The organism is Herbaspirillum sp. NPDC101397 (assembly GCF_044767325.1).
Taxonomy (GTDB): Bacteria; Pseudomonadota; Gammaproteobacteria; order Burkholderiales; family Burkholderiaceae_D; genus Herbaspirillum.
Genome location: NZ_JBIWNS010000001.1, coordinates 1 through 115,343, shown reverse-complemented (window position 1 = coordinate 115,343; position 115,343 = coordinate 1). Strand labels below are relative to the sequence as shown.

105 protein-coding genes, 1 tRNA gene and 2 pseudogenes (1 of these 108 running past the window's edge) are annotated in these 115,343 nt (G+C 61.7%); 35 read left to right on the top strand and 73 right to left on the bottom strand.

The window, feature by feature from the left end; translation table 11 throughout:
• Positions 1–454, top strand: partial view of an SDR family oxidoreductase gene (locus ACIROW_RS00540; protein WP_402270761.1) — the 3' portion only. It extends 350 nt beyond the left edge of the window; 454 of the gene's 804 nt are visible here — the last part of the coding sequence; the start codon falls outside the window, past its left edge; the stop codon is at positions 452–454.
• Positions 455–508: 54 nt separating this feature from the next.
• A tRNA-Ser gene (locus ACIROW_RS00535) sits at positions 509–598 on the top strand.
• 212 nt (positions 599–810) lie between these two features.
• On the opposite strand, the gene ACIROW_RS00530 is transcribed toward ACIROW_RS00535, so the two are convergent.
• The 4 genes from ACIROW_RS00530 to ACIROW_RS00515 form a co-directional block, all read right to left on the bottom strand.
• Positions 811–1,203 (bottom strand): VOC family protein, encoded by a 393-nt coding sequence (locus tag ACIROW_RS00530; protein WP_402270759.1) that lies wholly within the window; start codon positions 1,201–1,203, stop codon positions 811–813.
• A gap of 72 nt (positions 1,204–1,275) precedes the next feature.
• A complete protein-coding gene (locus ACIROW_RS00525; RefSeq protein ID WP_402270757.1) occupies positions 1,276–2,031 on the bottom strand; it encodes an SDR family oxidoreductase in 756 nt (251 codons plus the stop codon).
• Positions 2,032–2,435: 404 nt separating this feature from the next.
• Entirely contained in the window at positions 2,436–3,281 is an 846-nt protein-coding gene (locus ACIROW_RS00520; RefSeq protein ID WP_402270752.1) for an alpha/beta fold hydrolase, read from the bottom strand.
• A 302-nt stretch (positions 3,282–3,583) separates the two neighbouring features.
• Positions 3,584–4,270, bottom strand: a complete 687-nt coding sequence (locus ACIROW_RS00515; RefSeq protein ID WP_402270750.1) for a glutathione S-transferase — start codon at positions 4,268–4,270, stop codon at positions 3,584–3,586.
• Between the two features lie 148 nt (positions 4,271–4,418).
• Here ACIROW_RS00515 and ACIROW_RS00510 point away from each other — a divergent pair, with 148 nt between their 5' ends.
• The gene (locus tag ACIROW_RS00510; protein ID WP_402270748.1) at positions 4,419–4,988 is read left to right on the top strand and encodes a TetR/AcrR family transcriptional regulator; all 570 of its coding nucleotides are present in this window, start codon (positions 4,419–4,421) and stop codon (positions 4,986–4,988) included.
• An 81-nt stretch (positions 4,989–5,069) separates the two neighbouring features.
• Here ACIROW_RS00510 and ACIROW_RS00505 read toward each other — a convergent pair whose 3' ends face one another.
• The 14 genes and pseudogenes from ACIROW_RS00505 to ACIROW_RS00440 form a co-directional block, all read right to left on the bottom strand.
• On the bottom strand, positions 5,070–5,360 hold the full coding sequence (locus tag ACIROW_RS00505) for a YciI family protein (RefSeq protein ID WP_402270746.1): 291 nt from the start codon (positions 5,358–5,360) through the stop codon (positions 5,070–5,072).
• 28 nt (positions 5,361–5,388) lie between these two features.
• Positions 5,389–5,883 carry a DoxX family protein gene (locus tag ACIROW_RS00500; RefSeq protein WP_402270743.1) on the bottom strand — a complete coding sequence of 165 codons (495 nt, stop codon included), beginning with the start codon at positions 5,881–5,883 and terminating at the stop codon, positions 5,389–5,391.
• A 113-nt stretch (positions 5,884–5,996) separates the two neighbouring features.
• Positions 5,997–6,911: a LysR family transcriptional regulator gene (locus tag ACIROW_RS00495; RefSeq protein WP_402270741.1), complete on the bottom strand. Its 915-nt coding sequence runs from the start codon at positions 6,909–6,911 to the stop codon at positions 5,997–5,999.
• Between the two features lie 82 nt (positions 6,912–6,993).
• On the bottom strand, positions 6,994–8,166 hold the full coding sequence (locus tag ACIROW_RS00490) for a methyl-accepting chemotaxis protein (protein WP_402270738.1): 1,173 nt from the start codon (positions 8,164–8,166) through the stop codon (positions 6,994–6,996).
• Between the two features lie 85 nt (positions 8,167–8,251).
• Entirely contained in the window at positions 8,252–9,607 is a 1,356-nt protein-coding gene (locus ACIROW_RS00485) for an MFS transporter (RefSeq protein WP_402270736.1), read from the bottom strand.
• A 55-nt stretch (positions 9,608–9,662) separates the two neighbouring features.
• Positions 9,663–10,673, bottom strand: a complete 1,011-nt coding sequence (gene dmpG / locus ACIROW_RS00480; protein ID WP_402272421.1) for a 4-hydroxy-2-oxovalerate aldolase — start codon at positions 10,671–10,673, stop codon at positions 9,663–9,665.
• A gap of 16 nt (positions 10,674–10,689) precedes the next feature.
• Positions 10,690–11,643: an acetaldehyde dehydrogenase (acetylating) gene (locus ACIROW_RS00475; RefSeq protein ID WP_402270734.1), complete on the bottom strand. Its 954-nt coding sequence runs from the start codon at positions 11,641–11,643 to the stop codon at positions 10,690–10,692.
• 20 nt (positions 11,644–11,663) lie between these two features.
• A pseudogene (locus ACIROW_RS00470) lies at positions 11,664–11,858 on the bottom strand (2-hydroxymuconate tautomerase); the annotation flags it as partial.
• A 27-nt stretch (positions 11,859–11,885) separates the two neighbouring features.
• Positions 11,886–12,674 (bottom strand): 2-oxo-3-hexenedioate decarboxylase, encoded by a 789-nt coding sequence (gene dmpH, locus ACIROW_RS00465; protein WP_402270732.1) that lies wholly within the window; start codon positions 12,672–12,674, stop codon positions 11,886–11,888.
• Between the two features lie 12 nt (positions 12,675–12,686).
• Complete coding sequence (gene dmpE, locus ACIROW_RS00460) at positions 12,687–13,469, bottom strand: 2-oxopent-4-enoate hydratase (protein WP_402272419.1); 783 nt, start codon at positions 13,467–13,469, stop codon at positions 12,687–12,689.
• Between the two features lie 22 nt (positions 13,470–13,491).
• Complete coding sequence (locus tag ACIROW_RS00455) at positions 13,492–14,961, bottom strand: 2-hydroxymuconic semialdehyde dehydrogenase (protein WP_402270729.1); 1,470 nt, start codon at positions 14,959–14,961, stop codon at positions 13,492–13,494.
• A gap of 39 nt (positions 14,962–15,000) precedes the next feature.
• Positions 15,001–15,702 carry a class II aldolase/adducin family protein gene (locus tag ACIROW_RS00450; RefSeq protein ID WP_402270727.1) on the bottom strand — a complete coding sequence of 234 codons (702 nt, stop codon included), beginning with the start codon at positions 15,700–15,702 and terminating at the stop codon, positions 15,001–15,003.
• Positions 15,699–16,562, bottom strand: coding sequence for a VOC family protein (locus ACIROW_RS00445; protein ID WP_402270725.1), 864 nt, complete (start codon positions 16,560–16,562; stop codon positions 15,699–15,701). Before ACIROW_RS00445 ends, ACIROW_RS00450 begins: the two co-directional genes overlap by 4 nt.
• Before the next feature lie 481 nt (positions 16,563–17,043).
• Positions 17,044–18,135, bottom strand: coding sequence for a porin (locus ACIROW_RS00440; protein ID WP_402272416.1), 1,092 nt, complete (start codon positions 18,133–18,135; stop codon positions 17,044–17,046).
• 334 nt (positions 18,136–18,469) lie between these two features.
• Between ACIROW_RS00440 and ACIROW_RS00435 the strand changes: the two genes are divergently transcribed.
• Entirely contained in the window at positions 18,470–19,654 is a 1,185-nt protein-coding gene (locus ACIROW_RS00435) for a winged helix-turn-helix domain-containing protein (RefSeq protein WP_402270723.1), read from the top strand.
• A 3-nt stretch (positions 19,655–19,657) separates the two neighbouring features.
• Here the strand turns inward: ACIROW_RS00435 and ACIROW_RS00430 are convergent, their stop codons facing one another.
• Together ACIROW_RS00430 and ACIROW_RS00425 are read right to left on the bottom strand one after the other, a co-directional pair.
• Positions 19,658–20,602, bottom strand: a complete 945-nt coding sequence (locus ACIROW_RS00430) for an AraC family transcriptional regulator N-terminal domain-containing protein (protein ID WP_402270721.1) — start codon at positions 20,600–20,602, stop codon at positions 19,658–19,660.
• Positions 20,583–22,031, bottom strand: a complete 1,449-nt coding sequence (locus ACIROW_RS00425; protein ID WP_402270719.1) for an aldehyde dehydrogenase family protein — start codon at positions 22,029–22,031, stop codon at positions 20,583–20,585. Before ACIROW_RS00425 ends, ACIROW_RS00430 begins: the two co-directional genes overlap by 20 nt.
• A 489-nt stretch (positions 22,032–22,520) precedes the next feature.
• Here ACIROW_RS00425 and ACIROW_RS00420 point away from each other — a divergent pair, with 489 nt between their 5' ends.
• The 5 genes from ACIROW_RS00420 to ACIROW_RS00400 are packed head-to-tail and all read left to right on the top strand — an operon-like array spanning position 22,521 to position 30,876.
• Positions 22,521–23,864 carry an MFS transporter gene (locus ACIROW_RS00420; protein ID WP_402270716.1) on the top strand — a complete coding sequence of 448 codons (1,344 nt, stop codon included), beginning with the start codon at positions 22,521–22,523 and terminating at the stop codon, positions 23,862–23,864.
• Between the two features lie 13 nt (positions 23,865–23,877).
• Positions 23,878–26,451 carry a nitrite reductase large subunit NirB gene (gene nirB, locus ACIROW_RS00415; protein ID WP_402270714.1) on the top strand — a complete coding sequence of 858 codons (2,574 nt, stop codon included), beginning with the start codon at positions 23,878–23,880 and terminating at the stop codon, positions 26,449–26,451.
• A gap of 21 nt (positions 26,452–26,472) precedes the next feature.
• Positions 26,473–26,850 (top strand): nitrite reductase small subunit NirD, encoded by a 378-nt coding sequence (nirD, locus tag ACIROW_RS00410; protein WP_402270711.1) that lies wholly within the window; start codon positions 26,473–26,475, stop codon positions 26,848–26,850.
• Positions 26,847–28,121: an NAD(P)/FAD-dependent oxidoreductase gene (locus tag ACIROW_RS00405; protein ID WP_402270708.1), complete on the top strand. Its 1,275-nt coding sequence runs from the start codon at positions 26,847–26,849 to the stop codon at positions 28,119–28,121. Before nirD ends, ACIROW_RS00405 begins: the two co-directional genes overlap by 4 nt.
• A gap of 13 nt (positions 28,122–28,134) precedes the next feature.
• Positions 28,135–30,876: a molybdopterin-dependent oxidoreductase gene (locus ACIROW_RS00400; protein ID WP_402270705.1), complete on the top strand. Its 2,742-nt coding sequence runs from the start codon at positions 28,135–28,137 to the stop codon at positions 30,874–30,876.
• A 55-nt stretch (positions 30,877–30,931) separates the two neighbouring features.
• On the opposite strand, the gene ACIROW_RS00395 is transcribed toward ACIROW_RS00400, so the two are convergent.
• Entirely contained in the window at positions 30,932–31,135 is a 204-nt protein-coding gene (locus ACIROW_RS00395; RefSeq protein WP_402270702.1) for a hypothetical protein, read from the bottom strand.
• 206 nt (positions 31,136–31,341) lie between these two features.
• Between ACIROW_RS00395 and ACIROW_RS00390 the strand changes: the two genes are divergently transcribed.
• Positions 31,342–32,367, top strand: coding sequence for a 5'-methylthioadenosine/S-adenosylhomocysteine nucleosidase (locus tag ACIROW_RS00390; protein WP_402270700.1), 1,026 nt, complete (start codon positions 31,342–31,344; stop codon positions 32,365–32,367).
• Between the two features lie 135 nt (positions 32,368–32,502).
• Positions 32,503–32,898: a hypothetical protein gene (locus ACIROW_RS00385; RefSeq protein WP_402270697.1), complete on the top strand. Its 396-nt coding sequence runs from the start codon at positions 32,503–32,505 to the stop codon at positions 32,896–32,898.
• A 19-nt stretch (positions 32,899–32,917) separates the two neighbouring features.
• Here ACIROW_RS00385 and ACIROW_RS00380 read toward each other — a convergent pair whose 3' ends face one another.
• Both ACIROW_RS00380 and ACIROW_RS00375 read right to left on the bottom strand, forming a co-directional pair.
• Positions 32,918–34,192, bottom strand: coding sequence for a glucarate dehydratase family protein (locus ACIROW_RS00380; protein ID WP_402270695.1), 1,275 nt, complete (start codon positions 34,190–34,192; stop codon positions 32,918–32,920).
• 26 nt (positions 34,193–34,218) lie between these two features.
• Positions 34,219–35,538: an MFS transporter gene (locus ACIROW_RS00375; protein ID WP_402270692.1), complete on the bottom strand. Its 1,320-nt coding sequence runs from the start codon at positions 35,536–35,538 to the stop codon at positions 34,219–34,221.
• A 255-nt stretch (positions 35,539–35,793) separates the two neighbouring features.
• Here ACIROW_RS00375 and ACIROW_RS00370 point away from each other — a divergent pair, with 255 nt between their 5' ends.
• Positions 35,794–36,492: a GntR family transcriptional regulator gene (locus ACIROW_RS00370; protein WP_402270689.1), complete on the top strand. Its 699-nt coding sequence runs from the start codon at positions 35,794–35,796 to the stop codon at positions 36,490–36,492.
• Between the two features lie 34 nt (positions 36,493–36,526).
• Here the strand turns inward: ACIROW_RS00370 and ACIROW_RS00365 are convergent, their stop codons facing one another.
• From ACIROW_RS00365 to rph, 5 genes are all read right to left on the bottom strand, one after another.
• Positions 36,527–38,569: a putative bifunctional diguanylate cyclase/phosphodiesterase gene (locus tag ACIROW_RS00365; protein ID WP_402270687.1), complete on the bottom strand. Its 2,043-nt coding sequence runs from the start codon at positions 38,567–38,569 to the stop codon at positions 36,527–36,529.
• Between the two features lie 4 nt (positions 38,570–38,573).
• On the bottom strand, positions 38,574–39,773 hold the full coding sequence (locus ACIROW_RS00360; RefSeq protein WP_402270685.1) for an HDOD domain-containing protein: 1,200 nt from the start codon (positions 39,771–39,773) through the stop codon (positions 38,574–38,576).
• A 139-nt stretch (positions 39,774–39,912) separates the two neighbouring features.
• On the bottom strand, positions 39,913–41,169 hold the full coding sequence (gene hemW / locus ACIROW_RS00355; protein ID WP_402272414.1) for a radical SAM family heme chaperone HemW: 1,257 nt from the start codon (positions 41,167–41,169) through the stop codon (positions 39,913–39,915).
• Positions 41,169–41,753, bottom strand: coding sequence for an RdgB/HAM1 family non-canonical purine NTP pyrophosphatase (rdgB, locus tag ACIROW_RS00350; RefSeq protein WP_402270682.1), 585 nt, complete (start codon positions 41,751–41,753; stop codon positions 41,169–41,171). Before rdgB ends, hemW begins: the two co-directional genes overlap by 1 nt.
• Positions 41,754–41,893: 140 nt before the next feature.
• Positions 41,894–42,628: a ribonuclease PH gene (gene rph, locus ACIROW_RS00345; protein ID WP_402270679.1), complete on the bottom strand. Its 735-nt coding sequence runs from the start codon at positions 42,626–42,628 to the stop codon at positions 41,894–41,896.
• 279 nt (positions 42,629–42,907) lie between these two features.
• Here rph and ACIROW_RS00340 point away from each other — a divergent pair, with 279 nt between their 5' ends.
• The 4 genes from ACIROW_RS00340 (at position 42,908) to ACIROW_RS00325 (ending at position 47,160) form a co-directional block, all read left to right on the top strand.
• Positions 42,908–43,816 carry a YicC/YloC family endoribonuclease gene (locus ACIROW_RS00340; protein ID WP_402270677.1) on the top strand — a complete coding sequence of 303 codons (909 nt, stop codon included), beginning with the start codon at positions 42,908–42,910 and terminating at the stop codon, positions 43,814–43,816.
• 34 nt (positions 43,817–43,850) lie between these two features.
• The gene (gene gmk / locus ACIROW_RS00335; RefSeq protein WP_265213242.1) at positions 43,851–44,492 is read left to right on the top strand and encodes a guanylate kinase; all 642 of its coding nucleotides are present in this window, start codon (positions 43,851–43,853) and stop codon (positions 44,490–44,492) included.
• 120 nt (positions 44,493–44,612) lie between these two features.
• Complete coding sequence (gene rpoZ, locus ACIROW_RS00330) at positions 44,613–44,816, top strand: DNA-directed RNA polymerase subunit omega (protein WP_007881846.1); 204 nt, start codon at positions 44,613–44,615, stop codon at positions 44,814–44,816.
• A 37-nt stretch (positions 44,817–44,853) separates the two neighbouring features.
• Positions 44,854–47,160, top strand: coding sequence for a RelA/SpoT family protein (locus tag ACIROW_RS00325; RefSeq protein ID WP_402270675.1), 2,307 nt, complete (start codon positions 44,854–44,856; stop codon positions 47,158–47,160).
• 33 nt (positions 47,161–47,193) lie between these two features.
• Here the strand turns inward: ACIROW_RS00325 and ACIROW_RS00320 are convergent, their stop codons facing one another.
• Positions 47,194–48,141, bottom strand: coding sequence for a LysR family transcriptional regulator (locus tag ACIROW_RS00320; protein WP_402270672.1), 948 nt, complete (start codon positions 48,139–48,141; stop codon positions 47,194–47,196).
• 132 nt (positions 48,142–48,273) lie between these two features.
• Here ACIROW_RS00320 and ACIROW_RS00315 point away from each other — a divergent pair, with 132 nt between their 5' ends.
• The gene (locus tag ACIROW_RS00315; RefSeq protein ID WP_402270670.1) at positions 48,274–48,882 is read left to right on the top strand and encodes an FMN-dependent NADH-azoreductase; all 609 of its coding nucleotides are present in this window, start codon (positions 48,274–48,276) and stop codon (positions 48,880–48,882) included.
• A gap of 75 nt (positions 48,883–48,957) precedes the next feature.
• On the opposite strand, the gene ACIROW_RS00310 is transcribed toward ACIROW_RS00315, so the two are convergent.
• A complete protein-coding gene (locus tag ACIROW_RS00310) occupies positions 48,958–50,298 on the bottom strand; it encodes a DUF3422 family protein (RefSeq protein WP_402270668.1) in 1,341 nt (446 codons plus the stop codon).
• A 140-nt stretch (positions 50,299–50,438) separates the two neighbouring features.
• The gene (gene greB / locus ACIROW_RS00305; RefSeq protein WP_402270665.1) at positions 50,439–50,996 is read right to left on the bottom strand and encodes a transcription elongation factor GreB; all 558 of its coding nucleotides are present in this window, start codon (positions 50,994–50,996) and stop codon (positions 50,439–50,441) included.
• 143 nt (positions 50,997–51,139) lie between these two features.
• On the opposite strand from greB, the gene ACIROW_RS00300 reads away from it, so the two are divergent.
• Both ACIROW_RS00300 and ACIROW_RS00295 read left to right on the top strand, forming a co-directional pair.
• On the top strand, positions 51,140–52,030 hold the full coding sequence (locus tag ACIROW_RS00300) for a methylglyoxal synthase (RefSeq protein ID WP_402270663.1): 891 nt from the start codon (positions 51,140–51,142) through the stop codon (positions 52,028–52,030).
• Positions 52,031–52,136: 106 nt separating this feature from the next.
• Positions 52,137–52,733 (top strand): hypothetical protein, encoded by a 597-nt coding sequence (locus ACIROW_RS00295; RefSeq protein WP_402270661.1) that lies wholly within the window; start codon positions 52,137–52,139, stop codon positions 52,731–52,733.
• 100 nt (positions 52,734–52,833) lie between these two features.
• Here the strand turns inward: ACIROW_RS00295 and ACIROW_RS00290 are convergent, their stop codons facing one another.
• The 5 genes from ACIROW_RS00290 to ACIROW_RS00270 form a co-directional block, all read right to left on the bottom strand.
• Positions 52,834–54,192 carry an EAL and HDOD domain-containing protein gene (locus tag ACIROW_RS00290; protein WP_402270658.1) on the bottom strand — a complete coding sequence of 453 codons (1,359 nt, stop codon included), beginning with the start codon at positions 54,190–54,192 and terminating at the stop codon, positions 52,834–52,836.
• A gap of 11 nt (positions 54,193–54,203) precedes the next feature.
• The gene (locus ACIROW_RS00285) at positions 54,204–54,350 is read right to left on the bottom strand and encodes a hypothetical protein (RefSeq protein ID WP_402270656.1); all 147 of its coding nucleotides are present in this window, start codon (positions 54,348–54,350) and stop codon (positions 54,204–54,206) included.
• On the bottom strand, positions 54,351–55,238 hold the full coding sequence (locus ACIROW_RS00280; RefSeq protein WP_402270653.1) for a 23S rRNA (adenine(2030)-N(6))-methyltransferase RlmJ: 888 nt from the start codon (positions 55,236–55,238) through the stop codon (positions 54,351–54,353).
• A 188-nt stretch (positions 55,239–55,426) separates the two neighbouring features.
• Positions 55,427–57,163: a ClcB-like voltage-gated chloride channel protein gene (locus tag ACIROW_RS00275; protein WP_402270651.1), complete on the bottom strand. Its 1,737-nt coding sequence runs from the start codon at positions 57,161–57,163 to the stop codon at positions 55,427–55,429.
• Positions 57,164–57,173: 10 nt separating this feature from the next.
• On the bottom strand, positions 57,174–57,527 hold the full coding sequence (locus tag ACIROW_RS00270; RefSeq protein WP_402270648.1) for a winged helix-turn-helix domain-containing protein: 354 nt from the start codon (positions 57,525–57,527) through the stop codon (positions 57,174–57,176).
• Between the two features lie 149 nt (positions 57,528–57,676).
• Between ACIROW_RS00270 and modA the strand changes: the two genes are divergently transcribed.
• From modA to ACIROW_RS00255, 3 genes are read left to right on the top strand one after another with little or no spacing between them, the layout of a single operon-like run.
• Positions 57,677–58,435: a molybdate ABC transporter substrate-binding protein gene (gene modA, locus ACIROW_RS00265; RefSeq protein ID WP_402272411.1), complete on the top strand. Its 759-nt coding sequence runs from the start codon at positions 57,677–57,679 to the stop codon at positions 58,433–58,435.
• Between the two features lie 49 nt (positions 58,436–58,484).
• Complete coding sequence (gene modB, locus ACIROW_RS00260) at positions 58,485–59,162, top strand: molybdate ABC transporter permease subunit (RefSeq protein ID WP_402270645.1); 678 nt, start codon at positions 58,485–58,487, stop codon at positions 59,160–59,162.
• Entirely contained in the window at positions 59,159–59,830 is a 672-nt protein-coding gene (locus ACIROW_RS00255; protein ID WP_402270642.1) for a sulfate/molybdate ABC transporter ATP-binding protein, read from the top strand. The genes modB and ACIROW_RS00255 overlap by 4 nt, the downstream gene beginning before the upstream one ends.
• Positions 59,831–59,933: 103 nt before the next feature.
• Here ACIROW_RS00255 and aceA read toward each other — a convergent pair whose 3' ends face one another.
• Entirely contained in the window at positions 59,934–61,238 is a 1,305-nt protein-coding gene (gene aceA / locus ACIROW_RS00250; protein WP_402270640.1) for an isocitrate lyase, read from the bottom strand.
• Between the two features lie 390 nt (positions 61,239–61,628).
• On the opposite strand from aceA, the gene ACIROW_RS00245 reads away from it, so the two are divergent.
• Together ACIROW_RS00245 and ACIROW_RS00240 are read left to right on the top strand one after the other, a co-directional pair.
• A complete protein-coding gene (locus tag ACIROW_RS00245; protein WP_402270638.1) occupies positions 61,629–62,168 on the top strand; it encodes a PaaI family thioesterase in 540 nt (179 codons plus the stop codon).
• Positions 62,169–62,319: 151 nt separating this feature from the next.
• A complete protein-coding gene (locus ACIROW_RS00240; RefSeq protein ID WP_402270635.1) occupies positions 62,320–64,548 on the top strand; it encodes an FUSC family membrane protein in 2,229 nt (742 codons plus the stop codon).
• Between the two features lie 137 nt (positions 64,549–64,685).
• Here ACIROW_RS00240 and ACIROW_RS00235 read toward each other — a convergent pair whose 3' ends face one another.
• From ACIROW_RS00235 to ACIROW_RS00215, 5 genes are all read right to left on the bottom strand, one after another.
• Positions 64,686–66,380, bottom strand: coding sequence for a diguanylate cyclase (locus tag ACIROW_RS00235; protein WP_402272409.1), 1,695 nt, complete (start codon positions 66,378–66,380; stop codon positions 64,686–64,688).
• Between the two features lie 295 nt (positions 66,381–66,675).
• Positions 66,676–69,267 carry an ATP-dependent chaperone ClpB gene (gene clpB, locus ACIROW_RS00230; RefSeq protein ID WP_402270633.1) on the bottom strand — a complete coding sequence of 864 codons (2,592 nt, stop codon included), beginning with the start codon at positions 69,265–69,267 and terminating at the stop codon, positions 66,676–66,678.
• A gap of 115 nt (positions 69,268–69,382) precedes the next feature.
• A complete protein-coding gene (locus ACIROW_RS00225) occupies positions 69,383–69,952 on the bottom strand; it encodes an NADPH-dependent FMN reductase (RefSeq protein WP_402270631.1) in 570 nt (189 codons plus the stop codon).
• Positions 69,953–69,960: 8 nt separating this feature from the next.
• Positions 69,961–70,335, bottom strand: a complete 375-nt coding sequence (gene crcB, locus ACIROW_RS00220) for a fluoride efflux transporter CrcB (RefSeq protein WP_402270629.1) — start codon at positions 70,333–70,335, stop codon at positions 69,961–69,963.
• Positions 70,336–70,375: 40 nt separating this feature from the next.
• Positions 70,376–71,317 carry a LysR family transcriptional regulator gene (locus ACIROW_RS00215; RefSeq protein ID WP_402270627.1) on the bottom strand — a complete coding sequence of 314 codons (942 nt, stop codon included), beginning with the start codon at positions 71,315–71,317 and terminating at the stop codon, positions 70,376–70,378.
• Between the two features lie 206 nt (positions 71,318–71,523).
• Here ACIROW_RS00215 and ACIROW_RS00210 point away from each other — a divergent pair, with 206 nt between their 5' ends.
• The 4 genes from ACIROW_RS00210 to ACIROW_RS00195 are packed head-to-tail and all read left to right on the top strand — an operon-like array spanning position 71,524 to position 76,376.
• On the top strand, positions 71,524–73,035 hold the full coding sequence (locus ACIROW_RS00210) for an efflux transporter outer membrane subunit (RefSeq protein WP_402270625.1): 1,512 nt from the start codon (positions 71,524–71,526) through the stop codon (positions 73,033–73,035).
• Complete coding sequence (locus tag ACIROW_RS00205) at positions 73,032–75,269, top strand: FUSC family protein (protein ID WP_402270623.1); 2,238 nt, start codon at positions 73,032–73,034, stop codon at positions 75,267–75,269. The genes ACIROW_RS00210 and ACIROW_RS00205 overlap by 4 nt, the downstream gene beginning before the upstream one ends.
• Positions 75,259–75,459, top strand: coding sequence for a DUF1656 domain-containing protein (locus ACIROW_RS00200; RefSeq protein ID WP_402270621.1), 201 nt, complete (start codon positions 75,259–75,261; stop codon positions 75,457–75,459). The genes ACIROW_RS00205 and ACIROW_RS00200 overlap by 11 nt, the downstream gene beginning before the upstream one ends.
• A gap of 38 nt (positions 75,460–75,497) precedes the next feature.
• On the top strand, positions 75,498–76,376 hold the full coding sequence (locus ACIROW_RS00195) for an efflux RND transporter periplasmic adaptor subunit (protein WP_402270618.1): 879 nt from the start codon (positions 75,498–75,500) through the stop codon (positions 76,374–76,376).
• Here the strand turns inward: ACIROW_RS00195 and ACIROW_RS00190 are convergent.
• The 9 genes from ACIROW_RS00190 to ACIROW_RS00150 form a co-directional block, all read right to left on the bottom strand.
• Positions 76,369–77,685: an Nramp family divalent metal transporter gene (locus tag ACIROW_RS00190; protein WP_402270616.1), complete on the bottom strand. Its 1,317-nt coding sequence runs from the start codon at positions 77,683–77,685 to the stop codon at positions 76,369–76,371. The genes ACIROW_RS00195 and ACIROW_RS00190 overlap by 8 nt on opposite strands.
• 27 nt (positions 77,686–77,712) lie before the next feature.
• A complete protein-coding gene (gene moaE / locus ACIROW_RS00185; RefSeq protein ID WP_402270614.1) occupies positions 77,713–78,174 on the bottom strand; it encodes a molybdopterin synthase catalytic subunit MoaE in 462 nt (153 codons plus the stop codon).
• 126 nt (positions 78,175–78,300) lie between these two features.
• Complete coding sequence (locus ACIROW_RS00180; protein ID WP_402270612.1) at positions 78,301–79,677, bottom strand: gluconate:H+ symporter; 1,377 nt, start codon at positions 79,675–79,677, stop codon at positions 78,301–78,303.
• A gap of 96 nt (positions 79,678–79,773) precedes the next feature.
• Positions 79,774–80,409, bottom strand: a complete 636-nt coding sequence (locus ACIROW_RS00175; protein WP_402270610.1) for a LysE family translocator — start codon at positions 80,407–80,409, stop codon at positions 79,774–79,776.
• A gap of 24 nt (positions 80,410–80,433) precedes the next feature.
• Complete coding sequence (locus ACIROW_RS00170) at positions 80,434–81,075, bottom strand: class I SAM-dependent methyltransferase (RefSeq protein WP_402270608.1); 642 nt, start codon at positions 81,073–81,075, stop codon at positions 80,434–80,436.
• A gap of 8 nt (positions 81,076–81,083) precedes the next feature.
• Positions 81,084–81,341, bottom strand: coding sequence for a molybdopterin converting factor subunit 1 (gene moaD / locus ACIROW_RS00165; RefSeq protein ID WP_016835075.1), 258 nt, complete (start codon positions 81,339–81,341; stop codon positions 81,084–81,086).
• Between the two features lie 49 nt (positions 81,342–81,390).
• Entirely contained in the window at positions 81,391–82,233 is an 843-nt protein-coding gene (locus tag ACIROW_RS00160) for a DUF817 domain-containing protein (protein ID WP_402270604.1), read from the bottom strand.
• Positions 82,234–82,242: 9 nt separating this feature from the next.
• A complete protein-coding gene (glp, locus tag ACIROW_RS00155) occupies positions 82,243–83,481 on the bottom strand; it encodes a gephyrin-like molybdotransferase Glp (protein ID WP_402270602.1) in 1,239 nt (412 codons plus the stop codon).
• An 82-nt stretch (positions 83,482–83,563) separates the two neighbouring features.
• Positions 83,564–84,967, bottom strand: a complete 1,404-nt coding sequence (locus ACIROW_RS00150; RefSeq protein ID WP_402270599.1) for a PLP-dependent aminotransferase family protein — start codon at positions 84,965–84,967, stop codon at positions 83,564–83,566.
• A 178-nt stretch (positions 84,968–85,145) separates the two neighbouring features.
• Here ACIROW_RS00150 and ACIROW_RS00145 point away from each other — a divergent pair, with 178 nt between their 5' ends.
• Positions 85,146–86,432 carry a hydroxymethylglutaryl-CoA reductase, degradative gene (locus ACIROW_RS00145; RefSeq protein ID WP_402270598.1) on the top strand — a complete coding sequence of 429 codons (1,287 nt, stop codon included), beginning with the start codon at positions 85,146–85,148 and terminating at the stop codon, positions 86,430–86,432.
• A gap of 61 nt (positions 86,433–86,493) precedes the next feature.
• Complete coding sequence (locus tag ACIROW_RS00140; protein WP_402270596.1) at positions 86,494–87,711, top strand: ABC transporter substrate-binding protein; 1,218 nt, start codon at positions 86,494–86,496, stop codon at positions 87,709–87,711.
• Between the two features lie 73 nt (positions 87,712–87,784).
• Here ACIROW_RS00140 and ACIROW_RS00135 read toward each other — a convergent pair whose 3' ends face one another.
• From ACIROW_RS00135 to ACIROW_RS00125, 3 genes are all read right to left on the bottom strand, one after another.
• Complete coding sequence (locus ACIROW_RS00135; protein ID WP_116433102.1) at positions 87,785–88,444, bottom strand: LysE family translocator; 660 nt, start codon at positions 88,442–88,444, stop codon at positions 87,785–87,787.
• Between the two features lie 102 nt (positions 88,445–88,546).
• Entirely contained in the window at positions 88,547–89,164 is a 618-nt protein-coding gene (locus ACIROW_RS00130) for an NUDIX hydrolase (protein WP_402270593.1), read from the bottom strand.
• 16 nt (positions 89,165–89,180) lie between these two features.
• The gene (locus ACIROW_RS00125) at positions 89,181–90,068 is read right to left on the bottom strand and encodes a LysR family transcriptional regulator (RefSeq protein ID WP_402270591.1); all 888 of its coding nucleotides are present in this window, start codon (positions 90,066–90,068) and stop codon (positions 89,181–89,183) included.
• A gap of 98 nt (positions 90,069–90,166) precedes the next feature.
• On the opposite strand from ACIROW_RS00125, the gene ACIROW_RS00120 reads away from it, so the two are divergent.
• Positions 90,167–90,838 carry a nitroreductase gene (locus tag ACIROW_RS00120; protein ID WP_402270589.1) on the top strand — a complete coding sequence of 224 codons (672 nt, stop codon included), beginning with the start codon at positions 90,167–90,169 and terminating at the stop codon, positions 90,836–90,838.
• 24 nt (positions 90,839–90,862) lie between these two features.
• Here the strand turns inward: ACIROW_RS00120 and ACIROW_RS00115 are convergent, their stop codons facing one another.
• Entirely contained in the window at positions 90,863–91,714 is an 852-nt protein-coding gene (locus ACIROW_RS00115) for an alpha/beta hydrolase family protein (RefSeq protein ID WP_402270587.1), read from the bottom strand.
• 57 nt (positions 91,715–91,771) lie between these two features.
• On the bottom strand, positions 91,772–92,734 hold the full coding sequence (locus tag ACIROW_RS00110) for an AraC family transcriptional regulator (protein ID WP_402270585.1): 963 nt from the start codon (positions 92,732–92,734) through the stop codon (positions 91,772–91,774).
• Positions 92,735–92,860: 126 nt separating this feature from the next.
• Between ACIROW_RS00110 and ACIROW_RS00105 the strand changes: the two genes are divergently transcribed.
• Positions 92,861–93,754, top strand: coding sequence for an SDR family oxidoreductase (locus ACIROW_RS00105; protein ID WP_402270583.1), 894 nt, complete (start codon positions 92,861–92,863; stop codon positions 93,752–93,754).
• 65 nt (positions 93,755–93,819) lie between these two features.
• On the opposite strand, the gene ACIROW_RS00100 is transcribed toward ACIROW_RS00105, so the two are convergent.
• The 9 genes from ACIROW_RS00100 to ACIROW_RS00060 form a co-directional block, all read right to left on the bottom strand.
• Positions 93,820–94,164 carry a hypothetical protein gene (locus ACIROW_RS00100; RefSeq protein WP_402270581.1) on the bottom strand — a complete coding sequence of 115 codons (345 nt, stop codon included), beginning with the start codon at positions 94,162–94,164 and terminating at the stop codon, positions 93,820–93,822.
• Positions 94,165–94,179: 15 nt separating this feature from the next.
• Positions 94,180–94,884, bottom strand: a complete 705-nt coding sequence (locus ACIROW_RS00095; RefSeq protein ID WP_402270579.1) for a hypothetical protein — start codon at positions 94,882–94,884, stop codon at positions 94,180–94,182.
• Positions 94,885–94,952: 68 nt separating this feature from the next.
• The gene (locus ACIROW_RS00090; protein ID WP_402270577.1) at positions 94,953–95,861 is read right to left on the bottom strand and encodes a hypothetical protein; all 909 of its coding nucleotides are present in this window, start codon (positions 95,859–95,861) and stop codon (positions 94,953–94,955) included.
• Between the two features lie 133 nt (positions 95,862–95,994).
• Positions 95,995–96,753, bottom strand: coding sequence for a carbon-nitrogen hydrolase family protein (locus ACIROW_RS00085; protein ID WP_402270575.1), 759 nt, complete (start codon positions 96,751–96,753; stop codon positions 95,995–95,997).
• Positions 96,754–96,837: 84 nt separating this feature from the next.
• Entirely contained in the window at positions 96,838–97,203 is a 366-nt protein-coding gene (locus ACIROW_RS00080) for a VOC family protein (protein ID WP_402270574.1), read from the bottom strand.
• Positions 97,204–97,356: 153 nt separating this feature from the next.
• Positions 97,357–100,515 (bottom strand): error-prone DNA polymerase, encoded by a 3,159-nt coding sequence (locus tag ACIROW_RS00075; RefSeq protein ID WP_402270572.1) that lies wholly within the window; start codon positions 100,513–100,515, stop codon positions 97,357–97,359.
• A gap of 12 nt (positions 100,516–100,527) precedes the next feature.
• The gene (locus tag ACIROW_RS00070) at positions 100,528–102,006 is read right to left on the bottom strand and encodes a Y-family DNA polymerase (protein WP_402270570.1); all 1,479 of its coding nucleotides are present in this window, start codon (positions 102,004–102,006) and stop codon (positions 100,528–100,530) included.
• Entirely contained in the window at positions 101,936–102,649 is a 714-nt protein-coding gene (imuA, locus tag ACIROW_RS00065) for a translesion DNA synthesis-associated protein ImuA (protein ID WP_402270568.1), read from the bottom strand. Before imuA ends, ACIROW_RS00070 begins: the two co-directional genes overlap by 71 nt.
• Positions 102,650–102,758: 109 nt before the next feature.
• The gene (locus ACIROW_RS00060) at positions 102,759–103,337 is read right to left on the bottom strand and encodes a pyridoxamine 5'-phosphate oxidase family protein (protein WP_402270566.1); all 579 of its coding nucleotides are present in this window, start codon (positions 103,335–103,337) and stop codon (positions 102,759–102,761) included.
• A 293-nt stretch (positions 103,338–103,630) separates the two neighbouring features.
• On the opposite strand from ACIROW_RS00060, the gene ACIROW_RS00055 reads away from it, so the two are divergent.
• The 3 genes from ACIROW_RS00055 (at position 103,631) to oxlT (ending at position 107,340) form a co-directional block, all read left to right on the top strand.
• Positions 103,631–104,896 carry an MFS transporter gene (locus tag ACIROW_RS00055; protein WP_402270564.1) on the top strand — a complete coding sequence of 422 codons (1,266 nt, stop codon included), beginning with the start codon at positions 103,631–103,633 and terminating at the stop codon, positions 104,894–104,896.
• A 136-nt stretch (positions 104,897–105,032) separates the two neighbouring features.
• A complete protein-coding gene (locus ACIROW_RS00050; RefSeq protein ID WP_402270562.1) occupies positions 105,033–105,800 on the top strand; it encodes a GntR family transcriptional regulator in 768 nt (255 codons plus the stop codon).
• Positions 105,801–106,068: 268 nt separating this feature from the next.
• A complete protein-coding gene (oxlT, locus tag ACIROW_RS00045) occupies positions 106,069–107,340 on the top strand; it encodes an oxalate/formate MFS antiporter (protein ID WP_402270560.1) in 1,272 nt (423 codons plus the stop codon).
• A 118-nt stretch (positions 107,341–107,458) separates the two neighbouring features.
• On the opposite strand, the gene ACIROW_RS00040 is transcribed toward oxlT, so the two are convergent.
• The 8 genes and pseudogenes from ACIROW_RS00040 to ACIROW_RS00005 all read right to left on the bottom strand — a co-directional run.
• Positions 107,459–108,640, bottom strand: a complete 1,182-nt coding sequence (locus tag ACIROW_RS00040) for a CaiB/BaiF CoA transferase family protein (RefSeq protein ID WP_402270559.1) — start codon at positions 108,638–108,640, stop codon at positions 107,459–107,461.
• A 10-nt stretch (positions 108,641–108,650) separates the two neighbouring features.
• Positions 108,651–109,616 carry a hydroxymethylglutaryl-CoA lyase gene (locus ACIROW_RS00035; RefSeq protein ID WP_402270557.1) on the bottom strand — a complete coding sequence of 322 codons (966 nt, stop codon included), beginning with the start codon at positions 109,614–109,616 and terminating at the stop codon, positions 108,651–108,653.
• Positions 109,617–109,675: 59 nt separating this feature from the next.
• Positions 109,676–110,962, bottom strand: a complete 1,287-nt coding sequence (locus tag ACIROW_RS00030; RefSeq protein ID WP_402270555.1) for a TRAP transporter large permease — start codon at positions 110,960–110,962, stop codon at positions 109,676–109,678.
• Positions 110,946–111,578 (bottom strand): TRAP transporter small permease, encoded by a 633-nt coding sequence (locus ACIROW_RS00025; RefSeq protein WP_402270553.1) that lies wholly within the window; start codon positions 111,576–111,578, stop codon positions 110,946–110,948. The genes ACIROW_RS00030 and ACIROW_RS00025 overlap by 17 nt, the downstream gene beginning before the upstream one ends.
• A 2-nt stretch (positions 111,579–111,580) precedes the next feature.
• A complete protein-coding gene (locus tag ACIROW_RS00020) occupies positions 111,581–112,597 on the bottom strand; it encodes a TRAP transporter substrate-binding protein (protein ID WP_402270551.1) in 1,017 nt (338 codons plus the stop codon).
• Positions 112,598–112,692: 95 nt separating this feature from the next.
• Positions 112,693–113,652, bottom strand: coding sequence for an SMP-30/gluconolactonase/LRE family protein (locus tag ACIROW_RS00015; protein ID WP_402270549.1), 960 nt, complete (start codon positions 113,650–113,652; stop codon positions 112,693–112,695).
• A 284-nt stretch (positions 113,653–113,936) separates the two neighbouring features.
• Complete coding sequence (locus ACIROW_RS00010) at positions 113,937–114,845, bottom strand: LysR family transcriptional regulator (RefSeq protein WP_402270547.1); 909 nt, start codon at positions 114,843–114,845, stop codon at positions 113,937–113,939.
• Between the two features lie 387 nt (positions 114,846–115,232).
• Positions 115,233–115,343: pseudogene (locus ACIROW_RS00005) on the bottom strand (ABC transporter ATP-binding protein); the annotation flags it as partial.

The window sequence follows — 115,343 nt, the reverse complement described above, 5'->3', positions numbered from 1 at the left end:
CGACGCCAACATGCTGACACCGGTCGAGCTGATCAAGGCCACCGTCGACCAGATGATCAAGCGCGGCTGGGGCCGCGTCATCAACATCACCAGCAGCTCGGTCAAGGCGCCCCGCTACGACCTCGGCCTGTCCAACGGCGCCCGCTCGGGCTTGACCGGTTTTGTCGCCGGCGTCTCGCGCCACATCGCCAAGAGCGGCGTGACCATCAACAACTTGCTGCCCGGCAGCTTCGAAACCGACCGCCTGCGCAGCAGCTTCGTCGGCTCCGCCAAACTGACCGGCGAAACGCCTGAAGAAGTCCGCATACAGCGTATGGCAGAAACCCCGGCCGGCCGCTTCGGCGACCCGGACGAATTCGGCGCCACCTGCGCGTTCCTGTGCAGCAAGCATGCGGGCTACATCAACGGCCAGAACGTGCTGATGGACGGCGGCGCTTACCCGGGCATTTTCTAAAAAACTGAAAAGGACGACAGCCGGGAGAGTCATGTATAATGCCCGGCTTGCGCAGGAAGGTTGGCAGAGCGGTTGAATGCACCAGTCTTGAAAACTGGCGAGGGTGTGAGCCCTTCGTGAGTTCGAATCTCACACCTTCCGCCATTTATTTAAAAACGCCCATTCATGGGCGTTTTTGTTTTTGGAAGGTAGTAAGCCGCCTGCGCGGCTTACGCGTGAGATTCGAAGGGAATCGCTTGCAAGCGATTCAGCGGCCTGCAGCATGTAGGCGAATCTCACACCTTCCGCCACTTGATATAAAAAACGCCCTTTACGGGCGTTTTTTGTTTTGCTAACGAGAAACGTCTGCAAACGAATCAGAACAACTTCTTCCAGCTCTCCTCCCTGTCCTCCCGCGTATTCACTTCAATCATGATCCCCTCGGGCATCCGGCAAAAGAACCGCGACCCGCGTGAATTGTTGAACACCTCGGTTTCCATCGTCACGCCCTGCTCCTTGAAGGTGCGATAAAGTTGCTCGACCTCCAGCAAGGTCGCCATCTCGAAACCAAAATGGAAATTCGCCGGCCAGCTTATCTCGTCGTCGGTGTGATCGAGCACGATATCGAAGCCGTCCCGCTTGAGCAGGATATGTTCGCCGGCGGCGACAATCTGGCAGCCGAAATGCTGCTCAAAAAAAGCGGCGGTGGCGATGGGATTTCTTGTGGGCAGGCTGAGATGATTCAGCGGCCCGGTGCATTGAGTCTTCATGTAAAAATTCTTTCGTATGTTGTTCAGAAATGAGGAGCGACGACAGCCGCCCCTTTCAAAGATGCGCATTGATCAAGCCGGATTCATGACCGCAAACATCGCGTCGTAGCCGCCGTCACGCTCCGCCCAGCGTCGTGGAAGATCGCGTTCGAGCAGCACTTCGCCGCGCGGCGTGTCGCCGTTTTCCAGCATGCGCAGCACCTCTGCCACGTAGTCCGGTAGCGGCATTGCACGCGGGTCGCTGATCTGGTGCGCGCCGGTCAGTCCGGTCTGGACATAGGGAGGCGACAGCTCCAGCACTTCGATCGGGAAACCGCGCATCTGATGTCGCAACGACTGCAACCAGGAATGCAGGAACGCCTTGCTGGCGCAGTACGTCGGAAACTCCGCACGCGGCACGAAGGCCAGCGCCGAACTGGTCGCCAGGAACGTGGCATTGGGCTTGCCTTTGAGCAGCGGCAAGATGGCCGCCGCAATGCGCAGCACGCCCAGGATGTTGGTCTGGACGATTGCTTGCGCATCATCCGCGGTCCAGTCATCCGACGCCATGTCCTCCGTGCGGGAGATGCCGGCGTTGGCAATCAAGACGTTGAGATCGGGAAAGCGTTCGCGCAGTTGAACGGATAACTGCGTCAATGACGCCGTGTCGTTCACGTCGAGCTTCACGCCGACGAGTCCGGCGCGCGCGTCGGCGATCTCGTCAAGGAGTGTCTGGCGACGGCCCGTGACGATGACACGATTGCCGCGATCATGCAGCGCCTCGGCCAGCGCGCGGCCGATGCCACTGGTGCCGCCGGTCAGGAGAATGGTATTGCCGGTGAGTTTCATTGAATTACCTTTTAGTTCGGTTGCGGTAAAGCCGCCAACCAGACCCGCAAGGTTCTGCCTCTCCCTCCGGATCGCCTTGTAAAGAATCAACAAGGCGAACACGGTCCAGCCGATGTCCTTCGCGCAAGCGGCGGATATCGGAAACTGGCAAATCTGTCATCTGAAAATTCCAGATAGGCGTATGCCCAGGAGGGCAGAATATGCGGTCATCGTAACGGCGTCCTGAATCATCGGGAACTGCCCTGCTGGGCTCCTCTCGAAGGGGACGCGTTGGATGACGGTAACGCCTACGGCAATCGGTGGATCGACTGCGGAACTGAGTTTAGCCGAAAATTTGGACGGTGGTCAACACCGTAAAAATGCTGTCGTGCGGCGGACGTTCGGACACGCCCGCCGCGGCTTACTCAATTGCTTTGCAGGAATCGTTTGATGATATCGGCGATCTGATCGGGCGCATCTTCAAAACAATAATGCCCCGCTCCCGGTATGCGATGCACATCCGCGTTCGGGAAGAGCGCCGTGAACAGCGGCAGGAAAAGATGCGGATGCAACGTCTTGTCTGCATCGCCCCAGACTGCCAGCGCCGGCTTGCTGCGGAACGTTGCAATCGCCGCCGCGTCGGGCTCTTCGAACTGATGCGCACCGGTTGCAAAACCCTTGGCCCAGCCGATGGCGCCCAGGCAATCGCGCGGCGTGGCGAAGTGCGTGCCGTAGGCGGCAATCCATGCGTCGTTGATCACGCTGTTGTCTTCGAAGCCGTTGATCTTCATGGTGCTGAGAATATTGAAATCCAGTTGCCCCAATACCTGTTCCAGGCTGCCGTCTTCATTGGCTTTCACGATCCACTGGAACCACGGTGCGATGGCCGCGTTTTTAAGCAAGCGTTCCAACCCGTCGGGCTGTCCGAACGGCGTCGGGCCGTTGGTGGAAATAATGCGCTTGATCCGATCCGGATGGCGTGCGGCCAGGCCCATGCCGACCGGACCGCCAAAGTCGTGCATCACCAGCGTAATGTCGTTCAGGTCCCGCTGCAGAACGAATTTTTCCAGGTTGTCGATGTGATCCTGCAACCAGTAGCTGCGATCTTGCGGCGTCTCGCTCTTGCCGAAGCCCATGTGGTCGGGCACCACCACGCGGTAGTCTCCGCGCAGCGCCGTGATCAACGACCGATATAGATAGCCCCAGGTCGGCTCGCCATGCAGGCACAACACGATTTCGCCCGAGCGATCTCCCTCGTCGACGTAGTGCATCTGAAATCCATTGACTGTCTCGAAATGCGGTGCGAATGGAAAGGTCTTGTCAAAATCTGCGTGTGCCGGGATCAAGTTTTTCTCCTGATGGTTGATGATAAAAGTCGACAATAAATGGTTTTAAATTGAAACCAGATTGCTTTATACGCGACTTGATTTCATTATGCAAGTAACGACTTTTCACATCGACGTCACCGAGCGATTTCCATTTTCAAAGCAGGCATGAAAAAGCGCCGCCCCTCTCACGAAGGACGGCGCTTCTTGCGACTGCTCTCAATTTCCGTTTGCTACCGGTCGCCGACTCAGAATCCCAGGCGACGCAAATCTTCTTCGACAAACGCCTGTCCGCTGCGATTCTTCACCGCCGGCAGCTCCGCCACTTTCGCACGCCAGGCCTGCAACGCGCTCAGTTCGGCAGCGATCGGAATCCCCGCCGCATCAGCAAACGCCAGGCCGGCGAACACTGTGATATCGGCCATCGAGAATTGCTCCCCCGCGACGTAGCTGTTGTCGCGCAGGATGCCGTCAAAATACGCCATGCCCTGCAGCGCCTTGGCGCGTTCGCGTTCGCCCCATTCCTTGCGATGCGCCCATTCCGGACTCTTGTATTTTTCCAGGTCGCCGCCCAATCCTGGTGTCGCGTGATGGAAATAAATGCCGACGGCGTCAATCAGGCCGCTCTCGGCGCGGCGCTGCATCATATGAATGATCGCCTTTTCCTTCGGCGTGCGGCCGGTCAGCACCGGATTGCCGTCGAGGTTGTCGAGGTACTCGGTGATCGCGGTGCTTTCCGAGATCAGCGTACCGTCGTCCAGTTCCAGCAGCGGCAGCACGCCTGAGGGATTCTTCGAGAGAAACGCGGCTTGCTTGTGCTCGGCGCCGATCAGGTCGACCGATTCGAATGTCACTTGCGAATCGAGGTTCTTTTGCGCCAGCACGATGCGAATGCGGGCAGGATTGGGGAAACCGGGGCGGTCATAGATCTTCATTGTTGATTCCTCTTCTGAATGTTTGTCGTTGTATCGATATTCGTAATGTTGCCTATCAGCCATTTATCTATCTATCGATAGATAGACAATAAGGTAGTACAATGCCGCTGTCAACAACTATCTACCGATAGAGAGGTTTTTGAATATCATGAATGCAATCGACACCCGCGAGAAAATCATGGCCGCCGCCCGCAAGACGGTGCAGGCGCATGGCTATAACGCGCTGAGTTTTCGGGATCTGGCCGCGGAAGTCGGGATCAAGAGCGCGAGCGTGCACTATCATTTCCCGACCAAGGGCGACCTCGGCGCGGCCCTCGCCCGCCGCTACACGGAAGACGGCATCGCCTATCTGGGAAACCTGATGGAGACGCACAAGGATGCGCGCACCCGCGTCAAGAAATATGCGGAAATCTTCCGGGCTGCGCTGGCGGACGACAACCGCATGTGCCTGTGCGGCATCATGTCGGCCGAGCACAACGACTTGCCGCCGGAGGTGCGCGCCGAAGTCAATCGTTTCAACGACGTCAATATCGACTGGCTGACGGAAGTACTCACGCAAGCCGCGCCCGAAGCGAAATCGAAGAAAGCCGTACGCCGCCAGGCCATGAGCATCTTCGCGGCGATCGGCGGCGCACAGTTGATGGCGCGCGGACATGAAGACATCGCCGTCTACGACGAGATCGTCGACAGCTATCGTAACGCCGGCTTCATTCCCTGATCATCCTCTTTCGGAAATCAGCGCGGTTGCAAAAAAAGGCCCGGTGAGGGCCTGATTTGATGGATGCGTCTTCACTGCTCCTTACTGCTGCGCCGACAACTCCGGATTGATCGCCAGCAGCAACCACGGTTTTATTTCCGACCGCACGAACACGCCGGCCAGTGCAAACGGGTCCTGGTTGCGCAGGGACTCCGCCTCTTCTTTTGATGCGACTTCATACACCAGCAGACCGCCGCTGCCGTCCGGAAACGGCCCGCCGAAGGCCAGCTTGCCGGCGTCGAGCAGGCTCTTGACGTAGTCTTTGTGAGCCGGCGCATGGTCAGCCAGCAATTGCTGGTTATCGGTGTAGGCAAGGTAGTTGACGAATTTCATGGCATTTCTTTCCTGACAAGTAAAGGGTTCAGATTTCGCGCTGCATCCGGCTGTCCAGCGAATACGCGCCGCCGCCGCGCAACATCATGTACAACGCGACCAGTCCCAGCAGCACCGGATATTCGATGCCACGGTCGATCCACGGCCAGGTCGGTCCCATGGCGTAACTGATGGCAATCATTTCAATCAGCATCAGCAAGGCCAGCGGCCGCGTCAGCAGGCCCAGCGCCAGCATGGCGGCGCCGACGGTCTCCAGCAGCATCACAAGGAAAGCCAGTTGCGGCGCAAACGGCAGGCCCATGACCTCGCCGATCATGCGTATCGAACCCGCCATCGGATCGGCCATTGAGCCATGCGACACGCCCAGCGCCTTGGGCAGGCCATGGGTAAAAATGATGGCGCCGTAGCCGAAGCGCAGCAATGCATAAGCCACGCCCTCGCCGTGCGCATACCAGCGCACCAGCGCCGGAAAGACAAAGCGGCCGGCAGCCGGAGCCGTTGTGGTCGGGGAAGTTTTTTGCACGAAGCACCTGTATCCGTTTGAGAGCCAGACGCCATCATCGCGGCTATGGCGCGGGAGATAAATGGCCTGCCAGCGAATTGACTATTCGGCGCAGGCCAATAGTGTCGGCGATGCTAGCCCGCCGAACCCGGATGCTCCGTGAACAAGCTGGTGACCGCCGAGCGCAACCACACGATCTTGGGATCCTTGTGGAAGCGCCGGTGCCAGTGCATCTTGAGATCGTACTTGGGGATTTCCATCGGCGCCGAAATCACGCGCACGTTCTTCGCGCCGGCGAAGGCATTGGCTACCGGACGCGGCAATACCACTACCAGGTCGGAGCGTGCGATGATCGTTGGAATGCTCATGTAGTGCGAGGTACGCAAGACGATCTTGCGCTCGATCTTGCGCGCCACCAGCTCGGCTTCAAACATCTCCTGGCTGCGCCCGCCATCCTTGACGAAGGCATGCTCGGCCTCGGTGAATTGCTTGAGCGTCATGCGCGGCCCCTTGATCTTGTGGCCGGTGCGCACCATGCAGGTCAGGTCGTGCGAAAACAGGCGCTGCTGGAACACGTCGCTTTCCTTGATGTCCGGATAGTAGCCAAGCACCAGATCCACCTCGCCCGAGATCAGCGCCTCTTCCAACTTGTGCGGCGGCAGGCTGACCGAACGGATGCGCGTGTTGGGCGCCGCCTTTTTGAGGAAATCGAACAACGTCGGCAAAAACACGATCTCGCCGATGGCGCTGAGGCAGAACACGAATTCGTCGGTGGCGACCTCAGGATCGAAATCGGGACTGCGCAGGATCTCAGAGTCGATCAGGCCAATCACTTCGCGCGTCTTGTCGATCAGGTTCTGTGCACGCGGCGTCGGCGACATCACGCCGGCATGGCGGATGAACAAGGGGTCGCCGAATGAATGGCGCAGGCGCGCCAATGCCGCGCTGGCGGTGGGTTGGCTCAGCTTGAGCTGGGCCGCGGCGGCGGTGACGCTGCCGGTGTCGTAGACCGCCAGCAGCAGCCGCAACAGATTCAGATCGACTCTCATGATTGCCTGGTCAGATTCTCAAATTAAATGTCTCCCGCGCAGTGTGTCACAAAATGCCGCCGCGGCGATACCTGTCCAGCTGTCATGCCCGTGCCAGTTGCAAAGGCCCGCGCGCAAGTGCAACCGCCTCAAGCGGAGCGGCCTCGACCGCTCCAGTATGAAACGCGGCAATCGCCTGCGTCAACTTGCCGGCCTGCTCTTGCAGCGATTGCGCTGCGTCGGCGGCGTGTTCGACCAGCGCGGCGTTTTGCTGGGTCATGCCGTCCATCTGCGTGACCGCGGCGTTCACGCTCTCGATCCCGGCCAGTTGGCCGCCGGAGGCATCGGCAATTTCGCCGACGATGCCCGATACTTCGCGGATTGCCTGGCGCACCTTGCCGACCGTGCCGCCCAGCGCGACCGCCTGACGCAAGCCGTCGTCGACCAGCAGGACGGATGAATCGATCAGGTGCTTGATCTCGCGCGCGGCCGCTGAAGAACGCTGTGCCAATGCGCGCACCTCCACCGCCACCACCGCGAACCCGCGCCCCTGCTCGCCGGCGCGCGCCGCTTCCACCGCCGCATTGAGCGCAAGGATATTGGTCTGGAATGCAATGCCGTCGATCAGGCCGGTGATGTCGGAAATCTTACCCGAGCTCTCGCTGATCTGGCCGATGGTGCCCGTCATGGCGTCGACCGCGTTGCTGCCGGCATCGGCCAATGACGAGGCGCTGCCGGCCAGCGTGCTGGCGCGCTGCGAACTCGCCGCCGTCTCGCGCACGCGGCCGGTGAGCTGGGTCATGGTCGAGGCGGTTTCTTCCAGCGACGCCGCCTGGCGCTCGGTGCGTGCCGACAGCGCCATGTTGCCTTCCGCCAGTTGCGCGGTGGTGATGGCGACCGACCGGCTGGCGTCGCGTACGCCGACCACGGTCTTTTCGATGTGCGCCAGCAGGCGATTGAAGGCCACCGCCGACTTGCCGAATTCGTCCCTGCGCGGCATCACCGCGCGCTTGGAAAAATCCATGAACACGGTCAGCTCTTCATACTTCCCGCATTGCCTCCGCAAGCCGCCGCAGATGATGCCGATCAGATGGCGTGCACTGCATGCGCAGAGCGCGACGCCAGCCGCCATCAGCGCAGCAACCGGCGCCACATCGATGCGGGGCGCGCCGTTCATTGCCGTCAGCGCAATCGCGCCCAGCGCCAGGTTCAGCGCCGCGCAGGCGCCGAACATCAGGACCAGCTTGGTGCGAATCAGATATAAAAATGAAAACATGCGTCCCCCTGCGTTATCCATCCGCAACCGACAAGAATTTTTTGGGATGCGAGCACCGCGAGCAAATCTGCCCACGGCGCCGCGCTCAATGCGCGTCGGCGGCGACCGGCGCCGGCGTGATGCGTTCGCGGTGCAGCGAGTTGACGACAAAGAGTGCGACAGCGGCCAGCGCGGTCGGTGCGGCAATCACCTGGAACAGCGATTGCGGATTGCCCAGCGTCATCATCAGCGCGCCGCCGATGACCGAGCCGATGATCGAACCGATACGTCCCACCGCCAGCGCCCAGGCAATACCGGTTGCCCGTGCCGCCGTCGGATAGATGCCGGCGACGAAGGCGTTCATCCCGGTCTGCGCACCCACCACGCCAAATCCGATCCAGAAGGCGACGAAGGCCAGCCAGCCCGAGCTGTGGATGACGTAACCCAGCGAGATCAGCGCGATGCCCGACAGGAAATAGGAACCCGACAACACCGCACACGGATTGAATTTATCCATCATGCGCGCCAGCACGATCGCCCCGATGGTGCCACCCAGCGGCACCATGGCGCCGATACGTGCGGCAGTCGGAATCGAGTAGCCGGCATCTTTCATGATGGTCGGCAACCAGCTCGACAGCAGGTAGAACACGAACAGCGAGCAGAAGTACGTCACCCAGATCAGCAAGGTGCGCTTGGCGAAACCGCCGACGAACAATTGCGACACGGGAGATTTCTGCTTGCCGACGGCGTCACCCGCCAGGATTGTGTGCTCGCTCCAGCGCTTGTCGCCGACGATGCGCTCGATCACCTTGTGCAAGCTCGCTGCTTTCTCGGGATGCACCGCCAGATAGCGCACCGACTCCGGCAGCAGGCGCCACAGGAAGGGAATCAGCACCAGCGGCGCGATGCCGCCCAGGATCAGCACGCCGCGCCAACCGTAGCTCGCGATGATCTGCGCCGACAATTCGCCGCCCAACGCAAAGCCCGCCGTGAAGCCGCAGAAGCTCAGCGTCACCAGCAACACGCGCTGTTTCTGCGGAGAAAATTCCGAGGTCAAGGCGATGCAGATCGGCATTGCGCCGCCCAGACCGATGCCGATCAGGAAACGCATCACCGTCAGCATCTGCAGTGAAGTCGAGAACGCCGAAATCAGCGTCCCAACACCGAACACGAACATGGAAATCAGGATGGTTTTCTTGCGACCGATGCGGTCAGCCAGCGGCCCCATCAGGAACGCCCCGATCATCAGGCCGAACAGGCCGGCGCCGAAGGCCGGTCCCAGCTGGGCCGGCGACAGGCCCCATTCCTGGCGCAAGGCCGGGGCGATGTAGCCGATCGAGGCGGTGTCGAAACCGTCGATGGCGACGATGATGAAACACAGCACCAGCACCGAAATCTGGTACAGCGACAGCTTGCTGGAACTGATGATCTCATCGATCGTCACGGTTTTTTTGATAGTCATGGATATCTCCTGCTGAGTCATTATTTTTTAGTTTTTTCGTTCTTGTTCTGCTTGATCAACGATTCGCCAGATCCAGCGCGACGTCGACGATCATGTCTTCCTGCCCGCCGACCATGCGGCGCTTGCCGAGCTCGACCAGGATGTCCACGGTCTTGATGCCGTATTTGGCCGAGGCCGTTTCCGCATGGCGCAGGAAGCTCGAGTACACGCCGGCATAACCCAGCGCCAACGTCTCGCGGTCGACCCGCACCGGCCGGTCCTGCATCGGCCGCACGATGTCGTCGGCCGCGTCCATCAGCGCGTACAGGTCGCAGCCGTGGTTCCAGCCCATGCGTTCGGCAGCGGCGATGAACACCTCCAGCGGCGCATTGCCGGCGCCGGCGCCCATGCCGGCCAGGCTGGCGTCGACGCGGTCGCAGCCCTCTTCCACAGCGACCATGCTGTTGGCAACGCCGAGGCTGAGGTTGTGGTGCGCATGCATGCCGGTTTCCGTCTCCGGCTTGAGCACGTCCTTCAATGCACGGAAGCGATCGCGCACCTGGTTCATCGTCAGCGCTCCGCCCGAATCGACCACGTAGATGCAGGTCGCGCCGTAGCCTTCCATCAGCCTGGCCTGCGCCGCCAGTTCGGCCGGCGCGATCATGTGGCTCATCATCAGGAAGCCGACCGTGTCCATTCCGAGCTCACGCGCGTATTCGATGTGCTGGCGCGAAATGTTTGCTTCGGTGCAATGGGTGGCCACGCGCACGATGCGCGCACCGGCCTGGTAAGCATTCTTGAGGTCGTGGATGGTGCCGATGCCGGGCAACAGCAGCGTCGCAATTCTGGCATGTTTGACGGTGTCAGCGACAGCTTCAATCCATTCGAGGTCGCTGTGCGCGCCGAAGCCGTAGTTGAAGCTTGATCCTTGCAGACCGTCGCCGTGGGCAACTTCGATGCTGTCGACGCGAGCGGCGTCGAGGGCGGCGGCGATGCGACGCACCTGTTCGAGCGAATACTGGTGACGCACAGCATGGCTGCCGTCGCGTAACGTGACGTCGGAGATATAGATTTTCTTCATGGTGATAGTGGTGTCGGTCATCTCAATTCTCCAGTGCAGCAGTCGACAGCGCGTGCTGCGCAAAACGTTCCGCGCAGGCCAGCGCCGCGCTGGTCATGATGTCGAGGTTGCCGGCATAAGCCGGCAGGTAGTGCGCGGCGCCTTCGACTTCCAGGAACACCGAGGTCTTGAGCCCGCTGATCTTGCCGACGCCGGGGATGTTCAGCGGCTGCTCCGGGCTGATCACATCGAACTGCACGCGTTGCTTGAGGCGATAGCCGGCGACGTACTTCTGCACCTCGGCAACCATCTGCGCCACCGAGGCTTCGATCGCGGCCTGATCGCAAGGCTCGGACAGGCAGAACACCGAGTCGCGCATCATCATCGGCGGCTCGGCCGGATTGAGCACGATGATGGCCTTGCCCTTGGTGGCGCCGCCGATGGTTTCAATGGCGCGCGAGGTGGTTTCGGTGAACTCGTCGATGTTGGCGCGCGTGCCGGGACCGGCGGACTTGCTGGAGATCGACGCCACGATCTCGGCGTAGTGGACTTTGGCCACACGCGACACGGCCGCCACGACAGGAATCGTGGCCTGGCCGCCGCAAGTCACCATGTTGACGTTGCTGCTGTCGAGGTGCTGCTCCAGATTGACCACCGGCACCAGATAGGGACCGATGGCGGCCGGCGTCAGGTCGATGACCTTGATGCCGTGCGGCTGCAAGAGTGCATTGTGCTTGGGATGATCGCCGGCGCTGGTGGCGTCGAACACCACGCGGATGTCCTTGAATCCAGGCAGGTTCAACAGGCCGTTGATGCCTTCGTGCGTGATCGGCACGCCGAGACGGGCGGCGCGCGCCAGGCCGTCCGAGCCGGCGTCGATGCCGACCATGGCGCCCATTTCCAGATGCTTGCTGTTGCGCATCACCTTGATCATCAGGTCGGTGCCGATGTTGCCGGAACCGATGATGGCGACTTTCATTTTTTCGTTGCTGTTCATATGGTTTTCTCTCCTTCTCTTTAGCGTCCGAGCGCCTTGGCGCTCTTGCCGCCGATGCCGAAATGCGCCTTCGGCAATTCGTTGAGCAGCACGCGCACGCTTTCGCGCGGCGCACCGATGCTTTGTACGGTGGCCTCGGTCAGCGCCGCAATCAGCGCTTCCTTCTGCTCATCGTTGCGGCCTTCCATCAGGTTCACTTGAATGATCGGCATGTTTTTCCCTTGCTTGGTTTCTGTGGCGGATCAGGAGAACTGCATCTCGACCGAACCCAGCCATTGGTAATCGACCATGATGCGGTCGCCCTTTTCCACTGCAATCGCTTCGGTGGCGCCGCCGGTCATGATCAGCACGCCGGCCGGGATTTCCTTGCCGCGCGCGCCCAGCATGTTGGCCAGCATCGCTACGCTGGCCGCCGGATGGCCGAGCACCGCTGCACCTGACGCCACGGTGGCGACGTCGCCGTTCTTGCGCAGCACGATGCCGAGGTTGCGCAGGTCCAGGCCGCCGACCTGGCGGTACTGGTCGCCGACCACATAGCGCGCCGCCGAGGTGTTGTCGGCGATCACGCTCTTCAGGTCGAACTTGAAATTTTCATAGCGCGAATCGATCACTTCGACCGTCGCCACCACATAATCGGTCGCCGCCAGCACCTCGCCGATGTGGCAGCCCGGTCCCTTGAGCGGGCGATTGAGCACGAAGCCGATTTCCGCTTCGACCTTCGGATGGATCAGCGATGACGTGTCGATGGTGGCGCCGGTCCGGTATGCATGCAGGCCGTTGAGGAAACCGTAGATCGGTTCCTTCACGCCCATCTGCCTGATCTTGGCCGGCGAAGTCAGCCCCATCTTGAGACCCGAGACCGGCGTGCCACGCTGTTCCTTGCGCGCGCGGATCGCATCCTGGATGGCGTAGGCGTCTTCCCAGTCCATGTCGGGATGCTTGTCGGTGATCTTGCTGACGGCGGTGGCGTTGAGCTCGGCGTTTTCCAGATGTTCCGCCAGCGCCGCGATAGTTGCTTGGTCCAGTTGCATGATTTCTTGTCCTTAAATGAAACGCACCGAGGCCGAGCCGATGCCGCCCAGGCTCATGCGCAGGCTGTCGCCGGCCTGCACCGGCAGCATCGCCGCCAGCGAACCGGAGAGAATGACTTCGCCGGCTTCCAGCGGCATGCCGAGCGCGCCCAGCGTGTTGGCCAGCCAGGCCACGGCAGTCAGCGGATTGCCCAGCGCTGCGGCGCCGGCGCCGGTGGCGGCGATCTCGCCGTTCTTTTCCAGCGTCATGCCGACCGTGCGCAAGTCCAGCGTGCGCGGATCGACGGCGGTGTCGCCGAGCACGAACACACCCGAGGAGGCGTTGTCGGCGACGGTGTCTTCGATCTTGATTTTCCAGTCGCGGATGCGCGAGTCGACGATCTCGAAACATGGCAACACATAGTCGGTGGCGCGCAGCACGTCGGCTTCGGTGATGCCGGGGCCGGCCAGTTCGTGCTTGAGGATGAAGGCGATCTCGCCCTCGGCCTTGGGCGCGATCAGGCCACTCACGACGATCGCATCGCCGTCGTTGTAGACCATCGCCGACGTCAGGTGGCCGAAGTCGGGCTGGCCGACGTTGAGCATGTCCATGACGACCTTGCTGGTGACGCCGATCTTCTTGCCGATGATGCGTTCGCCGGCCTGCACGCGACGGGCGATCATGTGCAGCTGGATCCGGTAGGCGTCTTCGATGCCGATGCCGGGGACACGTCCGGTCAGCGGATCGACGGGCGTGCAGTCGACCAGTGCCTGGTACAGCTCGTTGCCGTATCTCTCGATGTCGGCGTTGTTCATGGTGCTCATGGTTTCCTCAAGGTCAAAGTTTCACGCAGACGTTTTTCAATTCGGTATAAAACTCAAGCGAATGCACGCCGCCTTCGCGGCCGATGCCGGAATGTTTCGATCCGCCGAAGGCGGTACGCAGGTCGCGCAGGAACCACGAGTTGATCCAGCAGATGCCGACGTTCAGTGCGCGACCCATGCGATGCGCAGTGCCGACGTCGCTGGTCCAGACCGTTGCGGCCAGGCCGTAGGGGGTGTCATTGGCGAGCGCAATGACTTCGTCTTCTGTGTCGAAGGGTGCGATGTGGCAGCACGGTCCGAAGATTTCTTCGCGCACCACTGCCGCGCTTTCCGGCAGGCCGGTCCAGATGGTCGGCTGCACCCAGGCGCCGTCCTTGAGCGCATCGCCGAGGACCGGAATGCCGCCGCCGGTGACCACGCTCGCGCCCTCTTCCACGGCCTTCTGGTAATACGACAGCACTTTGCGGCGATGTTCTTGCGAGACCAGCGGGCCGAAGTTGGTGCCGTCGGCCAGTGGATCGCCGAGCCTGAAGCTCTCCGCCTTGGCCTTCAATGCGGCGACGAAGTTGTCGAAGATCGAACGCTGTACGTACACGCGCTCGGTGCCGAGGCAGACCTGGCCCGAGTTGTCGAAGGCGGCGCGCGCGATGCCGGCGACCGCCTTGTCGAAATCAGCGTCGGCGAACACCACTCCAGGGTTTTTACCGCCCAGTTCCATCGATACCGGACGCACGCCTTTGGCAGCGGCCGCCATGATGGCTTCTCCGGTGCCAGTCTCGCCGGTGAAGGTGATGGCGTTGACATGTTGATTGCGCGTCAGGAATTCGCCCGCCGAGTCTTTGCCGAAACCGTGCACCACGTTGTAGACACCGGGAGGCATGCCGACTTCGTTCATGACTTCGGCCAGCAGGGTTGCGGTGGCCGGCGTTTCTTCCGATGGTTTGACGACGACGGTATTGCCGCATGCCAGCGCCGGGCCGACCTTCCAGGTCATCAGCAGCAGCGGCAGGTTCCACGGACAGATCACGGCGATCACGCCCTTGGGACCGCGCACCCCGTAGTTCAACGCCTGGCCGCCGTCCGGCGTGACCATGTCGAAGCTTTCGGTCGGTACGTTCTTGACAACGTCGGCAAAGATCTTGAAGTTGGCCGCGCCGCGCGGAATGTCGAGATGGCTCGCCAAGGAATAGGGTTTTCCGGTGTCTGCGATTTCCGCCGCAACGAATTCATCGAAGCGCGCCATGATGCCGTCGGCCACCGCGTGCATCATCTCCGAACGCTTGGCGGTCGACATCTTGCCCCACGGGCCGTTGAGTGCATCGCGCGCGGCCTGCACGGCGGCGTCGACTTCGGCCTGGCCGGCTTCGCTGATAGTGCCGATCAGCGCGTTGTTGGCGGGGTTGCGGTTCTCGAAATACCTGTCGCTCTCGACCCACTTGCCGTTGATGAAGTTGGGAAATTTGTCCCGTGCTGTTCTACTCATGTCTGTTCCTGTCCGTTCCAGTTGATTCGAATAATTGATTCAGAAAGTTGCTTCAGGGTCGCCTGCGCTCAGGTAATCCCACATGCGTTCAAAAATGCGGCCGGCGTCGGTGGCGCGCAGTGCTGCTTCTTCATCGTTCAGCACCACGCCCTGCGCTTCCAGTCCGGCGCTGCGCACCTGCAGTTCGACGCGGGCGGCGTCTTCCAGGTACCAAGTCAGGACCAATGCTTTTTCCAGCGTCGGCGCGGCGACCACGGCGCCGTTTCCACGCATGACGACGACGTTGCCCTGCCCGACCGCCTGCGCTACGCCCGCCGCCTGCTGCTCGGTGCGGATCAGTTGCGGGTCATCCCACAGCGGCACCGGCGCGGGAAAGTAAGAGCCCATGCCGTGGCGGCGCTGCGGCGTGCAGCGCGCTGTCGACAGCGACATCACGGTCGGCGGCATGCTGCGAATCACCGCGCCGAGCTCGGGACGATTGCGATAAATCTGTTGATGGATGCGCACTTCGCCGAGCACGCCTTCCGGCAGCGGTCCGTCCACCGGCACCACCACGCCGTCATCAGCGGACGTAATCAACGCCATCGGCTTCGGCGCGCACACCAGGAAATGATCGACGTCCAGACGCAGGCTGCAATGGCCGTAGGCGTGCACAAGCTTGGCGCGGGCCAGTGCGCGCGCGGCGATGCGTAACCGGCGTTGCTGTGCTGCGGATGCAGCGATGATGGATGGCGTGTTCATGCCTTGAACTCCGGAATGTCGGGCTTGGAGCCCCATTGGCAAAACGAATCAGGTTGAAACGGAAACTGCCGCGGCAGATAGGTCCGTTCGTCTTCTTCGGTGATCATGCGCACGCCGGTGGAGTACTCGTAAGTCATGCCGTCCGGCCCTTCGAAGTACAGGAACATCGCGCCCGAAGTCGGATGACGCCCGGGGCCGAAGCGGATCGGGATCTTGTGTTCCAGCAGCAGGTAGTAGGCACGCATGACGTCATCGATGCTTTCCACCTGGTGGTTGATGTGCTGGATGCCGGCGTAGGTCGAGGGGAACAGCGCGATCTTGTGATGCACGTCGTCGATGCGCAGCAGCGGCGCGGCGCCGATCCAGTCGCTCACCTTGGCGCTGGCCAGCTTGGTCCAGAAGGCTTCGTCGCGTTTGGGATCGGTAGTGCGCAGGCCCACGTGGCTGAAACCGGTGATGCCCGCATCGCGTGTCGGGAAGTAGCGGCGGCCGCTGTGATGCGGCGCCAGCACCAGGTCGATGCTGTTGCCGCTCGGATCCTTGAAGTTGAGGAAGCCGCGCACGTGGCGCTCTTCGCATTCCTGCGCGCTGCCGAGATGAATTTTGAACCGGTTGCTTTCCAGCGTCGCGGCGGCGGCGTCGAAGGCGCTGCCGTCTTCCACTTCGAATGCCGTGGTGTGGTCGCGCGTGTCGCCCTCGAAATAGCACAGCGTGTGGTCGCGGCTGTCGGAACGGAAATAGATCGCCTTCGGATCGCGGCGAACCACTTCCAGTCCGAGGATGGTGGTGGCGTATTTTTCCGCACCGGCCAGGTCGCGGGTGCCGAGACGGACGTAACGGATGTCGTGCAGATTGATCATGCCTTTTCCTTTGAAGTCGGCGCGACGTCGCGGCGCGGTTGCGATGCGGCGCGGAGGAAACAGGCACGTGTGGGCGACGACGCGATGGTCGTGGCATGTCGATGGCGAGCCATTGCTGGCTTCTGTCTCCGCCGGCCGCATCTCCGGCCACGTCGTCTGCCGACATGACTGATTGCGAACTCTTGTTGAACGTGAATGTACGCAAGCCCCTGCCATCGGGATAGCAAATGTTCTCGATAGCGACTATGTGATTTTTTTATGTCGCCGCAGCCGTCGACCATTGCCGCCGATTGCACTGCACAAGCGACTCGCAAGCGGAATGGATCGGAATGAATGAACGCAAAAAAGCGCCTCAAGGACGCAAGAAAATCGCAAAAAAAATGGCGCCGAAGCGCCATTGAAAACCGCGCCCGAAGGCGTAGCCAAGTCGTCTTCCGGAATGTGCCGGAAGATTCCTCTCAAGTCCGGATGCAGGAAAAAATCAGAACATGTGCTTGATGCCCATCATCACGCCGGCCTGGTTCTTGCCGGTGCCGACGGTGCCGCCGGCATCGATGGCGATCGCCGCCTGGCCGCCGTTCTTGATGTAGCCCAGCGAGCTGTACAAGGCGGTGCGCTTGGACAGGTTATAGGTCAGGCGGGCCACCGACAGCGTCGACTTGTTGCCGCTGCCCTTGATGTTCAGGCGCGATACCTGGCCATCCAGCACCAGCGCCGCCGAGATCGGCCACGTCGCACCGAGGTAGTACAGATCGGAGTTGGTATTGACGCCAGCTGCCGCGCGCGTCTTGCGGTCCAGCACGCCGAGACCGATCTTGACGCTGCCGACGTTGGCGTAGCCTGACAGGATGATGCGCTGGTCGGTGTTGTCGCTGCTGCTCAGGCCGCCGGCCGCGCCGGTGTTGCCGTACATGATGTCGTAGGAGACCGACGCGCCGTAGGCATTGTTGTCGTATCCCAGCAGGCCGGTCACCTGGCGGCAGGCCTTGGCGTTACCGGCGACTTCGCCGGCGCAACCGGTTGCGGCCGGACCGCCGGCAGTCGACGTGTCGCGACCAAAGCTGTAGGTGGCGCCGATCGTCACACCGGAGAACGTACCCATGTAGCCGATCGCGTTGTCGCTGCGTGCGTTCGGCAGGTAGCTGTCGAGGCTGCTGATCGAGAAGATGTTGGGACCGAGAACGTCGGACTTGAGCGTTGAGAAATAAGTCATGTTGGCCTGGCGTCCCAGCATCAGCTGACCCCATTCGCCTTTCAGGCCGACAAAGGACTGCCGTCCGAACAGGCGATTGCCCTGGCCCATGGTGCCGGTATCGACGCCAAAGCCGCCCTCCAGCACGAACAGCGCCTGCAAGCCGCCACCGAGGTCTTCCGTGCCCTTGAAGCCGATGCGCGACGGAAACTCGCCGGTCAGCGTCGGCATCTTGAAGACCGAATTGCCGGCGGCGTTGGCATTGGTGGTGTAGACCACGCCGGTGTCGACGATGCCGTAGATGGTGACCAGGCTCTGCGCCGACGCACTGCCGGCGGCGAGCATCGCTCCCATACCACTGAGGCCGATGATGCCGACCATGCTTGCTTCGGCCAATTTTTTTCCTGTTGCTTTTTTCATGCTGCTGTCTCCCTGGTGTGAAATCGTCGGGACTTGCGCAGGCGGCGTGGATGCAAGCGATTGCATCGTGCATGGGGCGTCTCGTGAACGCGCCATGGCGTGATTCGTTTCCATCGTCTCCATCGACCGCATTCATCCGGGCGCGGGAAAACCGCGCCTGGCGTGCAAGTTCTTGTTGCTCAGGAATGTACGCAAGCCGGCAAGCGTGCGACAGCAAATATTGTCTATAGCGACTATGTCCGTTTTTTATGGTGGCCTTGCACGGGCGAGCCTCAAATTCTCTACAATCCAGCCCATGAGCGATCTCTCCCTACCCCTTGATTCACAGCAGGCGTGCGCCATCTGGCTGCGTGCCCAGCGCCTCGACACGAGCGCGCCGTTCGGCGGCGGTGCGACTGCGGTACAGCTGGCGGCCGAGCATCTCGGCTATGTCCAGATCGACACCATCAACGTGATCGAGCGCAGCCACCACCACATCCTGTACACGCGCATCCCCGAATACCGGTTGGCGGATCTGGAGCACGCGCAGTCAGTGGAGAAGTCGGTGTTCGAATACTGGACGCATGCGCTGGCCTATGTGCCGACCGCCGAGTTCCGCCACTTCCTGCCGGAAATGACACGGCGCCGTCTCAATCCGCACGCCTCTTTCGCTGGCGTCGATGAAGCCGACTACGCCGCGCTGCTCAAGCGTATCCGCAAGGAAGGCGGCCTCTCGATCCGCGACATCGACGATGACGTACTGGAAGAAAAGACCCATCCTTGGGGCAGCCGCAAGCCATCGAAGCGCGCGCTGCGCTGGGGCTTCTTCATTGGCGACCTGGTGATCAGCAAGCGCACCGGCATGCTCAAGACCTACGACCTGGCCGTCCGTCATTTCGACTGGTTGCGCCGTCCCGCGCCAGTGACGGAAAAGCAGTTCGCGCAATACCTGCTACGCCGTGCGCTCAAGGCGCAGGGCATGGTCAGTCTCGATTCGATTTGTTACGGCAGCGTGCAGGCCAAGCCGCTGGTGAAGGAACTGATCGCCGCCGCCGTCAGGCGCAAGCAGCTGGTGGCGGTGCATATTGAAAGTACACCCGGGCAGCAGCACTGGGTCGAGCCGGCGCTGCTCGACGCCTTGTCCGATGGCGTCATCGCCCCGGCATCGAGCGAACGCGTGCACATCCTCTCGCCCTTCGATCCGCTGGTGATTCAGCGCAAGCGGCTGGAATTGTTCTTCGACTACGAACACCGCTTCGAAGCCTATGTGCCGGCGGACAAGCGCGTGCTCGGCTACTTCGCGCTCCCGGTGCTGGTGGGCGACCGCATTGTCGCCGCGCTCGATCTCAAGATGGATCGCAAGAGCGGCAAGCTGCTGGTGCAGCAATGGACTTGGGTGGAAAAGAAATCGAAGACGCTCAAGAGCGCCATCGAACAGGAACTGCATCGCTTCGAGCAATTCCAGAAGCAGTCGATGCGTATCGTCCTGCCGTCTGAATAGTCGTCAGGTCTCGACGGCGTTCTGTTTCAGGAACTCGACGTCCTGCAACGGCGACGCGCCAAATAGCCGGCGATATTCGCGGCTGAATTGCGAGGGACTTTCATAGCCGACCTGGTACGCCACGGTAGCGGCTTCCATGCTGCCGGTCATGAGCATGCGGCGCGCTTCCAGCAGCCGAGTCTGCTTCTGGTATTGCAGCGGGCTCATGACGGTGGCGGCCTTGAAGCGATGATGCAGCGTCGACACGCTCATGCGCACGCGCCTGGCCAGCTCGTCAATGACCATCGGTTCGGCGTAATTGGCCTTGATCCACTGGATGGCTTCGTTGACGCCCTTTTCCTGATAATGCGACAACACGGTGTGGTACAGCACGTCGCCGTTGCGCGCCGCGATCAGGCGATACATGATTTCCTGCTTGAGGATGCGCGACAAGGCCGGAATGTCTTTGGGCTGCTCCAGCAGCAACACCAGCCGCAGGAAAGCCTCCTGCAACCCGGCATCCGACTCATCGACATAAGCGCCGACGCGCGTGCCTCGCCGTGGCGGCGCCGGCAGGTTGAGTTCAATGATCAGCGCGGCGATTTCCTTGGGATCGAGATCGATGCGCACGCCGTAATACGGCTGCGCCGCCGTCGCCTCGACCACCTGACCGGACACCGGCAGGTCAATCGCCGACAGCACATAGCTGCCGGCGCCGTATTGGTTGACCTCCTTGCCGATCAGCACCTTCTTGCCGCCCTGCACCACCAGGCACATCGACGGCTCCAGCATGCCGCGGCTGAGTGCGGTCGGCTGGCTCAGGCGGATGAAGGACAGCCAGGGAATGGCGGTGTGGACGTCGCGCTGCGCCGCAGGCACGCCGTCGAAATGCGCGGCGACCTGCTCCCGCAGCCGCGCGAGCGGTGCGGTGACGGAAGTGTGACGGGAATCAGCGGCGGAAGTTTTCATGGATCGCACCATCGTAACCAATCACGGCCTTCGGTTCAACATAGGCTTCCAGACCATAAGGACCGAATTCGCGGCCAATGCCGGATTGCTTGAACCCGCCGAACGGTGCGCGCGGTTCGTCGTACAGGCCGTTGATGAAGACGCGCCCGGCGACGATCCGCGAGGCCACACGATTGGCGCGCTCCAGATCGCGACCGCTGACATAGCCGTGCAGGCCGTAGACGGTGTCGTTGGCGATCTCGATTGCTTCTTCTTCAGTGCGGTAAGTCAGGATGGACAGCACCGGCCCGAAGATTTCTTCACGGGCGATGCGCATGTCATTGGTGACGTTGACGAACACCGTCGGCCTGACGAAGTAGCCCTGCGTCAGTCCTTCGGGATGACCTGCACCGCCGGTCAGCAATTCCGCGCCCTCCTCGATGCCGAGACGGATGTAGCTCTGCACGCGCTCGTATTGCTTTTGCGTGACCAGCGGGCCGAGCATCGTATCGTCGTCGCCGGGATGACCGACTTTCATCGCCGCCACCGCTTGCTTGACCAGTACTTTCACGTCTTCCAGCCGTTGTTCCGGCACGATCAGGCGCGTCGCCGCCAGGCAGGCCTGCCCGTTGTTGAAGTAGGCCGCGGTCACCGCCTGCGGAATCGCTGTCGCCAGGTCGGCGTCGTCGAGCAGGATATTGGGCGACTTGCCGCCCAGCTCCAGCGTGACGCGCTTCATGGTGTCGACGGCGCCGCGTGCGATCTGCTTGCCCACTGCAGTGGAACCGGTGAAGGAAATCTTGGCGATGTCGGGATGACGCGTGATCTCGGCGCCGACTGTGTCGCCTCGACCGGTGACAATGTTGAACACACCAGGCGGCAGGCCGGCTTCGTGCAGGCATTGCGTCAGCAGGTGCGTCTGCATGGCGCTCAGTTCGCTGGGCTTGATGACCGCCGTGCTGCCGGCCACCAGCGCCGTCGACAGCTTGCTGCAGATGAAGCCGTAGTTGGCGTTCCACGGCGTGATCAGGCCGACTACGCCGAGCGGCTCCATGGTCACACGGGCGGTACCTGCCTGGCGCACGAAGTCGAAGCTCTCCAGCAATCCGATCGCCTGCAGGAAGCTGTTGGCCGAACGCGCCACCGTGGCGCTGCAGGAGCGGCGCGAGCCGCCGTACTCGCGGATCATGACTTCGACCAGTTCCGGCGCGCGGCGCTGGATGGCGTCATGCATCGCTTGCAGGTAACCGGCGCGCTCTTGTTTGCTGCTGCGCGACCAGCTTTTATAAGCGGCCTTGGCGGCGGCGATGGCCTGGCGCGCATCCTCCTCGTCGGCCAGGCGCACGGCGCCGATGACGGTCCTGTCGGACGGATTGATCAGCTCCATGACTTCGGTTCCATGCGGCTGGACGAAGCGGCCGTTGATGTAGATCTCGCTGATATGTTGCATGTGGACTCCCGTGAATGACGTGAGGCCATGGTAAGAGCCGCGCCGTCGGCAGCGGTAGACCAATGCTGCCGGACGATTGCCTGATCCTGCAAAGCGCTGGATTTTTCGTCGAGGCAGCTTGCACAGAGGCAAGTCCCCGACGAAGTCTCTTCCTGATTTTGGGCATAGGCCGGAAACGCCCGATGCACCGCACCATTTATGAGCAGGCTGCACCGCGACACATCACAACATGACATATATCGTTGCATGCCATGCTGCCGCCGACTACCCCGCCGAAGTCCGGAATCGCCCTCCAAGCCATGTCCCATCAGGGAATCCGACGCTCTGGCACAGGCTTTGCATATGTCCGAGCATGGATCAACGACGATCCAGCAGTTTTTACTATTTTTAATGCCGATCTAAAGACGGATCTGCAGGACAACGGCGTCCGCTTAGCTTGGCATTCATGCCTTGCCGAGCGGGCGCCTTTTTGTTTTTAACGGGATAAAAATGGCCGCAACTCCTGACAGTCACAATCGCTCCAGCAAGGCGAGCAAGATCCAGCTCTTTTCCATCGGTACGCCGCAGATGCGCGCCTTTCACCTGACCTGGATGGCCTTCTTCGTCTGCTTCTTCGCCTGGTTCGCCTGCGCGCCGCTGATGCCGGTAATCAAGGGCCAGCTCGGCCTGACCATCGAGCAAATCGCCAACATCAACATCGCCGCCGTCGCCGTGACTATCCTGGTGCGCCTGGTAATCGGCCCGCTGTGCGATCGCTACGGTCCGCGCAAGGCTTACACTGGCCTGCTGCTGATCGGCGCATTGCCGGTGATCGGGGTCGGCTTCGCACAGACCTATGAAACCTTCCTGTTCTTCCGCCTGTGCATCGGCGCGGTCGGCGCCAGCTTCGTGATCACGCAGTACCACACCTCGGTGATGTTCGCGCCCAACGTGGTCGGCACCGCCAACGCCGCAACCGCCGGCTGGGGCAATGCCGGCGGCGGCGTGGCGCAAGGCCTGATGCCGCTGCTGCTGGCCGCCATGCTGATGCTGGGCGTGGGCGACAACCTCGGCTGGCGCGTCGCGCTGCTGGTGCCGGGCCTGATGATGCTGGCAATGGCGGCGGTCTACTGGCACTTCACACAGGATTGCCCACAAGGCAACTTCGATGAACTGCGCGCCGCCGGCATCGTCATCGAAAGCGGCAAAAAAGGCGGCTGGGCCAGCTTCCGCGCCGCCAGCGCCAACTACCGCGTGTGGATGCTGTTCATCACCTACGGCGCCTGCTTCGGCGTGGAAATCTTCATCCACAACATCGCCGCCATCTATTACGTCGACCACTTCGGCCTGTCGTTGAAGAGCGCCGGCATCGCCGCCGCCAGCTTCGGTCTCCTGGCGCTGTTTGCTCGCGCCCTGGGCGGCATCATCTCGGACAAGGTGGCGCTGCGGGGCGGCCTCAACCGCCGCGCCACGCTGCTGTTCATCATGATGCTGGGCGAAGGCCTCGGCCTGCTGTGGTTTGCCCACGCCGGCAGCGTCACGCTGGCGGTGATCGCGATGCTGTGCTTCGGCCTGTTCACCCACATGGCGTGCGGCGCGACCTACGCGCTGGTGCCGTTCATCGACCGCAAGGCGCTGGGCGGCGTGGCCGGCATCATCGGTGCGGGCGGCAACGTCGGCGCGGTGCTGGCGGGCTTCCTGATGAAGGGCCTGGGCGACACCCAGCAGACACTGAGCATGCTCGGCGTGCTCGTGACGGTCTCGGCGCTGTGCGCGGTCGCCGTGCGCTTCACCAGCAGCGACAAGAGCGACGAGTCGGCACTGGCCGTCGCTGCCAACAACATTCCCGCCTGAGGAGAACCTGATCATGAACATCATCGTCATTGGCCACGGCATGGTCGGTCACAAATTCCTGGAGTCGCTGGTGGACAGCGGCGCCGCCAACATCAAGGTCACCGTGCTGTGCGAAGAACCGCGTCCGGCCTACGACCGCGTGCACCTGTCCGAATTCTTCGCCGGCAAATCGGCCGACGACTTGTCTCTGGTTGCGCCGGGTTTCTTCGATGCAGGTAAGAGCTCGGTCGACTTCGACCTCAAGCTCAACGCCAAGGCGCAGAACATCGACATCGTCGGCAAGACGGTCACCGTCAACATCAACGGCGCCGTCGAAACGCTGGCCTACGACAAGCTGGTCATGGCAACGGGCTCCTACCCTTTTGTCCCGACCGTCGCGGGTAACCAGCGCAAGGATTGTTTCGTCTACCGCACCATCGAAGACCTCGAAGCCATGCTCGAGTGCGGCAAGCGTTCGAAGACCGGCGTGGTGATCGGCGGCGGTCTGCTCGGCCTGGAATGCGCCAAGGCGCTGCGCGACATGAACCTGGAAACCCACGTGGTCGAATTCGCCCCGCGCCTCATGGCGGTGCAGGTCGACGAGAGCGGCGGCCGCATCCTGCGCCAGAAGATCCAGGATCTCGGCGTCACTGCTCACACGCAAAAGAACACGCTGGAAATCGTCGACGGCAAGACCGGCACCCATCGCATGAACTTCGAGGACGGCACCCACCTCGACACCGACATGATCGTGTTCTCGGCCGGCATCCGCCCGCGCGACGAACTGGCGCGCGAGTCGGGTCTCAAGGTCGGCGACCGCGGTGGCATCGTGATCGACAACAGTTGCATCACTTCCGATCCTCACGTCTACGCGATCGGCGAATGCGCATTGTGGAACGGCAAGATCTTCGGCCTGGTGGCGCCCGGCTACGACATGGCGCGCACCGCCGCCAAGCACATGCTGGCGCACCTTAACGACGCCGCCGAGGTGCAGCAATTCAACGGCGCCGACATGAGCACCAAGTTGAAGCTCATGGGCGTGGACGTCGCCAGCATCGGTGACCCGCACGGCAAGGAAATCGGCTCACGTTCGTACCAGTTCACTGACGAACGCAAGCAGATCTACAAGAAGATCGTGGTCTCCGAATCGGGCAAGCACCTGCTCGGCGCGGTCATGGTCGGCGACGCCGCCGAATACGGCACGCTGCTGCAGATGATGCTCAACCGCATCGAACTGCCGGAGTCGCCGGAGTTCCTGATCCTGCCGCAAGCCGACGGCAAAGCCAAGGTCGGCCTCGGCGTCGACGCCCTGCCCGACTCCGCGCAAATCTGCTCCTGCAATAACGTGTCGAAGGGTCAATTGTGTGCAGCGGTGGCTTCGGGCGTAACCAACATCGGCGACCTCAAGAGCTGCACCAAGGCCGGTACTGCGTGCGGCGGCTGCGTGCCGCTGGTGACGCAGGTGATGAAGGCCGAGATGAAGAAGCAAGGCCTGGCCGTCAACAACCACGTCTGCGAACACTTCCCCTACTCGCGCCAGGAACTGCATCACCTGGTGCGCGTGAACAAGATCAAGAGCTTCGGCGACCTGCTGGCGCAACACGGCAAGGGTCTCGGTTGCGACGTCTGCAAGCCGGTCGCGGCCAACATCCTGGCCTCGTGCTGGAATGACTTCGTGCTCAAGAAGGAACACGCCAGCCTGCAGGATTCAAACGACTACTTCCTCGGCAACATCCAGAAGGACGGCACCTATTCGGTCGTGCCGCGCATGGCCGGCGGCGAAGTCACGCCGGACGGCCTGATCGCGGTCGGCCAGGTCGCCAAGAAGTACGGCCTCTACACCAAGATCACCGGCGGCCAGCGCGTCGACCTGTTCGGCGCCCGCGTCGAGCAACTTCCGGACATCTGGGAAGAACTGATCGCCGCCGGCTTTGAAACCGGCCACGCCTACGGCAAGTCGCTGCGCACGGTGAAATCCTGCGTCGGCTCGACCTGGTGCCGCTACGGCGTGGACGACAGTGTCGGCCTCGCCATTGAACTGGAAAACCGCTACAAGGGCCTGCGCTCGCCGCACAAGATCAAGTTCGGCGTGTCCGGCTGCACCCGCGAATGCGCCGAGGCACAAGGCAAGGACGTCGGCATCATCGCCACCGAAAAAGGCTGGAACCTGTACGTCTGCGGCAACGGCGGCATGAAGCCGCGCCACGCCGAATTGATCGCCTCCGATCTCGACAAAGCGACCATGATCCGCTACATCGACCGCTTCCTGATGTTCTACGTGCGCACCGCCGATCGCCTGCAACGCACCAGCACCTGGCGCGATAACCTCGAAGGCGGCCTCGATTACCTGAAGAGCGTGGTGATCGACGACAAGCTGGCCATCGCCGCCGAACTGGAAGCCGACATGCAGCACGTGGTCGACACCTATGAATGCGAATGGAAGAAGGCCGTCTCCGATCCGGAGACACGCAAGCGCTTCCGCCATTTCGTCAACAGCAAGGAAGCCGACAACAACGTCAAGTTCGTCGACGAGCGCGGCCAGATCCGCCCGGCCACGGTTGCCGAGCGCAAGCTGATCGACATTCCTGTGGTCGCAGAAGCGATCTGATTCCTGAGAGAGGAAATGAACATGCACAGCGACCGACAACTCAACAATTGCGAACACTGGACTGAAGTCTGCGATATCGCCGACATCGTGCCCAACACAGGCGTCTGCGCCCTGATCGGCGGCGAACAGGTGGCGGTGTTCCACGTCATTGAAGGCGGCAATAGCGATGCGCAAAAAAAAGCACGCGTCTTCGCCATCGGCAACTACGATCCCAACGCCGACGCTTCGGTGCTGTCGCGCGGCCTGGTCGGCAGTATCGGTGAACGCATCGTGGTGGCTTCGCCGATTTATAAACAACACTTTGACCTGCAGACCGGCGAATGCATCGAAGCGCCCGAACATTCGGTGAGCGCCTACCCTGCGCGCATCGAACACGGCAAGGTGTGGGTGGGCGCATGACTATCGTTCCGGCACCTGTAGCTTCTGCAAAAAGACCGTCGCTGGTCGTGATCGGCAACGGCATGGCCGGCATGCGCACGGTCGAAGAATTGCTGAAGCTGGCGCCGGACCTGTACGACGTCACCGTGTTCGGCGCCGAGCCGCACGGCAATTACAACCGCATTCTGCTGTCGCCGGTGCTGGCGGGCGACAAGAGCATCGACGACATCATGCTCAACACGCGCGACTGGTATGTACAGAACAACATCACGCTGCACGCCGGCGATCCGGTCGAGAAGATCGACCGTCGTCGCCGCACCGTGCGTTCGCAAGCCGGCGTGGAAATTCAATACGACCGCCTGCTGCTGGCGACCGGCTCCAAGCCTTTTATCATTCCGGTGCCGGGCCATGAACTCCCGGGCGTGATCGCCTTCCGCGACATCCAGGACGTCCACACCATGCTCGACGCTGCGCGCAACCATCGCCACGCGGTGGTGATCGGCGGCGGCCTGCTTGGCCTGGAAGCGGCCAACGGCCTGTTGCGTCAAGGCATGGACGTGACCGTGGTGCACGTCACCGACAGCCTGATGAATCAGCAACTCGACAAGCCGGCCGCCGCGCTGCTGAAGAAGGCGCTGGAGATGAAGGGTCTGCGTTTCCTGCTCAACGCACAGACTGACGCAATCGTCGGCCCTGATCGCGTCACGGCGGTGCGCTTCAAGGACGGCACGCAAATCCCGGCCGACCTCGTCGTCATGACCGCAGGCGTACGCCCCAACATTGAACTGGCGAAAAACGCCGGCCTGCATTGCGACCGTGCCATCGTGGTCGACGACACGCTGCAGACTTACGATCCACGCATCTACGCCGTCGGCGAATGCGTGCAACACCGCAAGGCTACCTTCGGCCTGGTCGCGCCGATCTGGGATCAGGCGCGCGTGTGCGGCGCCCATCTGGCAGGCGCCGGCCATCGTCGCTACGTGCAACAAGCCACCGCCACCAAGCTCAAGGTGACCGGCGTCGACCTGTATTCGGCCGGCGACTTCATCGGTGCCGAAGAAACAGAAGACCTTGTCTTGCGCGACCCGCGCCGCGGCATCTACAAGCGGCTGGTGCTGCAAGGCAGCCGGCTGATCGGCGCGGTGCTGTACGGCGACGTCAAGGACGGCCCCTGGTACTTCGACCTGATCCAGAAAGGCGGCGACATCTCCGCCATCCGTCATCAACTGTTGTTCGGTCAAGCCATCTGCAGTCAGACCTCCAGCCAGACCCAAAGCACCCAGGCAGCCTGATCAGGAAACCATCGTGAACCTCTCCCAAGCTCCGCTTTCGACCGTCGGCACCAAGACCACCTGCCCGTATTGCGGCGTCGGCTGCGGCGTGCGCGCCGCCATGCAACCCGACGGCGTGATCGCCGTCACGGGCGACGAACTGCATCCGGCCAACAAAGGACGTCTTTGCGTCAAGGGTTCGGCGCTGGGCGAAACGGTCGACCTCAACGGCCGTCTGCTGTATCCGAAGGTACGCGACGCCGACGGCGCATTGCAGCGCGTGAGCTGGGACGCCGCGCTCGACAAAGTCGCCGGCGGCCTGCGCAGCATCATTGATCGCCACGGTGCGGATTCGGTGGCGCTGTACGTCTCCGGCCAGTTGCTGACCGAAGACTATTACATCGCCAACAAGCTCATGAAGGGCTATGTCGGCAGCGCCAACATCGACACCAATTCGCGCCTGTGCATGTCCTCGGCCGTGGCGGGCCACAAACGCGCCTTCGGCGAAGACCTGGTGCCGATCTGCTACGAGGATCTGGAGTTGGCCGACATGGTTGTGCTGGTCGGCTCCAACACGGCGTGGTGCCATCCCATCCTGTTCCAGCGCATCGCCAAGGCCAAGGAAATCCGGCCGGAGATGAAGCTGATCGTCATCGATCCGCGCCGCACCGCCACCTGCGAACTGGCCGACATGCATTTGCCGGTCAAGGCCGGCACCGACGTCTGGCTGTTCAACGGCCTGATGAGTTTTCTCGCGCATCGCGGCGCGCGCGACAACGCCTTCGTCGACGCCCACACCAGCGGCCTCGGCGAAGCGCTGGCGATCGCCGACGCCGACTGCGCCGATCCGAACGAAGTCGCACGCATTTGCAAGGTCGACGTCAACGACCTGCTGGCCTTCTATCAAATGTTCGCCGATACCGAAAAGGTCATCACCGCTTTCTCGATGGGCGTGAATCAGTCGAGCGCCGGCACTGACAAGGTCAACAGCATCATCAACGCGCACCTGATCAGCGGCCGCATCGGCAAGCCCGGCATGGGACCGTTCTCGATCACCGGCCAGCCTAACGCCATGGGCGGTCGCGAAGTCGGCGGCCTGGCCAACATGCTGGCCGCGCACATGGATCTGGACAATGCGCTGCATCGGGACACGGTGCAGACCTTCTGGGGTTCGCCGCACATGGCCGACAAGCCCGGTCTCAAGGCCGTCGACCTGTTCAACGCGATTGAAGCCGGCCGCATCAAGGCGGTCTGGATCATGGCGACCAATCCCATGGTCAGCATGCCTGACGCCAACGTGGTCCAGCGCGCACTATCGAAGTGCGAACTGGTGGTCGCCTCCGACATCATCGAAGGCACCGACACCAATGCCTTCGCGCACGTGCTGTTGCCCGCGCTGGGTTGGGGCGAGAAGGACGGCACCGTGACCAATTCCGAGCGCCGCATCTCGCGCCAGCGCGCCTTCCTGACACCCCCGGGGGAAGCGCGTCCGGACTGGAAGATCATCTGCGACGTCGCCATCCGCATGGGTTATCGCGGCTTCGACTTCGCCGGCGTGCATGCCATCTTCGACGAACACGCGCGCCTGAGCAGCTACCGCAACGGCCCGCCGCAGATCGCCGGCAACAGCATGCGCGTGTTCAACCTGGACGGCCTGATCGGCATGAGCAAACAACAGTTCGACCAGTTGCAGCCTATCCAGTGGCCCGTGACGCGCGACAAACAGAACGGCGATGCCGTCGGCACTGCGCGCCTGTTCGGCAACCAGCGTTATTCACATGCCGACGGCAAGGCGCGCTTCGTGGCGACGCCGCCGCGCGGCCCGGCACACCTGCCGGATGAAGAATTCCCGCTGACATTGAACACCGGTCGCGTGCGCGATCAATGGCACACCATGACGCGCACCGGCAAATCGGCGCGCCTCGCTGATCACGTGCCGGAATCCTTCGTCGACATGCATCCGCAGGACGCGCTGCGCTACGGCGTACGCGAAGGCGGACTGGCGCGCATCAGCTCACGCTGGGGCGCCATGGTGGCGCGCGTGCAGCACAGCGGCGGCATCGCGCGCGGCAGCGTGTTCGTGCCGATTCACTGGAGCAACCAGACCGCCTCCGATGCGCGCGTGGGCGCATTGGTCAATCCGGTCGTCGATCCCATATCGGGCGAACCGGAGTTCAAGCACACGCCTGTCAACATCGAAGAATTCGGCGTGTCCTGGCACGGCTTCATCCTGAGCCGCAAGGCATTGGCGCTCGATGAAATCACGCACTGGACACGCATCCAGGGTCGCGACTTCGCGCGCTACGAACTGGCCGGCCGCAACACCATCGCTGACCACGGCGCCTGGGCGCGCGCATTGCTCGGCGTGCTCGACATCGACGCCGACTGGCTGGAATATGAAGACCGCACCGCCGGCGTCTACCGCGCGGTGCATGTCGACAACGACCGCATCGACATGTGCATCTTCCTGTCCAAGCGCCCCGACCTGCCTTCGCGCGCCTGGCTGGCGAGCCTGTTCGACAAGGAGCAACTGGAAGAAGCCGACCGCGTCGGCCTGCTGATCGGCCAGCCAATCGAAAAAGGCGCCGACACCGGCCCGACCGTGTGTTCGTGCTTCGGCGTAGGCCGCAACACGATCTGCAACGCAGTGCGCGAACAAGGATTGAAGACAGTGGCGGAAGTCACCGCCTGCCTCAAGGCCGGCGGCAACTGCGGCTCGTGCGTGCCGGAGATCAAGAAGCTGCTGGTGGAGACGCGGGCGGCGGAGACTGCCTGAATTTCTGTGAAATGACGTACTGAGACGTCGATCCGGATGGAGGAAAGCCGGTCGCTCAGTTCGCCGGCCGCGAAGTGATGATGATCGGCCCCTGGCTTTCGCCGTCGGCTTGTTCCAACGATTGGCGGTAGCGCGCTGAGCGTTCCATGTTGATCTGGTACTGCTCCTCGGCATGGAGGTAAGCCAATTGCTCGGCAGGCGAACGGCTGCAGCCGGCGATGGCGAGGGTGCACAGGATCAAAAGCAGGAACTGCCGCATGAATGTCTCCGAGGGGAATTGTCTTATTTCTTTTTGGCAATCATATACGCAATATATCCTTTGAGCAATTTTTCCAATAAGAAATTACCTCTGCAAGCCGCTCTGGCATTGACGTTCCGACAACTATGGCTAATTTCCGGATTCTTCGGCATGCTCTGGGCTGCCTGCAATTCTTGCAGGCTTCGCGCTCCACAAAAGGAAACTTCGTGCCCGCCATCTCTTCTCTGTTCAACAGATTTTCCTGCGCCTTGCTGGCGCTTGCAGCCTTGTCCACAGCAAACGCCGCCCACGCCGAACAGAAACGCTGCCTGAGCGAATGCAAACCGCGCATCGGCATCGTCTCGGCGTTCGGCGCCGAGGCCGACCTCCTGCTTGAGCAGACCCAGAGGAAACACGACTGGCGCATCAACGGCAATCGCTTCACGACCGGTGTATTGCGCGGCAATCCTGTGGTGATCGTGCTCAGCGGCGTGAGCCTGGTGAACGCGACGATGGTCACGCAGCTGATGCTGGATCACTTCCACATTGAACGGCTGCTGATGAGCGGCATCGCCGGCGGCGTCAACCCGGCTAATCATGTCGGCGACGTGGTTGTGCCGGAAAGCTGGGCGATGCCCATGGAAGCCTACTGGAACGGCGACGGCAGTCTGCCAGCAGCTTGCGGCAAAGCGGGCGACGTCAGCTGCCTGGGATTAAAGCTGGCGACGGAGAACGGCAAGGTGCGTCCCGACTTCCAGTTCGATGCGCCCGCTGGCAAGGTCGACAGCGGGCTGTTCATGCGCGACAGTTTTGTGATGAATGCGGCCAACGCACCGCAGGGAGAATTTCGTTTCGAGTTCCAGGCTGATGCGCAGATGCTTGCTGTTGCGCGCAGCCTCCAACCGGTACTGGCGACTTGCGGCCCCAAGAATCCGGCGCTGTGCGTTACCGCACAGCCGGCATTGAAAGTCGGCGGGCGCGGTATTTCCGGCACGGCGTTTTTAGCCAATGCCGGCTATCGCACTTATCTGCACGATACCTTACAGGCGGAATTGGTGGATATGGAAACCGCCGCCTTTGCCCAGGTGGCGTATGCCAACGGCGTGCCGTTCATCGCATTTCGCAGCGTCTCGGATCTGGCTGGCGGCAATGACTTCAAAGACGTCGGCGCCTTCTTTGGGAGCGGATTGGCGGAGACGAACGAGGCGAATGTGACGCTGGCGTTTCTGGAAGCGTGGAAACGGCGTCGCTGAGATCAGATCTGCCGCCTGCGCATACCCGGTCCGCTTCAAAGATTTTCGACATTGCTGCGATATCAACGTGCACGGGCGAACGTTGCGTCCCGTCAGCCATCCCATTCCTGAGCTATTCTTTTCAGGAGCCTGAGCATGAGCAATGTGATGAACCGATCCCTTCTTGCACTGATTATCTGCGGCGCCGGGTGGCTGTCGCCGGCTATTGCCCAATCAGATCAAGCGGCCTCCGGCGACCAACCCTTCTCGCACGCGGTGCCTCTATCCAAGGAGATCATGGGCAGTACCGGAAAATGGATCGGGGGGATCAGCCTGACCGACCCGACTGAGCGCGGTACCGGGCCAGGGCCGGCATCCGCTGCATCACCGGCAATGCGATTCAAAGTCGCGGAACCAGCCTGGATCGGCGTACTCGATACCGTCGGACAAATTGCAGGAAGCGTGCGCATCGAATCGTCCAATATCGGCATCTCGGGCAAGATCAATCAACCCGCACCTCGCGTCAACAGTCCGCTGCCGCCGTCAAACTGAAACTGCCTTCAGATCCGTATCAGAACCTGGGCTTGACCGTCTTCCAGTCCGGCTTGTACTTGCGCATCTGGCGTACGTCGTCGCGCGAGCGGATGCCGCAGCCGAGGTAGAGATCGTGCAGCTTTGCCAGCTGATCACGGTCTAGTTCCACTCCCAGACCCGGGGCGCGCGTGATGCTGACGCAGCCGTTGCGTATCTGCAGCTTGCCGCCCTTGATGACTTCTTCGTCGGCTTCCTGCCACGGATAGTGCGTGTCGCAGGCATAGGACAGATTCGGCACTGCCGCCGCCACATGGGACATCGCCATCAGGCTGATGCCCAGATGCGAATTGGAGTGCATCGAGACGCCCAGGCCGAAGGTATCGCACATCAACGCCAGCATCTGCGTGTCGCGCAGGCCGCCCCAGTAATGATGATCTGCCAGCACGATCTGCACGCTGTTCAAGGCGACGCTGCGACGGAACTCATCGAAATCAGTCACCACCATATTGGTCGCCAACGGCAGGCCGGTGCGGCGATGCAATTCAGCCATGCCTTCCAGTCCCGGCGTGGGGTCTTCATAGTATTGCAGATCATCGCCCAGCAATTCGGCCATGCGCACGGCGGTTTCCAGCGACCAGTTGGCGTTGGGGTCGATGCGCAGAGGGGTATTGGGGAAAGCTTTTTTCAGTGCCTTGATGCAGGCGACTTCATGCTCCGGCTCCAGAGCGCCGGCCTTGAGCTTGATGCTCTGGAAACCGTTTTCATCGATCATCCTGCGCGCCTGCGCGACGATCTGTTCCTCGCTCAGCGCTTCGCCCCAGGCATCGGGCTGGTACGGGCTGTCGATATGTTCTGCGTATTTGAAAAACAGATAGGCGCTGAACGGAATCCCGGTGCGCACTGCACCACCGAGCAAGTCGACCAGCGGCACGTTCAGGTAGCGCGCCTGTACGTCGAGCAAGGCGACTTCGAATGCAGAATACGCATTGCTGACGGCTTTGCTGGCGTGCGAACCGGGTGCGAGTTCCGCACCTGAATTGCCGGCCGGCGCCATGCCGGCCACCGCAGCCTTGACGATCGCGCGCAGGCCGTTAAGGTTGAAAGGATCGAGGCCGATCATCTGCGTCTTGACCTTGTCCATCACAGCCAGGGCCGGCGCGTCGCCATAGCTTTCGCCGAGGCCGAAATGACCATTGTCGGTTTCGACTTCGATGATGGAGCGCAGTGCATACGGCTCATGGATGCCGCTGGCATTGAGCAAAGGCGCATCCTTGAATGCGATCGGTGTGACGGTGACGCGGGTGATCTTCATGTCTATTTTCCGGAATCAGTAATCAATTATTTGTTGCCTGCAATCGCTGCGGAGTGCGCCGTGGTGCGGGCGAAGAACACCACGACCGCCGCCACCACCGACGTCGCCGCCAGGGCGTACAGGCCGCCCTGGATCGAACCGGTTTTTTGCTCGAGGAAGCCGAAGGTGGTAGGCGCGACGAAGCCGCCGAGGTTGCCCAGCGAGTTGATCAGCGCGATCACGGCCGCAGCGATGCGCGCATCGAGATAGGACTGCGGGATCGGCCAGAACAGCGAGGACGCCGCCTTGAATCCCACTGCCGCGAAACAGATCGAGACGAACGCGAACACCGGTCCGCCGAAGGTCGACACGTACATGCCGATGGCGGCGATGATCAGCGCCGCCGCAGCCCATGCCTGCTGGAACTTGAAGCGCGCGGCCAGGCTGGCGAACAGGTACATGGCGATGATGGAGATGATCCAGGGGATCGAATTGAACAGGCCGACCTCGAAATCCGAATACGTGCCCATCTTGCGGATGATGCTGGGCAGCCAGAACGTCGCGCCGTAGATCGTCAGCGAAATCGAAAAATAGATGAAGCAAAAGATGGCGATCTGGCTGTCGCGCAGCAGCGTCCAGGCGGAGATGTGCGCCGGCTTCGTCTTTTCGCGTTCAGCCTGTTCGGCGGCGATGGTGTTGCCGATGAGATCGCGTTCGCTCTGTGTCAGCCACTTCGCATCGGCCGGTCGCGAATCGAGCCAAAACCAGACGAAGCCGCACAGCACCACCGACGCCAGGCCTTCGATGATGAACATCCATTGCCAGCCGTGCAAGCCGCCGCCATCGATCTGCAGCAGCGCGCCGGAGATCGGCCCCGACAGGATCGATGCCAGCGCGGAGCCGCTCAGGAAAATCGCCATCGCCTTGCCGCGCTCGCCGTTGGGCAGCCACTGCGTGAAGTAGTAAATCACGCCGGGAAAAAAGCCCGCTTCGGCCACGCCGAGCAGGAACCGCAACGCGTAAAACGACATCTCGCCCTGCACGAACGCCATCGCCGTGGCGGCGATGCCCCAGGTCAGCATGATGCGCGTGAGCCAGGCCTTGGCACCGTACTTTTGCAGCAACATGTTGGAGGGCACTTCAAAGATGGCGTAGCCGACGAAGAACAAGCCCGCGCCCAATCCGTAAGCCGCCGTGCCGATGCCGATGTCGGCGGCCAGGTGCGTGCGCACGAAGCCGATGTTGACGCGATCGATGTAATTGACAATGAACATGATCACGAACAGCGGCAACACGCGCTGCTTGATCTTCGATACCGCCCTGTCGAGCGGCGACAATGCCCGCCCTGCTGCCTGCGCTGTAGTCACTGCTTGTCTCCTGCGTTTTTTATCGAAAAAGAGCGTTTGCTCTTTTGTTAAAACATTAAAACACTAATATATTAGTGTGTCAATGCAGCTTAATTGCTTTATCATGCTGATAACAAAGTGGATTGCGGGGCTAACGTGCCCTATCTTTTGAGCTCTTGTCGCGAACGGTTCGGATATCCGCTGCTTTGAGCAACATACGCACCGCTCCGCTTTCTTTCGATTTATTGTCCTTTGACGTCGCGGATTCCGATTGCCATGAACAGCCCTTCCCCCCTGCAGCAACATCAGCTCGACCGCTCGCGCCATGCGGCGCCGCAGGTATTCGAGCGGCTGCGCGAAGCCATCATCACGATGCAGCTCACGCCCGGCACCGTGCTCTCCCGCGCCGAGCTGGCCTTGCAGTTCGGCCTTAGCCAGACGCCGATCCGCGATGCGTTGATGAAACTGGGTGAAGAAGGCCTGGTGGATATTTTTCCGCAGCATGCCACGGTCGTGCGCGCGGTGGATATTGCGATGGCGCGTCAGGCGCATTTCCTGCGCCGCTCGATTGAACTGGAGATCGTCCATACGCTGGCGGCCTCCCCCAATCCGGCCCTGATCGTGCGTCTGCAAGCCAGCATCGCCAAACAAAAAATGCTGGCCGACAGCGAGGATTACAGCGAGTTTGTCGAAGCCGACCAGGCCTTCCACCGTCAGATGTACGAAGCCGCCAACATCCCCGACCTATGGGCCATGGTGCGCCGTCACAGCGGCCACCTCGACCGGCTGCGTGCGCTGCACGTGCCGATCCCCGGCAAGGCACGCGCGGTGCTGCGCGATCATATCGCCATCGTCGATGCCATCGCGGCAGGTGATCCGGTCGCGGCGCAGGACGCCTTGCGCACGCACTTGTCCAACACGCTGTCGCATCTGGACGATATCCGCGAGCGCTTTCCGCACTACCTGAAAGATTGAGACTGAAGAGCTTTACTGCGAGGGATGTGCTGCTTTACAAGGCGGCGGAGAACTTGCGGCCTTCGGTCAGCATCAGATGGAAATCCGCGGCCGGGACCGGACGCGAGAACAGGTAGCCTTGCAATTCGTTGCAACCGGCTTCCTTGAGGAAGTTGAACTGCGCCATGTTTTCCACGCCTTCGGCGATGACCTTGTGGCGCAGTTGCTTGGCGATGCCGATGATGGCGCTGGCGATGGCGCAATCGTTGGTGTCGTCGGGAATGCCGGTGGTGAATGAACGGTCGATCTTGAGCGTGTTGATCGGAAATCGCTTGAGGTAGGAAAGGCTCGAATAGCCGGTGCCGAAATCGTCGAGCGAAATCGTCACGCCGAGCAAGCAGATTTTTTCCATGATCGAAATCACGCGATCGGTGCTGTGCATCAGCATGCTTTCGGTGATTTCCAGCTCCAGCCATTCACCGGTCAACTGATGCCGGCTCAACGCCGCCCTGACGCGGTCCGGCAGCGAGCGCGTGAATTCGCGCGCCGTCACGTTGATGGCGATGCGGATCGGCTCCAGCCCGAATTCTTTCCATTGGCGCGCCTGCTTGCAGGCGGCTTCCAGCACCCAGTCGCTGAGTTGGACGATCAGGCCGGTCTCTTCTGCGATCGGGATGAAATCGCCCGGCGCCAGCAAGCCGCGCTCCGGATGCTGCCAGCGCACCAGCGCTTCGGCGCCGGTGATGTGGCCTTGTGCGAAGTCGATCTTGGGCTGGTAGTACAGCAGCAATTCGTTGTATTCGAAGGCATGCAGCAAACCGGTTTCGATACGCAGCAAATCCAGGGTATTGCGGTTCATCTCTTCGCTGTAGTACGCGTAGCCGCCTTCGTTGTTTTCGCCGCCCTGCTTGGCGCGGTACATGGCGATGTCGGCCAGGCGCAGCAGGGTTTCGGTGTCGGTGGCGTCTTGCGGATACATGCTGATGCCGATGCTGGCGCCGACGCGCAGCTCATGGCCGTCAATGAAAAACGGTTCGTCAAACAGTGCAATCAGTTTTTGCGCAACGAAGCCGGCATGGTAATCCTTGTCGATGTCGAACAGTGCAATCGCGAATTCATCCGCGCCCAGGCGCGCTACCACGTCTTCGTCGCGCAATGCCTTGCGCAGGCGGATCGCGACTTCGACCAGCAGCATGTCGCCAGCGACATGGCCGAGCGTATCGTTGATCGGCTTGAAGCGATTCAGGTCGATGAACATGATGCAGCCGTAAATACTGTCCTGCTGCGCGGCCAACAGCGCCTGGTCGACCGTGCGCGTGAGCAGCGTGCGGTTGGGCAGGCCGGTCAGCGAATCGTAATAGGCCAGATGGTGAATCAGTTTTTCGGCGTTCTTGCGTTCGGTGATGTCGTTGATATAACCGATCATGCCGATCGGCTGGCCGTGCTGGTCGCGCATGACCGACAGCGACAGACTGGCCCAGAACGCTTCGCCCGACTTCTTGCGGCGACGCACTTCCATCTCGCGTCCACCCTGCGCCAAGAACACGTCATTGAGCGAAGTATCGTCTTCGTCTTCGTTCTCGTACAGGAACAGCACGTTACGGCCGATCGCTTCGATCGCGGTATAGCCGAACAATTGCTCGGCGCCGCGGTTCCAGCTGGTGATGAAGCCGGCCTGGTCCATCGTGATCACCGACTCGTGCATCTGGTTGAGAATCTGCGCCTGCTGCTCGAGCTTGGATTCGATCTGGTCCAGCGCGCGGCTGCGCTTTTCGGTGTCGGCGCGGTTTTGCAGCAGACGGCCGGTCAATGCGGCGAATGAAGTCAGGCGCCCGGCTTCGGCTTCCGTGTAATTCTCGGCCGGATCGGGGAAGAGGTAATGACCGTAGCCCACGCCCTCATGCACCACCGATTGCAGCAATTGCTGCGTGTCGAGGGCATTGGCGACATCGGAAAAATAACGGCCGCCCGGGCGGCCGAGAAAACTCGATACGATGTTGCTTAACGCCTCGTGCAGCGCGATGCCTTCGAGACCCAGCACTGCGTCAAGCAGTGCCGAGCAGCAGGCCAGATCGTTGCTGCTGAGGGTGGCGATCATCGTGTCAGGCCTCGTGACTGACTTTGGAGGCCCAGCGATAGGCCTGGATCAGCGCGCGGCAATAGCCTTCAGGTGTAACGCCGGCCGCAGCCAGATCGGTGTGGCGCAGCGGAATGCGGCCGTATTCGGCGCGTTCCACCACGTCCAGCAGACGACCGAGGCGGCCACGGCGCTGCATCAGCGCGTCGACGATGTCCTGAGGCAGTTTGAGCGGCTCGATGATGAGTCGCAGCGGCATGGTCAGCAATACGTCCAGCAGCGAGAACATGCCGACGATGAAGGCACGGTCCTGCTCGTCGCGATCGCCGTCGATCTGGTGGCACATCGCTTCCATCATGGCGGCGCGTGCGGCGGCGCGCGGCAGCAGCGGATTGGCCGACTCGTCGCCGGGAAAGCGCGCATACAGCAGCAGTTGCAGCCAGCGTTGCAGCTGGCGCCGGCCCAGCAGGTTGATGGCCTGGGTGAAGTTGGTGATGTGCGCCGAGAAGCCGAACGCCGCCGAACTGACCAGTTTGAACAATTGGTACGACAAGGCAGGATCCTGCTTCAGCAGTCCTTCCAGCGCATGCGCGTCGGCGTCGTGCGAGACCAGTTCCAGCAGCTTGACCAGGCGGCCGCGTGAAATCGCATCCTTCTGCGCGACGTTCGACGATGGCAACAAGGGGTATTCGCCGCTGAACCAGCGGAAGCCTTCGGCGCGGCAAGCGTCGAAGTTGACCGGGTCGGGGACGTTTTCCGCCAGGTGCGGACCGCGCATGCGCGTCAGCCAGGGACTTGCATCGGCCGGAATCCCGGCGCTGCAATCGAGCGACAGCGATTCAATGAAATCCGGGAACAAGGCGGTGCGCGGCGGAATGCCGTCGGCGATCAGACCGTAGCCCATCTTCGTGAGGCGTTCCAGCAACGGTTGCCGCGCCGGATCGGCACAATACTCAACCGGCACCCGCAGAATCAGTTGGGTGTCCTTGGGCGGCGCGCCGAATTCGCCGGCGAACTTGTCGGGATTGGGCACCGTGAGGATGCAGGAAAGCCGTCCGAGCGCATCGCCCAGACCGAATTCGTTGAAAAGCCGGGAAAACAGGTCGCAACCGTTCTCATCGAACGGCGATACATGCAACGAGAGCGCCGTCCACAAGTAATGGACGTCTGCAACAGGCTGTAGAAAAACTAAAGGAAAAGGAATGCTTTTATCCTGGACAGCCATTTTGTGTGGAATTGCGGCGAGCGACCGCAATATTTCTAATTAGTTATGAAAAATAAATAAGTAAGTTTCCAAAAAGAATTCTTATCTAAATCCAAATATTCACTAAATATACCTGAGAAAACCGCACTTGCCTAAATGTTCATTCAATCAGGAACATTTCCTGCAGGTCGTTCAGGAAGCGGCGTCCCAGCTCGGTTGGGCGGATGATGGCGTGGTCCCGATACAGCAGGCCTTTTTTCTCTGCGTCATTGAGCGCGGCGTCGATGGCGTTGATGCTCATGCCAGTGCGCTCGTTGAACAGGTTGACCGGAAAACCGTCTTCCAGGCGCAGGGCGTTGAGCATGAACTCGAAGCCCAATGCGTCGCGGCCGATCTCGCCTTCTTCCTGGATGGCGTTGCCGCTGCGCATCTTTTCCATGTAGGTCTGGGGATGTTTGTGGCGCGCCTGGCGCACGATGCGGTGCGGGAAGGACAGCTTGGAATGCGCCCCGGCACCGATGCCGAGATAATCGCCGAACTGCCAGTAATTGAGGTTGTGGCGCGCCTGGCGCTTCGGCTGGGCGTAGGCCGACACTTCGTAGTGCTGATAGCCGGCGGCGCCGGTCAGTTCGGTAATCATGTCCTGCATATCGGCGCTGGTGTCGTCGTCCGGCACCTGCGGCGGGTATTTGGCGAACAGCGTGTTCGGCTCCAGCGTCAGGTGATACAGCGACAGGTGCGGCGGCGCGCAGGCGATGGCGGTCTGGATGTCGCGACGCGCTTCTTCCACACTCTGCGACGGCAAGGCGTACATCAGGTCGAGGTTGAAATTGTCAAAATTGGCGTGGGCGATCTCGACCGCCTTGCGCGCCTGGTCGCCGTCATGGATCCGGCCAAGCGCGGTCAGGTGCGCCGAGTTGAAGCTCTGGATGCCGATCGACAGGCGATTGATGCCGCTGGCGCGATAGGACTTGAATTTCTCGGCTTCAAAGGTGCCAGGATTGGCTTCCATCGTGATTTCGATGTCGATATCCAGCGGCAACAAGGTCCGGATGTCCGACAGCAGGCGGTCGAGCCCGGCCGCCGACAACAGACTGGGCGTACCGCCACCGATGAAGACGGAATAGATCTTGCGGCCCCAGATCAGCGGCAACGCCGACTCCAGGTCAGCGCGCAAAGCATCCAGATAGATGTCTTCCGGAAAGCTGCCCTTCACTTCGTGCGAATTGAAATCGCAGTAGGGGCATTTCTTCACGCACCAAGGAAAATGCACGTACAGCGACAGCGGCGGCAAGGCCGACAGCTGCAGGCTGCCCGGCTTGAGGAAGGCCAGCGCGGCCTGCGCCGGGCCGTCCTGTGATCCGGACCGGGTGGGCAGCGACGACAGGTTGACGCCAACCGGCTTGATCGGAATGATCATCGCAGCTTCTCGACCAGCGCGCGCAAGGCCTGGCCGCGGTGCGAGTGGGCGTTCTTTTCGGCAGCGCTCAGTTCGGCCGCAGTGCGGTTCAGCGCCGGCAACCAGAAATACGGGTCATAGCCGAAGCCGCCCGCGCCGCGCGCTTCCTCGACAATTTCGCCATGCCAGGAGCCGTCGGCGATGACCGGTTGCGGATCGTCGGCGTGACGCACGTAGACCAGTACGCAATAGTAATAGGCCGACTTGTCATCATGACCGGCCAGGTCGGCGATCAACTTGGCGTTGTTGGCGACGTCCGATTTCGGCTCGCCGGCATAGCGTGCCGACCAGACCCCGGGCGCGCCACCCAGGGCGTTGACGCAGACGCCGGAATCGTCCGCCAGCGCAGGCAGGCCGGTGAGGCGCGAGGCGTGACGCGCTTTGGTCAGCGCGTTTTCAACGAAGGTGGCGAAGGGTTCTTCCGCTTCGGGCACATCGAACTCGCCTTGGGGACGCACGTCCAGGCCGATTTCGCCGAGCAAGGCGCCGAATTCGCGGAGTTTTCCGGGGTTATTGGAGGCGAGGACGATTTTTTGGGTCATGACGGATGGATAACTAAAATAACAAGAGATCAAGTAAAAACGCCACGCCCGCAGTGCGGACATGGCATTTCGGGATTGTAAAAGGATTCGGGCGCGGCTGCTGGCCCGACGTCCTTTTTCGCAAGACGAGTGTGCGTCGATTACTTGGCCAGGCCCAAAGTTTCTTTCTGCAAGGCAAGCAGCTCCTTGATGCCCTTGTCGGCGATGTCGAGCAAGCTGTTGAGCGTGGCGCGGTCGAAGGCGGCGCCTTCAGCGGTGCCCTGCACTTCGACGAAATGGCCGGCATCAGTCATGACGACGTTCATGTCGGTGTCGCAATCGGAGTCTTCGACGTAGTCGAGGTCGAGCACCGGAACGCCGCGATAAACGCCGACCGAAATCGCCGCGACGAAATGCTTGAGCGGGATGGCGGTGATCAAGCCGCGACCTTGCAGGACCGAGAACGCGTCGTACGCAGCGACCATGGCGCCGGTAATGGCGGCAGTACGGGTGCCGCCGTCGGCTTGCAGGACGTCGCAATCGAGGTGCAGCGTGCGCTCACCGAAGGCTTCCAGGTCGAACGCAGCGCGCAAGGCGCGGCCGATCAGGCGCTGGATCTCTTGTGTACGGCCGGACTGCTTGCCCTTGGCGGCTTCGCGATCCATGCGCGTGTGCGTCGAGCGCGGCAGCATGCCGTATTCGGCGGTCATCCAGCCCCGCCCTTTACCCTTGAGGAAACCGGGCACCTTTTCTTCGATGCTGGCGGTGCACAGCACGCGGGTGTCGCCGAACTCGACCAGCACGGAGCCTTCGGCATGTTTGGTGTAATGGCGCGTCAGGCGTACGGTGCGCAAATCTGCGGTGGCGCGTCCGCTGGGACGTTGGAATGCGGTCATGGTTTTCCTATGGAATCGGTGGCGGACGCCCTGGCGTCATGTTGGCCGGGCTGAACCGGAGAACAGGTTTTGATGGCGCGCGGCAAGCAAACTTTTTACAATGCGCTATCCAAACCCAAATACAATCACGCCTCATTGAGGTGAGTGCGCTTGAATTTTTACCGGCATTGTCTTGATAAACTGCCGGTTTGTAAAGGAAGCACGCCGTCACCGGCCCTTCCCTGCACACCTTCCCGGTCGCCGGCCACAAGCTGCGCGGCCCGCCATCCGGAGAATCAATTGACCATTTACAGCATGACCGGCTACGCCGTCACCAAACGCGACACCGCCGCCGGCGCCATCACCGTTGAACTCAAGAGCGTCAATTCGCGCTTCCTCGACCTGCAATTCCGCGTCAACGACGACCTGCGCGCGGTCGAACCCGCCATGCGCGAAGCCATCATCAGCAAGCTGGTGCGCGGCAAGGTCGAATGCCGCCTGAGCTTCGGCCGCAAGACCGCCGAAGGCGCCAGCCAGGCACTCAATCAGGCACTGCTGGCGACGATCGCGGAATTGCAAAGCCAGGTGCGCGCGCAATTCATCGACGCCCCGCCGCTGAGCGTGGCCGAACTGCTGCGCTGGCCCGGCGTGATCGAAGAAGCCGAAATCGGCCAGGACACCCTGCAAGCAGACGTGCTGGCGACGCTGCAGCAAACCCTGACCGCCTTCCTCGACAGCCGCGCGCGCGAAGGCGCAGCGCTGCAGGCCGTGCTCGAAACCCGCATCGACGCCATGGAAGCGATCGTCGCGCGCATCACGCCGCTGGTGCCGCAACTGGTGGCGCAATTCCAGCAAAAGGCCACCGAGCGCATGCAGGAAGCATTGGGACTGGCGGGCAAAGACGGCACGGCAGCGTCACTGCCGCGCGAAGAAGTGCTGGAGCGCATCCGCCAGGAAGTCACACTGTACGGTATCCGTATCGACATCGCCGAAGAACTGGCGCGCCTGTCGGCGCATCTGGCCGAGACCCGCCACATCCTGAAAAAAGGCGGCCAGGTCGGCAAGCGCCTGGATTTCATGATGCAGGAGCTCAATCGCGAAGCCAATACGGTCGGCTCCAAGGCCGCCATGAAAGAACTCGCCGATGCGTCGATGGAGTTGAAGCTGCTGATCGACCAGATGCGCGAACAAGTCCAGAACCTCGAATAACCGATCCAGACATTCAGATACGAGAGAGCATTCCATGCCAAACAAGAATCCAACCTCCGGCAGCCTGTTCATGGTCGTGGCGCCGTCCGGCGCCGGCAAATCGACGCTGGTCAACGCCCTGTTGAAGCAAGAGCCCGAAATCAAGCTGTCGATTTCCTACACCACGCGACCGCCGCGTCCGGGCGAGGAACACGGCCGCGAATATTACTTCACGACCGCGGATGATTTTCTCAAGCGTCAGGCCGAAGGTGAATTCCTGGAATGGGCCGAAGTGCACGGCAATTACTACGGCACGTCGCGCCTGATGATCGCCGATCAGATCTCCAACGGCACCGATGTGCTGCTGGAAATCGACTGGCAAGGCGCGCAGCAGGTCAAGAAGCAGTTCTCGAACGCCATCGGTATTTTCATCCTGCCGCCATCGATCGCGGCGCTGGAAGAGCGCCTGAAAAAGCGCGGACAGGACGAACCGCACGTCATCACGCGCCGCATCCTGGCCGCCGGCGGCGAAATCGCTCACTCGCCGGAGTTCGAATATGTTATTATTAATCAAGAGTTTGCAGTCGCTTTGTCGGAATTGACGGCAATTGTGAAAGCAGCGCGTTGCCGTTTCCCGCAACAGGCTGCGCGCAACACCTTCCTGTTCACCCAGCTTGGCATTCATGCCATTACCTGAGGCAACGAGTAAAACGCCCCCAAGGCGCACGACTCCGACCAGATCCGATATGGAATCCGGTTGAACCGGAATCCGCAGAATCATTCAGAATCACCAAGCAACACGAAATCAGGAGTTTTTATGGCCCGTATCACCATCGAAGATTGCCTCAAGCAAATCCCTAACCGCTTCCAGCTGACCCTGGCCGCGACATATCGCGCACGCCAACTGCTGCAAGGCCACACCCCGAAAGTGGACGCCAAGGACAAGCCAACCGTGACAGCCCTGCGTGAAATCGCAGCCGGCAAGGTCGGCATCGAGATGCTGAAAAAAGTGCCTGCCTGAGTTTCACTCTCGTCCATGCTGCCCATAACGCCAACGTATGAGCCTGATTCCCCCAGATTCAACCCTCGGTTCTCCGTTATCAGCAACTAGTACGACTGGCAGCAGCGGTACTACCCGAGCGTCTTCCGGACGCTCGGCGTCAAAACAGAATTCCCAAAACCCTTCCGCAACACCCCCTGCTCCCGCTTTGCACAGCGGCGTGGCGACGTTTACCCATCTGACGCACAAGCTCGAGGAATACCTCACGCCTTCCGAACTGAAGAAGGTCAAGGAAGCCTATCGCTTCTCGGATGAGGCGCACCTGGGCCAGATGCGCAAGTCGGGCGAACCCTACATCTCGCATCCGCTCGCAGTCGCCGAAATCTGCGCCGAGTGGAAGCTCGACGCGCAAGCCATGATGGCGGCGCTGCTGCACGACGTGATGGAAGACCAGGGCGTGCGCAAGGAAGAACTGATCGAGCGCTTCGGTGCGCCCGTGGCCTCGCTGGTCGACGGTTTGTCCAAGCTCGACAAGATCGAATTCCAGAGCCAGATCGAGGCGCAGGCGGAGAATTTCCGCAAGATGCTGCTGGCGATGGCCCGCGACGTGCGCGTGATCCTGATCAAACTGGCCGATCGCCTGCACAACATGCGCACGCTCGGCGCGATGATTCCCGAGAAAAAACGCCGCATCGCCCGCGAGACGATGGAAGTCTATGTGCCGATTGCGCACCGTCTCGGCCTCAACAACATTTACCGCGAGCTGCAGGAACTGTCGTTCTCGCATCTCTACCCGCTGCGCCACAAGACACTGTCGAAGGCGGTCAAGGCTGCACGCGGCAATCGCCGCGAAGTGGTCACCAAGATCCTCGAGTCCGTCACCAGCACGCTGATCGCCGCCGGCATCCCGGCCCAGGTCGACGGCCGCGAAAAGACCCTGTACGGCATCTACCGCAAGATGCGCAACAAGCACCTGACGTTTTCGCAAGTGCTGGACGTCTATGGCTTCCGCGTGGTGGTGGACAGCTTCGCCAATTGCTACGTCGCGCTGGGCACGCTGCATTCGCTGTTCAAGCCAATGCCGGGCAAGTTCAAGGACTACATTGCGATTCCCAAGCTGAACGGTTACCAGTCGTTGCACACCACGCTGATCGGCCCCTACGGCACGCCTGTGGAGTTTCAGATCCGTACGCAGGACATGCATCGCGTGGCTGAATCCGGCGTTGCCGCACACTGGCTGTACAAGGACGACGAAGGCAGCCTGACCGACCTCCAGCAACGTACCCACGCCTGGCTGCAATCGCTGCTGGACATCCAGAAACAGACCGGCGACTCGGCCGAGTTCCTCGAACACGTCAAGGTCGATCTGTTCCCGGACTCGGTCTATGTCTTCACGCCGAAGTCAAAGATCATCGCCCTGCCGCGCGGCGCCACGGCGCTCGACTTTGCCTACAACATCCATACCGACATCGGCGACCAGACCACGTCGGTCGTGATCAACCACGAACCGGCGCCGCTGCGCACCGAACTGCACAACGGCGACATCGTCGAAATCATCACTTCGCCGTCGTCGCGCCCGAGCCCGAACTGGCTCGGTTACGTGCGCACCGGCAAAGCACGTTCGGCGATCCGCCATCGCCTGCGCACCGTCAACCTGGTCGAATCGCAGGCGCTGGGCAAACGCCTGCTGACCAATGCGCTCAACACGCTGGGACTTGATCCGGATCTGCCGACTGTGATCATCGAGCGTCTGCTCAACGAGTCCAGCGCCAAGACCATGGAAGAGCTGTACGCCGACATCGGCATCGGCACGCGCATGGCGCCGCTGGTGGCGCGCCACATCATGGGCATGACCGAAAACGGCGCCGCCGTGCCGCAGCTCGACGTCGAAGGCCACATGTTGCCGAGCAAGCCGGACCCGGTGATCATCACCGGCAACGAAGGCTCGACGGTGCAGCTGGCGGCCTGCTGCCTGCCGATCCCAGGCGACAAACTGATCGGTCATCTGAAACATGACCAGGCGCTGATCGTCCACGTCGACGACTGCGAGACCGCCAAGCGGCATCGCGAGAAAGAACCGGATCGTTGGATCGAAGTCACTTGGGCCGGCGAGCTCAACCGTCGCTTCGAGTGCCGCATCACCATCCTGGCGCATAACCAGAAAGGCACGCTGGCGCGCATCGCCGCCGAAATCGGCGAAGCCGACGCGCATATCGTCTCGGTCAGCATGGACGATGACGGTGATCCGTCGATGAAGCATCTGCGCTTCACTATCCAGGTCGAAGACCGGGTCCACCTTGCCCGCACCATGCGCGGCATCCGCAGCATCGACAGCGTCGCCCGCATCCTGCGTGAGCGCAGCTAGCCGACCTTGTAGAAAACCTTCTCTGCCTGAGCGTTAAGCGGCTTCCGCTTGCGCTTCCGGCACGGCAAACTCCATCCCCCCGCCGCTGTTGCATGCGCCGTGCTTGACTTTCTCCGCGACAAATTCGATCAGCGCGCTGACTGCCAACGACAACTGGCGTCGGTTCGGATACACCGCATACATGCCGCTGATGTCGCGCTGATATTGCGGCAAGATGCTCACCAGCGTGCCGCGCCGCAAGTCTTCCGCCGCCACCATCACCGGCAACAACGCAATGCCCAGCCCGGCGCGCGCCGCACGCAGCAAGCCCTGTGCCGTGTTGATGCACAGGCGCGGTGCCACGCGGATGCTTTCCGCGCCATTGGGTCCTTCCAGCTTCCATAGCGCCGCTTGCGGCGTATTCGACGCGGCCAGGCAGTCGTGTCCGGCCAACGCTTCCAACGACTCCGGTGCGCCACGCCTGACCAGATACGAAGGGCTGGCCAGCAGGCCGCGATGGCTGGCGCCGAGTTTGCGCGCCACCAGGCTGGAATCGGGCAACTGCCCCGCGCGGAAGGCCAGGTCGACGCCCTCGGCGATCAGGTCGACGCGATCGTCGCTGAGCAGGAACTCCAGTTGCACACGTGGATAGCGCTGCATGAATTCCGCCATCCATTCCATGGCGAAGTTGTCGAAAAAGTCCGCCGGCGCGGCCACGCGCAAGACGCCGCCCGGTTCGCGGTTGCCTTCCGACAGGCTGGCGCCGGCGTGCTGGATGTCTTCGATGCCGGGGGCGCAGCGATCGAAGAATTCACGCCCCGCCGCGGTCATGTTCAGTTGCCGCGTGGAGCGTTGCAGCAGACGCACGCCCAGGCTCTCTTCCAGCAATTGCAGACGCCGGCTGATGGTGTTGGAGGGCATGCCGAGGCGGCGGCCGGCAGCGGCAAAGCTGCCGGCGCGCACGACTTCGACGAAGACGGAGATATCGTTCAGATCCAACATGGCATTCATCCTAAAAATGGACTGGTGAAAGCAGATTCTCCCATCTATTGAAGTTATTGGAAAGCCTCTATATTCCTCTCATCGCCATTCAATGCGACCTGATAACCCAAGGCAACTTTCCAAGGAAACAACATGAGCACCCTTCTGCACATCGACTCCAGCGCCCGCTATACCGGCTCCCTCACCCGCCAGCTGAGCGCTGCCTATGTCGAACAATGGCAAGCCAAGAACGCCGGCGGCACGGTCGTCCAGCGCGACCTGGCAAGCCACATCCTGCCGCACATTACCGAGGCCATGATCGGCGCGTATTTCACCCCTGCCGACCAACGCAGTGCGGAACAGCAAGCCATCATCGCCGAATCCGACAAGCTGGTGGACGAACTGGTCGCCGCCGACACCCTGGTCATCGGCGTGCCGATGTACAACTTCGCGCCGCCATCTGCGTTCAAGGCATGGGTTGACCATATCAGCCGCGTCGGCCGCACCTTCTCGTACGGCGCCAATGGTCCGACCGGCCTGCTGAAAGGCAAGCGCGCCATCGTGATCCTGAGCAGCGGCGGCGTCTACTCCGAAGGTCCGGCGCAACCGCTGGATTTCAACGGCACCTACATCCGCAGCGTGCTGGGTTTCCTGGGCATCAGCGATGTGGAACTGATCATCGCCGAAGGCGTGTCGATGGGCGAAGAAAAAGCCAAGCAAACCGTATCGCAGGCGCAGGAAAAGATCAGCGCCCTCGTCTGATCGGATTTCCAAAGACAAAAAAGCCGGATCATCAGATCCGGCTTTTTTACGTCTCCGCCATCTGCATCACCCGGTTCAGGACACGTGCACACTCTTGTGCAAGCGCCGCAAGCCGAACCACACGCCCGCCGCAAACACCGGCACCATCAGTCCTGTGGTGACGTCCGGGTTGATCGGCACGCCGGCCGCCTTGAGCGCCTTGCCGATATAACCGAACAATCCCACCATATAGTAGGAAATCGCCGCCACCGACAAACCCTCGACCGCCTGCTGCAAGCGCAACTGCTGCGCCGCCCGGGCATTCATCGATTCAAGGATCTGGCGGTTCTGCTGCTCTTGTACGATGCCGATGCGTGTGCGCAGCAGATCGTTGGTGTGCGCGATCCGTTCGGCCAAGGCTTTCTGACGATGCGCCACCGACGTGCAGGTATCCATGGCCGGGGCGAGACGACGCTCCATGAATTCGCCGATGGTGGGCACGCCTTCCACGCGCGTTTCGCGCAGCTCTTCAATGCGCGCCTTGACCAAGCGGAAGTAAGCCTGCGACGCCGAAAAGCGGTAGCTGTTTTCCAGCGACATCTTTTCGATGCGCGCCGCCAGTCCGGTGATCTTGCGCAGGATCCGTTCATCCTCGGCATGCCCTGCGCTGGTGTTGCCGCCGCCATGTTCGGCATCGACCATCGCCCCCGTCAGTGTCGCCAGGTCGCTTTCGATGGCGTTGAGCACCGGGCCGGCCTGCAGCGCATGCGGCAAGCCCAGCAAGGCCATCATGCGGTAAGTTTCGATTTCCAGGATGCGCTGCACCAGGCGTCCGCCCTGCAGGTCGCGCAGATCGATGTCGCGCACCACGAAGCGGCTGAAGCCGTCGGCCTGAATCACGAAATCGGTCCAGATCTCTCCACCCTGCAATACCCTGCTGGAAGACAGCAGCTTGCCTTCGAACAGGCGCGCCATGCCGGCGGCGGCGTCATGTGCGGGTGCGCGTTCCAGCACCACATGGGCGGCGACCATGATCTTGCCCTGCAACGCCAGCAGCCACTGCTGCGGCACGTGCCTGAGCGGCGCGGCGGCGAAGGCTTCGTCAGTCGTCAGCGCGGCGTCATGGCTTTGCGCGAAGGTATAGCTGGCGAATTCGGTATGGCACTCCCACTTGAGGCGGAAACGGCCGAAGTCGTGGAAGAAATGCTTGGCGTCCATCCCCGGCGCTGTCACGCCGAAATGCAGGCACAAGTCCGACAGCAAGGCGTGCTGGAAAGCGACGTGGTGGTTGGCGTCGGCCTCGCCCGGGTTGCGCAGGTACACCGCGAGATGCGTCAGGCTCTCCGGCGCGGTCAGGTGCAGGAACGGCCGCGAATGTACTTCTGCGGCGAGGGCCACGCGCTGCGGATGATTCAGGCTGGCGTAAACGATGGACATGGACAGGCCTTTGGCTTAATCGGAAAATTCATCGGAGAAATCAGCAAATCGGAATGGCGTCGCGCTGTAAGACCGTGAAGCAGAATCCGTTCCACGCGCACACTGATGCCAGGCCTGCTGCACGGCCGGCCCGGGAAAACTCAATCCTGGCGCGCCGGATAGCTGACTTCGAGGATGGTCAGTTGCTCCACGCCGGCCGGCGTCTGCAGCGTGACTTCGTCACCTTCGCGCGCCTTGGTCAAGGTGCGCGCCACCGGCGAGATCCAGCTGATCTTGCCGTTGAGCGGATCGAGTTCGTCGATGCCGACGATGGTTACGGTATGTTCGATGCCGTCCTGGTTCTCATAGGTGACGGTGGCGCCGAAAAAGATCTGGTCGTTGCCATGGTGGATGGTCGGATCGACCACTTCGGCGATGTCGAGGCGCTTGGTCAGGAAGCGGATGCGGCGATCAATCTCGCGCAGGCGGCGCTTGCCGTAGATGTAGTCGCCGTTTTCCGAACGGTCGCCGTTGGAGGCTGCCCAATGCACGATGCGCACCACTTCCGGACGGTCGACGTCGATCAGGTGCAGCAGCTCGTCCTTGATGCGCTTGTGCCCCGCCGGCGTCATGTAATTCTTGGTGCCCGCGGGAATGGCCGGCAACGCCAGTTCGTCGTCATCGTCGCCGTCGGATTCTTTTACGAATGCTTTATTCATGTTCTCGCTTGCATACTCCACGTGGTGATGCGGCCTTTCAGCCTGTCCATCATTGTAGCGGTATGTTAAAGTTCCCGAGCGCGCAATTGCACTGCGAGCGCGCTAAAACAGAGCTTCCCGCATAGACTTCTTCCGCCTTTTTCATGACCTCTTCCACGACTCGCTACCGTATCGGCCTGGCCGCCAACCGCGCCCATCAGGACGCCCCCAACTCCGCACTGGTGCAACTGCTCCAGGGTTCGCGCGCGCGCATCGAAGCGCTGCAGCCGGAACTGGTGGTGGTCGGCCGCACCCTTGATGCGATCGGCCAACTCGGCCTGCTGCCGGGCTATCCGCACATCGAGCGCTTTCCTTACGGGCGCCAGGGCGGCCTGATGAAGCTGGTGTCGCGCGTGGTCGACAGCGATCCGGCGCGTACGCTGGACGCCATCATTTACCTGATCGATCCGGTCGATCCATCCTCGACCTTCCCTGAAGCGGTGGCGCTCAAGCGCCAGTGCGTGATCCATGGCAAGCCCTTCCTGTCGACGCTGGCCGGTGCGCAGGAATGGTTCGAGCTGGAAGCGATCGCCGGCGGCGCGGCGCCCGATCCGGCGCTTGACGGCTCATTCAGGCTGGCCGACGAAGGCATCGCCCTGATCGCCCATGATTCGATGAAAACACGCATGCTGGCGCTGGCCGAACGCCATTTCGAGGTGCTCGACAGTTTCGGCTTCCGCTGCGCCACCGGCACCACCGGCGGCCTGCTCAACGAACTCGCGGTCAAGATTAAGGGAGAGGCCGGCCGCAACTGGGTCAAGCCTTTCCTGAGCGGCCCGCTGGGCGGGGACGCCCAGATCGCCGAGCTGATCCTCGAACATGAATGTCGCCGCGTGCTGTTTCTGGAAGATCCGCACGTGGCGCGCCAGCACGAAGCCGATATCCAGTTGCTGGAACGCGCTGCGCGCACCGTGACCGGCTACGCCTCCTGCATGAGCGATGAAAAATGGGGTGATCGCTGGCTCAGCCTGATCAAGCAGCGTCAGGTACGCTGACCCGCGCGATGCGGTCAGGAGATTCCCTGAAGCAAGTCCGGCTTGTTTTTGGCGCGCCCGCCCAACATATGCCTGCAGCGGCCTTCGCGCATCCTTGAGGACTTCCTTGTCGCACAAGATCAGAAAATACCTGCTGGCGCCCTTCGTCTACACGGCGGCGCTGCTGTTGCTGCTGGAAGAATGGCTCTGGAACGCCAGCAAACGCCTGTTCGCCCGCCTGCCGCTGATCCCTTTCGTGGCGCGCCTGGAAGCCTGGATAGCGGGCGTTCCTCCCTACGTGGCGTTGACCATCTTTGTACTGCCCAGCCTGCTGTTGCTCCCCGTCAAAATCCTGGCCCTGATGTCGATCGCCCACGGCCATCCGACATTGGGCCTGGTCATCATCGTCAGCGCCAAGGTGCTCGGCACTGCATTGGTGGCGCGCCTGTACACGCTGACGCAACAAGCCTTGCTGTCGCTACCCTGGTTCGCCCGCTACCGCGACATCGTGTTGCGCTTCAAGGACCGCATGATTGCGCAACTGCGTGCGACGCAGGCGTGGCAGCAGGTCGAAGCCGGCCTCGCTGTTTTCAAGGCGGCGCGGCGGCGCTGGTGGGCATCGGTCAAGGAGCGTTGGGGCGGTCGTAATGGCCGCCGCGGCCAGGGCAACCGCCTGGCGCGCATGATAAAAAAATACGCCGCTAGGCGGCGTGATCGGGAATAAACGATAACTGCGAGCAATAACTGCGAGCAATAACCGCAGAAAGTGAAAATGAAACCGCCGACATGGCGTCGGCGGCGCTTTGAATCAAATGCTCAACTGATCAGCTGTCCTGCTCGGCAACGTCGCCGGCACCGGCTTCCGCTTCGACTTTCTTCTCGGGCGCGTGTCCCATGTTGGTGGAAATGTTGTTGCCCCATTCGAACGCCTGGGTTTCCAGTTCGTAGAAATCTTCGGCGCTCAGTTGCAGTCCGTCGAGCAACTCCTTCATCTGCTCCGGCGTCTTGTCGGCTTTCTCGGTAGCTTCTGCCAATTGCAGGATCTCACCGTAGAAGCCGGTGCGGAACAGCAGCGCATCGCGGATTTCTGCACTCACCGTGATCTGCGTGAGGATGGCTTCCATCGGCATGCCGAACAAGGCGTCCACCAGCGACATGATGCCGACGGTGAAGGCGATCTCGGACATCTTGCGACGACCGGGACGGATTCTTTCGGTGATCAGCTCCAGCATCTTGCCGCGCGTTGCCGCCAAGATCAGCAACGGCGACAGCGTGTGCGCCTTGTCCTTCTCGGTATTGGCGAACAGCAGGATCTGCATCCAGCGCTTGAGCTGGCGACGACCCAGCACGATCAGCGCCTGGCCGAGCGAATCGATGTGCTTCATGAAACCGTACACGGGCGTATTCACCAGGCGCAGCAGCGTCAGGCTCAGCGCCACGTCGCGCTTGATGTAGCGCACGATCTCGCCGTTGTCGACGTTGCGCACCAGCAGCGTCAGAATGTGCATGATGACGATCTTGGACGCTTCCAGTTTCTTGCCCTGCAGGATCACGGGCTTGGCGAAGTAATAGCCCTGGAAGTAGTCGAAACCGAAAGTCACGCAATCGCGGAATTGTTCGACCGTCTCGACCTTTTCGGCCAGCAGCATCTTCTGTGCGCGCTTGAAATGCACGCTCAGCTTGAGCAGCTTGCTGGCGTCCACTTCCATCACGTCAATCTTGATGATCTTGACCAGCGGCAGGAGCTGGGCGATATCTTCCGACTCGGTGATGACGTCGTCCAGAGCGAACACATAGCCGGCGCGCACCAGTTCGTTGACGCGCTTGACCAGTTCGGGAGTGACCTTGACGGTTTCAAGGATTTCCAGCACGACCTTGTCGGCCGGCAGGAAATTGATGAAGTCGCTCATCAGCACGGTAGCGTCGACGTTGATGAAGCCGTGCAGGCTGCCGATCACATTGTTGAGACCGAGTTCCGACGCGTGCGCAATGACCGAGGCAGTGGCCGAAACATCGTCGTTGACGTTGGCCGGACCGAACGCGGCGTTGCGGAACAGCAGCTCGTAACCGATCAGCTCCTGCTCGCGGTTGAGGATCGGCTGTCGAGCCAGGAAAAAATCATGGGCGTGATGCGCTGGGGGCGCCGGGGCAGCGGCGTCGTGATCAGGAGACGGTTCGGTCATGATTTCTTGTTTTAAATAACCCCGGCACTTTTGGCAGACATGGAATCTTTGGCATGACCTTCTATTGTATGCCCTGATGCATTGCCGATACCAGAAAACATTTCACGGATGAGACGGCGGCAAAAACTGCCGGCGCAAGCCTCGTCAGTACGATACATTCAAGCCTCTCCCGATTCCAGCAGGAAACCGGCGCCGCTGTCGCGACCCAGCACCTTCACCAGGTACGGCATGACTTCTTTCAGCGTCGCCAATAGCGTCCACGGCGGATTCAACACGAACATGCCGCTGGTGTGCAGGCCGAAACCATCCGGCGACGGCGAGCTGATCGACAGCGTGACGTTGATCCAGCTCTTGGCGCCAAGGCGCTTGAGACGGTCGGAAAACTGTTTGGATTCAATCCGCTGCAGCACAGGATACCAGACCGCATAGGTGCCGGTCGGGAAGCGCACCAGCGCATCCTGCAGGGCTTCCTTGACCTTCTGGTAGTCGCGCTTGTCTTCGTAAGGCGGATCGATGAGCACCAGCGCGCGCCGCGACGGCGGCGGCAGCAAGGCCTTGAGGGCGAGGAAACCGTCGCCGCGCTCCATCATCACGCGCTTGCCGCGCGAAGTCGGGCGCTTGCCCTGCTCTGCAGCGTGCGCATCAAGTTTGCGGAAATTGTCGGCCAGGATCTTGCTTTCGGTCGTATGCAGCTCGAACAGGCGCAGACGATCCTGCTCCCGCATGACCTGATTGGCGCAATACGGCGAGCCCGGGTAATAACGCATCTTGCCGCTGGGATTGAGGTCTTTCACCAGTTGCACGTACTCGGCAACGGCTTCGGGCAGATCGGTGCGATCCCACAGCGGGCCGATGCCGGTTTCGTATTCAGCGTTCTTGCTGGCGTAGTTCCCGTCCAGCGCATAGACGCCTCCGCCGGCATGGGTGTCGACCACCATGTAGGGAGTGTCTTTCTGGCCGAGATAACGCATCAACTGGATCGTCACCATGTGCTTGAGCACATCAGCGTGATTGCCAGCGTGGAAGGCATGGCGGTAACTCAGCATAAAATCGTTCGAATCCCTGAAATGGTGGTGGCCGTTGCCGGCTATGGCAGTGCTTGTACCAAAATCACACGTAACTGTTGTGAGTCTGGTAGTTTTTCACATTTAATTTCACATTCTAACAAGGTTGCCTGCCGAATAGTCGCCCGGGCCTCGAATGTTACAAAGCCATCAACAGTTTTCAGAACAACCTACTCGCCAGAACGGTCAAGCCTAAAGTACGCATCCAGCAACGAGGTTTTGAACACCACGCCCAGCAGGCGCGGGTCTTCCGTGCTGGAAATCACCGGCAGACGTTCGCCCTGGTGATCAAGGAAGAGTTGCAGGGCCTCTCCCAGCGACATGTCCGGCGTGACCTCGTGCAAGAAGTGGGTACGCATGAAATCTCCCGCGCATTTTGCCCCGATGTTGTCCTTGTCGAGCAGCAACGAGGTCACGTCCTGCAAGGCCACCACTCCCAGATAGCGATTCTCCTGATCGGTGATGTAGATGTATTTGACCGGATACTGCAGGAAGATGCGGGTCACTTCGGAGAACGGCGCATCCTTGTGCAACACCGTTTCTGCGGGCTTGATCAGTTCGCTCATGTGAGTGCCGCGCAGGCGGATGCGTTCGGCCGCGTCGCGGTGGCGCTTGAGCGTGATTTCATACATCGAATTGCCATCCAGGCTGCGCGCGATGACATACGCCACCACACACGACAGCATCAACGGCAGCACCACCTGGTAGCTCAGCGTCATCTCGAAGATCATCAGGATCGCCATCAGCGGCGCATTGGTCGCGGCAGCCAGGAACGCGCCCATGCCCACCATGGCATACGCGAACGGCTGCGAAATCGCATGCGGCCACAAGGTGTGCGCCATGTCGCCGAACAGGAAACCGATGGCCGCGCCGACGAACAAGGTCGGCGTGAAAATCCCGCCGACTGCGCCCGAGCCGGTGGTCAGCGCCGTCGCGACGATCTTGTAGATCATCACGATCAGCACCGTCGACCACAGCCAGTCGGTGTGCAGCAGCGAATTGACCACGCTGTAGCCGTTTCCCCACACTTCCGGCACCCGCACCGACAGCAAACCCACCAGCAAGCCGCCCAGTCCCAGTCTCAGCGGCAACGGCAGGCGTGTTTTCTGAAACAAGGTCTTGCTCAATTCGAGCAGGCGCAGGAATTGCGGCGCCAGCAGTCCGGCGATCACGCCCAGCACGACGAACAGGATGATTTCGACACCTGCCACTTCGGGAAAATACGGCATCTCGTACGCCGGCTTGTAGCCCGGCAGCTCGCGCATGGTGATGTTGGCCACCACCGACGCCACGACCACCGGGCCGAAGCTTTCCATGACCAGCGCGCCGAGCACGATTTCAGTGACGAAGAAGGCGCCCGCGATCGGCGCGTTGTAGGCGGAGGTAATCCCGGCAGCGGCGCCGCAGGCCACCAGCAGGCGCATGCGCGAGGACGGGAAATGGGCGAAGCGGCCGACCAGCGAAGCGCACAAGGCGGCCAGTTGCACCATCGGCCCTTCCCGCCCGATCGAGCCGCCCGAGCCTACCGTGGCCAGCGACGACAGGCTGCGCAGCAAGGTGTGGCGAATCGGGATCTGGCCGTCGCCGATGGCCACGGCCTCCATGTAATCCGAGGTGGCGCCGGCCGGCATGCGTTTGGCCCAGATCAGGATCAGCCCGGCCACCACGCCGCCGCAGGTCGGCAACAGCACGCGCATCTGCCAGGACAGGCCTTTGGCGATTTCGACGAAACTACCGCTATGACCGGTCAGCAGGTATTGCACGGCATCGATGCATTCGCGGAAACCGATCGTCGCCAGCGAGCCGACGAAGCCGACCACGGCCGCCCACAGCAGCATCGCATGGCTCTCGGACATGCGCAGCCAGGTTTGCAGGCGGAACCGGTATTTGAGGAGAGTGTTGCGCATCGGACCGCGTTCAGTCCTTGCCGACGATCAGGGATTGCAGGTGCTGCATGTCTTTTTCGATGGCGCTGTCGGCCTTCTTTTGCATGCGCTGGTAGCAGGCCACCACCTCGCGCGCCAGCGCGGTGATGCTGGCGCCGCCGCCCTTGGCGCCGCCGGTCGCAGTCTCCACCAGCGGCTGATTGAAGCAGCGATTCATTTCTTCGACCAGCAACCAGGCGCGCCGGTATGACATTTCCATTTCCCGCGCCGCCCCGGAAATCGACCCCGTGCGGTCTATCGCCAGCAGCAAGGCGGCTTTGCCGGGGCCGAAGGCGATCGTGTCGCCCTGCATCACGCGCAATCGTACGGTTTTGGAATTTGTCATGACCGCGATTGTAGCAAGGGCTCCGGGCAAATTACATGTATATGCGACAGCGAATTGACTATCGTTATATCCTTACGTATATTCCGACCAGATTCGTCTTCCCACTCAGAAAAACAGGAACTCAAATGCCCTCTTCGTTTGCCGCACAAATGCGCCGCCTCGCTGCGTCTGCTTCGCTCGTCTTGCTGGCGCTGCCCCTGGCGACGACCGCCGCCCATGCGACAGACCTCGTGGTCTCCGCCGCCGCCAGCCTGACCAATGCGTTCAAGGATCTGGGCACCGCATTTGAACAGCAAAATCCCGGCGTCAAGGTGATCAACAACTTCGGCGCCTCCGACATCCTGATGCAGCAAATCGTGCGCGGCGCGCCGGCTGACGTGTTCGCCTCGGCGGACCAGACGGCGATGGACAAGGCTGTCGCAGAAAAGGCCGTGCAAGCGTCCACTCGCAAGAATTTCGCCGCCAACCAGATCGTCCTGATCGTCCCCAGCGACAGCACCCTGCCGCTCGCCAGCCTGAAGGACCTGACTCAGCCCGCCGTCAAGAAGGTCGCGCTGGGCAACCCGGCGTCGGTGCCGTTCGGTCGCTACACCAAGACCGCGCTGGAAAGCGCCGGCCTGTGGGATGCCGTGCTGGCCAAGGGCGTGATGGCGCAAAACGTGCGCCAGAGCCTGGACTACGTCGCGCGCGGCGAAGTCGAAGCCGGCTTCGTCTTCGCCACCGATGCCGCCGTCATGCCGGACAAGGTCAAGGTCGCGATCCGCATTCCCTCCGATACACCTGCCACGTATCCGATCGCGGTAACGGCAAGCACCGCGCAGGCAGAACTGGCGGCAAAGTACCTCGCCTACGTGCAATCGGCCGCCGGCCAGGCTGTACTGGCGCGTTACGGCTTCCTCAAACCCTGATACGCTGCGGGCTGATCAACTCTCACTCGCTCACGCGCTTTCTTAACCTATGGCTGCAGTCTGGACCCCGTTGCTGCTCTCGCTCAAGGTCGCGGGCTGGGCAACGGTCCTCAATCTCTTCTTCGGCGTCGCGGCGGCCTACGGGCTGTCGCGCTGGCGCTCGCCGCTGCGCGACCTGATCGACTCCATCCTGACGCTGCCGCTGGTGCTGCCGCCGACCGTGCTCGGCTACTACCTGCTGGTGCTGTTCGGCAAGCGCGGCACCTTCGGCGCGTGGTTGTCCGGCATGGGCATTGAGCTGGTCTTCACCTGGCAAGGCGCGGTGGTCGCCTCGACCATCGTGGCCTTCCCGCTGGTGCTGAAGTCGGCGCGCGCCGCCTTTGAAAATGTCGATAAACAGCTGGAAAACGCCGCGCGCGTGCTGGGCGTATCCGAAGCCGGCGTGTTCTTCCGCGTCAGCCTGCCGCTGGCGGCGCGCGGCATTGCCGCCGGCGTACTGCTGGCGTTTGCCCGCGCGCTCGGTGAATTCGGCGCCACGCTGATGATCGCCGGCAATCTGCCCGGCCGCACGCAAACACTCTCCGTCGCGATCTATGAAGCGGTGCAGGCCGGCGATGATTCCACCGCCACCTTGCTGGTGGTGATCACGTCAGTCACTTGCGTCGCCGTGCTGCTGATCGCCGGACGCCTGATGCCGGGCCACACCCGCCGGGCGGATCTGTCATGAGCGTCGCTGTCCACATCCGCAAAGAGCTGCGCGCCAACGACCGTACATTTCAGCTCGACATCGACTTTGCCTCTGACAGCGACCGCATCGTGCTGTACGGTCCCTCGGGCTCAGGCAAGAGCCTGACGCTCAAGGCCGTGGCCGGTCTGATGACGCCGGACGAAGGCAGGATCACGCTGAACCAGCGCACGCTGTTCGATGCCACACAAGGCATCAACGTCAAGCCGCAGCAGCGCAATGTCGCCTATCTGTTCCAGGATTACGCGCTCTTCCCTCACCTTACCGTGGCGCAAAACATTGCCTTCGGATTGCAGCGCGGCTGCTTCAATCTGCGCAAGCCTGCAGCGCATCCGGCAGTCGCGCGCTGGTTGCAGGCGTTCGGACTGGACGCCACGGCCGGCAGTTATCCCTCGCAGATTTCCGGCGGCCAGCGTCAGCGCGTCGCCCTGGCGCGCGCGCTGGTGGCGCAACCTGACATCCTGCTGCTGGACGAGCCGTTTTCCGCGCTCGATCTGTCGCTGCGCGAACGCATGCGTCAAGAGCTCAGCGAATTGCAACAACAACTGCATGTGCCGATGCTGATCATCACGCACGATCCGGCCGACGTCGAGGTGCTCGGCGACGCCGTGTTCGAGGTGCGCGACGGCATGGTCTCCCGCCAGAAATAAGCCGACAATAAAAAAGCCGCACTCTTGTGGAGTGCGGCTACCGCAGGGACGGGGGTGGATACCCCCTGAAACTTCAATCGCCCTTAAGCAAACTTAAGCAAACTTAAGCAACCTTCTTTTCGGCGCCATCGAAGAATTGTTCATCTTCGGTCGAACCGTGCAACGCTGTGGTCGACGACTGGCCTTGCTGAATCGCCTGGGTGACCGCGTCGAAGTAACCGGTGCCGACTTCGCGCTGATGCTTTACCGCAGTGAAGCCCTTGTCGGCTGCGGCGAATTCGGCTTCCTGCAATTCCACGAAGGCCGACATCTGGTTGCGCGCATAGCCGTGCGCCAGGTTGAACATCGAATAGTTCAGCGCATGGAAACCGGCCAGCGTGATGAACTGGAACTTGTAACCCATGGCGCCCAGTTCCTTCTGGAATTTGGCGATGGTGGCGTCGTCCAGGTTCTTCTTCCAGTTGAACGACGGCGAGCAGTTATACGACAGCATCTTGCCGGGGAACTTGGCGTGAATGGCTTCGGCGAATTTCTTGGCGAAGGCCAGGTCCGGCTTGCCGGTTTCACACCACACCAGATCGGCGTACTCCGAATAAGCCAGACCGCGCGAGATAGCCTGATCAATACCCGGACGGGTCTTGAAGAAACCTTCGACGGTGCGCTCGCCGGTCAGGAACGGCTTGTCATTGTCGTCCACATCGGACGTCAGCAAGTCGGCCGCCTCGGCATCGGTACGGGCGATCACCAGTGTGCTGGTACCGGAAACGTCAGCCGCCAGGCGCGCGGCGTTGAGCTTCTCGACCGCTTCACGTGTCGGCACCAGCACCTTGCCGCCCATGTGACCGCACTTCTTCACCGACGCCAGCTGATCTTCGAAGTGGACGCCGGCGGCACCCGCGTCGATCATCGACTTCATCAGTTCGTAGGCGTTCAGCACGCCGCCGAAGCCGGCTTCCGCGTCGGCCACGATCGGTGCAAAGAAGTCGATGTCATTCTTGCCTTCCGACCATTGGATCTGGTCGGCGCGTTGGAACGTATTGTTGATGCGCTTGACCACCATCGGCACCGAGTTGGCCGGATACAGCGATTGGTCGGGATACATTTCGCCGGCCAGGTTGGCGTCGCCGGCAACTTGCCAGCCGGACAGGTAGATCGCCTTCAGGCCGGCCTTGACCTGTTGCATCGCCTGATTGCCGGTCAGCGCGCCGAGGGCGTTGACGAACGGTTCGTTGTTGACCAGATTCCACAGCTTTTCAGCGCCGCGTTTTGCCAGCGTGTGCTCGATCTGCACCGAGCCTCGCAGGCGCACCACGTCATCGGCCGAGTAGTTGCGCTTGACGCCTGTCCAACGTGGGTTCTCCGCCCAGTCTTTAGCCAGTGCCTGAATTTGTTGTTCGCGTGTCGTCATGGTCAATCTCCTTAAGGTAGTCAGAAAATGGAGGTCAAGAAGTGAAATCCATGACTTCATAGTAGGCCTTTAGGTGCAGAGCAACAATGTCTTATATAAGACATATCAATAAATTTTTATCGTTAATATTCAAAAGCTTAAATATTGTTTTTTGCGATGCGAAACGAAATTTCTGAAAATGAAATGCTTTCATGATGCTGCGCAATCCTACTTTTCATAATGTGGAACGACGTTTTTGCATCATGAAAAACATACTCCGGCCACAGCTCCTTTTGCCGTTGCGCCGATGCCGGGGCATAATGCACTCCGTCTTTCATCATAAAAGTCACGCATCATTTTTTAGTGCAGAACGACCGCCACCCCATAACGATATAAACAATAAGGACCTCCATGAGCCCCACCAGCAACAGAGAAGAGACACTCCGTCAATGGCAAGCCCGCGAAGCCGAAGTGCGCGCCAAACTGGCCGCGCCCGGCGTCGCGTCAATGGATGAGCTGAAAGCCGGCAGCGGCATGAATTTCCTGCAACGCATCTGGGACGGCGAACTGCCGTCGGTGCCGATCGGCGAGACCATGGATTTCATCCCGGTTGAAGGCGAGCCGGGCCGCATCGTATTCCAGGGCACACCTGGCAAGCAGCACTACAACCCGCTGGGCAGCGTGCATGGCGGCTACTTCTGCACCCTGCTCGACTCGGCCGTCGGCTGCGCCGTGCATTCCGTGCTGCCGCAAGGCATGGGTTACACCACACTGGAGCTGAAGGTGAACCTGATCCGCGCACTGACCGCGAAGACCGGCCCTGTGCGCGCCGAAGGCAAGGTGATCCAGGTCGGCAACCGCGTCGGCATCGCCGAAGGCCGCATCATCGACGTCGACGGCAAGATTTATGCGCATGCCACGACGACTTGCCTGGTGTTCCCGCTGCCGTGAGATCGGAAGCGCTGCAAGCATGGTGCATGACGGTTGTTGAAGAGTCCGACGTCTCTTTCAGCAGTCGTCCGACCGGCATCGATTGCCTATTGGTTGTCTATTGAGTGCAGAAGGGTCAGAATGGCGCTAATAGAAATCAGCCGACGCCCCCATGCATTACGCCCTGGATATCCGCACCTTCCTCTTCAGTCATTATTTCTATACCGGCCTGCGCATCGCCACCGGCGTCGTCGGTCTGACCATGCTGGTCTTCAACATGGCCGACATGCAGACCACCATGACGGTCTTCCTCGGCGCCTTGTGCACCAGCCTGATGGACTTGCCCAGCCCGCTGCGTCACAAATTCAATGAAATGCTCGCCGGCGTGCTGCTGTGCACCCTGGTGATGCTGGTGATCAGCCTGTGCGCGCCGATCCACTGGCTGGTCAGCGTGGCGATGGTGCTGGTGAGCTTCCTCGCCAGCATGATGGTGGTGTACGGCAAGAAGACCTTGCCGCTGCAATTCGCAGCGTTAATGGTGATGACGCTGTCGATGGAAAACAGCGTGCCGTTTGACGAAGCCTTCCTGCATGCAGGTTTCTTCCTCGCCGGCGGCCTCGGCTACCTGACCTACTCGATGATCGTGTCCTACTTTTTGCGGCGGCGCGTCAAACAGCAAGTGCTGGCAGAAGCGCTGTTCGAGCTGGCGCGCTACTTGCGCATCAAGGCCGATTTCTACGACGTGCGCAGTGATCTGCAGACGCAGTTCACGACGCTGGTGCGCCAGCAGATCGTGCTGGCCGACAAGCTGCAGGCGTCACGCGACCTGGTGCTGCGCGACATGCACACCAAGCAGGACGGCTTGCTGGTGCATGTCCACCTGAGCATGCTGGAGCTGTATGAACAGGTGTTGTCGACGCATGCCGACTACGCCCTGCTGCGCAGCCATTTCGGCGACACCGACGTCATCATCTTCCTGCGCGACCTGGCCAACAAGACCGCCGAAGATATCGAGTCGATCGCCTACGCCGTCACCCGCAAGCGCATCTCGACGCCAACCGTCAATTACAAGGCGGAACTGCGCGCCGTTCAGTACGAGATGCAACAGCTGCAGCAGGACAACCTGGCCGGTCACATCCCCGACGAAGCCATCACGGTGCTGCGCGTGACCTACAACAAGATCCTCGACATCATCGAGCTGATCTCGCAACTGCACCTGGCCACGCAAACCCCGATCGATGCGATCCCGATCCTGCCGGGGTCCGACATGACGCCGTTCCTGACCCAGCAAAAGTACAAGGCCGGCCTGCTGATCGCCAACCTGCGCTGGCAATCGCCGATATTCCGCTTCGCCATCCGTGTCGCGCTGGCGGTCTCGACCGGCCTGTGGATCGCCGCGCATCTGCCGTACATGTCGCACGGCTACTGGATCGTGCTGACCATCGTCATCATCCTCAAGCCCAATTTCAGCTCGACCAAGCAGCGCGTGAGCGACCGCCTGATAGGCACCATCATCGGCTGCCTGCTGACCGCGCTGATCCTGCGCTTCGTGCATGATCCGATAGGCTTGCTGGCCGTGCTGTTCATCGCCAGCGTAGCGGCGCCGGCCTTCACCTACGTCAAATACCGTTACACCGCGATCGCGGCCTCGGTGCAGATCCTGATGCTGCTCAACCTGCTGCTGCCGGCCGGCCATCACGGCGCGGTCAGCGAACGCCTGATCGATACCGTCATCGGCGTAGCCATCGCCACCCTTTTCAGCTACGTGCTGCCGAGCTGGGAATACCGCGACCTGCCACGCCTGCTCAAGAACGTGCTGCACGCCAGCCATCGCTACATCAAGGCCAGCCGCGACATGCTGGAAGGCAAAGTGGGCGATGATTTCTTTTACCGCGTCTGCCGCAAGGGTTTCATGGACAGCCTGTCGGCGCTGATCTCGGCGCAGGTGCGCATGATGGACGAACCGATCAGCAAGCAGCGTGCGGTGCGCGAGATCAACCGCTTCGTGGTGCAGAACTACCTGGTGGCGGCCCACATTGCCGCACTGCGCATCCTGCTGCGCCGCCATGCCGAAGGCTTGCCGCGCGCTCCCGTCAACAAGCTGATCGAGCAGACTTACCAGAGCGCCACCGCGCATCTGTTGCAGGCGCAAGGCATCCTGGCAGGTCCCGGCGGCAATACCGCGACGACCGTACCGGTGGAGGAAGTCGTGCCGGTCAATCCGCTGGCGGAAACCGTGGCGGCCGAAGACATCGCCCTGGCGACCGAGCCCGAAGTGAGCGAATGGTCCGGCTGGCATACCTTCCAGCGCCGCTCCGCGCTGCTCGACAGCGACCTGCAGGAGATCGTTGCGCAAACCGGCGCCATCGAAAGCATCCTGCGCAAAGCGGAGACCGCATGATTACCCGGCCGACGCGTTAAAGCAGTTGCCCGGACTTGCGCGACTTTGAATTGCGTTGATCCGCACCGGCCATGGCTGGCGACAGACGAAAAAAAGCCGTGCTGAGCACGGCTTTTTCATTTCACGACTGACGCCGATTACTGCTTGTCCTTGCCGTCATACGACAGAATGCGGTGCATGCGCTTCTGCTCGAACATGCGTTCGTCGGCGACCCGCAGCAGCGTTTCGATATCCAGGCCGTCCTGCGGGAACAAGGCCACGCCGATGGAAGCATCGACGTGATACTGATTGCCGTCGCGCCCTTCGATAGGCTGGTTGAGGAAGTTGCGGATCTTCTCGGCGATCGACTTGGCGATGTTCTCGTCGGTCACGCCATGCAGGTAGACCACGAACTCATCGCCGCCAAAGCGCGCGACCGAGTCGTCCTTGCGCAGAGCATGCTGCAATTGCGACGCCGCCGAAATCAGCACCTTGTCGCCTTCGTCATGGCCGTACTGGTCGTTGATCGACTTGAACTTGTCGAGGTCGATGAACAGCAGCGCAAATTGCAGCGGGGCCACCTCCGTCCCCTTGCGGCGGCGGAAGTCGATCTGCGCGATGAACGAATCGCGGTTAAGCACATTGGTCAGGCGGTCGGTGCGCAGGTTGCGTTCCATTTCCTGGAAACTCTGCGCCAGCTGGCCGATTTCGTCGCGGCGATCGATATTGAGCGACGGGAAAGGCTCGCCGTTGCCGATGCTCTTGGCCGCCAAGGTCAGCTTACGAATGTCGCGCAGCACCCAGCGCAGGATCACAAAGCCCAGCACAAACGTCATGCACACAGCAATGAAACCCAACAACAATGTCTGGTAAACGCCGCCGGTCACCGAGCCGAGGAAGTCGGACCGGCTCACCGCGCTGACCGCCACCCAGTCCAGCCCGGCGTCGTCGTGATGCAGGCGGAACGCCAGTTCGGTCTTGGGACCATCGGTCTGCAGCGACTGGACCACCAGTTTTCCCGGCTCCAGCTTTTGCGTCTTCATATAGGCGACCAGGTCGGCATACGACTGCCGCACGATGGGCGAGGTGCTCTGCCCGGCGTTCAGGCGCACGAAGTTGGCACCGTCGACCTTATGGATCGGCTCGTTCACCGAAGTGGCGATCAGGTCGCCCGACATCTCGATGATGAAGGCGACGCCATTTTTGGTCAGCGGCAAGGCTTGCAGGAAGTCGCTCAGGCGGCGCAGGCCGATGCTGCTGGTGGCCACGCCCAGCAAGACATGCTCGGGAGAATAGACCGGCTTGGACAAGGTGATGCCGAGGAACTTGAGACGGAAATCAGTGAACACCGGCGACCAGGTTTCCTGCTTGCGCTCGATGGCCTGGCGATACCAGGGACGATTGCGCGGTTCGTAGTCCTGCGTGGCGATCAGCGTCGGCGTGGTGCCTGGGCCGCGCAAATGATAGACGTAGTTTTTACCCTGCGGATCGCGGGTGCTGTACATGAAGAGATTCATCTCTTCCTGCTTCACACCCAGGAAACTGCCGTCCGCGCCGCCGAAATAGACATAGCTGGGATCGTCGAACAGGCTGTTGGCCAGCCACAGACGCTCTTCCAGCGCGGCCTTTTCTTTCGGGAACGGGATGTAGGTCGGCGGCCCGCCCTTTTCGGCCGGCGGAATCGGATCCGGCGCCACCACGCGCAGCGTCTCGCGCGCGCCCAGCAGTTGCCGGTCGGTCGCCTGGCCGACGCGGTTCATGGTGTCCATCAATGCATTGCGCGCCAGCACCTCGGTGGCGTCATCGCCGGCACGATACAGAAACCAGCCTATCGTCACCGCCAGGCATAACATCAGAAATACAAACGGCAAGATGAACAGCCGTTGTAATGAAGATTGCTTCAGAATTTCACCCCTTGCTTATGCCACGGTCGTCTGGGACGGATAGTTCACGTGTTTTATTGTTTTTTATACATGACTTAACGTCATTTGATGCCTCATTTCGCCCACCTGGCACCGAATCAGAGAGTTTAATCGTTTATATAAAAAAATTCCCTGAAACCTGAAAAAAATACCCGTTTATCGAAGTATTTCTCTCAGGCCGTCAGGGAACTAGATAGCATAATTACAAAGAGTTAATCAAGACATTTCAGTTCGGCTCAAACGAAAGTGCACCATTTTTGACACTCACATGGACCACGTCCTTGGGACCGAACTTTCCTTGCAAGATGAGCTTCGACAAGGGGTTTTCGATTTCCTGCTGGATCGCCCGTTTCAGCGGCCGCGCACCATAGACCGGATCGAATCCGGCCTCTGCGATTTTCTGCAATCCGGCGTCGGTAATGACCAAGCCGATATCCATCTTGGCCAGACGCTCCTCGAGGATATGCAGCTGGATCTTGGCGATCGCGCCGATGTTCTTTTCGTCCAGCGCATGGAACACCACGATCTCGTCGACACGGTTGATGAACTCGGGACGGAAGTGCAGCTTGACCTCGGCCATCACCGCCATCTTCACCACCGCCGCATCGCTGCCTTCCATGGCCTGGATCTTGTGCGAACCCAGGTTGGAGGTCATCACGATCACGGTGTTCTTGAAGTCCACCGTGCGGCCCTGGCCATCGGTCAGGCGGCCGTCGTCGAGCACTTGCAGCAGGACGTTGAACACGTCCGGATGCGCCTTCTCGACTTCATCGAGCAGGATCACGCTGTAAGGCTTGCGCCGCACCGCTTCGGTCAGGTAACCGCCCTCTTCATAGCCGACATAGCCCGGCGGCGCGCCGATCAGGCGGGCCACCGAATGCTTCTCCATGAATTCGCTCATGTCGATGCGGATCATCGCTTCTTCGGTATCGAACAGGTACGACGCCAGCGCCTTGCACAGTTCGGTTTTACCCACGCCGGTGGGGCCCAGGAACATGAACGAACCGTAAGGCTTGTCCGGATCGCCCAGCCCGGCGCGTGAACGGCGGATTGCATCCGAGACTGCAACAATCGCCTCGTCCTGCCCCACCACGCGTTCGTGCAATACCTCTTCCATGTGCAACAATTTTTCGCGCTCGCCCTGCATCATGCGCGACACCGGGATACCGGTTGCGCGCGCCACGATCTCGGCGATTTCCTCCGCGCCGACCTGGGTACGCACCAGGCGCCGCTTGCCGACGGTCTGTTCGCTGGCGGCGTCCTGCTTGTTCTGCATCTCCAGTGCCTTCTCCAGTTCGGCCAGCTTGCCGTACTTGAGCTCGGACACTTTCTGCCAGTCGCTCTTGCGAGTAGCGTCATCCATCTGCAGACGGATCTGCTCGATTTCTTCCTTCAGATGCTGGCTGCCCTGCACCGTGGCTTTTTCGGCTTTCCAGATTTCTTCGAGATCGGCGTATTCGCGCTCGAGCTTGGAGATCTCTTCCTCGATCAGCGTCAGACGCTTCTGTGAGGCTTCGTCCTTCTCGCGATTCACGGCTTCACGTTCGATCTTCAACTGGATCAGGCGACGGTCGAGCTTGTCCATGACCTCCGGCTTGGAGTCGATTTCGATCTTGATCTTGGCGGCGGCTTCATCGATCAGATCGATTGCCTTGTCCGGCAGGAAACGGTCGGTGATATAGCGATGCGACAACTCTGCCGCAGCGACGATGGCCGGGTCGGTAATGTCGACGCCGTGATGGACTTCGTACTTTTCCTGCAAGCCGCGCAAGATGGCGATGGTCGCCTCCACGCTGGGCTCGTCGACGATGATCTTCTGGAAGCGGCGCTCCAGCGCAGCGTCCTTCTCGATGTACTTGCGGTATTCGTCGAGCGTGGTGGCGCCGACGCAATGCAGCTCGCCGCGCGCCAATGCTGGCTTCAGCATGTTGCCGGCATCCATCGCGCCTTCTGCCTTGCCGGCGCCAACCATGGTGTGCAGCTCGTCAATGAAGACGATGGTCTGGCCTTCATCCTGGGCGATCTCTTTCAAGACGGCTTTCAGGCGTTCTTCGAACTCGCCGCGATACTTGGCGCCGGCCAGCAAGGCTGCCATGTCGAGCGACAGCACGCGCTTGGACTTGAGGCTGTCCGGCACTTCGCCGCTGACGATGCGTTGCGCCAGACCTTCGACGATGGCGGTCTTGCCGACGCCGGGCTCGCCGATCAGCACGGGATTGTTCTTGCTGCGGCGTTGCAGCACCTGAATGGCGCGGCGGATTTCATCGTCGCGGCCGATCACCGGATCGAGCTTGCCGGCACGGGCGCGCTCGGTCAGGTCGAGGGTGTATTTCTTGAGCGACTCGCGCTGGCCTTCCCCCTCTTGCGACGACACGCTGGCGCCGCCGCGCACAGTGCTGATGGCGGCTTCCAGGGACTTGCGCGAGAGACCGTTTTCACGCGCGGCGCGGCCGGCGTCGGACTTGTCGTCGGCCAGGCCGAGCAAGACCATCTCGCTGGCGATGAACTGGTCGCCGTGCTTTTGCGATTCCTTGTCGGCCAGGTTCAGCAAGGCCACGAGCTCGCGGCCGATCTGCACTTCGCCGCCATTGCCCGAAACCTTGGGCAGGCGCGTGAGTGCGTGCTGCAACGCCGAAGTCAGTCCGGCCACATTGACGCCGGCGCGCTGCAGCAGCGAGCGCGCGCCGCCGTCGTCCTGGGCCAGCAGGGCCAGCACCAGATGGGACGGATCAATGTATTGGTTGTCGTTGCCGACAGCCCGGCTCTGGGCATCCGCCAGAGCTTCCTGCAATTTTGTGGTGAGTTTGTCGAGACGCATGGTGTGCTTTCGCTCCGAATTTTGAATACCTAGAAAATTGGGACGTGCAGACGTATTTCAAGGAATGATCCGACTGTATGGCCGCGAAAGGCTGCCGGATTTGATCCAGATCAACTTACGGTAGATCGCTCCGGCGCGGGAAGGTGTCCGCCAGGCGCCCGGCGAAAGCCGCCAGCGCGGCGCTCAGCTTTTCCGAGACGGCTCTGTCGGCCAGCATGGCGGCCGTATCGAGCTTGTTGGTCGGCAAAGCCACCACTGCGGAAGCAGGTAAAACCACATCGGCGTTCATCATTGCCAGCGTGTCGAGCAAGGACGCCTGCGCATGTTCCGCACGGCCGGAGGCATTGAGCGCGGCGACCGGCTTGTTGATGAATTCGCCGCTGCCGACCACCCAGTCGAGCGCATTCTTGAACGCGCCCGGCACGCCGTGGGCATATTCCGGGCTGGCGATCAGGACCGCATCGGCCTCTCGCAGCGCAGCGCGGAACGCCAACACCGTCGCCGGCTCGGCGCCCTCGGCGTCGGGATTGAACGGCGGCAGCTCAGCCCATGCCAGATACAAGCTGATGCGCAGCGACGGCGGCGCCAGCACTGCCGCCGCTTGCAGCAGCGCCGTATTGGAAGATGCCGCCCGCAAACTGCCGGACAAGGCCATCACCTTGAAAGAAGCGCCGTCGCGGTCCATCGCGCCGACTATGCAAACACCGCGCGATACACTGCAAAACCCGCCACGCACAAGGCGACCGAACCCAGCAGATGCAAGCCTGAATGAGCGATCGCCAACAGGTAGTTGCCGCGTTGCAGCAGCAGCATGGCTTCCGCCGAGAACGTTGAAAATGTTGTCAGACCGCCCAGAAAACCGGTGATCAGGAACAGGCGCCACTCCACCGGCAAGCCCTGGTGCCCTTCAAAAAACGCCACCAGGAAGCCGATCACGAAACCACCGCCCCAGTTGGCAGCCAGCGTGCCCCATGGCAGCGCTTGCCCGGCGACGTTGAGCCACAGGCTCAATCCCCAACGCAACCAGGCGCCCAGTGCCGCACCCATGCCAACCGCAATCCATTGCATCGTTCGTTTTTCCTTTTTTGTCTTCTTGATCAATACGCAATCATGGCGAATGAACCGTGAGCCGGTCAAGCGCCTGATGATCGTCCTGCAAGGCCTTGTCGACGCTTTCGTGCATCCAGTCGACCCAGGTGCTGATCTTGGCGTCAAGGTATTGGCGCGACGGGTACAGCGCATACACGCCCATATCCTGCATGCGGTAGTGCGGCAGCACGCGCACGATGGTGCCGGCGCGCAAGGCGTCCACCGCCGAATACAGCGGCAGCACGCCGATGCCCATGCCTTCCTTCAGGGCCAGCAGCATGGCTTCGGCGACGTTGACGTGGAAGTTGGACTTGATGGCCACCACTTCCCTGCCATCCGGGCCTTCCATTGCCCACTCGTCCAGCGGCGACACCGGGCTGACCAGTTGCAGGCAATTGTGATTGAGCAATTCCGGCGGCTTTTGCGGCGCTCCGTGCTTTTCCAGGTACAGCGGCGATGCGCACAGAATGCTGTAGATGCTGCTGAGCTGGCGGAAGATCAAGCCCGAATCCGGCAGCTCGCGCGCCAGCACCAGCGAGACGTCGAAGCCTTCCTCCAGCAGGTCCGGCACGCGCTGCGCCAGCGTCAGCTCGATGGCGACATCCGGATAGCGTTTCTGGTAGCTCGACACCGCAGGAATGACATAGCGCTGTCCGAAGCTGGTCATGGTGTGGATGCGCAGGCGCCCGGACGGTCTGACGTAGGCGTCGCTGGCCTCGGCTTCAGCCTCCTGCACGTAGGACACGATCTGTTCGCAACGCAGCAGGTAGCGTTCACCCGCTTCGGTCAGGGCGATGCGCCGCGTAGTGCGGTTCAGCAATCGGGTGCGCAGATGGCGCTCCAGGTCCGCCACCGCGCGCGACACGTGGGCGGTGGTCAATTCCATTTGTTGCGCAGCCAGCGTAAAACTGCCAGCATCGACAACACGCATGAAAATGCGCATGTTCTGCAAAGTATCCATATATTCCGTCTTTCCTGTCTTCAATCCGGCCGTTTTGCATGCGTACAGCAACAAAAACGGCTCCGGGAAGCTGCATTGTTACCCAAAACGACAAAAATATTATTGCAGTAATTGAAAAGACCCTTTGTGTTTCCTGCGGTTTTTCTCTTTATCTTTACCAAATACAATCAGTATCGCTAGATATTTGCATTTTTTGGGATAGTCCGATGAAGACCTCTGCTGACAAACACCGCATTGTTGCGCCGCTCATGATGATTGCGGCCGGCCTGGCCTGTGCTGTGCTCGCCGGTTGCGCCGACAATGGCGGCATCAAGCCGCAGGCGGTCGTCCAGCAGCCCAACACCCTCGACGTCGGCAACGCCATCCGCCAGGTCGGCGCCGAAGCGGGCTGGCCCAGGCGCGCCTGGTGGGAAAACTACGCCGATCCGCAACTGAACCGCCTGGTGGTGGCCGCCGTCGCCGGCAATCCCAACATGGCGATTGCCGCCGCGCGCGTGCGCCAGGCACAGGCCATGGCCGTGGTCGCGCATGCTGGCGAATTGCCGCAGGCGCAGCTGGACGCCGCCGTCGGCCGCAAGGATTGGTCCGACAACGTCTATTACGGCGCCAGCTTCCGCGACAAGCTGACCTGGAACAACACTGCGGTGCTGAGCCTGTCCTACAACCTCGATCTGTGGGACCGCAACCGCAACACCACTGAACGCGCCCAGGATGAAATCCATGCCGTCGCCGCCGATGCCCGCGCCGCCCAGCTCGAACTGGAAAGCAACGTGGTGCGCACTTACGTCCAGCTGTCGCTGCAATACGGCCTGCTCGACAGCACCCAGGACACGCTGAAACAGGAACAACAGATCCTCGACCTCGCCAACCGTCGCTTCCGTGGCGGCATCGGCACCCAGATGGAAATCAGCCAGGCCGAAGTCCCGCTGCCGGAAACCCGCCGCCAGATCGAAGTCTTCAATGAAAACATCGCCCTCACGCGCAACCAGCTGGCAGCCCTGCTCGGCCAAGGTCCCGGCGCCGGCGACAGCATCACGCGTCCGGTCATGAACCTGCAGGCCGTACTCGGACTTCCCAGCGCCCTGCCGGCCGAGCTGATCGGCCGCCGTCCCGACATCAGCGCCGCGCGCTGGCGCGTGGAGGCTTCGGCCAAGGGCATCGCCGTGGCCAAGGCGGCGTTCTATCCCAACGTCAACCTGCTCGCCAGCATCGGCCCGACTGCGGCCGGCGGCGGCTTGCTGAGTTTCCTGAGCGCGCCCAACATCACCACCACTTACGGCCCGGCGATTTCACTGCCGATCTTTGAAGGCGGCCGCCTGCGTGGCCAGCTCGGCGCCACTACCGCCGGTTACGACATGGATGTCGAACACTACAACCTGCTCCTGAGCCAGGCGCTCAAGAGCATCGCCGACCAGATCGTCACGCTGCAGGCGATCCAGCGCCAGCAGGTGCAGGCCGAGCTCTCGGTGGCGGCGGCGCAAAAGAACATCGACATCGCCACGCGCGCCTATCAGCGCGGCCTGACCAACTACGTCAACGTGCTGACCGCACAAACTCAATGGCAGCACCAGCAGCAAGTGGTGCAGCAATTGCTGGCACAAAAGCTGACCGCGTACGCCAGCCTCACCGTCGCGCTCGGCGGCGGACTGGAAGTATCGATGCCTGAGGCCGACGCCAATTCGGCTGCAGCGCCGCTGCAAGTGGGAGCCGCGCAGTGAGCACCCCAGCCACGCCTACTACCACCACGGTAAGCCCGCCGGCGCCGCAGTCGTTCGGCCGGCAATTGCATGAGGCTGCCACCGACTGGTGGCAGAGCGACTTCCCAAACTGGATCTACGTGTTCAAGATGGTCTTCGCCGGCTTGCTGGCGCTGGGCATCGGCTACGCGCTCGACCTCGAGTCGCCGCGCTCGGGCCTGATCACCGTATTCATCGTGATGCAGCCGCAAAGCGGCATGATCCTCGCCAAGAGTTTCTATCGCGTGATCGGCACGCTGGTCGGCTCGGTGGCGGTGGTGGTGTTCGTCGGCCTGTTCGCGCAGACGCCGGAACTGTTCCTGCTCGCCACCGCCTGCTGGATCGGCCTGTGCACGGTCGGCTCGGCGCATAACCGCAACTTCCGCTCCTACGGCTTCGTGCTGTCGGGCTACACGGTGGCGCTGATCGGCATTCCGGCCGCACTCAATCCGGCGCTGACGTTCGACTCGGTGATGACGCGCGTGACCGAAATCACGGTCGGCATCGTCTGCGCCGGCGTGGTCAGCGCGCTGGTGTTTCCGCAAGCCAGTGCGCCCGGCCTGGTGCGCATCATCCGCGGCCGCTTCACCGCCTTCGTCGACCTGATCGGCAGCACGCTCGGCGGCAGCGCCGACCGCAAGGCGCTGGAAGCCACCAACGCCCGCTTCGTCGGCGACATCATCGGCCTCGAAGCGCTGCGCAGCTCGGCCATCTTCGAAGATCCCGAAATCCGCCTGCGCAGCGGCCGTCTGACGCGCATGAACAGCGAGTTCATGGCGTTGTCGACACGGGTGCACGCGCTGCACCAGCTGATGAACCGCCTGCACGACAGCCGCAATCCATCGGCGCAACTGGTCATCGATGCGATCTCGCCTTACTTCCGCGAAGTCCAGCCCCTGCTGACCCGCAGCGGCGGCGAGCCGGTCATGACGGCCATCGACGCCGCCGATGCCGCGCTCAAGCTGGAAAGCTACAAGCAAGAATTGCCGCGTCGCGTGCGCGCCACCCGCGACGTCCATGCGGAGAAACTCGATGACGACGCGATGCTCGATTTCGACACCGCCTCCGAACTGCTGTATCGCGTGATCGAAGAGCTGCACGCCTACACCCTCACCTACGCCTCGCTGGTGCAACGCCGCCATGAGCGCGAACAATGGGAACACGCCTACGCACCAAAAACCAGTCTGGTCATCGCCGGCATCGCCGGCGCCCGCGCCGCCATCACGCTGATCGGCCTGTCGATGTTCTGGATCCTGAGCGGCTGGCCCAGCGGCGACGTCGCCGCGCTCAACGCCGCCGCCTTCTGCGCCATCACCTCGGCTGCGCCGGACCCCGCCAAGGCCACCCGCACCGTCACCATGGGCGTGGCGCTGGCGGTGGTGCTGGGCTACTTCTACACCTTCCACATCGTGCCGCAACTGGACGGTTTCTGGATGCTGGCCGCAGCACTGACGCCGGTGCTGATGCTGGCGGTGCTGCTGACCACCAAACCGACGCTGGCCGGTTACGGCCTCGGCATCTGCATCTTCTTCCCGTTCGTGGCGGTGCCGGACAACCTGGCGCACTTCAACGCCGCCGGCTACCTCAACGAATCGATCGCGCTGATGCTCTCGCTGATCGTGACCACCGTCGCCTTCATGGTGCTGTTGCCGCCCACCACCAACTGGACCGTGCGCCATCTCGAAAAACAATTGCGCAAACAGGTCGTGCAGGCCTGCTTCGGCAAGCTGGCGCACCTCGCGCTGCAGTTCGAAAGCGGCACGCGCGACCTGATGCACCAGATCACCATGCTGACCGGGAGCCGTCCTGCATTGCGCAAGGACGCTTTCGGCTGGATGTTCGCCACGCTGGAAATCGGCCACGCCATCATCGAACTGCGCACCGAACTGTACGGCATCCGCAGCGGCAATCCCGGCCTGCTGTCGCCGGCCGCTTACGCCGCGCTGGACCGCCTGCGCGAAACCCTCCCTGCGCTGTTCAACCAGCCGACCCCGGCGACGCTGGCGGCCGTGCTCGACGCCAACAACCGCACCATCGCCGAAGTCCAGCAAGCCATCGGTCCGCACTACCGGGAACGCAGTGAACGCCATCGCTTGCAGCGCACGCTGAGCTACCTGCACTTCATCCGCACCGCGCTGCTCGATCCGCAATCACCGCTGCAACCGATGCATCAGGGCAGCGCCGCCACACCTTCAGGAGCCAACCATGCCGCGTGAAATTTCCTTCTTCGACGCCTACATGCCGACGCTGCTGCTGGCCGTCATCGTCGCCGGCGTCATCGCGCTGATCGCCGACCGCATCCTGGTGCGCATCGGCCTGTACAACCTGGTGTGGCATCCCGCGTTGTTCCGCGTGAGTCTGTTCACGTGCATCGCAGCGCTGCTCGGGCTCGCCATCTACCGTTAAGCAAGAACAGATAAAGAAATCATCGGGAGTTATCCATCATGTCGGTCAAATCGATTTTTCGTTTCCTCATCACGGCGCTGATTTTCCTGGCCGCAATCTTCCTGGCGTGGAGCCTGTGGCAACACTACATGGTGTCGCCGTGGACGCGCGACGGCCGCGTGCGCGCCGACGTCGTCAACATCGCGCCGGACGTCGCCGGCCAGGTGGTCGACCTGCCCGTGCGCGACAACCAGCTGGTGCACAAGGGCGACCTGCTGATGCAGATCGATCCTTCACGCTACCAGCTGGCGCTGCAACAAGCCGAAGCCGCCCTGGCCGCACGCAAGGCCGACCTCGACATGCGCCGCGCCCAGGCGCGTCGTCGCGCTGACTTGGATAGCCTGGTGGTCTCGCGGGAAAATCGTGAAGACGCCGGCAGCCAGGTCGCCGGCGCCGAAGCGCAATACCAGGTCGCCGTCGCCCAGCGCGACAGCGCCCGCCTGAATCTGGACCGCACCAAGGTGGTCGCGCCGGTCGACGGCTACATCACCAACCTGAGCGTGCGCCGCGGCGACTACGCCAGCGCAGGCGTGGCCAAGATCGCCATCATCGACAGCCATTCGTTCTGGGTGTATGGATATTTCGAAGAGACCAAGCTGCCCTACGTCGCCGTCGGCGACAAGGCAAAAATCCAACTGATCAACGGCGCCACCTTGCGCGGCCACGTCGACAGCATCTCGCGCGGCATCTACGACCGCGACAATCCGCAAAGCCGCGAATTGCTGGCCGACGTCAACCCTACCTTCAATTGGGTGCGCCTGGCGCAACGCATTCCGGTGCGCATCCAGATCGATGAAGTACCCAAGGATGTGTTGCTGGCGGCGGGCCTGACCTGCACCGTGACGCTGGAGCCCGGCAACCGTAAAGACGTCAAATGAACAACTGAACCACCAGCCAGATATTGGCCGCGCTGATCCCGAGGAACAGCATCCACACCAGCGCGGCAAGCCACACCGGGTTGACGAAATCGCCCATCAGGTCGCGCCGGCTGGTCAGCCGGATCAGCGGGAACATGGCAAACGGCAGTTGCAGGCTCAGCACCACCTGGCTGAGCACCAGCAAACGCCCGACCGAATGTTCACCCAGTGTCATCACACCGATCAGCGCCGGTATCAGCGCCAGACCGCGCGTGATCAGGCGACGCTGCCAGCACGGGATTTTCAGTTTCAGGAAACCTTCCATGATCACCTGACCGGCAATGGTGCCGGTGAAGGTCGAACTCTGTCCCGCCGCAAACAAGCCCACGCCGAACAGGATCGCCGCCAGCGAGGAGCCCGTGATCGGATCAAGCAGGTGATAGGCAACGTCCAGGTCGACCACGTCGGTGCGGCCGCTGCGATGGAAGGCTGACGCCGCCAGGATCAGGATGGCGGCGTTGATCGCCATCGCAATCAGCAGCGATATGGTGGTGTCCACGCGCGTATAGCGGATCGCTTCGAGCAGGCCGGCGCGGTCGCGGTTCACCGCGCGCGTCTGCACGATGGAGGAATGCAGGTACAGGTTGTGCGGCATCACCGTCGCGCCCAGCACGCCGATGGCCAGATACAGCGGTTCACGGCTAGCCAGCGCCGCCAGTGACGGTACAAAGCCCTGCACCACCGCGTGCCAGTCGGCTTTCACGAACGCCAGCTGCGCAAACAGGCATGCCGCAATCGTCACCACCAGCCCGAGGATGATCGCCTCAACCTGGCGAAATCCGCGCCCCTGCAAGCCCAGCACGATCACCGTATCGAGCGCCGTCAGCAGCACGCCGACCGGCAGCGACACGCCCAGCAAGAGTTTGAACGCCAGCGCGCAGCCGAGCACTTCGGCCAGGTCGCAGGCGATGATCGACAACTCCGCAAACACCCACATGCCCTTGCCGACCGCCGGCGGATAGTTTTCGCGCGAATGCACCGCGAGGTCCTTGCCGGTGACGATGCCCAGTCGCGCGCACAGGCATTGCAGCACGATCGCCGCCAGGCTCGACAGCATCACCACGAACAGCAGCTGATAGCCGAATTGCGAACCGGCCTGCACCGAGGTCGCCCAGTTGCCCGGGTCCATGTAGCCGATGGAAATCAGCAGGCCGGGACCGACGTAGACCTTGAGCTTTTGCCAGATGGTGGCGTGCGGCGGCACCGACACGCTGCCGGACACTTCGGAGGGACAAAAAGGCGCGGTAGCGGTGGTCGGGAGACGAAACATGTTGTTATTGTGGAAGAAGAGGAAGGATCAGTCTGTGCCGGACTGCCATTTGGACAGCGCCTGGTCGTCGCTTTCGCGCGCATCGACCCAGCGCGCGCCTTCGGGCGTCTGTTCCTTCTTCCAGAACGGCGCCTGCGTCTTGAGGTAGTCCATGATGAACTCACAGGCGGCGAATGCGACGCCGCGATGCTTGGCCGTCACCGCCACCAGCACGATCTGTTCGAGCGGCTGCAGCGGCCCGACGCGGTGGATCACCAGCGCATCGAAAATCTCCCAGCGCGCCTTGGCGTCGACGACGATCTGTTCGAGCGCCTTCTCGGTCATGCCGGGATAGTGTTCGAGTTCCATCTCCTGCACGCTGGCGCCGTCGTTGAGGTCGCGCACCGTGCCGACGAAACTGACCACCGCGCCGACCTTGGGATTGTTCATACGCAGCGCGGCGATCTCGGCGCTGAGGTCAAAGTCGGCAGTCTGGACGCGGATCGGCATGGAGGAGGCAGGCAAGAAGCAGGTAAATGGAATCGCGTCCATTGTACCTAAAGTAAGCGCTTCCCCTGCCGCAGAAACGACAAGTCCCGGACTGGCCGGGACTTGTTCAGCACAAGAGAACCATGCTCAGGTCAGCACGCTCCACAGCAGCAGCGTCATGACCAGTCCGACCACCGACACAATGGTCTGGATCACCGACCACGTTGCAAAGGTTTGCTTGAGATCGAGCCCGAAGTATTCCTTCACCATCCAGAAGCCGGCGTCGTTGACGTGGCAGAAGAACACCGAACCCGCTCCGATCGACAGCGCCATCAGGGCATTGTGCGTGCCCGACAGGCTCGCCACCAGCGGCGCGACGATGCCGGCAGTGGCGGTCGTGGCCACGGTCGCCGAGCCGGTTGCCTGGCGCAGCGCCACGGCGATCAGCCAGGCGAGCAGGATCAGCGGCACATGGGTGCCGGTCGCCACCTTGGTAATCGTGTCGCTGATGCCGGCGGTCAGCAAGGCTTGCTTGAGGCCGCCGCCCGCACCGATGGTCAGCAACAGCCCGGCAATCGGCGGCAAGGCCTTGCGCAGGATGGCGCCGACTTTGTTGCGGTCCGTGCCCTGCGCCCAACCCAACACGATCACGGCAAACAGCACCGTCACCGTCAGCGCAATGATCGGCTCGCCGAAGAAATTGAGCATCTCGAACAAGGTGGTTTCAGGCGTGACCCAGATCTTGGCAACGGTGCGACCCAGCATCAGCACGACCGGCAGCAAGATGGTCACCAGCGACGGCAGGAAGCCAGGTTGCAATTCAGCCGCTTGCTGGCCCTTGAACAAGGCGCCGATTTGCTCCGGCTCACCGATGGGCATGCGCGGTGCAAGCCACATGCCGTACAGCGGACCGGCCAGGATCACCGCCGGAATCGCCACCACAAACCCCAGCAGCATGGTGGTGCCGAGATCGGCGTGCAAGGCGCTCACCGCAATCAGCGGGCCGGGATGCGGCGGCAGCAAGGCATGCAAGGTGGTCATGCCGGCCAGCGCCGGAATCGCAACGCGCAGGATCGGTTGCTGCGAACGACGCGCCATCACGAAGATGATCGGCGCCATCATCACCAGCCCGACTTCGAAGAACAACGGCAGGCCGACAACCAGCGCCACCAGCGCCATCATCCAGGGAATCGCCGCGCCCCTGGCATAACGCAAAAGCGTCGTGACGATCTTGTCCGCCGCGCCCGAATCAGCCATCAGTGCGCCCAGCATGGCGCCCAGCGCAATGATGATGCCGGCCTCGCCGAGGATGCTGCCGGCGCCCTTGCTGAACGAGGACGCGATCTTTTCCAGCGGCAAGCCGGCGCCGGTGCCGGCGATGAAGGTGCCCAGCAGGATCGACAGAAAGGGAGCGATTTTGAGTACGCTGATCAGCAGGACGATCGCGATCAGCGCAACGAGAACGGACAGCAGCAGGCGCGTGTCCTGGACCGCCCAGGCGGCAATTTCAGTGGTCAGGTGCAAGGTATCTCCCTTCAGTATATGAGCGTCTCCTCACCTGTTTCTCCTGCTGAAGTATTTGCTTCATTTGCGGTGCGCTACGTTGGCGCCCGCTGCTTTTCAACCGCGCTTGACCGTCGCCAGCAAGGCCCCGGCGCCGATGAAGGTCGCGCCGGAAATACGATTGAACATCTTCGCCCGGCCCGGCGTACGCAACCACGGCGCCACGCGTGCGGCGAAGTGGGCATAGAACGTCAGCCAGAACAGTTCGAAACAGACGAAGGTCGCGCCCAGCACCAGAAACTGCGGCAACTGCGCGGCGTGCGGATTGATGAACTGCGGGAAGAACGCGGTGAAGAACAACAGCGCCTTGGGATTGCTGCCGCCGACCAGGAATCCTTGCCAGAACAAACCGGCGCGCGACTTCCGTGTTGGTTCAGCGTCGCCATCGCGACCTGCCTCTATCGTGCTCTGGGTCGAGAAAAAAGTGCGCACGCCAATATACGTGAGATAGGCGACGCCGCACCATTTCAAAATGAGAAACACTTTCTCCGAAACTGCAAGAATGGCGCCAAGTCCGGCCGCCGACACTACCATGATCAGGCACACTGCCGTGACGCTGCCGAGCGCGCCGGCGAAGGCGCGACGCACGCCGTGATGGATGCCATTGGTGATGCACATCAGCACGCTGGGACCGGGCGTGACGGTCAGTACGAACACGGCGGCGACATAGAGGAAGAACGTTTGCAGAGTCATGGGAGATCGTCTGGTCGGGATAGATTACGAAGGTTTGCGCCACACCGTGGCCAGCCAGGCCTGTTCGGAACGCAGCAAGCCGTCAGGACGGTAATAGTGCCGGATTTCGACAAAGCCTGCTGCCGTCATGAAGCTGCGCCAGGCCTCGAGGTCGTGATACGAGCCATAGCGTCCGCCGCTCCAGCCTTCGCTGTTGCTGCCGCGCGGATTGGAGCAGAACAGCACGCCCTCCGGCTTCAACGCAGCGTGCAGCTGGCCGAGCACGCGCGGCAATTCGGCGGCCGGCACATGAAACAGCGACGCATTGGCGAATACGCCGTCGAACAAGGCCGCGGGCAAGTCCAGTTCAAAGAAGTTCTGATGCCAGACTTCGCAGCCGGAATCGGCGCGCGCCATCTCGACAAAACTCGCCGTGCCGTCGAGGCCGATGGCGCGATGGCCGAGCTTGCTGAAGGTTTGCAGGTCGCGCCCGGGACCGCAGCCGAAATCGAGTATCGTCAGCGGTGCTGCCGCCGATGACGATGGCGCGATGGCGTCGAGCAAGGCGTTGATGTTCTGGCTGACGTCATGGTCGCGCGTGCCTTCGCGGAAGTCGTCGGCGCGTCCTTCGTAGTGCGCCAGCGTGCCGCCGGCAATGCGATCGAGGTCTTCTTTCGGCAGCGGCATGTGTGTACTCACCCGCCGGTCACCGGCGGGAAGAACGCGACTTCGCCGCCCTCTTCGATCAGCGTGCCCGGTTCGACCATGTTGTGGTCGTAGGCCATGCGCAGCGCCTTCTCCGGCGACAGCACTTCCATCCAGAGACCGCCGCGTCCCATCAGGAACGCGCGCACGTCACCGACGGTCTTGACGTGGTCGGGCAAGTCGATGATTTCTTGCGTGACGCCGAGCGCCTCACGCACGCTGGCAAAAAAACGGAGTTCTATTTTCATGTGCTTCTGGTCCTGAGAGATCGTTACGAAAATCGTTGCAAATATGCGCTCACGGCGCGATATGGATCTTTGGCCGGATGTGCTTCAGCTGCGCTACGATGGTGAATGTCATTACCACCAGCAGGGCCCATGCGCTCCATTTACCGATATGTACCGTGGACCATGCGCCGATCTGGTTGGGATAACGCCAGATGCCGAAGAATGTACTGATGTTTTCCGCCAGCCAGATGAACAAACCGATCAGCAGAAAAGCCAGCAGCAAAGGCATCTTGCGGTCGCGGTCATAGGGACGGAACACGACTGTCGTGCGCGCATACAGACCCAGCGCGCAGGCGCCGAGATACCAGCGGTAGTCGCCGATGTAATGATGCGTGAAAAAATTCAGGTAGATCAGTATCGCGATCAGCGTCGCCATCCAGTACGGTGGATGATGCAGGATGCGCAAATGAAACAGACGCCAGGCCTGGATGATATAGCTGCCCACGGCTGCGTACATGAAGCCCGAAAACAGCGGTACGCCGAACAGCTTCGAATAGGCAAAATCAGGATAGCTCCACGACTGGATATGGCCGGAAGTCTTGAACACCTCCAACGCAAACCCGACCACGTGAAAGACACTGATGGCCTTGAGTTCATCCATTGTCTCGATGCCCGTCCTGACCATCCAGAACTGCACGCCCAACGCGAACAGCAGCAAGGCGTCGTAACGCGCAATGCCGAACAGCCCCTGGCGCGGCATCAGGAAGATTGCAGCGAAAAACAAACCGGCGAACAGACAGGAGCGCGCTTCCTTGATGCCGAAATACCAGAATTCAACGACAAACCGACGCAGGCCCGTCAGCGCCGGCTGGTCTGTTGGCGCCATCAGATGACGATCGAGATTGGCGAGCATGGGCGCGGCTCAGTGCAGCAAATGATCGAAAGGAATGAAGCGCACCAGATCGCCTTCGGCAATGGTCTTGCCCGCAGGATTGTCGATCAGGCCGTCGCCCCAGACGGTGGACGTCAGCACACCCGATCCCTGCTTCGGGAACAGGTCGAGGCCGCCCGCGTCGTTGAAGCGCGCGCGCAGGAATTCCTGGCGACGGTCGGCCTTGGGCCAGTTGAAATCGGCGCGCAGCGTCAAGGTGCGCGGCGCGACGTTGTCGATGCCCTGCAGGCGCAGCAGGAACGGCCGTACGAAAATCAGGAAGGTGACGAAGGTCGACACCGGATTGCCCGGCAAGCCGAGGAAAAATGCTTTGCCATCGTCACTGCGATTGACCTCTCCGAAGGCCAGCGGCTTGCCCGGCTTCATGGCGATCTGCCACATGTTGAGGCGACCTTCCGCCTCGACTGCCGGCTTGACGTGGTCTTCTTCGCCCACCGAGACGCCGCCGCTGGTGATGATCAGATCATGGCTGGCCGCCGCCGCGCGCAAGGTGTCGCGCGTGGCTTGCAACTGATCGGGCACGATGCCGAAGTCTTTCACCTCGCAGCCGAGGTTTTCCAGCAGGCCGCGCAGCAGGAAGCGATTGGAATTGTAAATCGCGCCCGGCTTGAGCGCTTCGCCCGGCATGGTTAGTTCGTCGCCGGTGAAGAACACCGCCACGCGCAACTTGCGCAGCACCGGCAGGCTGGCCAGACCGACCGATGCGGCCAGTCCCAGCTCTTGCGGACGCAGGCGCACGCCGGCCGGCAGGATGGTGTCGGCGACCTTGATGTCTTCGCCGGTTTCGCGGATCCACTCGCCCGCTTGCGGCACATGGCGCACGATCACATGGTCGCCGTCGGCATCTTTACTGAACTCGCAGGCTTCCTGCATGACGATGGCGTCGGCGCCTTGCGGCACCATTGCGCCGGTGAAGATGCGCGCCGCCGTACCCGGTTCCAGCGCGGCGCCGACATGGCCGGCCGGGATGCGTTGCGACACGCGCAGGCGCGTCTCGCCGCCCGCGCATTCCGCCGCACGCACGGCGTAGCCGTCCATCTGCGAATTGTCCATGCCCGGCACGTTGATCTGCGACACCTGCGGCGCCGCCAGTACGCGGCCGTTGGCTTCCAGCGTGGGAATGGTTTCGGTCTGGTTCAGCGGCACGGCCGACTTGAGCAGGAATTTCAATGCTTCGGCGACGCTCAGCAGTGGTGGTTTGACTAGCATGGGAAGGAAAATGATGATGCTGGAAAGGCATCCATTCTAGAGCAAACCGGCGTCTTGCCCCTGCTTGCCATGCGGAACGCTTTCAGCGCAGCAAACCCTGCATCGCCGCCGCGAAGCGCGGGTCGCCGAGCAGGCCGACGTTATAGCGCGACCAGCGCGACGGCGCCTCGGTGTCGATATGGAAGATGCTACCCGGCGCGGTGACGATGTTCTGCCGCATCAGCGCCTGCGCCAAAGCCTTGGAATCCGGATAGCCCGGCATCGCCGCCCACAGGTACATCGACTGCGCCGGCGTGCAGAACAGTTCCGCCCCCATGTTCTCCAACAGACGCCGCGAGCTCTCGGTGGCCTGCGTCAGGCGATCGCGCAGACGCGCTGCATGGCGGCTGTAGTGACCTTCGCTGAGGATGACGTCGAGCGTGCGCTCGCAGTATTCGGAACTGCTCACGTGCACCAGCATCTTGATGTCGGCGAGGTCGCTGGCCAGATCGCGATGGCAGGCCAGGAAGCCCACGCGCAAGGCCGCCGACACCGATTTCGAAAAACTGCCGACGTAGATCGTGCGGCGCAGCTGATCCAGCGTGGAAATGCGCGGCGCGGCGTTGGGCTTGAAATCGGCGAAGGTGTCGTTCTCGACCACGATGGCGTTGTAGCGATCGGCCAGTTGCAGGATCTTGTGGGCCTTGTGCGGCGAGGTGTCGGAGCCGGTCGGATTGTGCGCCAGCGTCTGCGTGAAGAACAGGCAAGGCTTGCCGATCTTGAGTTCGCGTTCTAGCGCCTCCAGGTCCGGCCCGTCGGCCAGGCGCGGAATGCCGACGATGCGCGCGCCGCCCAGCTTGAGCTTGCCGAACAACATGTAATAGCCGGGCTCGTCGACCAGCACGCGGTCGCCCGGTTTGACGAAATTGCGGATCACGATATCGAGCGCCTGGTTGGCGCCGTGCGTCAGCACGATCTGGCTGGCCGAAGCGTCGATGCCGTGGTTGGCGAGCCGGTGCACCAGGTGCTGGCGCAGCGGCTGGTAACCGAAACGGCTGCCGTAGCCGAACAAGGCGCCCATGCCGGTGCGCACCACCTTCTGATGGAATTTGTCGAGCCGCACTTCGTTGAGCCAGTCCACCGGGGGGAAGCCATCGCCCAGGCGCAGGTGCTCGGGATCGCTCTTCAACTGTTCGCGCATGAGCCAGACCACATCCATCGCGCGGCTCAGCGACGAGGCTTCGTCGTCGTCCTTGATCGCCGGCGCCGCCGCGCAGACGAAGAAACCGGATCCGCGACGCGGCTCCAGCACGCCCAGCGCAGTCAGGTAATCGAAGGCGTTGACGATGGTGTTCTTGGCGCAATCGTGGGTCCTGGCCATGTCGCGGATCGACGGCAGGCGCGTGCCCGGTGCATAGACGCCTTCACTGATCTGGCGACGTATCAGCTGGACCAGTCGTTGCGTCAGCGTGGAAGGAAGGGAAGCAGAAGGTGAAACGCTGGGCATGGCGGCTCCGGACGGATGTTGCATCGCAGGACAAGTGTCTTGGGTACAGTTGCTGCACTGTTTGTCAAAAGTGTACCAAATAAATTGGGTACAGCCTGCTATTCTTGCCTGCATTCCATCCGGCGCCTGCCGGCGCATAAGAGTAAGACAACACTGAGACAAAAAGGCAGAGGTTCACATGACCGTCGACTCCCGACTCCCGCAATTCCGTTCGCTCAACCCGCAACAACGCCTGGAGCAGATCGCCCAGCGCGCCAATCTGACCGCCGAAGAAGTCGCCCTGCTCGCCAATCCGGCCGCGTTGCCGCTGGAAGTGGCCAACGGCATGATCGAAAACGTCATCGGCACCTTCCAGATACCGATGGGCGTGGCCGGCTACTTCCAGTTGAACGGCAAGGACGTGCTGGTGCCGATGGCAGTGGAAGAACCGTCGGTGGTCGCGGCCGCCTCCTTCATGGCCAAGCTGATCCGCGACTGCGGCGGCTTCCACACCTCGAGCAGCGCGCCGCTCATGCGCGCCCAGGTGCAGGTGATCGGCGTGAGCGATCCTTACGGAGCGCGCCTGGCCATCCTCAAGGACCGCCAGGCCATCATCGACATAGCAAACAGCCGTGACCAGTTGCTCATCAGCCTGGGCGGCGGCTGCAAGGACGTCGAAGTCCACGTCTTCCCCGACACGCCGCGCGGCGCGATGGTGATCGTGCACCTGATCGTCGACGTGCGCGACGCGATGGGCGCCAACACCGTCAACACCATGGCCGAAGCCGTGGCCGGCCACATCGAACAGATCACCGGCGGCAAGGTGCGCCTGCGCATCCTGTCCAACCTGGCGGACCTGCGCCTGGCGCGTGCCCACGTGCGCGTCTCGCCTGAAGCGCTGACGACGGCCGACTATGACGGCGCCGACGTCATCAACCGCATCGTTGACGCCTATACCTTCGCCGCCGTCGACCCCTATCGTGCCGCCACGCACAACAAGGGCATCATGAACGGCATCGATCCGGTCATCGTCGCCACCGGCAACGACTGGCGCGCGGTGGAAGCAGGCGCACATGCCTACGCCTGCCGCAACGGCCACTACACTTCGCTCTCCACCTGGGAAATCGGCAACGACGGCCATCTGGTCGGTACCCTGGAAATCCCGATGCCGGTCGGCTTGGTCGGCGGCGCCACCAAGACGCACCCGCTGGCGCGCCTGGCGCTCAAGATGATGGACGTCAAGTCGGCGCAGGAACTGGCCGAGATCGCCGTCGCCGTCGGCCTCGCACAAAACATGGCCGCCCTGCGCGCGCTCGCCACCGAAGGCATCCAGCGCGGCCACATGGCGCTGCATGCACGCAATATCGGCCTGGCGGCCGGCGCGACTGCGGACGAAATGGACTGGGTGGTGCAGCAAATGGTCGCCGCCAAGGACGTGCGCGTCGATTTTGCGGTTAAGCTGCTCAACCAGCGGCGTGAAAAATAAGAAGTACCCGCAGCACAAAAAAGATCGCTTCATCAGAAAGCATCGATAACCAGGAGACAACATGCAAGCACAATTCAAACTGAACACCCTCGCCCGCCTGATCGCGGCTTCCGCACTGATCTGTGCCGGCGCCGCGCAGGCGCAAGTGTCGGACGACGCCGTCCGCATCGGCTTCATCACCGACATGTCCGGCCCCTACGCCGACACCGATGGCGCCGGCGGCCTCGAAGCGATCCGCATGGCGGTGGCCGACTTTGGCGGCAAGGTGCTGGGCAAGCCGATCGAAGTCATGTCCGCCGACCACCTGAACAAGGCTGACATCGCCGCCACCAAGGCGCGCGAATGGGCCGACCAGCGCGGCCTCGACATGCTGATCGGCGGCGTCAACTCCGCCACTGCACTGGCGACCAACAAGGTGATGGCGGAAAAGAAGCGCGTCTACATCAACATCGGCGCCGGCTCGGCGCGCCTGACCAATGAAGAGTGCACGCCCTACACCGTGCACTATGAATACGACACCGTCGCCCTGGCCAAGGGCACCGGCAAGGCGGTCCTCAAGCAAGGCGGCAAATCATGGTTCTTCCTGGAGGCCGACTACGCCTTCGGCCATGCACTGGCCAGCGACACCGGCGCCGTGGTCAAGGCCAACGGCGGCACCGTGGTGGGTTCGGTGAAGCATCCGCTGTTCGCCTCCGACATGTCGTCCTTCCTGCTGCAGGCGCAAGGTTCCAAGGCGCAGATCCTGGGCCTGGCCAACGCCGGCGACGACACCGTCAATGCGATCAAGGCGGCCAAGGAATTCGGCGTCACCAAGACCATGAAGCTGGTGGGCCTGCTGATGGTGATCAACGACATCCACGCACTCGGCCTGAACAACGCCGAGGGCCTGATGATGACCGACAGCTGGTACTGGGACAAGGACGAAGCCTCGCGCAAGTTCGCCAATCGCTTCTTCCTGAAGATGAAGAAGATGCCGAGCACGCACCAGGCTGCGGCCTACTCCGCCACCACGACTTACCTGAAGGCGGTCGCAGCGATCAAGACCGACGATTCGACCAAGGTCATGGCCGAGCTCAAGAAGACCAGGATCGACGACTTCTACAACAAGGGCTACATCCGCGCCGACGGCCGCAACATCCACGACATGTATCTGTACCAGGTCAAGTCGCCGGCCGAATCGAAGAAGCCATGGGATTACCTGAAGCTGGTGGAAACGATCCCGGGCGAACAGGCTTTCACGACCGTCGCGGAATCGAAGTGCAGCTTGCTGAAGCAGTAACTCAGGGCAGTAGGACCATAAAAAAACCGGCATCTTGCCGGTTTTTTTTCGTGCCAGTTTTGATCGTCACTTGTCAGTTTGCCCCGCGCCGATAAAACGCCATGGTGCCCGCCAGCGCCAGCAGGATGGCGCCGCAGGAACGATCCAGCCACAGCACCGCGCGCCGGCGCAGCAGGCTGACGGCGCGCGCGCCGATGATCGCATAACCCAGCATCACGGAAAAATCGAGCGCCGCGAACACCACGCTGATGGCGGCGTATTGCGGCCATTGCGGTTCGGCCGCGTTGATGAATTGCGGCAGCAGCGCCGAGCAGAACAGATAGCCTTTGGGATTGGTCACCGCGACCAGGAAGGACTTGGCGAAGATGCGCATCGGCGCCGCTTCGCCGTCATCAGCCTGGGCGCGCGACAGATCCAGCCCACCCTTGGAGCGCAGCAGCCGGATACCCAGCCACGCCAGGTAAATCGCGCCTATCCACTTGACCACCGAGAACCAGAACTCCGACGCCGCCAGCACCGCGCCCAAACCCAGCGCCACCGATCCGACCAGCACGAAGTCCGACGACACCGCGCCCAGCATGCCGGGCAGCGAGCGGCGCACACCGTAACGCGCGCCATTGGCAAGCGCCAGCAAGACGGTCGGGCCGGGTGTGGCGATGGTCACGAGCGCCACGACGGCGAACAGGGCCAGCGTGGTGATGTTGAGTGCGTGCGGTAGCAGGTTGATTTCCATGGCGCGATGAAGGCTTTCTGATTAGGGAAACTCTCGACAAATCGAGTCGACATTGTCGCTCATCTTGCCGATCTTCGAAAGACGAGCAAAGGCGAACACAGATCAGTCGAAAATTGCCGCGCCGCCGGCAGCGTCGAAACCGAATGCGCGCCGGATATCTTCTTCGACTACGCGTTCAGGACATAAGGCAGGCAAACCATCGGGCGGGAAAAATCGGGCGCTGTCAGTTTCTGCTCCGCCCCCCGGCGGCGTCGCATCGATGGGTTCACACAAAAAGTACAACTTGTAGAAATCCCTGGCATCGTGCTTGAACGGTCCTTTTGCCTTGTGCCGCAATGCGTAGAGTGCAGTCGCGCGCACGACGATACCGGCCTCCTCCCGAACCTCCTTCACGACGTTCTCGGCAGCGGACAGGCCAACATCCGCATACCCCCCGGGCAGCGTCCATAAACCGTTGCTTTTTTCGCGCACCAGCAGGATCCTGCCGCCACTGATGACGGCACCGCGAACGTCAATCTTGGGAGTTGCATACCCTCGGGCATCCGCTGATATTGCCTCGATCTTTTCGATGGGCGTGGACATCAGCTGCGCCATCATGCGACGCGAGATGGCGCCGATCTCTTCTAGCCGTTCACGCTCAAAATCATCCTTGCAGTAGGCCAGACCGGTCTCCGCAATTGCCTGCAATCGCTTGGCGTACGCCAGCCACTGGTTTTCCATATCGCATCCATTATGTTCATGTCCGCGGCCTGGCCCTTCCTCGCGGCGGTTCCAGCCGGCCAGACGACTTCATCAACTCCGCGATGAAAGTTCTTACCGCCTTGATCGGTCCGGACTCCTTGAGTTCACCATGCACCGCCAGCCACACTTCCAGTGCAAATGCATCGCTGCCCACGCCTACCAGATCGGCCGACGCCTCCGCCAGGAAACACGGCAGCATCGCCACCCCGGCGCCGCTGGCGGCAATGGCCAGTTGCGTGCTCATGTCGTTGACGCGCAAGGCGATGGTGCGCGTTCCGGCAATTTTCAGAATCTCCCGCGCAAGCGGGTAGGCATCGTGATCCGGGTCATAAGCAACGAACTCCCAGTCGCGCGGCCGGCGCAACCGGGGGTACCGCGGCGACGCATACAAACGAAACAGCATTTCTCCCAGCGGCTGCGCGACGTAATCTGCTTCGGACGGCCGAGCCAAGCGCAACGACAAGTCTGCTTCGCGCCGCGTCAGCGAAACCACCGTCGACTCGCTGGTCAACACCAGTTCGATTTCAGGATACCTCTGGCGGAACATGGCCGCCGCCGGCGCCAGAAAGTGCGCGACGACAGTCAGCGGTGCGCTCACCACGACACGCCCTCTCAGGTCGCTTTGTCCGGCACGGATGACGCGCTCGATACCGAACGCCACCTCTTCTATCTGCGCCGCCAGCGCCTGCACGCGCCGCCCGGTCTCGGTCAGCTCAACCTTGCGCGGCAGGCGTTCAAGCAAGCGCGCCCCCAGTTCGGCTTCAAGCGCCGCCACCCGGCGACTGACTGTCGCATGCTCGACGGCGAGCGTGCGCGCGGCGGCAGATAAACTTCCCGCTTGTGCCAGTGCATAAAAATAACGCAGATTTTCCCAATCGAACATGTGCAAATTTTAACAATTAAAATCAATTTTTTGTTAATTTACACCCATTTTGCCACTGCTTAAACTTGCCTTTTCACATTCCTCTGAAAGGCAAAGCAATGAACAATACCGGTTTCAGCGAACTCGTACGGCGTCGCCGTTCGGCACGCGGTTTCCTGTCCAGGCAGGTCAATCCCGCGATCATCGCCGCCGTCATCGAAGAAGCTCAGTTGGCGCCGTCCAATTGCAACACGCAGCCGTGGATCGTGCATGTAGTCAGCGGCAAGACGCGCGACGAACTGGCATCCGCCATGATCGCCGACGCCAAGGCCGGCCGGCGTACTCCTGATTTCCGCTTCGAGCGCGAAGCGTATAAGGGGATATATCAGGAGCGCAACCAGGAGCAGGCCCGCACCTACTATGAAGCCTTGGGCGTGACTCGGGACGACAAAGCCGCACGCGAAACGGCCTACCTGCGCAATTTCGAGTTCTTCGGTGCACCGCATGCGGCCCTGCTGTTCATGCCGGCGCCGTATGACGTCCGCATCGCCGGCGACATCGGTATGTTCGCGCAAAATTTTCTACTGTCGCTGACATCGCGTGGACTGGCTGGCATCCCTCAGGCTTCGCTCAGCTACTTTGCCGCGACGACCCGGAGGATCCTCGACGTTCCCGAAGAGTTGAAATTATTCTTCGGCATCTCGTTCGGCTATGCCGACGAACAGCATCCCGGCCACGGCTTCAGCCTTGGCCGCGCACCGCTGGAAGAGAATGTAGTGTTCCACGTTTAGCCGAGATACCTGCCGCGGACAAGATCAGGCAAGCGACCGTTGCAGGAAGTCGAGGATCGTTTCCGGCAATGCGCGATGGAACTGCGCCCGGTCGAAACCGGGCGGATCCTGTGACGGCGGAAAATTCGGCCGCTGCAGCGCTGCCGGAAAAGGCGTCAGGAAAGAAAAATGTCCGGCGCCCGCCACCACCGAAAATTCCAGTGGCGTGCTTGACGGCAGCTGCGACAAGACTTTCCGGATGTTTTCCGCAGGCGTGATCGGGTCATGCTCTCCCGCCAGCGCCAGCAGAGGCGCATGCACGTCATCGAGCGCGCCGGGCGCCATGAACCAGTCGGTCGCCGGCGCCAGCAAGACGGCGGCACGGATGCGCACATCCGCGGCGACCGGCAACGCAGTCCCCGACCGCGACCAGGGATGCCCGCCGACCAGCGCCAGCGCGGTATAGCCGCCCATCGAATGACCCAGCATGGCAATGCGATCCGCATCCGCCGCTGCGCGGAAGAAAGCATCCGCGAGCACGGCGTCGAGTGCGCGCGACGTCTGCCCTGGACGCGCTATCGCGGCGGCATCGGTGTTGGACAGCGAGCGGTCGTTGCGATTGTCGCCGGCATGCTCCGGACTGACGACGATGTAGCCGTGTGCGGCGAGGTGACCGGCGATGCTTCGGTACAGCAGATGCGATCCGCCGCCGCCGTGCGACACCACGCACACGGGAAACCGCCCCGATGCGATAGGAGCGTCCGACGCGGCGTCGAACACGTAGGGGCCGATGGTCGTCTGCGCAGCATCGGCCAGGGTGGGATATTGGACCACGCAGGGCGCGCTTGTGCCTCGTTCGGGATCGGAGATGTGCAGCGTGCGGATGCCTGAATTCATGCGATTGAATGCCTTTGTGTTGTCAGTGATCAAAACGAATCGTGCGGCAATTGCTCATTACGAGACCGAAACAGGGACTGACAGCACCGCACCGGCAAGCTGCAGATTTCCAGGAGTGGATACGCGGCCATGCTCGCGTGGCGAACAGCCCATCACGCGTTTGAATGCCTTGCCGAAAGCGCTGTCGGATTCGTAACCGAGCGAGAGCGCAATGGCGGTAGTCGATTCGCGCGAATTCTTCAGCCTGTCGCCGGCCAGCAGCATACGCCAGCGCGTCAGGTATTCCATCGGCGTGGAGCCGACCGTCTGCTTGAAGCGCAAGGCAAACACCGAGCGCGACATGCCTACGCGTTGCGCCAGCTTCTGCAGCGTCCAGTCATGCGCCGGATCGTCGTGCATGCAGCGGATGGCTGCTCCCATCTGCTTGTCCGCCAGCGCAAACAGCCAGCCCCCGCCCTCCTTCGCGCCTTCCGCCAGATGCAGCCGCAGCGCCTGCACCAGCATCATGTAGGCGAGTTGCTGCGTGATCAGCGATCCGCCCGGTTGCGACTCGCGCACCTCTTGCGCCATGCGTTCGAGCGACCAGCGCATGGCCGCCTTGTCGGACTCCTTGCGGATATGCACGATCGGCGCCAGCGAGCTCAGCAGGAAATCAGCATGGCTGCCGGTCAGCACGAAGTGGCCGCCGACCAGATAGCAACTGGTTTCTTTCTTCTCGGCGCGCCCGTCTTCAGAGCGCCATTTTGCACGCAGCGTCAGGAACTCCACCGGCGGCACGGTCAGATCGGTGGCCAGACGAAATGGCGCTCCCGGCGGCAGCAGATAGCAATCGCCAGCCGTGAGCAACACCTTGTCTGCGATCCCCTCGACGGAAAGCCAGCATTGTCCAGACACCACGGCATAGCACTTGATGCCTTCATGCCGAGGCCATTGGATGGCCATCTCGCCGGGAATTTCGAATCCGCCGGCGACATAGCTGCGCGGCTTGAACAGCGATAAGACTTCTGAGAGCGGATCCATATGCCTCCGGACGATTGAACCAATAAAACGGACTTTATAGCATGGATAGTACTGCTGCAAGCGCCTATATTGCGTTCATCGGGTTGCGCTTCCGCAGCCCTTCAACTCAACACAAGGGTATTCTTCATGCGTATTTTCATTACCGGCGCGACCGGTTTCATCGGCTCCACCATCGTTGCCGAACTGCTCCAGGCGGGCCATCAGGTGCTCGGCATGACCCGCTCCGACGTCGGCGCCCGGTCGCTGATTGCAGCCGGCGCGGAAGTGTTCCGCGGCGACCTGCAGGACCTCGACAGTCTGCGTCGCGGCGCGGCTGCTGCGGACGGCGTCATCCACACGGCGTTCAATCATGACTTCTCACAGTTCGTCGCCAATTGCGAAGCCGACCGCCTGGCCATTGAGGCACTGGGCTCCGCACTGGAAGGTTCTGATCGTCCTCTGATCATCACCTCCGGCACCGGCATGGGTGCAGCAGCACCAGGCCAGCCAGCCGTCGAAGACAACTTCGATGCCAACCACCCGAATCCGCGCAAGGCTTCGGAACTGGCCGGCGCGGTCGTGGCGAATCGCGGCGTCAACGTCTCGGTGGTGCGCCTGCCGCAGGTCCATGACACGGTCAAGCAAGGCCTCATCAGCCCCTTGATCGAGCTGGCCCGCGCCAAAGGCGTCGCGGCGTACGTCGGCGACGGCGGCAATCGCTGGCCGGCAGTGCATGTCAGCGATGCCGCCCGCCTCTATCGATTGGCGGTGGAACGCGCGCAACCCGGCAGCCGTTACCACGCCGTGGCGGAAGAAGGCATCACGATGCGCCGCATCGTCGAAGTCATCGGACAGGGCCTGAAGATTCCGACGGTCAGTGTTTCTCCTGAGGAGACAGCCGCACACTTCGGCTGGTTGGCAGGCTTCGTCGGCCGCGACCTGCCGGCGTCGAGCACACAGACGCAGGAAGTGCTGGGATGGCGTCCGACCGGTCCGGAACTGCTTGCCGATCTCGAGCGGATGAATTACTTCAGCGTTTAAAAAAAATGCGCCGGTGTCATGATGACGTCGGCGCATATTGATACGATCAGAGAAAAAAACCGCGATCAATCCCACTCGCCGGCTTCTTCGACGAGGACTTTCTTGCCTTGCATGACCAGGAGACGTCCGTCTTCCAGAACACGGTAGTAGACGTCGCCCTTCCTGAATTCATAGCCGAGGAAGCGGCATGGCGTCACGCCGTCGGCGCACAAGGTATGCAGCGTCTTGCCGCGCAGTCTGATGCTCTTGCCGGTCTTCCTGCTGGTGCCGATATACACGACATTGTCGCAACTCACCACCCCCTCTTCACAGCCCTGGATGTCGATGACGAATGAGGGTGTCGTCAGTGTGTCGGCGCATGCGTGATCAAACGATAAAGACAGCAACGCGAGAAAGATGTATTTCTTCATGGCGGAATAAGAGGTTCACGGATTTCGGTCAAGCAAGTCGCTGGCCAGCGTCTTTCCCAATTGCCTGGAAAGTGTTGCAAGCGCTTCCAGCGCGGGCTGTGGCGCGGCGCGCAACGACCCTATGCTGGGAAAATCATAAGGAGTGGAAGCCGGCAAATTGGTCATGAAAAAATTGAATGACCGATCGGTCGCCACAAATACCTGTTTCCGGAGGAACCGTCGATCATCCACTGCCGCGCTCATTGACACCAGCACATACGGTTTGTAGACCTTGGACGTGATTGTCTTGTAGACGAAACCTGGTTGAATAAAGCTACGTACGACAATCGCAGTTTCCGCAGGAGAAGCCCGGCTGACGTATTCTTCATCGGTCAATCTGGTCACCATGTAGCCATTGGTTTTCAACAGATTGATGAAACTATCCGAAAAGCCGACGGTAACTTTATCCGCCCAGGAAGGCAGGACGCCATTGATCTCGAACTGTTCTGCGATTAATTCATCCGCAGAAATGAAGCCGGCCCAATCCGGCCGGATCAGCTTCAGCTCCTTTGTTTTTTCGATACGCGGCTCAATGAAAACGATGTTCTTGATACCCAGTTCGTTTGCACCGATGTTTGGCTGACGCAAGGCGCATCCCGACAGCAAGAAGCTGAATAAAAAGAGTGTGCCTGCGCATGATCGCGGCATGCTCCTCGTTAATCGAAGAATTAATTCCTTCATTCGGCATCCTGTTAAAAGTGATCAGATTTCAAGAAATCGTTTTTCAAATCGGCCGGCAATCTTTGTGCTTATTCCTTGTACACGACGTTGTCATCCACCCCGTATAAAACACAAGCCTTCCCGGCCCGCTCTTCGCATCGCTTCAACGCCTGCGCGTTGACGTCTTCCTTCGTCCCGGCATTCCAGCCCCAGTGCTTGCGCGTCGGCGCCACCGCAAACGCCTTGGGCGTCGGCGCCGCAAGATAACGCTGGTATTGCTCCCGGCCCTCGTCGCTGTCCAGCGGCAGTTTGTTCAGGTCATCAACGGCGGCAAAGCCGCTTGCCGGGAATTGCCGTGCGCGCAGCCGGTCGGGCAGCGTGTCCTGGTCCGGACTCGCAATGCGGCGAGTATCCGTAATCACGCCGCGCTGCAAGGCATCGGTCGGTATTGCTTCGCAGCTGGTGATCTTCTTGCGTTCCTGTCCGTCGCAGAAGAATACGCTGTTGCCCAATGTGGCAGCAAGATCGGGATGGTAGAAACTCGCCGCGCCCTTGTTCTTTTTAATCGCGATCCAGCGCTTGACCAGTTCCGGATCCGCTTTGCCGTCCGAGTAGCGGATGATCCAGTCGTACAGGCCGCCGCGAATGACGGAAGCGCCGTTCAGATTACCCTGCGCGTCATAGTGTCCATGGAAACCGACGCGGGTCTGGTCGAGCGGATAGTCATCGGTGAACAGCCGCTGTTTGCCGCCCAGGAACATGCGCGAACACGAAGACACGCAATATCCCGATACGGCCGTGGTCACGCCCGCCTTGCGGAAGAACTCGCCGATCTCGTAACCGGTCCCGGCTTCGCCGCCATGCGAGTTGCGCAGGATGACCAGATCGATATGGGGATTGGCGGCAAACGCATCCTTGACCATCGCCCACTCGGCACCGTTGACCGGGCCGGACAGGATGATGGTGTTACCGAACTTTGCCAGGTCCATGGCGGACACGGGTGCTGCCGAGAGCGCCAGGACGCAGATTGCAGCAGCTTGGGATGCGAGACGTGATAACGACGGGCGTAATTTTATGGATGTCATTTTTATTTTTTCCAAACGAATCCCGATGGGTGGATGTCGCATTGAATCATATATCAACCTCTACAATGCCACCCTCCCAACGCCCTGCTTCGTTGTCGATAACGACGAGGCAATTGCCAGGTCCATCTGCCGCAACGACCAGTTCGCCGTCCGAATCCCAGAACGCGCTGCGGCCTGCACTCGCAAATCCACCCGAAGGCGCTGCATGATTCGCGAGCAGAACACCCATCTTGAAATCCACGGAGTATTGCCGTAGCAGGGACGAGTCCAATGCGTACCCGTTTTCGGAAATCAGGACACTTGCAAGATATAGCGAGGCGCCTTCGGCGGCTGCCGCAACGGCGTGGGCCCGGTGCGTCGTATCGGCGCAAATTGCCAGCGAGAATGCGTGCCCATTTTCATGCAGACGGAATGCGTCAATCGTGCCAGCCTGCACAAACTGTTCTTCCCCGGGATGCAGGTAGCGCTTGCGGTAGATGGATGTCGCGCCGCCCGGCGAATACACGATGGATCCTATGGACGGCAATCCGGCTTTTTCTCCAGCGACTGCCGCGCCGACAATGATCGTCATTCCCGCCTCGACGGCCATTGCCTGAATCGGAGCAAGCAACACGTCATCCGGTGCGACCACGCATGCGCTGAGGTGCGGCAGCTCGTATCCGCACACGGAGAGCTCAGGAAAAGCCAGGATGTCGACGTTGGCCTGGCGGGCGGACGCGATGAATTTCAGATGTAGCTGAACGTTCGCTTCGATATCCATGGGTACGGACGGCGATTGTGCTGCTGCGATTCTGATTGTGGTCATGGCAGTGAGAACAAGAAAAATGGAATTTCATTGCGATATTTTTACGTCAGGATCAGCCCCGGTTTGCGCTTTTTGGAGATGTGCTTATCCAAGCCGATACGCCCTGCTCGACACGCCCACCGAATTGCCATCGGGATCCTTGACGTTGGCAAACGCATAGCCGTTGGCCTGGTGCGTGCTGCCGAAGACCAGACCGCGTTGTGCGCTCTGCGTTTTGAAGACCTCCACATCCTCGACGCTGAACATGAGCTTCACGCCAGCCTGGCCGAGCTTGACGCTTTTGGCGGCCTGGTGGATCAGGATGCTGGCGCCGCTGGCGGGTGCGGTCAGCTCGATCAGCCCCTCCACCATTTCCCCTGAAGTTTCGAAGCCGAAGAACTGACTGTAGAAGGCGGCCGTGGCGGGTGGATTTTTTGCGTAGATGAGGATGGTGTTGAGTACTGGCGGCATGGCGACCCCAAGGTAGTTGGCGGGCTGATGGATATGGACGGTATTTTGTTGCCCGCAACTCTATCAAGGAACGCTATTTTTTTCAGCGGTATTTTTGCTTGCTCAACCGTCTTTCTTCAAACGCATTTCATGGCAACCGCCACAAAAGATGACTCAGCAAAAATCCCGGCTGTGGACGTTGATCTCGCCCAGCAGGTGCGACAGATCGACCAGCCGCTTGGCGACCAGATGCTTGACGCCGGCGTGGGTCTGCCAGATGCCGTAGACACCCAGCAAGGAGGCGTTGAGGACTTCGTTGCGCTGCTTCTCGACCAGCGAGGGCCAGATGATGACGTTGGTTGATCCGGTCTCGTCTTCGATGGTGAGGAACAGCACGCCCTTGGCGGTTCCCGGCCGTTGGCGCACCGTGACGATGCCGCAGCCGCGCGCGAACTGGCCGTCCTGGAACGTCGCCATCACGTCGTGCGGCAGGAATTTCTGTTTGGTCAGGATGGTGCGCAGCAAGGCCAGCGGATGGCGGCGCAGCGTCATGCCGGCGCTGCGGTAATCGGCGACGATGTCTTCGGCCTCGGACGGCGCCGGCAACTGCAAAGTCTCTTCGCGTGACGGCGCGCCGCGCAGCAGGTCTTTGGCGGGCGCGGCGTCGAGCGCCTGCCACAAGGCTTCGCGGCGGTGGCCGCTGAGCGTGGCCAGCGCATTGCCGGCAGCCAGCGCCTGCAGGTCGCGCTTGTGCAGGTTGGCCCGCCGCGCCAGGTCTTGCAAGTCGCTGAAGGCTTGTTCCAGGCGCGCCCGCTCGATGCGCAAGGACGGTTCTTCCTTGAGGCTGCCGATCAGCGACAGGCCCAGGCGCACGGCGGGTCGTTCGGCGCCGACTTCTTCCAGCGCGCTTTCCCAATTGCTGCGCGTCACATCCGCCGGCAGCACGCGCACGCCATGGCGTCGCGCATCCTGGATCAGTTGCGACGGCGAGTAAAAACCCATGGGCTGGCTGTTGAGCAGCGAGCACAGGAAAGCTTCCGGTTCATGGCATTTGATCCAGCTGCTGAAGTACGCCAGGTTGGCGAAACTGGCGGCGTGACTCTCGGGGAAACCGTAGTCGCCGAAGCCCTGGATCTGGCGGAAGATGGCGTCGGCAAACTCTTGCGTGTAACCGCGCTCGAGCATGCCGTCGATCAGTTTCTTCTGGTACTTGTCCATGCCGCCCTTGCGCTTCCACGCCGCCATCGCGCGCCGCAGGCCGTCGGCCTCGCCGGGCGTGAAGCCGGCCGCCAGCACGGCGATCTGCATTACCTGCTCCTGGAAGATCGGCACGCCGCGTGTGCGTTCCAATGCCTGCTTCAATATTTCCTTGGGATAGGTTTCCGGCTCCAGACCTTCGCGCCGCCGTAAAAAAGGATGGACCATGCCGCCCTGGATCGGCCCCGGCCGCACGATCGCCACCTGCACCACGAGGTCGTAGAAGCGACGCGGTTTCAGGCGCGGCAGCATGCTCATCTGGGCGCGGCTTTCGATCTGGAAGACGCCGATGGTATCGGCCTGGCAGATCATGTCGTAGGTGACCGGATCTTCGCGCGGAATGTCCTGCAACCCGAACGATATGCCGCGCCGCTTGCCGACCAGCTCCAACGCGCGCCGCAAGGCCGACAGCATGCCCAGCGCCAGCACATCAACCTTGAGCAGGCCGAGCGATTCGAGATCGTCCTTGTCCCACTGAATCACCGAGCGATCCGGCATGGCGGCGTTTTCTATCGGCACCAATCGCGACAGCTTGTCGCGCGCAATCACGAAGCCGCCGCTGTGCTGCGACAGATGCCGCGGGAAGTTGAGCAATTGCCGCGCCAGGATGGCCCACTGATGTGCGATCGGCGACTGCGGATCGAGGCCGCATTCGGCGAAGCGGTCCAGCAGGTTGTCGCGGTGGTCGAACCACTGCTGCGACTTGGCCACCTTGTCGACGATGGACTCGTCCACGCCAAGCGCCTTGCCGACGTCGCGCAGCACGCCGCGCGGCCGGTAGGTGTGCACGGCGGCGGCGATGGCGGCGCGCATGCGGCCGTATTTGCGGTAGATGTACTGGATCACCTCTTCGCGCCGCTGGTGCTCGAAGTCGACGTCGATGTCGGGCGGCTCGCCGCGCTCCTTGCTGATGAAGCGTTCGAACAGCATGGTCGAACAGGTCGGATCGACTTCGGTCACGCCAAGGCAATAGCACACCACCGAGTTGGCCGCCGAGCCGCGACCCTGGCGCAGAATGCCGTTGTCCTTGGCGAAACGCACGATGTCGTAGACGGTCAAAAAGTACGGCTCGTAAGCCAGGTCGTTGATCAGCGTCAGCTCATGTTCGAGCTGTGTGGACACTGACTCCGGGATGCCGGCGGGATAGCGCAGGTGGGCGCCGAGATAGGCTTCCTGCCGCAAATACGCGGCGGGCGTCTGGCCTTCAGGCACCAGTTCTTCGGGATATTCGTAACGCAGTTCATTGAGCTTGAAGTTGCACAGGGACGCGATGCGCAAGCTTTCTTCCAGCGCCGCCGCCGGAAAAATATTCGCCAGCCGCAACCGCGAGCGCAGGTGCTGCTCGGCGTTCGGCGCCAGGTCGTAGCCGCAGTCGCCGACCGCCTTGCCGAGCCGGATGGCGGTCAGCGTGTCCTGCAAGGGCTTGCGCGAACGCACGTGCATGTTGACATGGCCGACTGCGACCACCGGCAATCGACTGGACTCGGCAGCCTCCTGGACCACGCCGCGATGCAGGTCGTCGAGCGGCCGGTACAGCTGGGTCAGGCCTAGCCAGGCGCGCTGCGGAAAGGTGCGCGCCAACCAGTCGGCCTGCTGCGCCAGCAACGTGGCGTCGGCCGGATAATGCGGCGCCAATACCAGCAGGCAATCGGGCAAACCGCGCAAGTGCGCATGCGAGGCCTGCGGCGCGGAAAAATCCTCAATGCCGATGCGATAACTTCCCTTCTCGGCACGCGTGCGACCAAGCGTAATCAGCTCCGACAGGTTGCCGTAACCTTCGCGATTCTGCGCCAATGCGATCAGCGTGAGCGGCGGCTGCCCTGCTTCCCATTCAATGCGAAAACAGGATCCGATGATCAGCTTCATGCCGGCGTTTTTGCTTTCCACATGCGCGCGCACCACGCCCGCCAGCGAACATTCGTCGGTCACGGCCAGCGCCGTGTACCCCAGCTGCACCGCGCGCGCGGCGAGCTCTTCGGCATGCGAAGCGCCTTCGAGGAAGGTGAAGTTGGACAGGCAAAACAGTTCTGCGTAATCGGGGATCCGCACCGGCATCGACGTGGGCTTCTCAGGCATGGAGCACCTCCCTCAGCCGAACACGCCGTGCAGATACCAATGCGGTTCGACACCGTCGACATCGCCGATGCGCTCGCGATAGATCCAGTAGTGGCAATGATCGGCGCCTGCCGCGATGTAGTAGTCGCGCGTGACCAGCAGCCCGTTCCACCAGCCGGCTTCGATGCGTTCGGGTGGCGACACCGGGCGCAGGCGCGAGCCGTAATACGGCCGGTGCTGGCGCATGACCAGCGCCACCGGCTTTTCCAGCAGCCAGCCCGGACGCGGCGGCAACGGGCGCGCGTCGAGCGGCGCGGCCGGCTCCATCACGGACACCCAGCGGTTGGCCTGCTCCGGCCGGTAGTCGGCCAGCGGCGACGGCTGCAACACGTGTTCGGCGCCCAGCCGCGCCACCAGCAATTCGACCAGACGCTTGTAGTCTTCCGGTGTGCCGCCCGGCTCGGGAAACAGGCTCTCGCTGGCCGGCGCCATGGCTTCGGTGCGCGCCGCTTCCAGCACCACGGCGATGACGGGGGCACTGATCTCGAGCTGCGCCAAGCGCTCTTTCAGCAAGCGGATCAGGTGCGCGTCCTGCCAGGTCGGCTCGGCCAGGGCGAGTTCGATCACGGTCGGCGCGACGGCCTGGCGGCCGCGTTCGTGCTCCAGTTGCACGCACACCTGCGTGACCGCCAGCTGGCGCGCCGTGAGCCAGCCGCACAGTTGCGCCAGCAAGGCTTGCACGGTGTGCTGCGCAGCCTCGGCATGTTCGATGCGCTCGGTCAGTTCGATGCGCTGGCGGAAGCTCGGCGGCGTCTCTATCCAGGCATGCAGTTCCGTCGCTTCGCCGTAGGCGCAATCGAGCGCATCCAGCATGCGGGTGTCGCCGCGCCGCTGCAGACCGGCGCGCGGCAAACCACGCAGGTCGGCGAGATTGCGGCAGCCGATTCCCTTGAGCCAGTCGAGATAAGGCAGCGCGGCCGGCAAGGCGCTTACCGGCAAGCGATCAAGGCGGCGCTGCAGGCGCGGCCTACTCAGCGTGCGCGGATGATGATGACCCGGCAGATGGCAATGGCGCGCCAGCAAGGCGGCGCCGGCTGCGGTCGGGGCGCAGCTGACGGCGGCGGTCAGACCGAGCTGGCGCACGGTGGCGCGCACGCGCCGGCACAAGGCGCGAATGCCGCCGAACAAACGCAGGCTGGCGCCGATGTCGAGCACGATGGTGGCGTCGTCGCTGAAGGCGGCTTGCGGCGTGTATTGCAGCAGCGCGGTGGCGGCGCCGGACAGCGCCTGCGCTTCGCGCTCGATGGCGCGCTCGTGCATGTGGGCGCGCGGCAGCAAGGCCAGCACACCGCCGCGGCGCATGCCGTAACGCACGCCGGCGTCGCAGGCCGGCTGCGACGCCGCCATGACGCGGGTGTGCTCCAGCACGACCGCGTCAGCCTCATCCGACCAGTTCGGATAAAACACTTCCAGCGGTAACAGGGGCAGGTGTACGGCGATCCACAGACGCATGATGCAAAAGATTCAGAGAAGGCAGTGAAACAAACAAGGGGGTGTCGCGTTGCGGACCGCGCCGCTTGACGAAGCCGATATCGACGCCGCCCGCGGCGGCCGTCAGCGACAGCCGCAACGGCGCCGGCGAGGCATCCTGGGCGCAACTGAGCGGCCGCAGCATGACGAACAAGGTATTGCCTCCCTGCGCCGCCAGATGCAGCCGGCGCACGCTCTCCTTGCGCAGATTGCGCTGCCAGAACAGCAGCACGGCGCAACTGTCCGATTTCAGTATCTGCTCGGCGGCCCAGGCGGCGTCGGCGCTGGTGGCGGCGCGCACCGACAGCAGGCGTGCAGCATCAACGCCCAGCTGGCGCCAGCCGATCGCTTGCGGCGCGTGCGGCGTCTGCACCAGCGCAATACGGCGCGGCGCCAAGGCTTTCAAGGCAGGGCCAAGCAAACGCAACTCTCCCGCTCCCGGTTGCCGCAACAGCAAGTCGATCAGCGCCCCGGTCGGCCAGCCATGCCCCGGCAACTCCGCCGACAGCTCCGCAAAGCCGGTGTCGAGACAGCGCGCGCCGCCCCGCGCCAACTGCGATGCGCGCCAGAGGGAGCTGTGAATGCTTTGAGGACTGTCAATAATGTCAAGAGATGGCGGAGGCATAAGGCATTGAATACTGTGTTTATATACAGTATATTGCCAGCTCCGCTTAGTCAACCTGAGATGCGCGATTCGTCAATATCGGCGTTGCCGGAAAGAAATCATGCCAACTTCATGGAGCCACCCACGTGCCGGGCCACTGATCGCCATTGCGGCGGAACACTGCGCGCCGGTGGCCGTCGGGAGAGATGTCGAGATACTCGAGCTTGTCCAGCACCACGCGCACCGGGCAGAAATTCGCATAGCCGTCGCCGCTGCCCGGTTCCCGAACATGACCGGCTTCGGGCGCATCAAGCGGCGTGCCCGGTGCAAACGGCGTGCGGTACAGGATCAGCGTATGCGGTCGTGCGGCGCTCCAGATGGCGCGCCGTTCGGCCTCGTCGGCGCAGATCTGCGCGCGGCCTTCGAGGCGGATCTGCACGAAGTTGTCGAGATCGAGTCCGGTCATGGCAATGCGCGGATCGGCGCGCAGCTCGGCGACCTTGGCCGAACGCATGTCGGTGTGGAAGGAGATCGAACCGCCCTGCTGGTCCGCATCGCGCAAGACCACGGTGCGCACCTGCGGCATGCCGGCAGCCGCGCCGATGCCATTGGTGGCGGCTTGCCACATCGTCAACGGCGTGCGTTGCGGACCGGCGCCTGCGGCGAGTGCTTTCCATATTGCGGCGTGGATGTCGTTCAGTGCAGTCATGGGCGGTTCTTGCCTTCCGTCAGGGAGGCCGCCATTGTAATCGCGTCACCGCTGTTGCGGCGCGCATACGCCGTCCACGATGGCGCTGCGAAATATTTCTCGTCTCGGCTACAATATTTTCCCTCATGATCCGTCTTCATCCTGTCCATCAATCCCCAACCCCGGCTTCGGCCCCGCGCTCCCACCGCGGCTGCCGTCGACTTGCCGATTGAACGTCGCTCCCGCTCCGGTCGACCGGCACACATAAATACGGCGAGCGCATGCACGCCCGCTCCACCAAGAAAGAAAAGAACATGACTTCTGCAACCCCGGCAACTCCTGCTGCTCCTTTACAGTTTTCTCCTTACCAAAAGTTCGTCGTCGGCGTGCTGGCCTTCCTGCAATTCGCCGTGATCCTCGACTTCATGCTGATGTCGCCGCTGGGCGCGCTGATCATGCCGGCCATGCAGATCACGCCGCAGCAATTCGGCCTGGTGGTGTCGGCCTACGCCTTCAGCGCCGGCGTCTCCGGCCTGCTGACCGCCGGCTTCGCCGACCGCTTCGACCGCAAGAAACTGCTGCTGTTTTTCTATACCGGCTTCATCATCGGCACGCTGTGGTGCGGCCTGGCGCAGACCTTTGAAAGCCTGTTGATCGCGCGCATCGTCACCGGCCTGTTCGGCGGCGTGATCGGCTCCATCGTGCTGGCGATCTCGACCGACCTGTTCCCGCTGCAGATGCGCGGCCGCGTCATGGGCATGATCCAGACCGCATTCGCAGCGAGCCAGGTGCTCGGCATCCCGATCGGCCTGTACCTGTCGAGCCGCTGGAACTGGCACATCCCCTTCATCGCCATGGCCGGCATGGGGCTGGTCGGCGGCCTCATCGTATTCTGGAAATTGCAGCCGGTGGCCGAGCATCTGAAGCTCAAGCAGGAACACACCGCGTGGATGCATCTGTTCCACACCGTGACCGAGCCGAGCTACCTGATCGCCTTCGCCACGACGGCCCTGCTGATGACCGGCGGCTTCATGCTGATGCCGTTCAGCAGCGCCTACCTGGTGGCCAACCTGGGCATCGACATCGAACACCTGCCGACGGTCTACCTGATCACCGGCCTGTGCACCATCGTGTTCGGCCCGCTGATCGGCCGCGCCGCCGACCGCGTCGGCAAGTTCCGCGTGTTCCTGTTCGGCACTTGCCTGTCGATGATCATGGTGCTGGTCTACACCCACCTCGGCCGCATCACCATGCCGGTGATCATCGTGGTCAACGTGATCCTGTTCCTGGGAATCTTCTCGCGCATGATCCCGTTCCAGGCGTTGGTGTCGTCGGTGCCGGCAGCCACGCAGCGCGGCTCCTTCAACGCCATCAGCGCGTCGATCCAGCAATTGTCCGGCGGCGTCGCCTCGGTCATCGCCGGGCACATCGTCTCGTTCGGCGTGGACGGCAAGCTGCAGCATTTCGATACCGTGGGCTACATCATCGTCGGCACCTCGCTGGTGGCGCTGACGCTGGTGTGGCGGCTCAACCGCAACATCATGCGGCGGACCGCGGCAACGGCGGCGACGGCTGCATAGCGCAAACGCTGCAACCGGTGCAACCGGTACAACCGGCACAAATGGAGTCAATGGCGGCGCAGATAAAGCGACGCACGCAAATCGCATGCGCTACCATTGACGCCACGTTCCATTCCGCACACGTACACGCCAACGCATGACATCGAAAGCCTCACCGCCACCTGCCGACGAGCCGCCCCGGCGCCCCGCCCTGCGACTGGCCGAGGCCGTCTATGAAAAGCTGCGCGACGACATCTTCGCGTTCCGCTTGCTGCCGGGCGACCGCTTTGCCGAGAACGACGTCGCCGAACGCCTGCAGGTCTCACGCACGCCGGTGCGCGAAGCACTGATGCGGCTGCAGAGCGAAGGCCTGGTCCGCGGCTACTTCCGCAACGGCTGGGAAGTGGTGCCGATCGATTTCTCGCGCTTCGCCGCGCTGTACGACTTGCGCGAGATGATCGAGCTGCATGCGGTGCGGCGCATCTGCGCGGCCTCAGCCAATCCGGCGCGCGCCGCCTTGCTGGAAGAAGCCGGCGCCGTCTGGCGCGTGGCCCCGGCCGAACGCCTGAGCGACGGCCTCGCGGTGGCGGCACTTGACGAACGTTTCCACCTGGCGCTGGTAGCCGCCGCCGGCAATCCCGAAACCGACGCCGTCTATCGCCAGGTCACCGACCACATCCGCATCATGCGCCGCCTCGACTTCGCCTATGGCGACTGCATCGGCGACACCTACGACGAACACATCGCCATCCTTGACGCCATTGCCGCCGGCGACGCCGCACATGCGGGTGCACTGGCCGAACGGCACATCCAGGACAGCCACGCGGTGGTCCAGCAAATCACCATCGACCGGCTTGAACAAGTCCGCACCGAGATGGCCCAACACCCCTCGCCGGCACCCGCACGGCGCAAACGCTTCGGCTGAAGCACGCATTTAGTGCAGCTTACCGGGCGCTGAAAGTCCCGCCCAGTCAGCACTTCCGGCCGATCATCTGCCGCTTTTATCCTGACACCGCCGGTTTTCTCCGGCATGCGCAGCACTCTTCCATCGCCCTGAAGCAATGCCTGCCCAATGGCACGCTTCCTGCATTCGTTTTGCCCTTGAAATTTATGCATACATAAATTGACAACGGCCTGCAAAGCGCCATTTCCCGCTATTCCCCTGCGGCTCCCACTTATTCCAGGAGAAAAACATGACCACCCTGACCAACACCTCAGCGCCCCTCGGCGCCACAGGATTGCTGCAGAATCGCTGGTTCCAGTTGCTGATCAGCCTGATTTGCATGATGGCGATTTCCAGCCCGCAGTACGTCTGGACGCTGTTCACCAAGCCGCTCTCGGCCAAGCTCGGCGTGCCCCTGTCGGAGCTGCAGATCACGTTCTCAATGCTGATCGTGCTGCAGACTTTCTTCTCGCCGTTCCAGGGCGGCCTGATCGAACGCTTCGGCGCGCGCCGGCTGATCTCGATCGGCACGCTGATGTCGGGCCTGAGCTGGGTGCTGGCGTCGCAGGCGTCGAGCATCGGCATGCTGTACCTGAGCTACGGCCTGGTCGGCGGACTCGGCACCGGCATCGTGTATGTCGGCGTGGTCGGCCAGATGGTGCGCTGGTTCCCTGATCGCCGCGGCTTCGCGGTCGGCATGGTGGCCGCCGGCTACGGCATGGGCGCAATCCTGACCACCTTCCCGATCTCGTCAGCGCTGGCCGGCCAGGGACTGGAAAGCACGCTGTGGCAGTTCGGCATCATCTTCGCCGTGATCGGCGTGATCGCCTCGCAAGCGCTGCGCTCGCCCGACCCGCTGACGGCGCTGCCGGCAACGCGCGTGGCGCAATCCACCGGCAACGACCTGGCGCCGCGCCAGATGCTGCGCACGCCGCTGTTCTGGCTGATGTTCTGCATGATGACCATGATGTCGACGTCCGGCCTGATGGTGACCTCGCAAATGGCCAGCTTCGCACGCGACTTCGGCATCACCAATGTGATGGTGTTCGGCCTGGCCGCCCTGCCGCTGGCGCTGACCATCGACCGCCTGACCAATGGCCTGACGCGCCCGTTCTTCGGCTGGGTATCAGACCATTTCGGCCGCGAAAACACCATGTTCTTCGCCTTCGCACTGGAAGGCGTCGCCATGGCGCTGTGGCTCATGACGCGTGACAACGCGGTCTTGTTCGTGCTGTTGTCGGGCGTGGTGTTCTTCGGCTGGGGCGAGATCTTTTCACTGTTCCCATCGACGCTGACCGACACCTTCGGCACGCGCAACGCGACGGCCAACTATGGCTGGCTGTATATTTCGCAAGGGATTGGATCGATTCTCGGTGGGCCGTTGGCGGCGCTGATGCATGAGAAGACCGGTAGCTGGCATCCGGTGTTTGGGACGGCGATTACGCTGGATATTCTGGCTGCGGTGTTGGCGTTGCTGGTGTTGAAGCCTTGGCGCAAACGTTATCTGACGCAAGCAAGATAAGCCTGTTTTTTAAAAAAGAAAATGCTCCTTGCCATCCATGTCCGGAGAGTTTCGATATTTGATCGACCGGACCGGATGCAAGGAACTGCCGGCATGCCATTGCCGTGAGCGCGATGCTCTATTCCATCTTTTCCGGTACACCGGCATCGCTAGCTGAGGTCAATCCCAGTTCGGCCAGTATCTCCTGGGTATGCACGCCGTGTTCCGGCGCCGGATATCTGACAATGCAAGGCGACCCCGACAATTTGACCGGAAAACCGACCATCCTGACCGCCCCGCGCCCCGGATGCTCCACCTCCAGCACCATTTGCTGATGCCGTATCTGGGGATCGCTCAACGCTTCACCGACGTTCTGCACTTTGCCGCAAGGAACGCCGCCGTCGTTCAGGCGCTGAATCCAGTTGGCCTGGGTGTCGGTGCTGAATCGCACATCAAGCAAGATATTCAGTTCCCGCCGGTTCGACATACGCAGCTTGTTCGTATTGAAACGCGCGTCCGACATCAGATGCCCGAGACCCAACAAACCCAGCAAGCGCCGCAAGATGTCATCGGTGCTCGGCGCGACGGCAATTTCGCCGTCGCTGGTATTGAACAAGCCATACGGTGAAGTGATGGGATGATCGTTGCCGGTGCGCACCGGCAGCTCCCCGGTGGCGAGATAGTCGGATGTCAGGTAGGCAAACATGCTGAGCATGCCATTCATCATGGCTGAATCCACATGCTGTCCCTGCCCGCTCTGGTCGCGCGCACGCAATGCATTGACCACGCCATAGGCGGCGTACAAGCCGGCCACCAGATCGGTGATAGGCGGACCGCAGCGCAACGGCGACTGGTCTTCGGCGCCGTTGGTGCTCATGAAACCGCTCATGGCTTGGATCACGAAATCGAATGCCGGTCGCTCTGCATACGGCCCGCTGGAACCGTAGCCGGTGATGCTGGCGACCACCAGCCGCGGATTGATCTGCTTCAGGCGCTCTTCACCGAATCCCATTTCGGCCAGCACCCCGGGGCGAAAATTCTCCACCAGCACGTCGGCGCTTTGCAGCAACTTCAGTAGTACCTCCTTGCCGGCGTCGGAGCGCAGATCCAGGGCCATCGAACGCTTGTTGCGATTGAACGAGGCGAAATACCAGCTGAAACCGTTGACGCCGGCGCCGGCCTTGCGGATCGGATCGCCTTCTTTCGTTCCTTCGATCTTGATGACGTCCGCGCCCATGTCGCCCAGCAGCATCGTGCAGAACGGACCTGAAAGGATACGAGTGAGATCAACGACCCGGATGCCGGAAAGAGGTTGTTCCATCGTCGTCCTCCTAACCTGCCGCAGTCGGTACGGCGCTGCTCGGATGCAGCTTGAGCCGTTCGCCGGCTCTCATTACCTGGCCCGGCAATGGCTTCTCCAGCGCCGCTTCCATCATGAGTGCGACATCGATGGATTTGCGCAGATCGACGCCGGTCTCGTAGCCGCTCTCGGCCAGCAGGTAGACCAGGTCTTCGGTGCAGATGTTGCCGGTCGCACCGGCCGCGAACGGACAACCGCCAAGGCCGCCGACAGAGGAGTCGAAACGGCGTATGCCCTCTTCCAGCCCGACCACGACATTGGCGAGACCGACGCCGCGCGTGTTGTGCAGATGCAGGCTGATCTTGAGCTGCGGGAACTGGTCTTGCAGCATGCGTACGGTAGAGCGCACGTTATTCGGCGTGGCCATGCCGGTGGTATCGCCCAGCGTCAGGTGATCGATGCCGAGCGCGACGTAGGCGCGCACGATGCGCAACACGTTGACGGCTTCGATCTCGCCTTCGAACGGACATCCGAACGCCGTCGCCACCGCACCGACCGCGCCGATGCCGGCTTTCTGCAAGGTTTCCATGATGGGAGCGAAGCCGTCGATGCTGTCCTGGATGCGGCGGTTCAGGTTCTTGAAGTTATGGGTTTCGGATGCCGAGCAGAACAGCACCGCCGCATCGAGACCGGTGGCGGCGGCACGTTCGGCGCCCTTGACGTTGGGCACCAGCGCCATCAGGCAAGTGTCGGCGCGGCGTTTGACGCCGGCCATCACTTCCACCGCATCGGCCAGTTGCGGCACCGCCTTGGGCGAGACGAACGAGGTCACTTCGAACTGCCGCAAGCCGCTGTCTATCATGGCGTTGATGATCTCGACCTTCTTGGCGGCGGGAATGATCTTCGCCTCGATCTGCAGGCCGTCGCGCGTGCCGACCTCAATGATGTCGACCCAGTTGGCGGGCTTGCCGGAGGACGTTGCGGAAGGGTTTTTCATGGTCTTTCCTTTACTCAAAATTCATTCAAAAAAAGTGCGCTGAAATCAGAACGTTTCATTTACTTGACCAACAGCGTCGGCAACCACGTCACCAGATGCGGGAACACGGAAATCAGGAACAGCACCACCAGCGACCAGCCAAGGAACGGCAAGGTCTCGACCGCCACCGACCAGATCCGCACCTTGCCAATGGCAGAGGTAATCAGGATCAGCAATCCCACCGGCGGATGCAGCATGCCGATCATCAGATTGACGATCACCACCGTGGCGAAATGGATCGGGTCGATGCCCAGCGCCGCCTGGATCGGCAGCAGCGTCGGCACGAACATCACCAGAGCCGGCAAGGGTTCGAACACCATGCCCACCACCAGCAACATGACATTGACCACCAGCAGCACCACCAGCGGATCCTTGGAAATACCGAGTACGGCATGGGCGATCGTGGTCGCGATGTGCGCCTCGCTCATCAGCCACGAGAACGGCCCCGCCGCCGCCAGCAGGAACATGATCACCGCCGACGTCTTGCCCGCCGAAAAGAACACCTTGGCCAGATCGCGGAAACGCAGGTCGCGGTAGATCAGCACACCCACCACGATGGCGTAGATGCAGATCGCGCCGCCGGCTTCGGTCTCGGTGATCCAGCCGGAACGGATGCCGACGATCACCAACAGCGGCACCATCAGCGCCCAGATCGCGATGCGCGTACTGCGCACCTGCTCGCGCCATTGCACGCGCGGCTTGGCCAGGTAGTGATGGCGCTTGGCGGTATAGGAACAGATCGTCACGAAACCGCCGAACAACATCATGGCCGGCACGATGCCCCCGAGGAACAGCTTGGCGACAGAAATGTTCGCGATCACGGCGTAGATCACCATCGGGATCGACGGCGGCAGGATCGGCCCCAGCAAGGCGCCGGCGGCGATGACGGCGGCGGCGTAGCCGGGCTTGTAGCCTTCCTTCTTCATGGCCGGGATCAGCATCGCGCCGGTCGCGGTGGCGTCGGCCACGGCGGAACCGGAGATGCCGGCCATGACCAGGTTGGTGGTCATCGCGACTTGCGACAGGCTGCCGCGGAAATGGCCGACCATGGCGGTAGCCCATTCCACCAGCCGGCGCGTGAGGCCGCCCTGGTTCATGATCTCGCCGGCCAGCACGAACAGCGGCACCGCCACCAGCGCAGCGCTGTCGACGTTGGACATCAGCGTCATCGGCGCCATCACCGGATCGACCGGGCTGCCGGCATGGAAGAACATGCCCGCCAGCGCCGCGACGATCATCGAATAGCCGACGTCGAGCCCGATCATCAGCAACAGGAAGAACATCAATACGCTAATGATGATGATCATCGTCGTCCTCCTTCGGGGAAAAACGGAAGCGGCCGCCGGTGCAACGATCGGCCAGGCGCAGCAGCAGGAACACGATCATCAGGCCCATGCCGCTGAGCAAGGCGGTATACATCATCTCGTAGGTCATCGACGTGCCCATGATGACCTGATAGCCGCCCACTTCCAGCAAAGGCAGGCCCACCATCAGGATGATGACCGACACCGCCAGCATCGCGAGGTCGAGCACAATCGCGATCGCGTTGCGGAAACGCGGCGGCGCAAAGTGACTCAGCAACTCGATGCGGATGTTGACGCGATCGCGCACGCCCGCTGCGATGCCGATGAAGGTCAGCCACATCAGGCCGACGCGGGCATATTGGTCATAGGCATCGAAGGTCGACTTGACGACGTAGCGGTCGATCACCTGGCCCACGGTGAATATCAGCACCGCCGCCAGCGCCGCCACCAGGACCACGCGCGTGGCCATGTCGAGCACTCTGACCGGCAGCGGCGCGGTTTGCCTGTCATCGCGATTGTCCTCACGATCGCGGCGTGCGGCTTCTTCCCGTTCATCGCCATCGTGCGTCCTGAGCGGCTGCTTGACCATGACCGCCTCCAGGGGATCGGTGATGTTCATGATCAATCACCCTGCTCTTTGTGGACGCGATCAACCAGACCGGCCGGCCACAGCTTGCCGTCCTGGCTCTTTTCCACGCCGGCAAATGCTGCGCGGAAGGCGGCCTTGTCGGGTACGACATAGGTGGCGCCGGCGGCCTTGAGGGTGTCGATACTTTCCTTTTCAAACTTCTTGGTCAGGTCGGTGGTCACCGCGCCGGCTTCCTGCGCGGCTTTTTTGAACATGGCCTTGTCGGCGTCGGAGAGTGTCTTCCACAGTCGTTCGGAAACGAAGAAGCCGACGATTTCATAGACGTGATCGGTGGCCGACCAGAACTTCGCGGTCTCATGGTATTTGGCCGGAATGGACAGATCGAAGCCGTTGTCCTGGCCGTCGATCATGCCGCGCGAGAGCGCGCTGTAGATTTCCATCATGCCCATCGGCGTTACCTGCACGCCGATGCGCTCGAACGACGCTTTCAGGATCGGAATGGTCGGAATCCGCAAACGCATGCCGCGCAGGTCTTCCGGCTTGCGGATCGGTCCCTTGGTGGTCTGGATGGCGCGCGCGGAACGCTGGCCCCAGGCGCCGAAGACGCGCACGCCAGAAGAAGCGGCGACCTTTTCATAGATGCCGTTGAATTCGGCGTTGTTCAGGATCTTTTCCGCCCACTCGCCGTTCTTGAACAGGTAAGGAACGTAAATGATGTTGAGCGGTTCGCCGCCGCGCACGAAGCTGATCGACGACAAGCCGAAGTAGCCCATGTCGACGGTGCCGACCTGCATGGCTGACAGCAATTGAGGAATGTCGCCGAGCTGGCCGTCGGTATAGAGGCTGACCGAATAGCGTCCTTTGCTTTCCTTGTCGACCAGTTCCTTGAAGTGCTGCAGCGCTTTATGCCAGGGGCTGTTGGTGATGGCGATGGTCGCCATCTTGATGGTCTTGGGCTGAGTCTGCGCCACGGCCTGGCCGCTCAAGGCGGATAAACCCGACACGCCGATGAAGGCTGCAAATAAGCCTACGAACAATTTGTTTCGCATTTTTGTCTCCTTGCTGGTCTATAGTCCCGCTTATGGAATGCGGGTAGGAAAAACCTTGCGTCGCCGCCTGTGCCGGCGGCTGGCGCAAGTGGTGTTCAGAACTCCCAGTGCACCGGCGCCGCGCCGGCGACCGGCGAGCGGAAACTGGCGACGCGCTGGCCGAACAGCGACGCCAGATAAACGGTTTTCAGGTCGGGGCCGCCGAAGCTGATGCCGGACAGATTGGCCATCTTGCGCTGGCCGCCGGAATCCAGATGCTTGCGCGTATAGGTGCCGTTCTGGAATGCCTGCTCCACTTCTTCCAGCCAGGTGCGGTCGACGTCTTCAAGCACCACATGCTGCTTGCCGTCGGGGGTGGCGCGGATGACGCGGTTGCTGACCACGCTGACGATCCAGATGCCGCCTTCTTCATCGAACGTGAATCCGTCGGGGAAGGTGCCGGCGCCGTACTGTGCGAAGACTTCCTTGCGGCCCAGGCTGCCGTCGTCGCGGATCGGAAAACGACTGGTGCAGCGCGCAATGGTTTCGTTGACATACAGCCATTTGCCGCTCGGGTCGACGATGGCTTCGTTGGTGAAGCCGATGCCTTCGGCGACCACCCGTGCGCCACGATCGTCGATCAGCACGATGTAGCCGTCGGCATGTCCCTTCTTCATCGATTGCTCGCGCGGCACCAGGCGTGTACTGACCGTGACCCAGGTCCGCCCGAGGCGATCGATGCCGACGAAGTTGGTCGGCTCCAGTTTACGGCCGTTCAGCTCCAACAGCAGCGGCGACATTTCACCGGTGCGCGACATGTGCCAGACACCCCCGCCCGGCCCGAGATCGGCCATCAGGAAGTCCCTGTTCGGGAGCAAGGCGATGCCGTTGGGCAAGAACCCTTCCGGCGCACCGCGCGCCATCGTGCGCTCAGTAGTGCCGTCGGGATGGATGATGTTGATGCCGCCGCGGCGATCCGGCAAAAACAGATCGCCGGATTTGGTGGCAAGTACGCATTCTCCTCGTTCGATATCGTTGCCGATGAATTCGACGTCGTCTGGCGTCAGGGTCAGCATGGGGACTCCTCACAGTGAAATTGTCTCGAAATAATGTGTGATTGGCAGTGCAGCATTTCGCTGCCCGCCGCTCTTTATGGATTTCACAGCCGGCTGTCGGAACAGCAGGCATGGAGGGATTCTGTGGCTTGGCCTTCGGAGCAACAAGCAATCATTCAGAAATCCCCCCATCTCGAAACGAGATGGCTCGGAAACTGAAATGAGGAGTTGCACACCGGACGGTGACGGAAAGGGATGGTCTGAAAAACTGCCCTCGGACGAACAAGGATCTGCTTGTCTGCTTGTTATGTGCGATGGAGATTCATGACGTCGAACAGGCTGTGCTGGAAGCGCTCCTCGACGCCGCGCTGCTTCATGTGCTCGACAAATGCCTTGGCGGCGGGTGTCAGTTGCGCCCCTTCGCGCACGGCGATGCAGATCATGGGACGCGCCCACGAATCGCTGAGCGGAATGAATTTGAGGCCGAAGGTCTGGCCGTGAGAATGAGCAAAGAACAGCGGCACCACGCCGATGCCCATGCCGCATGCCACCATGCGGCAGATGGTTTCATACGAGATCACCCGGATATGCGTGTGCTTGGGCTGGTTGAAATTGAGCGCTGCGTGATCGAGAAGCGAGGCCATGGCGCTGGCGCGGGACAACTCGACCTGCTCATATTCCAGCGTATCGACATAGGCGATCTGCTTGTGTGCTGCGAGAGGATGGCCGATCGGCATCACGACAGCAAGACTCAGCGTGCGATACGGAAAGGTCTGTAATCCTTCGAGGCTGGAAATCTCCGGGGCAATGCCGACGTCGGCATTGCCTTCGACCACGGCACGGAAAATGACCGGCGTGGACGATTCTTCCAGTTCGATCTTGATGCCGTGATGGACCCCGACGAAATCCTGAATGTCGCCCGGCAGGCGCGACGACAACGACGACACACTGGCCTGCACTTTGACGCGACCGCGCACGCCTTCGACGTATTCCGACATTTCGCCGTACATGCGCTCCATGGTCTGCAACAGCATGCGCGCATGATGCTGCAAAGCCTCACCGGCGGGCGTCGGCGTCACGCCTTTGACGCTGCGTTCGAGCAAGGGAACACGGAACAAGGCTTCCAACTCGCCGATGCGCTTGCTGACCGCGGAGGCGACAATGCATTCGCGCGCGGCGGCCTTGGCAATGCTGCCTTCTTCCAGAATTGCCAAAAACAATCGAACGGAAAATGGATCGATATTTCGCAAAATCTCGCTTCTTCAGTCGGTCGGATCGGATTCGGGAACACCCGAAAATCGCCAGCGTTCAGGCGGCGGATGTCGGCGTCAGGCACTTAGAATACGCTTGTTTGCAGACAGGCGCATGGCGCCGGCCAGGACGGAGAAGAAGTACCGCGGCGGAGAAGAGAATCGCCGCGACGTTGAGGCAGGATCGGCATGCCCGCGTACCAACATGGACTCTTTCCGGTCCTCAAAAAAGAAAAGGTGCGCCGCGGCGCACCCTAGTCAGGTCTCAGAGGTATGTCTCCTCCTTAATATACCCTGCGTCCAGCGTGCTGGACGCCTGAGTATCCGGTTGCCGGCTTGGCGTTTTAATAATTAGTGATGGGCGCCGCCGCCGAGATATGCTGCTTGCACCGCCGGGTCGTTCTGTAGCTTGTCGGCCGGGCCGTGCACGGAAATCTTGCCGTTTTCCAGGACGTAGCCGTA

Coding starts and splice junctions, on each gene's coding strand:
- ACIROW_RS00530 (WP_402270759.1), bottom strand. CDS start 1,203: ATGAAGACTCAATGCACCGGGCCGCTGAATCATCTCAGCCTGCCCACA.
- ACIROW_RS00525 (WP_402270757.1), bottom strand. CDS start 2,031: ATGAAACTCACCGGCAATACCATTCTCCTGACCGGCGGCACCAGTGGC.
- ACIROW_RS00520 (WP_402270752.1), bottom strand. CDS start 3,281: ATGCACTACGTCGACGAGGGAGATCGCTCGGGCGAAATCGTGTTGTGC.
- ACIROW_RS00515 (WP_402270750.1), bottom strand. CDS start 4,270: ATGAAGATCTATGACCGCCCCGGTTTCCCCAATCCTGCCCGCATTCGC.
- ACIROW_RS00510 (WP_402270748.1), top strand. CDS start 4,419: ATGAATGCAATCGACACCCGCGAGAAAATCATGGCCGCCGCCCGCAAG.
- ACIROW_RS00505 (WP_402270746.1), bottom strand. CDS start 5,360: ATGAAATTCGTCAACTACCTTGCCTACACCGATAACCAGCAATTGCTG.
- ACIROW_RS00495 (WP_402270741.1), bottom strand. CDS start 6,911: ATGAGAGTCGATCTGAATCTGTTGCGGCTGCTGCTGGCGGTCTACGAC.
- ACIROW_RS00490 (WP_402270738.1), bottom strand. CDS start 8,166: ATGTTTTCATTTTTATATCTGATTCGCACCAAGCTGGTCCTGATGTTC.
- ACIROW_RS00485 (WP_402270736.1), bottom strand. CDS start 9,607: ATGACTATCAAAAAAACCGTGACGATCGATGAGATCATCAGTTCCAGC.
- ACIROW_RS00475 (WP_402270734.1), bottom strand. CDS start 11,643: ATGAACAGCAACGAAAAAATGAAAGTCGCCATCATCGGTTCCGGCAAC.
- dmpH (WP_402270732.1), bottom strand. CDS start 12,674: ATGCAACTGGACCAAGCAACTATCGCGGCGCTGGCGGAACATCTGGAA.
- dmpE (WP_402272419.1), bottom strand. CDS start 13,469: ATGAACAACGCCGACATCGAGAGATACGGCAACGAGCTGTACCAGGCA.
- ACIROW_RS00455 (WP_402270729.1), bottom strand. CDS start 14,961: ATGAGTAGAACAGCACGGGACAAATTTCCCAACTTCATCAACGGCAAG.
- ACIROW_RS00450 (WP_402270727.1), bottom strand. CDS start 15,702: ATGAACACGCCATCCATCATCGCTGCATCCGCAGCACAGCAACGCCGG.
- ACIROW_RS00445 (WP_402270725.1), bottom strand. CDS start 16,562: ATGATCAATCTGCACGACATCCGTTACGTCCGTCTCGGCACCCGCGAC.
- ACIROW_RS00440 (WP_402272416.1), bottom strand. CDS start 18,135: ATGGTCGGCATCATCGGCCTCAGTGGTATGGGAGCGATGCTCGCCGCC.
- ACIROW_RS00435 (WP_402270723.1), top strand. CDS start 18,470: ATGAGCGATCTCTCCCTACCCCTTGATTCACAGCAGGCGTGCGCCATC.
- ACIROW_RS00430 (WP_402270721.1), bottom strand. CDS start 20,602: ATGAAAACTTCCGCCGCTGATTCCCGTCACACTTCCGTCACCGCACCG.
- ACIROW_RS00425 (WP_402270719.1), bottom strand. CDS start 22,031: ATGCAACATATCAGCGAGATCTACATCAACGGCCGCTTCGTCCAGCCG.
- ACIROW_RS00420 (WP_402270716.1), top strand. CDS start 22,521: ATGGCCGCAACTCCTGACAGTCACAATCGCTCCAGCAAGGCGAGCAAG.
- nirB (WP_402270714.1), top strand. CDS start 23,878: ATGAACATCATCGTCATTGGCCACGGCATGGTCGGTCACAAATTCCTG.
- nirD (WP_402270711.1), top strand. CDS start 26,473: ATGCACAGCGACCGACAACTCAACAATTGCGAACACTGGACTGAAGTC.
- ACIROW_RS00405 (WP_402270708.1), top strand. CDS start 26,847: ATGACTATCGTTCCGGCACCTGTAGCTTCTGCAAAAAGACCGTCGCTG.
- ACIROW_RS00395 (WP_402270702.1), bottom strand. CDS start 31,135: ATGCGGCAGTTCCTGCTTTTGATCCTGTGCACCCTCGCCATCGCCGGC.
- ACIROW_RS00385 (WP_402270697.1), top strand. CDS start 32,503: ATGAGCAATGTGATGAACCGATCCCTTCTTGCACTGATTATCTGCGGC.
- ACIROW_RS00380 (WP_402270695.1), bottom strand. CDS start 34,192: ATGAAGATCACCCGCGTCACCGTCACACCGATCGCATTCAAGGATGCG.
- ACIROW_RS00370 (WP_402270689.1), top strand. CDS start 35,794: ATGAACAGCCCTTCCCCCCTGCAGCAACATCAGCTCGACCGCTCGCGC.
- ACIROW_RS00365 (WP_402270687.1), bottom strand. CDS start 38,569: ATGATCGCCACCCTCAGCAGCAACGATCTGGCCTGCTGCTCGGCACTG.
- ACIROW_RS00360 (WP_402270685.1), bottom strand. CDS start 39,773: ATGGCTGTCCAGGATAAAAGCATTCCTTTTCCTTTAGTTTTTCTACAG.
- rdgB (WP_402270682.1), bottom strand. CDS start 41,753: ATGACCCAAAAAATCGTCCTCGCCTCCAATAACCCCGGAAAACTCCGC.
- rph (WP_402270679.1), bottom strand. CDS start 42,628: ATGACCGCATTCCAACGTCCCAGCGGACGCGCCACCGCAGATTTGCGC.
- gmk (WP_265213242.1), top strand. CDS start 43,851: ATGCCAAACAAGAATCCAACCTCCGGCAGCCTGTTCATGGTCGTGGCG.
- rpoZ (WP_007881846.1), top strand. CDS start 44,613: ATGGCCCGTATCACCATCGAAGATTGCCTCAAGCAAATCCCTAACCGC.
- ACIROW_RS00325 (WP_402270675.1), top strand. CDS start 44,854: ATGAGCCTGATTCCCCCAGATTCAACCCTCGGTTCTCCGTTATCAGCA.
- ACIROW_RS00320 (WP_402270672.1), bottom strand. CDS start 48,141: ATGTTGGATCTGAACGATATCTCCGTCTTCGTCGAAGTCGTGCGCGCC.
- ACIROW_RS00315 (WP_402270670.1), top strand. CDS start 48,274: ATGAGCACCCTTCTGCACATCGACTCCAGCGCCCGCTATACCGGCTCC.
- ACIROW_RS00310 (WP_402270668.1), bottom strand. CDS start 50,298: ATGTCCATCGTTTACGCCAGCCTGAATCATCCGCAGCGCGTGGCCCTC.
- greB (WP_402270665.1), bottom strand. CDS start 50,996: ATGAATAAAGCATTCGTAAAAGAATCCGACGGCGACGATGACGACGAA.
- ACIROW_RS00300 (WP_402270663.1), top strand. CDS start 51,140: ATGACCTCTTCCACGACTCGCTACCGTATCGGCCTGGCCGCCAACCGC.
- ACIROW_RS00290 (WP_402270658.1), bottom strand. CDS start 54,192: ATGACCGAACCGTCTCCTGATCACGACGCCGCTGCCCCGGCGCCCCCA.
- ACIROW_RS00285 (WP_402270656.1), bottom strand. CDS start 54,350: ATGTATCGTACTGACGAGGCTTGCGCCGGCAGTTTTTGCCGCCGTCTC.
- ACIROW_RS00280 (WP_402270653.1), bottom strand. CDS start 55,238: ATGCTGAGTTACCGCCATGCCTTCCACGCTGGCAATCACGCTGATGTG.
- ACIROW_RS00275 (WP_402270651.1), bottom strand. CDS start 57,163: ATGCGCAACACTCTCCTCAAATACCGGTTCCGCCTGCAAACCTGGCTG.
- ACIROW_RS00270 (WP_402270648.1), bottom strand. CDS start 57,527: ATGACAAATTCCAAAACCGTACGATTGCGCGTGATGCAGGGCGACACG.
- modA (WP_402272411.1), top strand. CDS start 57,677: ATGCGCCGCCTCGCTGCGTCTGCTTCGCTCGTCTTGCTGGCGCTGCCC.
- modB (WP_402270645.1), top strand. CDS start 58,485: ATGGCTGCAGTCTGGACCCCGTTGCTGCTCTCGCTCAAGGTCGCGGGC.
- ACIROW_RS00255 (WP_402270642.1), top strand. CDS start 59,159: ATGAGCGTCGCTGTCCACATCCGCAAAGAGCTGCGCGCCAACGACCGT.
- aceA (WP_402270640.1), bottom strand. CDS start 61,238: ATGACGACACGCGAACAACAAATTCAGGCACTGGCTAAAGACTGGGCG.
- ACIROW_RS00245 (WP_402270638.1), top strand. CDS start 61,629: ATGAGCCCCACCAGCAACAGAGAAGAGACACTCCGTCAATGGCAAGCC.
- ACIROW_RS00240 (WP_402270635.1), top strand. CDS start 62,320: ATGCATTACGCCCTGGATATCCGCACCTTCCTCTTCAGTCATTATTTC.
- ACIROW_RS00235 (WP_402272409.1), bottom strand. CDS start 66,380: ATGTTATGCCTGGCGGTGACGATAGGCTGGTTTCTGTATCGTGCCGGC.
- clpB (WP_402270633.1), bottom strand. CDS start 69,267: ATGCGTCTCGACAAACTCACCACAAAATTGCAGGAAGCTCTGGCGGAT.
- ACIROW_RS00225 (WP_402270631.1), bottom strand. CDS start 69,952: ATGGACCGCGACGGCGCTTCTTTCAAGGTGATGGCCTTGTCCGGCAGT.
- crcB (WP_402270629.1), bottom strand. CDS start 70,335: ATGCAATGGATTGCGGTTGGCATGGGTGCGGCACTGGGCGCCTGGTTG.
- ACIROW_RS00215 (WP_402270627.1), bottom strand. CDS start 71,317: ATGGATACTTTGCAGAACATGCGCATTTTCATGCGTGTTGTCGATGCT.
- ACIROW_RS00210 (WP_402270625.1), top strand. CDS start 71,524: ATGAAGACCTCTGCTGACAAACACCGCATTGTTGCGCCGCTCATGATG.
- ACIROW_RS00200 (WP_402270621.1), top strand. CDS start 75,259: ATGCCGCGTGAAATTTCCTTCTTCGACGCCTACATGCCGACGCTGCTG.
- ACIROW_RS00195 (WP_402270618.1), top strand. CDS start 75,498: ATGTCGGTCAAATCGATTTTTCGTTTCCTCATCACGGCGCTGATTTTC.
- ACIROW_RS00190 (WP_402270616.1), bottom strand. CDS start 77,685: ATGTTTCGTCTCCCGACCACCGCTACCGCGCCTTTTTGTCCCTCCGAA.
- moaE (WP_402270614.1), bottom strand. CDS start 78,174: ATGCCGATCCGCGTCCAGACTGCCGACTTTGACCTCAGCGCCGAGATC.
- ACIROW_RS00175 (WP_402270610.1), bottom strand. CDS start 80,409: ATGACTCTGCAAACGTTCTTCCTCTATGTCGCCGCCGTGTTCGTACTG.
- ACIROW_RS00170 (WP_402270608.1), bottom strand. CDS start 81,075: ATGCCGCTGCCGAAAGAAGACCTCGATCGCATTGCCGGCGGCACGCTG.
- moaD (WP_016835075.1), bottom strand. CDS start 81,341: ATGAAAATAGAACTCCGTTTTTTTGCCAGCGTGCGTGAGGCGCTCGGC.
- ACIROW_RS00160 (WP_402270604.1), bottom strand. CDS start 82,233: ATGCTCGCCAATCTCGATCGTCATCTGATGGCGCCAACAGACCAGCCG.
- glp (WP_402270602.1), bottom strand. CDS start 83,481: ATGCTAGTCAAACCACCACTGCTGAGCGTCGCCGAAGCATTGAAATTC.
- ACIROW_RS00150 (WP_402270599.1), bottom strand. CDS start 84,967: ATGCCCAGCGTTTCACCTTCTGCTTCCCTTCCTTCCACGCTGACGCAA.
- ACIROW_RS00145 (WP_402270598.1), top strand. CDS start 85,146: ATGACCGTCGACTCCCGACTCCCGCAATTCCGTTCGCTCAACCCGCAA.
- ACIROW_RS00140 (WP_402270596.1), top strand. CDS start 86,494: ATGCAAGCACAATTCAAACTGAACACCCTCGCCCGCCTGATCGCGGCT.
- ACIROW_RS00135 (WP_116433102.1), bottom strand. CDS start 88,444: ATGGAAATCAACCTGCTACCGCACGCACTCAACATCACCACGCTGGCC.
- ACIROW_RS00130 (WP_402270593.1), bottom strand. CDS start 89,164: ATGGAAAACCAGTGGCTGGCGTACGCCAAGCGATTGCAGGCAATTGCG.
- ACIROW_RS00125 (WP_402270591.1), bottom strand. CDS start 90,068: ATGTTCGATTGGGAAAATCTGCGTTATTTTTATGCACTGGCACAAGCG.
- ACIROW_RS00120 (WP_402270589.1), top strand. CDS start 90,167: ATGAACAATACCGGTTTCAGCGAACTCGTACGGCGTCGCCGTTCGGCA.
- ACIROW_RS00115 (WP_402270587.1), bottom strand. CDS start 91,714: ATGAATTCAGGCATCCGCACGCTGCACATCTCCGATCCCGAACGAGGC.
- ACIROW_RS00110 (WP_402270585.1), bottom strand. CDS start 92,734: ATGGATCCGCTCTCAGAAGTCTTATCGCTGTTCAAGCCGCGCAGCTAT.
- ACIROW_RS00105 (WP_402270583.1), top strand. CDS start 92,861: ATGCGTATTTTCATTACCGGCGCGACCGGTTTCATCGGCTCCACCATC.
- ACIROW_RS00100 (WP_402270581.1), bottom strand. CDS start 94,164: ATGAAGAAATACATCTTTCTCGCGTTGCTGTCTTTATCGTTTGATCAC.
- ACIROW_RS00095 (WP_402270579.1), bottom strand. CDS start 94,884: ATGAAGGAATTAATTCTTCGATTAACGAGGAGCATGCCGCGATCATGC.
- ACIROW_RS00085 (WP_402270575.1), bottom strand. CDS start 96,753: ATGACCACAATCAGAATCGCAGCAGCACAATCGCCGTCCGTACCCATG.
- ACIROW_RS00080 (WP_402270574.1), bottom strand. CDS start 97,203: ATGCCGCCAGTACTCAACACCATCCTCATCTACGCAAAAAATCCACCC.
- ACIROW_RS00075 (WP_402270572.1), bottom strand. CDS start 100,515: ATGCCTGAGAAGCCCACGTCGATGCCGGTGCGGATCCCCGATTACGCA.
- ACIROW_RS00070 (WP_402270570.1), bottom strand. CDS start 102,006: ATGCGTCTGTGGATCGCCGTACACCTGCCCCTGTTACCGCTGGAAGTG.
- imuA (WP_402270568.1), bottom strand. CDS start 102,649: ATGCCTCCGCCATCTCTTGACATTATTGACAGTCCTCAAAGCATTCAC.
- ACIROW_RS00060 (WP_402270566.1), bottom strand. CDS start 103,337: ATGACTGCACTGAACGACATCCACGCCGCAATATGGAAAGCACTCGCC.
- ACIROW_RS00055 (WP_402270564.1), top strand. CDS start 103,631: ATGACTTCTGCAACCCCGGCAACTCCTGCTGCTCCTTTACAGTTTTCT.
- ACIROW_RS00050 (WP_402270562.1), top strand. CDS start 105,033: ATGACATCGAAAGCCTCACCGCCACCTGCCGACGAGCCGCCCCGGCGC.
- oxlT (WP_402270560.1), top strand. CDS start 106,069: ATGACCACCCTGACCAACACCTCAGCGCCCCTCGGCGCCACAGGATTG.
- ACIROW_RS00040 (WP_402270559.1), bottom strand. CDS start 108,640: ATGGAACAACCTCTTTCCGGCATCCGGGTCGTTGATCTCACTCGTATC.
- ACIROW_RS00035 (WP_402270557.1), bottom strand. CDS start 109,616: ATGAAAAACCCTTCCGCAACGTCCTCCGGCAAGCCCGCCAACTGGGTC.
- ACIROW_RS00030 (WP_402270555.1), bottom strand. CDS start 110,962: ATGATCATCATCATTAGCGTATTGATGTTCTTCCTGTTGCTGATGATC.
- ACIROW_RS00025 (WP_402270553.1), bottom strand. CDS start 111,578: ATGAACATCACCGATCCCCTGGAGGCGGTCATGGTCAAGCAGCCGCTC.
- ACIROW_RS00020 (WP_402270551.1), bottom strand. CDS start 112,597: ATGCGAAACAAATTGTTCGTAGGCTTATTTGCAGCCTTCATCGGCGTG.
- ACIROW_RS00015 (WP_402270549.1), bottom strand. CDS start 113,652: ATGCTGACCCTGACGCCAGACGACGTCGAATTCATCGGCAACGATATC.